Below are 115,282 nucleotides of genomic sequence, written 5' to 3' on the forward strand. Positions count from 1 at the left end.
CCGGGCAACGGCCGTCGGTGTGCGCGCGAAACTCCGGTTCGAACTCGTCGAGAGCTGTCGTCACGGGCCGTGGCGCGTGCGCGCCAATCTGGCAGTTGCTGGACCGGCGCATCACCCGCCCCAGTTCGCGTAGTTTGTCCGTCTCGAACGAGCCGTCGTACACGTCACGCAAGAGTTCGGCGAGTTGTGTCGTCCCTTCGCGCCCGGGGACGCAACGGCCGCTGTTCTCCGTGGCGGCGAACCGCGCTCGCTCGCCAACGGTCGCCAGCGCACAGCGGTCGTCGGCGAGCAGTTCCACGACGCCGTCCGTGCCGAGACCGGCGGCCCGTAAGGATTGTGCCGTCGGGGCGACGTCGAGGTCACGGGTGATACCGCCGAGGACGCCGCCGACACAGGCCATCTTGAACGAGCCACCTATTTCGACGGCGTCGCGAACAGTATCGAGACTCCCGTCGGACCCCAGTTCGACAGTCGCAGGGGCAGCCACGTCACCAGTGACCGTGACGAGTCGGGTGCCGGGGTCGGCGGCGTCCGAGTCGACCTGTTCGGGAGTCCGGATGGCCTGTCTGACCTGCGCGACGGTCCGAGGCGTGTGAATCACCGTCGGCCGGCCGTAGAGGCCGCGTTCGGCCGGGCTCGGTGGCTGGAGACGAGGTTCGATGCGGTCAGCACCCTCCAGCGCTTCCAGTGCCGCCGTGGGCTCACCGGCGCGATACTCGTCGGGGCCGGCCACCAGTTGGGGGACCACGGGCAAGGTCTCGGCGGCGGCGTCGACGGCCCGTTGCAGATGCCTATGGAGCGGAGTCTCCGCTTCGTTCAGAAAGAGGACGGCGTCCTCGGCACCGACGTACTGGGCCACCGCTGCCAGCCCGTCGAGGACGGCGAACGGGGCGGCGGCGAGAAGCGTCTCGTCTGGCCCCGGCAGGTCGCTCGCGTCGTTCGCGTTGACGACGACGACTGAGTCACCGTCTGCCTCACGTGTCGTCTCCCAGACATCGGCCACCGGGTCGTCGGCGGCTGCGTCGCCACGACCACGCCCGAGGATACCGGACTCGGTCGCCGCCTCGGCCGTCCGGTCGGCCGAGACGAACGACCAGTCGGCGGGCGTGAGCGGGTCCGCCCAGCCACATGGGCCGAGAACGGCCCGGCGGCCGACAGAGAGTGGTCCCGACTCCGGCGTCGGAAGCGTCGTCGTCTCAGGGTCGTGGTCGACCACGGCCATGGCCTCGTCGGTCGGGAGAGTTCCGTCTTCGAGCGTCGCGACAAGGTCTCGAACGAGCGACGGCGGCGGGTCGTCAACGAACACTGTCTGTCCCGTCTTCGTCAGCATGACGAGTGGGTCGTAGGTCGTGATGCCGGTGGGCCCAGTTCTGACTACCGGGACCGAATCGGCGGCCTCCTGTGCCGCTGTTACGACCGCCTCCCCCGCGTCCGTCCGGGCGTCTGTCGCGACGCGGACGAGGGGTGAACGGCCGACGGCACCTGTGGCTCGTGTCATTGACTCGCACGTCGTGCCGGAGGGATAAAAATCCCACACGCCGCCCGTTGGTCGTCCGTCCACAACCCGGGGGTAGCGACCGATGACACAACGAGTTCGTTCGCCGATACGTCGGCGGACGGAACCTCAGGGCCGGTCCGACCGAAGCGATTAGGGGGCTCTGTCGCGGTGACTCTGGTGATGACCAATCCGCAATTCGAGACAGTCAAGACCGACGCCGCGGCGGCCATCACCGAAGACGACTTGCACTCGGTGTACGCCGGCCTCGTCCACGAGGACGGCCGCCACGAGTACTACTTCGGCAACGACACCGAATCAGCCGAGGAACTCCGCGAAGCCGCCGCGGTCCAGCTCGGCATGTTGGTGCGGGTGCTCGCCGACCGTTCGGACAGCAGCGTCGCGGAGATAACCGACCTCGCCGCGGAGCGCGCCGAGAACATGGAACTGCGCTGACGTACCGAGCGAGGTCGTAGGTGGTGATTACTCAGTCGTCGCTATAGCCTCTATCTCGACGGCAGCACCCTTAGGCACGGCCCCAGCGCCGACGGCGCTCCGCGCCGGAGGGTCCTCGTCGAAGAACTCGCTGTACGCTTCGTTGAATTCGTCGAAGTCGTCGATGTCGTCTAAGAACACCGTCGTCTTGAGCAGGTCGTCGAGGGAGAGGCCCTCCGATTCGAGGATGGCCTTGACGTTCTCCATACACTGGCGTGTCTGGTCCGCGACGGATTTGTCGTCCAGCAGTTCGCCGTCCGTCGTCAGGGGGAGTTGCCCCGCCGTGATGAGGAGGTCGCCGTTGGTCGTCGCCTGACTGTACGCGCCGACCGCCGCCGGCGCATCGTCGGTGCTGATTGTGCGCTTCATAGTCGCCCGTTGCCGGGCCCGTTTCTTAAATCCCAGTCGAGCGTCCCGGTGGCGCCACAGCACGTCAGCGAGACGACCTGTTGTGTGGTGAATCGACTACTGATTGATGACGACGATGGCGGTCAACGCCAGCCCGATTCCCGCGACCTTCTGGACTGACACCGGTTCGCCCAGCGCGACGGTGCTGATGACCGCTGCCGTCACGAAGTACATTCCGCCGATAGTCGAGACAACGGCCGTCGAACCGACGGAGACACCGATGAACGTCGAGACGACGCCGATGGCGGCGGCGATGCCCGCCGCCCCGGAGTACATCAATCCACGGTTCGTGACCGCGATCGAGACGTCGGAGGCGGCGACGTAGACGCCGGTGACGACAGCTGCAGTCGCGTAGGAGAGGAACGCCGCCATCACCGGGTCGATACTGTTCGATGCGACGTTACCGAGGATAATCCAGAACCCCCACGCAATCATGGTCCCGAAACCGAACAGGACGGCAGAGTTCATCCGCTGTCACCCGATGGAGGGGGCCTCATAATTGACTCGAGGAAGTCGGTCCTCAACCACAGGTCTGTATCACACGACAGTCGGTGCATCGGCGGCAGTTCTCTCCCCGGGTTATTGAGTCTCCTGCCCGCGGAGACAGAGTGGTACTGCGCGGGTATTTTTATATCGAGACATCCAACACCTTGGTAGTGGTTGACGTGTCAGACGAGCCCGGAGAACCTGCACTCGAGGAAGTGTTCTACCCCACAGAGCGGGTGCCGTTCGTCGAGTGGCAGCAGTTCTCCGGGGCTAAACCCACCGTGGTCCTGACCGGCGTCACCACCCTGCTCGCGTTCGTGACTGGGATGTCGAACCTCAGTCAACCGACGGTCACCGTGGACGGACCGCTCACCGCAGTCGTGACGGTGCCAGCCGGGTTCACCCAGTTCGCCGGCGTCCTATTCGCTTTCGTTCTCGGACTGGTCACAGTCGGGTTACAGCGCCGGAAGCGACTCGCCTGGCGCGTAGCGATGCTCGTGCTACCGACCCTCGCACTCCTGCCGCTTGCGACGCTCCAGACGACAGACGTCCCGCTCTTGGTGCTCCTCGTCCTCACCGTTCCGTCGCTGGTCTGGAACAGGGAGGCCTTCGACCAGTCTGTCGACCTCTCGCCGTTGCAGATAGCGGCACTGGCGGCGATGGTCGGCGTCGGTCTCTACGGGGTCGTGGGCGCGTACGCGCTCAGGAACCAGTTCCTCGAACTCGACACGTGGAGCGACGCGGTGTACTACGTCATCGTAACCATCGCGACAGTGGGATACGGGGACATCACGCCAGCGACGATGCAAGCGCGGTGGTTCTCGCTCTCGATTATCCTGTTCGGGACGGGCGCGTTCACCGTCGCAGTTGGCGCACTCGTCGGCCCTCTCATCGAATCGCGGATGGCGACAGCGTTCGGAATCATGACTGCCGCAGAACTCACACTCTTCGAGGACCACGTCGTGGTGCTCGGATACGGCGACGTGACAGCATCGTTGTTGAAAGAACTCGGGGCAGAGACTGACGTCGTCGTCGTGACGGACGACCCCGACACTGCCGCCGCTATCACGTCCGACGACGTGAGTGTCCTCACAGAGGACCCGACGGACGAGGACGTTCTGATGGACGCGTCCGTCGACACAGCACGCGGCGTGGTTGTGGGAAGCAACGACGACGCGAAGGACGTCCTCGCCGTCATCGCGGCGAAGAACGTCGCCCCGAACGTTCGTGTCGTCGCGGCCGCGACAGAGGAGAAACACGTCGACAAGTTCGACTCGGTCGGTGCCGACGAGGTCATCAACCCGCGAACCATCGGCGGCCGTTTGCTCGGCCAATCGGTGCTGGGGGAGTCAGCCTCTCTGTCGGATACCGACGGCATCGGTCCCGAACGATCCACAGGGCGAGAGAGCGGCAATACTGGAAACTGATTTACCCGTCCGGCCGCAAGTGTGGGTGATGGTAGCACAACGGGAGGGGGTCGGCCTGTTGACTATCGGGACGATATTCGTCGTCGTCTTCACACTCATGTACGGCGGCGTCGAACTCTCACAAGGAGAGTTGCTCCCAGCGGATACCACCAATCAGACAGAGGAAGACACCCGTGGAGCGATGTGGACGGAGATCAACGAGCGCAGGGCCGACCGGGGCTTCGAGCCGATGCCGTCGGATCGATTCGTCCGCGGCATCGCACAGGACACGACCGACACACTCGTCACCGACACCAGTTCGAACGGGACGGAACGCACGGAGCGACCGCTCACGAACACGCGTCTGTTCTGTACGCAGGTTCCAGTCAGCGTACAGCGCTCGAACGACACGGCCGCGACGGCCGTCGCCCTCGTAGACGAACTGGACGACTCAGCCGAGCGAAGCGCGCTCTATCGCCCGTCGGCACAGTTCCGTTCGGGCATCGGGGTCGCTATCGACGACGGCCGGGTGTACGCGGTTTTCCGGTCCTGTGAGCAGGTCGATACCTGACCGTCCGCACCGACGTCGAATCGGGTCGTGTGGTCACGATCGGGGTGGTGGCTACGGTACTACTATACGGGTCCGATACCGAATCTAGTCGTATGGCCACGTCAGCAGACGGCAGCGTCCAGCGAGTCGTCGCAGGCGTCCTCGCACCACTGTGTGTCGTCTCAGGGGCCATCGTCCTCTCGGGGTTCTTTTTTCCGGCGTTCGTCGGCGAGGCGGTCAGCGGCGCGGCCTGGCTCGGACTCTCGCTCCTGTTTTTCAGTTCCGGGCTAGGGTATCTCGCCGTGTTACCTCACCGATCTGACGACGTGCAATCGGCAGATCGGTATCTGCTGAAAGTCAGACAGACGAACATGCGGACCGCTATTCAAACCTTCCTCGCTGGACAGGACCCGCTGACGCTCGGACTTCCAGTGGTCGTCTTCGCCCTCTTTTTCGGTCTGCAGGTCGTCGCCCCGAGCCGGACGTCGGCCGCTGTCGACGCCGCCACTGGCACGGTACTGCGGACTGGGGGCCCGCTGTTCCTCCTCGCCGTCTTCCTCGCCGTCTGTTACTGTCTGTTCCTGTTGCTTGGGCCGTGGGGCGACATCACGCTCGGATCGGCTGACACGGACCCCACGTACACGTATCCGACGTACTTCACGCTCGTCTTCACCGCCGGTATCGCGGCCGGACTGGTGTTCTGGGGGCCGGCCGAGGCGCTGTTTCACTACGGCGACCCGCCGCCGTACTTCGGCGCATCGCCCCAGTCGGCGGCTGCGGTCGGCGACGCGCTGGTGTACAGCCTGTTTCACTGGGGCATCTCGGCGTGGAGTGCGTACGTGGTAATCGGCGTCCCCATCGCGTACTTCGTGTTCGAGCGCGGCGCCCCACTCCGCGTCTCGACTATTCTTGCCCCGTTCCTCGGCGTGGACGGGTTGGACTCTCGCTGGAGTCGACTCGTCGACACGCTGGCCGTGTTCGCCACCATCGGCGGCATCGCGACGTCCGTGGCACTGGTGAGCCAGCAGTTCCTCGCCGGCATCTCGTTCCAGTGGGAGGTCGTCGTCGGTCCGACTGGCCCGTTGTTGTTCGTCGGTGGCTTGACCGTCATCTTCGTCCTCTCGGCCGTCACCGGCATCCACCGCGGCATCCGGCGTATCGCCGGCCTGAACGTCGTCCTCTTCGGCCTGTTCGCGCTGTTGCTCGTCGGGGTCGGCCCGCGGTCGTTCATCGTCGAACAGGGCACGCGGGCACTGGGTCGATACATCGTCCACTTCGTGCCCCTCAGTCTGTACACCGGCGGCGAGTGGGTCGCCAACTGGACGGTCTGGAACTGGTCGTGGTGGTTCTCGTGGGCACCCTTCGCCGGCCTCTTCATCGCTGCGCTATCCCGAGGTAGACGCGTCAGGACCGTCGTGTTCACGAGCGTTGTCGCCACCGCCGCCGCGACGGTGGTCTGGTTCCTCTTGCTGGGCGGAACGTCCCTGTTCGTCCAACAGACCGGACGAGCGAACGTCCTCGGAGCGATTGCCAGCAGTAGTGCCTCGGAGGCCGTCGCCGGGTTCGCGCTGTTCGCGTCACTCCCGCTCGGACGCCTCCTCTCGTTCCTCTTTCTGGCACTCATCGTGGTGTTCATGACGACGTCCGCCGACACGTCGACGCTGGTCGTCTCGCTGCTCTCGACGCGGCGAGGACAGGTGCCGTCGACCGGGAGCGTCGTCTTCTGGGGCGTCTTTCAGGGTGCGGTAGCCACGGCGGTACTGCTCGTCGGTGGCGCGGGGACGTTACAGGCACTCGCCGTGCTCACCGGCGGACCCTTCGCCGTCATCTCCGTGGTCGCTGTGGGTGGGCTGACGCTGACGTGGTACCGGCACGAGCGGGGGCACACGTCGGTGCTCAGACGGTGGCTGGACCGGCTGCCGACGATCCAGACCCATCACGATGTCGAACCGCCGGACGAGAAGTGACCCGACGAGGGGGCGCTCAGACGCCGGCGACGTTCGTACAGAAGTTCTCGACGATCTGTTTGCCAGCGTCGGTGAGGATACTCTCGGGGTGGAACTGAACGCCCATATGCGGGTGCTCGGTGTGCTGGACGCCCATCACGATGCGCTGTTCGTCGTCCGTGTGAGCCGTCTCCACGAGTTCGCCGGGCAGGTCGTCGTCCTCGACTGCCAGCGAGTGGTACCGACCCACCTCGAAGGGGTCGTCGACGCCCTCGTAAAGGTCAGTGTGGTCGTGCTTCACCTCGGATGGTTTTCCGTGAACTACCTCCGGGGCGTGGCCGACGGGCGACCCGTGGGCCGCACACAGCGCCTGATGACCGAGACAGACACCGAGCGCCGGGTAGGTGGTCTTCGCGAACACGTCGATTGAGACGCCCGCGTCGGCCGGTGTCCCCGGGCCGGGTGAGACGACGATGCCGTCCGGGTCGAGGGCACGGATGCCCGCGACGTCGATGTCGTCGTTGCGCCGGACCTCCACGTCGGCGAACTCGCCCACGTACTGGACGAGGTTGTACGCGAAGGAGTCGTAGTTGTCGATGATGAGTATCATCGGACCCCCTCCATCGGGCCGGCGGTAGACTCTACGGCGAACGACCCCTGTTCACCGAGCGCTTCGTCTACGGCGTTGACGAGTGCACGAGCCTTGTCCAGCGTCTCTTGGTACTCTTTCGCTGGCACCGAATCGTGGACGACACCGCCGCCGACGCGCAGACGATACTCGCCCTCGTGGCGGACGAGCGTACGAATGGTGATGTTGAGCGTCGCCCGGTCGTCGAAGCCGAAGACGCCGATACTCCCCGTGTAAGGGCCGCGTCGAGTCGTCTCCACTTCGTCGATAATCTCCATCGTGCGTGGCTTCGGCGCGCCGGTAATGGTGCCACCGGGGAAGACGGCCGCGACGGCATCTGCGATGCTCACGTCGTCGCGGCGCTGGCCTTCGACCAGCGAGACGAGGTGCATCACCTCCGAGTAGCGGTCGACGCGGCGGTACTCGGCCACGTCGACGCTGCCGTACTCGCTGACCTTCCCGAGGTCGTTGCGCTCGAGGTCGACCAGCATCGCGTGTTCGGCCCGTTCCTTCTCGTCGGTCGTGAGGTCACGCTCCAGTTCGTCGTCTTCCTCGGGCGTGTCACCCCGTGGGCGCGTGCCTGCGATGGGTTCGGTCAACAGTCGGTCGCCGTCGACATCCAACAGGAGTTCGGGACTGGCACTGACGAGGTCGACGCCCGGGAACTCCAGCAGTCCCGAGTACGGCGCAGGGTTCACCCGCCGGACGGCGTCGAACGTCTCGACTGGGTGAACAGCGGCCGGGGCCGTCAGGCGATGGGAGACGTTCGTCTGAAAGGTGTCGCCGTCACGGACGTACTGTTTGATTTTCCTGACTCGTTCGGCGTAGGCCGCCTCGCCGCACTCGCTCTCGAAGGTTGCCTGCTGACTTGCGGTAGGGGGCGACTGGACGTGACGGTCGCCGTGGAGGGCGGACTCCGCGACCGCCGTCGCCCGCTCGAGTCCGTTGTCGTAGGCCGCCTCGGCGTCGTCCTCGACCACCGGACACGCGGTCACCCGGAGGGTTACCTCCCCGTCGTGTGGTTCCTCCCAGGCGGCGACGCAGTCGAACACGCCGAGTTGGAGGCGCGGGAGACCGTCGGACACCGTCGTCGACGGGATGTCCTCCAGTTCACGTGCCACGTCGTAGGACAGCCATCCGAACGCTCCACAGGGGTACGGCACGTCACACTCTCCGCGGACGAGAGTCTCTCGGTCGAGAGCGGAGTCAATGGCCTCGATACTGGGACTGCCGTCACCGTCAGCCGTGGCGTCTGCCCCGACTTCCACTTGTTCGACCGGGTCCACGGCGAAGTACCCCCACCCGGATTGCCCACCTGTCGTCTCCAGATAGATACCCTCCTCGCCCGTTCGTGCACGACGATACGCCTCGAACGGGTCGGTGACGGTGATGCGTACTTCGACGGGGACGCGGGCACCCGAGGGTGCCGACGCGGCAGTCTCGACGAACGTTGCTCGCTCCGTGACGGTTCGTATATCACTCATCTGGTACTAGAGCCTCCGCGAGGGCCGATATGCAGCCCTCGGTGTGGTTGTGTAACACCATACACTGGACCCGACAAAAACTTTGCGTGAACGGTGGATTCGGCCAAAACAGTGCCAGTTTGGGAACTGAATGACGTCGATTTCGGGACGAATATCCGACTGTATTTCAACGGGTGGACTATTCCCCATCCGCTGTTATATCGCCGGGGACTGAGTGGGTGAGCGAGTGCGGTGGCCACACAGTCGGGGGTCGACTGGTGTCGGCCCCGGCCCGTTCCAGCGTGGACTGGGGCCGAGCCTCGCCACCCACGTCAGTGACATCACTATGACTACGATAATCGACGGCAACGACATCGCGGACGGAATTCGGGCCGAGGTCAGTGCGTGTACCGACACACTCGCGGAATCAGACGTGCGGCCGGGCCTTGCGACAGTGCTGATGAGCGACGACGGGGCCAGCGAGACGTACGTCTCGATGAAACAGCGGGCCTGTGAGGAGACGGGTATCGCCGGGTTCCATCACGAAATCGACCCGGAAGAACCCGCGGAGGTGTTGTTCGACCGTATCGAGGAACTGAACGCCGATCCGACAGTCCACGGTATCCTCGTACAGATGCCGGTGCCGGACCACGTAGACAAACGGGAGGTACTGGAGCGTATCGACCCCGTGAAAGACGTCGACGGCTTCCACCCCGAGAACGTGGGTCGATTGGTCGCTGGTAACGCTCGCTTCAAGCCATGTACACCTCACGGCGTCCAGAAGATTCTGGCCGCCGAAGGCATCGAGACGGAGGGCAAAGACGCCGTCGTGGTCGGCCGGTCTGATATCGTCGGCAAACCGATGGCGAACCTCCTCGTCCAGTACGGCGAGGGTGGCAACGCGACGACGACGGTGTGTCACTCTCGGACCCAGAACCTCGCCGAGAAGACTCGGAACGCCGACATCGTGATTGCGGCCGCCGGCGTCCCCGAGATGATAGACGGCGAGATGATTCAGGAAGGTGCGACGGTCATCGACGTGGGCATCAACCGCGTCGATGCAGACAACGAGAAGGGGTACGAACTAGTCGGCGACGTGAACTTCGATAGCTGTCGCGAAAAGGCGGGCGCAATCACGCCGGTCCCCGGTGGCGTCGGACCGCTCACCATCGCGATGTTGCTCTACAACACGGTCAAAGCGGCGAGCATCCAGTCCGGCGTCTCAGTCAACCTCCCGTAATCGGCCCTTCGCCGAGGGTCCGAGTTGCTCTTCCAAGAACCCTTAACAACTTGATAAAACGAGGTTCGTCGGATTGGTCACGTCACTGCGTCTCGACGGCGCCACACTCCGGACAGACGACCTCGACCTCGCTGGACGAGGCCCCAACCGTCTCTATCAAATTGTGTCCGTCAGCGCACTGTTCGTGTAAGTACACCTCGTGGTTGCCGTGCTGGTCGAGGACGATGTGGTCCCGTTCCGAACCAGAGACCACTCCGTGACAGTAGTGGCACTCACCGCTCATACAGATATGGTCGCAATCCGACGATAAATAACTAGCCCACAGGGCCTATAGAGGGCCAATTGTGGAGTGGGTAAGCCGGCTTAACACTGGCACAACTAAGGCTATGCAGCGGGAACTTTGGGTATGGAATACGGATACACAGGCGACGCTCACGAACGGTTGTTCGAGTCCTACAAATCTGACTCGGACCCGTTTCCCGAGCAGACACCGATGGAGTTCCCGAGGCGGGAACACCGGCGCAAGGAGGTAGACATCCTCAAGCGGTTGTTCTTCCCGACCTGCTGGAACTCCGACGAGCTGATCCAGGACGAGTTGGCGGTGCTGAACAACCTCGACGGCCTCGGTGCGCTCTTCTACGCCGGTATGCGGCCATACTCCAACGGCGACGTCTCCAAAACCGTGGCCGAGACTATCGACCGCTTACCCGACATCCGCCGCCGTCTCAAGAAAGACGTCGAAGCGGCATACAAGGGTGACCCGGCGGCCAAGACCTATCTCGAGATAATCCGATCGTACCCGGGGTTCCTCGCCATTATGGTCCAGCGCGTAGCGCACGAACTGTACAAACTCGGCGCGACCGAGTACGCCCGTGAGTTGACCGAGTACGCGAAGACGGAGACGGGCATCGACATCCACCCGGGGGCCGAAATCGGCGAATACTTCTTCATCGACCACGGCACCGGCGTCGTCATCGGCGAGACAGCAACCGTTGGCGACTGGGTCCGCATATATCAGGACGTGACCCTCGGTGCGCTCCACTTCGAAGAAGAAGAAGGCGAGGAGCACGCCCTGAAGAAGGGGTACAAGCGTCACCCCGACATCGGCGACCACGTCGTTATTGGCGCCGGCACGAAGGTGTTAGGTGACATCCACGTGGGCGATCACGTCAGTATCGGCGCGAACTCGTGGGTCACCGAGGATATCCCCGACAACACGAAGGTGTTCGTCAGCGAGCACCCCGAGCAGGTGCGAAAACGCAACGACTAGAGCTCTCGCGATCCAATCCTCAGTCAGCGGGGCGTCGGCGGTGCCAATTGCACGAACGACAGACGACCAACCCCGAGCGGTGTTCGAGCGTCCCGTGACACGTCGGACAGACCGCTGGTTCGTTCATGCGCTCGACCCCGCCGTCCCCATCTGTTCGCACAGACCGATGGACCATACCGTGACTAACTCTCTGACGGCCGTTCAAGATTGACGGTCACATGTACACCGATTTATACACCTCCCGGGCGGATAGATACGGTATTCCCGCCGAAGCGGCGACGGTTTGGCCGCAGTTCGGCGACAGTGCTCTACGGCGCTGACGGCTCTGTCGAGGTATTTTCGGCATCGGATATCGAGACCGGAGAACAGAACTTTGTCATCGTTGAGGGTATGACCGCTATCGTACAGCGTCCGTGAATCTGTGCTCGCCCGCGGTCACTTCTCGACTCGTCGATGCCTCGATCGTTACATCAAGCGTCGACGCTGTCGCCGGTGAGTATTTAAACTGCAACGCATCTCCCGACCTATCTTTAAGTAGTCGGTCCCTCTCGGTGGTGATGGGTTCCGTGAGCGTTTGAGCGTCGTAGCCCACTCCCATACGCTGGCAGCGGACCCGTCTGGCATACTCGTGGATGCCTCAATCGCATCCACGTTTTCAAGTGATTCTGATGCAGCCGACGGATGAGTGCATCGATTAAAAAGGCGACAGAGTTCGTCCAACTGTGTCTGTAGAATATATCTAAGCCATAATCTATCTAACTGAGCCCCAATATACTGATCGCTCTTGCGTAGCACATTGTTAATGGCTCGCTGTCTTTCGGTTTTGGTTTGTGTCGGATGAACTCTGGTCGGGACAGAGAAGCGTTCAGGTCGGTGTTTGTAGACACCCATCAGAATTCTGCAATCGCGTCAACAATCTCTTATGGGAGAGCGTATACTGATAATCGTTCTAGCTTGCGTAGTAATGCTACACTATTTTGAGATTAGTATGTCTATACTGTCCACGTGACTGCCAGTCCGACCCTGTTATACAAACCCGACGACGACGAGGAGTTGAGCACTGCCATCGTGTCGGCGCTCTCTGACGCCAAAGGGAGAGACGTGAGCCAAGACGAATGCGTTCTGTACGACAGTATCGACCCGGATGCACTGGACAAACTGTTCAGAGGAGAGAGCGATGAAGATACGGTCAAAGTCGAGTTCACGACCCACGGTGCGATCGTGATTCTCTGGGGTAACGGTGACATCACGATTCAGGTGGAAGACCTGGAATCAGACCCAAATTACGCCTGATTGCCTCTCAGGGGCCCTCCCATACAGTTCTCAGTGAGTAGTGACGGCTGCACGGAGAGCCAGTAGTCGGGAACAAGAACGAAGACCCCCGTGGTCGTTAGTACTGCTATGCCATCACAGGAACAGGCAATCGTCGAAGACGTGATGTCCACCCCGCTCGTGACTATCGCGCCCGACGCGACGGTGGTCGAAGCGGCCAAAGAGATGCGGCGACGCGACATCAGCGCGCTGCTAGTCACGACCGCACCGCCGTCTATCGTGACGAGTACCGACATCATCGACGCCGTCTCCGAGGAACGAGACACGTCTGAGCTAAACGTCGCCGACATCATGACCGAGTCCGTCGAGACGGTCCCGCCTGACCTACGTCTCGTGGAGACGGCGGCGATGATGGAGAACTTCGGAATCAATCACCTCCCGGTCGTCGAAGACGACTTCATCGGGATGGTGTCCTCGACGGACATTACGGCCACGCTCTCGTAATCCCTTCCTCGGCGTCCCTACCGGACTATCCGGGTCCGAAACACACCGTGCGTTTTTGTGTATACGTCTGGTTTCCCGACCCATGAAAGCGACCACCCTCACGCTCCGTGGCGAGTCTGCACATCGCTTTGCGGACGCCTTCGTCGACGAGAAGGCCGATGAAAGCCGCCGGTCCTTGAACAAGCGGGGCGTGCGAAACATCCACCGGTACGAGGGGACCGACGTCACGCAAATCGCCTACGAGCGAGCGTCCGCCCATCTCGATTCTTGGCTGTTGGTCTCGCTCCTCCTCGAACCAGTTGACGAGGAAACCGCTACACTCGTCGTCATGCTCGGCGGCGGTGGGGAAGGGCCGTTCAAGTTGGACGAGGTCACCCTCAAGCGCGTTCTGGAGGGGGAAGAGGCAGTCGGAGCCACGGGGCGGTTGGCGACCGTGCTCAAAGACGTTCGGGCAGTCTGTGAGTTACTGGACCTCGACGTCGAGACCGAATGGGAATCGGACGCCGACGCTGGCCTCGCCGAAAAATTCGTCGCAGAAATTTTCGAGTAGCCAGATGGTAGCCTCCACGCCGGTCAGAACCGCTCGGCGGCCGCCTCGAACTCCTCGCGCGTGTTCAGATTCTCGAACGTCTCCATGGTTGTGTGGTTCGCTATCTCCTCACGGTCGACGACGACGTAGTCGAGGTCGAACAGCGCTTCGACGATTTTGTGTTCACCTCGTTCGAGCGCTCGGTCGCAGGCCGACTCCATCGCGTCGGTCCGATACACCGCCTGTGTTGTCTGGAACCACTCGTCGGGACGTGGGACTGCGGCGTCGTGCCCCTCGGCTCGGTCGAAGAGGTACGACACGAACGACGGGTCGACGAACGGCATGTCACAGGCGACGACGACGCCGTACTCGCTCTCGGTGGCACGGAGGCCGCGGCCGATACCCGCCATCGGTCCCTCGTCGGGCGTTTCGTCGAACGCGAATTTCGGCGTGATGCCACACCCGTCTAACGCTGCTTCGATGGCATCGCCCTGATCACGCCGACAGTTCACCACGAGTTCGTCGACCACCAGCGTGAGTCGGTCGACGACCCGCCGAATCATCGGCGTTCCCGCGAGGTCCGCGACTGCCTTGTCCCGGTCCCCGAATCGTGTCGACCGTCCACCGGCGACGACGACGCCTGCTCCCATATACGAACGTTCTCGAGTCGACATCAAGAAGGTTGCTCACCACCGGCGGTCACTGCGTGTAGGACTCGGCGAGTGAAAGGCAGCAGTCTGGGGCTTGGACACAAGCTATCTCTCCGGTTGCTCATCAGTGAAGATACAACACGAGCGGTGAGACGGCACAAACGGTCGTTCGAGTAAGCACACTCCGTGTAGTAGCAGACAAAATTGAAAATGCGGTTTTGAAGCACATGTGCCTCGAGAACAGCTATACGAGTCTGGTCGGGTATTTACTCGTGTGAGACGATGGAACAGTAGTTTATCAGTATTTTTGGTTATTTTGTCTCTACTTCTCCCAATACGTCGACAGCCGTGGCTGCTATCGCGACATTGCCGCCAAAACGCAGTTGCACTACGACGTCGCCGAGGCACTTTGTGACAACGCCCTTCTACCCGGGGTGCGAACGTAGAATAATGAGTAATGACGACGCGATGCTATCGGTGGAGGAACTGGTCGACTATTGCCAGACACAGGCGAGATTGTTGTGGGGGCGTGTCGAGACACTCGGAGAAGAGACCGACGAGATGCTGGCGGAAATAGACGAGGAGATTGCAGACGCACGAACACAGTTAGAGGAGCACTCGACGGAAGACCGCGCCGAACCCCCCGTACCAATGATGGCCGACGAAATCGGAGATATCGAGGCCCTAGAGTCAGAACTCGAGGAGAAGCAGGCAATCATCAAGGCGAAGCAAGCACGTCGTTCCGCGTTTCAGGACCTGGCCTCGGCCTACGTCGACTTGGCCGAAGAACTCGCCGCCAACGTCGACGACGTCGAGGAATCACTCTCTCGAATCGTCAGCTTCGAACACGAATTCGACGCGCCGGCCTACTTCGAAGACAGGCAGACACTCCTCGAAGCCGCGGGTGGGTCGGGAACGAACGATGAGAGATGAGATGTCGAGAGTGAATCCATCGACGTAGTGGCCGTGTTCGTGCCTGAATATCGACTGAGACTATCTGAAGTAGTCCGGTCGACATCGAGCTGCGTTTCACTGCTACAGCATCCTCGATTACTGTACTCAAATACTGGAGGATAGCACCACCCGTGCGAACGTCGACCGGTATATCTCGAAACGGCTTCGAAAATAGGTTCTGGAAGTCCTCGACTCTCGTATTTCGGTTAGTTTATCTAAATCTGGTCAATCTGTCTCTATCGTAGGCCGATATGACGTTACTGAGAACAGGGTATCAGAGATGCCGTGGACGCTAAGCGGACTGAATATCTAACACAGGTACACGCGTTATGGAGTGTGAGCTCTATATCGGTCTGCTGCTCTTTCTGCAGGACAATATTTGCGAGAGCCGAACGCGAATTTCGACGACGACTAACGGGGGCGATGGTGAACCCATCATGTATAGAGCGAGGATAACAGTCGTTATAACGAGCCACAGCGGCAGGACAAAGTGCTCATCCGGCCGCGATGGGGGGAAGACTGCTCCGTCGGAAGTACGGCTTCTTCTGTGGAACCGGCAAGCAGCGAGAATCCAGGTGCCACTACGAGAACTGTGAGTTGATTTCGATGACGTTGGCGGACCGAGTCACCATCTTCGGCAGTTCTTCTTCGTACAGTTCGCCCTCGAATCTGCTCGCTGGGCCCGAGACACTGAGCGCCCCGACGACTTCACCTTTGGTGACGACCGGTGCGGCCACACAGCGAAGCCCCTCGATTTTCTCCTCTCGGTCGAAAGCGTACCCCTGTTCGCGGACGGCCTCCAACTCCTCGAACAGCTCCTCTCGAGTCGTGATGGTCGACGACGTGTATTGTGGGAGGCCATGTTGCTCGACTATCTCCTCGACTCTTTCTTCGTCCATGTAGGCCAGCATCGCCTTACCTAGGGAGATGCAGTGGAGGTACTCGCGGTCGCCGACGGACGATGCCGTCTGGACGGCCCGCTCGCCGCCGGTCTTGTAGATGTACACCGCACGGCCGTGTTCCTCGGTCGCAAACTGCGCGAGTTCGCCGCTGTCGGCCGCCAGTTCGTTCAGTTCCTCGCGAACGACGTCGTATATCTGGAGTCGGTCCTTGACTGTCTCGGCGAGTTCGAGGTACCTGAGGCTCAGCCGATAGACTCCGTCCTGTTTCACGACGTACTCGTTCTCGGCGAGCGTCGCGAGATGGCTGTGGACCGTTCCCTTCGAGTACTCCAGCGTCTCGGCGATCTCGGTGATACCGGCCCCGTCTCGCTCCTGTAGGAACTCGATGATGTTCAACGATATCTGTACCGCATCCACCGTCCGTGATTTCGACGAGGTTCCCATACTGAGCATTTCAAATCCCGTTATCATAAATGTTCGTACGTGACGAACGATTTCCAGTGTTTGCATCAGACGAACGACTATCCAGTCGCGAGTGGTTTTCATAAATTGGTTATCCACCCGACCGTTCAATACTCGTGTGAATCCGAGAAATAATCACGCACTCCCGATATGGGGTCGTCACCCGTTCGCCAGACGCAAACTCACCGTGATTATTGTCTGCAAATCGTTTGTGCTGTCGAATTTCGGCGAGCGAGGAAAACAAATAATACGCGCCAATCACAGTGTGTGTGTACGATGGTTAGCATCGACTATATGGCCCATCAGGAGCAGTACAGTCCGTCGCAACTGTTGGATTTTTCTGTAGCGGCCGCCGACAACGGATTCGACTTCGTCTGGACCTCGGACCACTTTCACCCGTGGTTCCACACGGACGCTGAGGCAGGGTTCGCCTGGTCCTGGCTCGGTGCCGCCACCGAACGCATCGACATCCCCATCGGCACCTGTGTGACGCCCGCTGGCGAACACTACCACCCCGCGCTGATGGCACAGGCCTTCGCAACGCTGCAAGAGATGCACGACGAGCGGGTGGTTCTGGGTCTCTCGACAGGTGAGGCGATGAACGAGAAGCCGATGGGCCACGACTGGCCCGAATACGGCGTCCGCCGGAACCGTCTGGAGGAGACGCTGGAAATCGTCCACGGGCTCTGGGAGAACGAGGACTTCTACAGCTACGAGGGCGACCACTTCGAGGTCGACGACGCCCATCTCTACACCATGCCAGAGGAGCGACCCGAAGTGCAAATCGCCGCCAACGGGCCGAGTACAGCGTCGCTGACCGGCGAGTACGGCGACGGCTTCATCACGGTCAAGACCGGTCACGAGTACACCGAGCGGATGTACCCAGCCATCCAGCGCTATGCTGAAGAGGCCGGCCGCGACCCTAACGAAATCGAGACGACGCTACTCGTCATCGCGTCCTACGACGAGGACTACGAGCGCGCCCGGGCGTCGACCCGCCCCTGGTGGGCGACGACCCAGAACGTCTTCGACAAGGCGATGGCGAACCCGAAAGACATCGAGGCGGAGGGTGAGAAAGCAACTCAGGAACAGGTCGAAGAGAAGTTCCTCATCGCCGACGACCCGAGCGACATCGCGGCGCAATTGGAAGCGTACGCAGAGATGGGCTTCGACCGCATCGCACTCGGCAACACCAGTCCGGAGCCCGAACGGTTCTTCGAAGTGATGGGCGACGAGGTTATCCCGTCGCTGTAGCTTGTATTCCGGCAGTCCGACCTGGAGGCATCAGCCTTCGGGGGAATGTTTAATAAGTGGGGACTGTATTTTTACGAACGAGATGCCCAGACTGAATGGTGGCGAGATTATCGCCAAATATCTGGAGAAGGAGGGCGTCGAATACTTGGTCGGAATCCCCGGTCACGGGAGTACGAACCTACTCGACGCGTTCAACGACTCCGACGTAGAAGTCATCCAACCACGACACGAGGAAGGGGCGACACACCTTGCAGACGGGTACGCGCGCGCCAGCGGCGAGCCACTGGCCGTGTTCACCTCCATCGGACCCGGGGCGACCAACACCGTCACAGGCGCGGCGACGGCGTACGTCGACTCCATCCCGATGATCATCTTCACGGGTGCGCCACAGACCCACGAATACGGGCAGGGAATCCTACAGGAGATAGAGCGCCAGAAGCCCGGGGACTTCCCGAGCGTGATGGAACCGGTGACGAAGCAGAGCTTCGAGGTGAGCAGTGTCGAACGTCTCCCCCGAGTGCTGCGGCGTGCGTTCCAGATAGCCCTCTCCGGGCGTCCCGGCCCAGTTCACGTCGACGTACCGATGGACGTACAGGGGGCGGCTGCTGACGTCGAGCTTCCGGAACCGACCCAGAGCCGCCCACACAGTCGACCCGGTGGGGATCCACGAACCGTCTCCGACGCCGCCGAACTGTTAGAAGATGCCGAGCGTCCGGTCATCGTCCCCGGCGGCGGAACTATGCTCGCCGAGGCGTGGGACGAGGTGCAGGAACTCGCAGAACACTTGCAAGCCCCCGTCAGTCCGACGTTCCAGGCCAAAGGGATAATTCCCGAAGACCACCCGCTCTACGTTGGGTTCGCCGGCTGGATCGGCTCGACGGCGGGCAACGAGCTCGTCTCGAACGCCGACGTGATACTGGCCGTTGGATGTCGGTTTACCGACTTGCACACCTCCTCGTTCGAGGACGGCGTAAGCTTCGACATCCCGCCGAGTAAACTGATTCACGTCGACATCGACCCACAGGAAATAGGGAAGAACTTCCCAGTCGAAGTCGGCATCCAGGGCGACGCGAAGGTCGTCACGCGTCAGATTACCGAGGAACTGCAAGAGCGGATGGACCCGGTCTCCAGGGAGGACAACGAGTACTACGAAGAGGCCCAGGAGTTGTGGGAAGAGTGGGAGAGCATGGTCGCCGAGCGATGGGAGGACGACAGCGTCCCGATGAGTATCTCTCGGGCGGTCGCAAGCCTTCGGGACGTCCTCCCGCGTGACGGCGTCGTCGTCTCCAGCGCGGGCCAGCCACAGGAGACGGTCAACCCCGAGTTCCCTGTCTACGAACCGCGGACGAACATCTCGTGTGGCGGGTTCTCGACGATGGGCTTCGGCGTCTCGGCCGCCATCGGCGCGAAACTCGCCAAGCCGGACAGTCCGGTGGTAGACGTCGAGGGCGACGGGAGTTTCATGATGTGCAATCAGGAAGTCGCCTGCGCCGTCGAACACGACATCGACGTCACCTACCTCATCGTCAACAACCACGGCTGGAAGTCCATACGGAACCTGCAGGTCGACAAGTACGGATGGGACCGTGTGCTGAACACCGAGTTCAACGAGGAGACGGACATCGATTTCATGGCGATGGCCGAAGGCTTCAGCGTCGACTTCGCCGAACGCGTCGTCAAGCCGGAGAAACTCGACAGTGTGCTTGAAGACGCCATCGCGCACGACGGGCCGGCTATCGTCGAAGCGGTCGTCGAACCCGACAACCCGGACTCCGGGGCCATCATCACCGGAGAGTGGGACCTCGCAGACCTCGAAAAGTAAACCGACTTTGCGGTGTTCCGACTCCGTTTTACTAGCTATACTAAACGGTATATCTGTCTAGCTCATCTGGACCAGGACCTTTCCGTCGACGCGCTTTGCAGCCTGCCGGACGGCCGTGTCAGCGTTTTCGAGGTCGAACGTCGACGTAATCAGCGGCAGGTTATCGAGTTGGCCACTGGCCATCAGCCGAATCGTTCGCGGGAACACCTGTTGTCCGGTGTGACCCTCGGAGCCGTACAGTTGAGCGCTGCTACCCTGATACTTCCGAAGAGCGATGTCGGGGTCCGACCCCGCGTTGCTGATGTGGACGACGTTCGCGCGCTCTGCTAGGGTGTCCTCGATGACGGGATAGGTTTGAGCGACGGCGCCGCTCGTCTCGACGTGGACGTCTGCACCCTCGCCGTGGGTCACCTCGCGGACTGTCTCGACCGGGTCGACCTCGATGGGGTTGTAGACGTGTTCGAACCCGAGGTCGTGCGCTATCTTCCGGCGCTGGTCGGACGGTTCGAAGGCGATGACCTTCCCCGCTCCGGCCGCACGAGAGACGTTCATCCCGGTGAGGCCGATTGGGCCGGCCCCATGGTAGACGTGGTAGTCGCCGGGCCAGATGCCTTCGGCCCGCCCGAACAGGCCGTAATAGGTAATCGTGCTGGGTTCGATTGTCGCTGCCGCCCGGAAGAGGTCGTCCTCGTCGTCGTAGGCTCGTTCGAGCGACGAGACGCTCCAGAGAATCTTCTCCGGGACGGTGACGTACTCGGCGAACGCGCCGTCCATCGTGAACCCGATCTGTTCGAAATTCGCACAGTGGCCGTGGAAGCCCTGCCGACACATCTGACAGCGACCACAGTAGTCTGTCACCTCGGCTGTGACAGGTTCACCGGGCTCGAAGAGGTCGGCTTCGTCGCCGGTCTCGACGACTTCGCCGGAGAACTCGTGGCCGGTGACCGACGGGAACTTCGTGTACGCCGAGTAATGCATGTAGCCGTCGTCGTCGGTCTCTATCATCGAGACGTCGCTCCCACAGATACCGGTGTACTTGACGCGGACCAGTACCTCGTCGTCAGAAGGTTCCGGTCGCGTTCGTTCTTCGACGGACAGTTCGGGGTCTCGCCAGACCTGCGAGGAGTTCATCGCGCGGTGACGCTCCTGCTCATCGTCCGACAGGTCGTAGTCGGAACGGGGACTCCACTCTGCGTCGAGTACGAGTGCTCGCATGATTGGCACAGAACACCTATCAGAATATAACTGTAGGGGGTCAGGTCGCCGTCGGTGGGCGTCGTCTCCCTCGGTTCCGCTCAGAACGTCTGCCACCCGCCGTCGACGTACACCATCTCACCGGTGACGTAGTCGGCCTGTTCGCTGGCCAGAAAGAGCACCGTCGGTGCGATGTCCTCTGGGTAGCCCGGTCGGTCGAGTGGAATCGGCTTCGTGAGGTCACCGGCCGCGACGGACTCCTCTTTCTCGTCAGCGCCCGCGCCGAACTCGGTTGCGATGTGGCCCGGAGCAACGGCGTTGACACGCACGCCGTGGTCGGCAAGTTCGAGCGCTGCACCACGGGTAATCATGCGAATGGCCCCCTTCGTGGAGTCGTAGGGAATCTGGTCCGCCTGTGCGTGCGTCGAACTTATCGAGGCCGTGTTGACGATGACCCCACCCTCGCCGCGGTCGCGCATGTCGGCTGCGGCCGCCTGCGTCCCGAAGAACACGCCGTTCGTGTTGGTGCCGTGGATTTTCTCGAAGGTGTCCCGGTCGACCGAGAAGAGGTCGCCGCGGGTGAACCACCCCGCGTTGTTCACCATCACGTCGACGCCGCCGTACTCACGGGCTGCCTTGACTACGCTCGCGATTGCGTCCGGTTCCGAAACGTCGGTTTCGGCGTACTCGGCCGTGCCGCCCTCAGCTCCGATGACCTCGTGTGTCGGTCGGTCGGCGTCGGCGTCCTTCGGGTCGGGGTCGATGTCGGCGTTCAACACCGTGGCCCCCGCATCACCGAACGCGAGTGCGATTGCCCGACCGATGCCGGAACTGCCGCCAGTGACGATAACGGTCTCTCCCTCGAAGTCGAAGCTGGTGCGACCCATATCCCACCCTACAGTTCGGTCCAAATAAATGGGCCGGTTCACCCTGTCCGTGCGTAACATCTATGTAGTTCGGTGTAGACGTTCTCCATGCATGACGAGCAAGCAAGAGCAGTCGCCAGCGCCGACTGCCGTACCCGACACCGTACAGAACTACGTCGGTGGCGAGTGGGTCACAGTCAAGGGTGACGACGGCCAACCGGTCGTCAATCCGGCCACGAACGAGACACTAGCGGACGTGACGTTCTCGGACCGGTCGGCCGTCGACGATGCCATCCAGACGGCCGACGAGGCCTTTGAGGAGTGGCGCGCCACTTCGCCCGTCGACCGCGTGCAGTACCTATTCGACCTCAAGCAGGAACTCGAAGATAGACAGGAGGACATCGCGCAGGCACTCACGCGCGAACACGGCAAGACGCTCGGGGAGGCCCGCGGCGAGATCCGCCGCGGTATCGAGAACGTCGAGGTGGCGGCCGGCATCCCCAACATGCTCCGAGAGGGAAGCGGCAACGTAGAAGGCATCGCCCCGAACATGGACGAACACGCCGTCCGCCAGCCACTGGGCGTCTTCACCGCCATCACACCGTTCAACTTCCCCGCGATGATTCCCCTGTGGTTCCTGCCCTACGCCGTCGCGACGGGCAACACCTTCGTCCTCAAGCCCAGCGAAAAGGTGCCGCTCAGTTCGCAACTCATCTTCGAGGCCGTCGACGCCGCTGGCTTCCCCGACGGCGTCGTCAACCTCGTCAACGGCGGTGTCGACACAGTCAACACGCTACTGGAACACGAGGACGTGGCCGGCGTCTCCTTCGTCGGTTCGACGCCCGTCGCCCAACACATCTACGAGACGGCCGCCCAGCACGGCAAGCGCGTGCAGGCACAGGGCGGTGCGAAGAACTACGCCGTCGTCACGCCGGATGTCGAACTCGAAGACGCCGTCCCCAACATCATCGGCTCCGTCTACGGCAACGCCGGTCAACGCTGTCTCGCCAACGACGTCGTCGTCGGCGTCGGCGACGTCTACGACGACCTGCGCGAGGAGATTCTCGACGACGTCGACGACCTCACCGTCGGCAACGGCCTCGAAGAGGACACCGACGTCGGACCGCTCATCACCGGCGAGTCCGCGGAGCGCGTCGTCGGGATGATAGAGGACGCCGTCGAGGAAGGTGCCGACCTCGTCGTGGACGGCCGTGATTTCGAGCATCCCGAGTACCCCGACGGGAACTTCCTCGGCCCGACGCTCCTCGAAAACGTCACCACCGACATGGACATCACCCAGACCGAAATCTTCGGCCCGGTGATGGCGCTGGCAGAGGCCGAGGACTTAGACGAGGCCATCGAGATGGTCAACAGCACCGAGTACGGCAACGCGTCCTCGCTGTACACCGAGAACGGTGCCGAGGCCCGCAAGTACCGGTACGAGGTCGACGCGGGCAACATCGGCATCAACGTCGGCGTCTGCGCGCCGATGGGCTTCTTCCACTTCGGCGGCCGGAAGGGCTCGTTCTTCGGTGACCTCCACGCACAGGGCGAGGACGCCGTGAATTTTTACACCGACAAGACCATCGAGATTCAGCGCTGGTACAGCAACGCCTGAAATCCCGCGGCCTCAGCTCTAATTTCGAGTCGCTCGACGTCCGTTTTCGACGTACCGCTCTCGGGAGGAGTCACATCTCGAAGCAGCCGTTTCGAAAGGGGCAGATGTGGCGTAAAAAAGCCCGAGAGGGGGCGTCGAAGCGGTGTGCGTACGTCGGCGGCGTCGGCCGGCTCAGTCGGACGAGGCGGGAATCTCTTCTTCGAGGGCCGCGGCGTAGTCGTCTATCGCACGGTCGACGCTGTCCATCAACAGAGCGATATCCTTCCCCGCGATGAGGAAGTCGAACCCCTGTTCCAACCGGGCCTCGATGGCGTCTAGGTCGACAGTGAGCGTCCCGACCGGGACGCCGGCGCGGTCGCTCGCGTCGATAATCCGCTGGATGGCGTCGCCGAACTCCGCGGAGTCCCACTCGGCGAACATGCCCAACGCGCCCGAGAGGTCGGCCGGGCCGACGAACAGCGCGTCGATGCCGTCGACGCTGGCTATCTCCTCGGCGTTCTCGAGTCCCTCCTCGGTCTCTATCTGTGCGATGGTGAGGATAGAACCGTTGGCGTTTGCCACGTACTCTTCGAAGTTCCTGCCATAGCCCGTCGCCCGGCTTCCGGCGATACCGCGTATCCCCTCGGGGGGATATCGAATGGATTCGACGAGCGTCCGAGCCTCCTCGGCGGAGTTTATCATCGGCACCATCACGCCGGCGACGCCGATGTCTACCACCCGCTTCAGACGGACCGGATCGTTCCACGGAACGCGGACGACCGTGTCTGTTCCGCTGCTCGCGGCGTCGACCCCGCGGGCCATGTTTTCGACTGTCTCCATCGACATCGTCGTGTGTTCCATATCGACCAAGACGAAGTCCAGGTCTAGCTGCGCCACGCCTTCGGCGACTTTCGGGTGGCCGATAGAGAGCCACGTTCCGAGTGGGTGTCCGCCTGTATCGATTGCGTCCTTGATGTTGGTCATAGCTGTGTTTCGGCTGGCCAGTAGCGCCGTGACTGGGGATGGCCCGGCGTCGACTGACGTTCTATCAACTAGCTCTACGCGGAGGCACAAAAATATGCAGGCTTCTCTCAAGGTGGTCGCTCCGAGGGTCACTCGGGTGCCGTATCGCTGGTGCCACCGGAAAATATAACAGGACGAGTGCTGATACTCCAGTTGATGCGATTCGGTATCACGGCATCCCGTGACTTCAGCCTCTACCGCACGGCTGTGGCCGAGTCGCCGGCTGGAACCTACGTCGACGGCAGACCGGCCGACCGACACCGCTAGCCGATTTCCGAGACACAACCATGTACGAAGACTTCGCTTCCAAACTCGCAGCGACCATGTGGGCCGACTTCGATGAAACGCCCCGTCGGGCGACCGGCCCCACACCAGAGATAACCGATCTAGACACGGTGGTCATCGACGGGAACTTCCCGTGGACCATCGTCACTGTGGAGACGAGCGAGGGCGTCACCGGCATCGGCGAGGCCTACCCCTCGCCCGGCGTCCATGAGATAATAACCGACTATCTGCGACCCGTGCTCGTCGGTGAGAACCCAACCGACGTGGAACGGCTCTACAACCTGATGCGGGGAAGCCTTTCCGGGCGTGGTTCACAGGAGGGCGTCGGTACCATCGCAATCAGTGGCGTCGAAATCGCCCTGTGGGACGCCGCCGGAAAACTCCTCGACCAGCCAGTGTACCAGTTGCTGGGCGGAAAGACACGCGAGGAAGTGACCGTCTACGCGGACTGCCACGCCGGCGAGGCGATGGTCGAATCAGCCGAGGAAGGCCAGGAGGAGTCCACCTACGAACCGGCGGCGTACGCGCAGGCCGCACGCGCGGCCGTCGACGACGGCTTCGACGTCGTGAAGTTCGACCTCGACGTGCCGTCGGGCCGGGAGATCGACACGCTCTCGCGGCACTTCGACCCGCCCGAAATCGAGCACAAGCGGCAGGTCGTCGAGGCCGTCACCGAGGAGATCGGCCACGACGCCGAGGTGGCCGTCGACCTCCACTGGAACTTCAGTCCGGAGACGGCCGAGCGCCTCTGTCGCACGCTCGAACCGTACGACCTCGCGTGGATAGAGGACCCGATGCCCCCGGAGAACACTGACGCGATGCGCGAGTTGAAACGCCGCGTCGACGCGACCATCCTGACCGGCGAGAACCGCTACGGGCGTCACGGCTTCCGTGACCTCATCGAGGACCAAGCCGTCGACTTCCTCGCGCCGGACGTCCCGAAGACCGGCGGCATCGCCGAGACGAAGAAGATAGCCGACATGGCCGAGGCCTACTACCAAGCCCTGATTCCGCACAACATCGGCAGTCCGGTCGCCACCGCCGCGACGGCCCACGTCGGCGCGACGGTGCCGAATTTCGTCGCCTTAGAGTACCACGCCCGCGAGGTGCCATGGTGGGAGGACCTGCTCGTCCGCGAGGAGGACTTCATCCAGAACGGCCGCATTCGGGTGCCGGACGCCCCCGGACTGGGCATCGAACTCGACTGGGACGTGGTCGAAGCCCACCGGAAGGAGTAGCAGCGTCTCTGCTCGTAGCCGACTTCGTCTCATCTCCAGTACACGTTCGAGGTCGTCAGCAGCAGTGGCTTTGACCGCAAATCACCATCTATAGGGGCTGAACGGCCCCATCTGAACAGAATATTGATAACGGTTCTTTCTGAACGTGAGCGTATGCCACGGCTGAACGGTAGTGAAATCATCGGACAGTATCTGGAGAAAGAGTGCGTCGAGTATCTCGTTGGGATTCCCGGCCACGGGAGTACACTGATGATAGACGCGTTCAACGACTCCGACGTCAAGGTCTTTCAACCGTGGCACGAACAGGGAGCGACCCACATCGCGGACGGGTCACGCCCACGCGAACGGGGACCCCATCGTGGTGTACACCTCCATCGGGCCGGGTGCGACCAACACCGTCACAGGCGCGGCGACGGCGTTCGTCGACTCCGTCCCGATGGGCATCGTCACGGACTAACCACAGACCCACGAGTACGGACAGGGCATCCTCTAGGAGATAGAGCGCAAGCGCCCGGCCGACTTCCCGAATGTGATGGAACCGGTGACCAAGCAGACGTTCCAGGTCCACGACGTCGAGCAACTGCCGCGCACACTCAGACGCGCGTTTCAGGAGGCCGTGACAGCCCGTCCGGGACCGGTCCACGTCGAGGCCCTCGAACACGTCCTGTTCTGTCCGGAGGTCGAACGCGCTCCCCGCAGTGACCCCGATAGTTCTGGGTCTGTGTATTTCGGTCATACCGCTGGAGCCACGTCGTCGAGCTACCCGAAAGTAATTTCCTATGCCGTCGGTCGCGTTCACGACGCTGCTGCTCGCCCGGCCAGCCAAGGTGAAGTGACTGCCGACCAGCACCATGACCCGCCCCCGGACCGATCTCCACCGCCGAAATGGGCCTCGAAACATTAGTTTCGGAATAAACAGTTGAACTCAACAGCATGATTTATTACGTAGGAAAGATAGAGTGGAGATGTGACTCGAGCTAGCAATGCGAGAACGGATAGTGGTAGCGACACGAACGACAGAGCTGAGCGATCAGCCACGTCACGACGGAAGTTCATCGGTGCGACAGCGGGCGTCGTGGCCCTATCCGGCCTCGCCGGTTGCGGGGGCGGTGACGGCGGCGGCGGTGGCTCCGACGGCGGGTCTACTGGATCCGGGTCGAATCAGACCGCACAGGAACTGTCTGTCGCGGCAGTCGAGGGGTCCGGTCGTCTGTTCAAGCGACTCGTCGACGAGTACGTCTCCGACGACACAGGCATCACGGTCAACGTCGAACTGTTCCCGTACGCGAACCTCTTCGAGAAGACGAACAGCGTCCTCTCGACGCAGGGCGACGCGTACGACATCGCGTTCATGGACGACCCATGGTTCCCGCAGTTCGCCGGGCACGTCGACCCGATTCAGCAGTGGCTCCCGGAGGACCTGCCGATGGACCAACTCATCGAGACCACCGTCGACATCGCGACGTGGCCTACGCCGGGCGCGCCGAACATCCCGTCGGCGGAAGGGATGGACGAGCAGATCCGGGGACAGGTCATCGTCGGCAACACGCAGTTGTTCGCCTACAACAGCGGGTTCTACGATCAGGTCGGCGCAGACGCCCCCGAAACGTGGGGCGATGTCTACGAGACCGGCCAGAAGATATCCCAGCAGATAGACGGCACGAACGGGTACATCATCCGCGGGAAGCGGGGGAACCCGGTGATGGCGAACTTCTTCGCCCTCGGTAACGCCATCGGCGGGACGATGTTCGACGACGACTGGCGATACAACTGGGCCGGTGAGAACGGGACGGAGGCCGTTCGGTTCTACACTGAAGACCTCAAATCCATCAGTCCGGACGGCGTCACCTCCTTCGACAGTGACGCGGTGCTCAACGGGTTAGCGAGCGGGTCCGCTGCGCAGGCTCCTGCATGGCCGTCGGCCGCGTCACTCCTGCTCGATTCCGAAGAGTCCGACCAGGCCGACAGCATTTCGTTCACCCCCATCCCGAAAGGCCACACCGGCGCGGAGCGACAGGCGCCGACCCAGGGGAACTGGATCATGGGTATCAACAGCTACATCGACGACTCGAAGAAGAGGGCTGCCGGCGAGGTCATCAGGTCGGCCATCTCGAAGGAAGCACAGAGCAAGTACGTCGAACTCGGCGGCGTGCCGTTCCGCCACGACACCTTCGAGGAGAACATGGACGCCCAGCCGTGGTTCCCGGCACTGTACGAGAGCCTCCAGACCGCACAGTACCGGCCGCGTACGCCGCTGTACTCCGAGTTCGGTATCGGACACGGCGAACTTCTCAACGCCGCGCTCGCCGGCGACCTGTCGCCGAGCGAGATGACCCAAGAGGCGAAAAGCCAAGTCGAAGGCATCCTCTCGAACGCCAACTACTACGAGTGAAACAGTCACCTATGGAACGCGATTCACGACCAACCCCGACGTTCTCCGGTGCCCGTGACGTAGGCACCCCACCACGGGCAGGAGAGGATACCGATGGCAACTGACACGGATAGTGAGACAGTCACCCCGGATGTCGCGCAGTTCAGTACGGATACGTCTAGCCGCGAGGAGGCGCTACTGTGGGTCGACGACCATCTGAAGTGGTTGATGACGATTCCCGCGGTGCTTATCCTGTTCTCGTTGACGTTTTACCCGTTACTTCGGGCGCTGCAGTTCTCGACGCAGTCGTATCTGCCGACCGGAACGGTGTTCGTCGGCGTCGAGAACTACGTGCAACTGCTCAGCGACGGGGCGTTCCTCAACTCGCTGGTCGTTACGGCGAAGTTCGTCGGCATCGCCGTCGGAGTCGAGTTCATCCTGGGATTCGCTATGGCGTTGGTGCTGAACAAGAAGATCAAAGTCCGAGGTCTCTGGCAGACGTTGATACTCATTCCGATGATTCTGTCGCCGACGGTTATCGGACTGATCTGGCGGCTTATGTACGCACCAAACGGTCTGCTGGACTTCATCGCCGCGCCGCTGACCGGTGGGGCGAACGTCGGTTGGATCAGCGAGACGAGCGTCGCGCTGTACTCTGTCATCCTCACCGACATCTGGCAGTGGACGCCCCTAGTGGTGCTGGTGCTGTTCGCTGGACTACAGTCGGTTCCGGACGACATCAGCGAGGCGGCGGTCATGGACGGCGCGTCTCGACGACAGCGCTTCATGCACATCACGCTGCCGTACCTCAAGTCGCTGATCGTGTTGATTCTGATCATCCGGCTGGTGGACGCCCTCCGCGTGTTCGCGAAGGTGTTCATCCTCACCCGCGGCGGCCCGTCCGACGCGACGAACGTGATCAGCATGGAGATGTACCGGACCGCGTTCCGGTTCAACAACTTCGGCGAAGCCTCTGCGATGGCCGTCTCGCTCCTCGTGCTGGTGTTGATACTGGCCATGAGCTTCGTCAATATCGCTAACGTGGAGTTCGGATCATGACGACGAAACAAGACACCTCGGTCGATGCGATGCCCTACACGGAGCCGTCAGGGCTCGAAAAGATACACGAACGCCTCACGGAGACCGGACTCACGAAAGCCGGCGTCTACGGTGCTCTCGCACTCTTTCTGGTCTGGACACTGTTCCCAGTCTACTGGCTGGTGACGGCCACGCTGAAGACGCGCGAGACACTACTGTCGTTCCCGCCGCAGTGGATACCGCTAGACGCGCAGTTCGGCAACTACGCGCGATTGTTCGCAGAACGGCCCGAGTTCGTGACGTTCATCACGAACAGCGTCATCGTCACTGTCGTCACGACGATCGTTGCGACGACCATCGGCGCGATGGCCGCCTACGCGTTCGTGACCTTCGATTACCCCTACAATCTGGACTTCCACCTGCCGTTTTACATCCTGTCGACGCGGTTCATGCCGCCTATCGTCACGATAATTCCCCTGTTCGTCATCTTCCGCGGGTTCGGGTTAGTGAACACGCTCCGGGGACTCATCCTCGTCTACACGATGTTCAACATCCCGTTCGCGGTGTGGATGATGAAGGGGTTCTTCGAGGAGGTGCCAGAGAGTCTCATCGAGTCCGCGATGATCGACGGGCACACACACCTCGGCGCGTTCTTCAAAATCGTGCTGCCACTCGTGAAGCCCGGCCTCATCGCGTCGGCCATCTTCACGACGATAATCACGTGGAACGAACTGCTGTTCGCCGTGATTCTCGCACAGAGTTCGCAGGCGATTACCGTTCCCGTGGGACTTGCCTCGTTCGTCACGAAGTTCTCGGTGCAGTGGATCAACATGAGTGTCGCGGCGACGATAGCCCTCGCTCCCGTCTTGCTGTTCGCGTTCATGGCGCGACAGCAGCTCGTCAGAGGGTTCAGCATGGGGGCGGTCGGCAAATGAGCGCACACCGACGCTCACAGTCGAACGGTCGTGCCGGAGCGCCGGCATCGAATCGAGTCACTGCGGCAACGGAGAGTGACAAGCAATGGTAACTGTCGAATACGAATCAGTCAAGAAGGCGTACGGCGAAACGATAGCAATCGAAGACATCGACCTCGAGGTCGACGACGGCGAGTTCACGATACTGCTGGGTCCGAGCGGGTGCGGCAAGACGACCACGCTCCGGTGTCTGGCCGGACTCACGGAACCCACCTCGGGGACGATTACGCTCGACGGTCACGACGTGACCAACGTACATCCGAAGAACCGGAACATCGCGATGGTGTTCCAGAACTTCGCGTTGTACCCCCACATGACCGTCCGTGAGAACATCGGCTACCCGCTGAAGGTCGCCGACGTCGGCAAAGAGGAACGTGAGAACCGCATCGAACAGGTCGCGGAGACGCTGGAGATTCCGGAACTGCTCGACCGGGACATCGCCAACCTCAGCGGTGGGCAACAGCAGCGCGTCGCGCTGGGTCGGGCAATCATCCGTCGTCCGGCGGTGTTCCTGATGGACGAGCCGCTCGCGAACCTTGACGCGAAGCTCAAAATCAGCATGCGCAGCCGCATCAAGGTGCTCCAGCGGGAGATGGATATCACGACGCTTTACGTCACCCACGACCAGGAGGAGGCGATGTCACTCGGTGACAAGCTCGTCGTTATGGACAAGGGCCATATCCAACAGATAGGGACCCCCGACGAGGTGTACCACCAGCCGGTGAACCAGTTCGTCGCCGGGTTCATCGGGTCGCCGTCGATGAACTTCGTCGAGGTCAGCCATTCTGACGGACAGATTCAAGCCGAGAACGCGCCGGAAGACTTCGACGTGACGCTCGACGACGCCGTCGTGAAGCGATACAGCGGCACCGACGAGATGACGCTCGGCGTCCGCCCGCAGTACTTCAGCATCCACACCGAGGAGACGGCCAACGCGGTGGAGGCCGAAGTCGAAGTGACCGAACCACAGGGAGACGAACAGATAGTCGAAGTGGCTGCTGGCGACGTGAGCTTGACCGTCGTCGCGCCGAGCACCATCGACACGACGCGTGGCGACACAGTCTGGCTCACGCTGGAGGACGAACTCGTCCACGGCTTCGACCCCGAGACCGGAGACAGAATCGGCGACCCCGAAGAGATGGTCGCGACGACGCGCGCTTCCTCGTCGGCGGGGTCGCAGTCTTAACCGAACGATTCGATTACCACTCGTCCCGTCTAGGCTCAGCGGAAGCCGTCACTTCTCAAAGGAGACGACCGTCTTAATCGTCTCGTCGCCGTCGAGCAACGCGTCCTCAACCTCCTCAACGGCGTAGATGCCGCTGACGAGGTCGTCGAGAACGGCCGTGGGCACTGTCTGCAACCACTCGACCGCGGCCTCGAAGTGGGGTCGGCGCGAGTTCACGACACCGAGGACACCTTTGTTGTTGACGACGAGGTCCGAGTGGAAGCCGCCACCTTCTACCTCGAACGTGCTATCGCCCGGTATCCCCTGGAGGGTCACGATGCCGTTGGGGCCGAGCGCACCTACTGCGTCGATAGCGTGCCGTGGATAGCCGGTCGTCTCGAAGACGAAGTCCGCCGGTTCGTAGACATCGGGGAACTCAGGTAGTTCGGTCTCCCGCGAGTCGACGTACGTCGCTCCGACCGACTCGACGAACTCGATGGTCGGGTCAGGTCGGTCGCGGCGACCGAGACAGTACGTCCGGTCGAACTCCTCGCCCGTCGAGAGGCGGGCGATGGCCAGCAACCCGAGGTTGCCGTTGCCGAGGACGAACGCAGTTTCCGGGCGCCAGTCGAACCCCGACCGGGCCGCGAACGACTGGTCGAGGGCTTTCTCCGCGATGCTCGCTGGTTCGACGAAGATGCCGTAGTCGGCGAGCGAGTCGGGCACCGGAACGAGGTATTCGGGATCGGCGGTGAAGTACTCCGCCATGTAGCCGTGTGCGCCCGTGATGCCGCACTCGGAGAACGTTCCGGGGGGTGCCATGTCGAGTTCGCCCGTCTCGGCGAACCGCGACGTCTCGTCTGTCGGCCGGCGCACCATCGGGACCACCACGTCGCCCGTTTCGAAGTCGCTACCGTTCGGGTCTTCGACGACGCCTACCGCCTCGTGACCGATTACGAGGTGGTCGGCGCCGTCCGGAGGGTCACCGCCAATGTCGCCGGCGACGATTCGCCTGTCCGACCCATCGATACCGACTCGACGCGTTCGGACGAGCACTTCGTCGTCCGAGGGGACGGGATCGGCCGCTTCGATGACACGCAGTTCCGGGCCGTCCGGATAGAGTGCTACGGCTTGCATTGATACAACAAATCGATGCACCCACACGTATAAATCTCTACCTCTCGGTCGGTCGTTCCGCGGCCTCTGAGAGGGAGTTCGGCCCGTTCTCCGCTCGCTCAGTCGTCCGTCTGGGGCGTCTCCCCGCGGTACGTCCGGAACAGGTCGACGATGACTTGCAGGTCGTCTCGCGCCTCCGCGAACGTCGTTCGGACCGGGGCCTCACCCTCGGTGCAGTCGAGGAAGTACTCCAGTTCCCGCTTGAACGGTTCCTCGTACGACGGCGTCTCCACGGTGTCGGTCAGTTCCTCGGTGCCCTCTTTGATGCGGAGTTCGGTGGGCGTGTTCTTGATGAACGGGTTCGAGAAGTCGACCGTAACCATCCCCTCCGGCGAATCGACGCGGACGAACTCCTCGAACCACTTCCGGTCGGAGTCGCCGGTCTCCAGAATGCACTCGACGCCGTCCTCGTAAGTTAGGTGTGCCGTCGCGTAACGGCCGTCGGCGAAGACGTTCACGTGGTCGATAGACTCGACGTCGCCGAACAGGCCTCTGAGCGCGTTCACGTCGTGACAGACGTGTTCGAGTTGGAAGTCGTAGGCGTCGACGAGCGTCTCGTCGTCCGTACCGATGGCTTGCTCGATGTCTGTCTGCCGTTTGGCGCCACTCTCTTCGATGACCGATTCGGGCGGCGACCCGGGGACCAAGTCGTACACCTCCTCGACGATTCGGAAGTGGTCGGGGTCGACGTCGTAAGCGGTGACGAGGTCGATTTCGTCCAACTCGTCGACGACCGTTTGGGCTCGCTCGTAGGACGGATCGTATCGTTTCATGTAGGCGACCATCGCCGTCGCGTCGCTCGCTTCGGCCGCTTCGACCATCCGGTCTGCGTCCTCGGGCGTCGCTGCTAACGGTTTCTCGACCAGCGTGTGGATATCCGCATCGAGCGTGTCTACCGTGACGTCCGCGTGCGTGTGCGATGGTGTGAGGACCACTACGGCGTCGAGTTCGTCACCGACGTCGGCGAGGAGTTCCTCGTGTGCCCGGTAAACGTTCGGGACGTTGTATCGTTCCGCGAGCGTCGCCGCTCTGTCCTCCGCAGGGTCGACGAAGGCGTGCAACTCCGCGTCCGACAACTCGGCGAGGTAGGGGATGTGCATGACCTGTGCGACGAGGCCGCAACCAATGATTCCGAATCGCATCATCTCAGATTCTCTGTCGTGCTGTTTATAGCTTCTGGTGGCCGCACCTCGTCCGGCGGTCGAGTCACCCGGCGCCACTCGTGGAGAAAGATTGAAGCGGAGCCACAGAGACGTTCCAGTCGATAGACCGACACCGAGTCCGACAGAGAGACAATCATGAGTGGAACCCGATACCGACACGATGACCCACGTATCGAGGGGCCGAACGATATCCGCGACGAACCGGGCTGCCAGACCAGACAGAGGCGTCGATGATCGTCGGACTCAGCTCGGCGCTCGCACTACTCGCCTCGGTCTTCGCGGGTCTGCAGGCCGTCAGCGTCGAGTACGGGCTGTCGAACGGGGAGTACGAGGACGGAAGGTCGCCTGCACTTGCGGCCGCGTTCCTCAGCATCCTCGTCAGTGTCGTCGTCTTCTGGACCCTGCTACTCGTCCGTGGTGTCTCCTTCGCTTCGCTGACGGTCGAGTCGGCCGCACCGTTCGTCGTGGCGGGCCTCGCGAATCCGGCGGTGTTCCGGCTGCTGTACTTCCAGAGCATCGACCACATCGGTGCCCGTATCTCGGCAGCCATCGTCAGTGCCAACCCCGCCGTCGCCGCAATACTGGCTGTGCCGCTGTTCAGCGAGCCGCTTACCGTGCTCTCAGGTGTCGGTCTCCTGTGTATCGTCGGCGGCAGCGTAGTGTTGCAGGTGTCGTCAACCGCCGGCGAGTCGCACGACGACCTCCTCGTAGAAGAACTCGCGCGGGTCGGTCTCACGGATCTGGTTCGCCCAGTCGCAGCGATGCTACTGCTCGGCTGTTCGTTTGTTCTCGTGAAGGTAGGTCTGAACGGCTACGGCGACACGCTGGTCGGCACCGCTCTCGGACAGACGTCGGCGCTCGTCGCGTTCGGACTCCTGTTTGGCGTCTCTCGCACGTCTCGGCGTCAGGCCGGAATCCGAGATCGACTGGCACTCGCCGCGTTCACCCTCGCCGGCGTCTTCGTCGCGGGCAACTGGCTGGCCTGGTTCTCGGCGTTACAACTCGGTACCGTCGTCACCGTCGTCCCGCTCTCGAACGTCTATCCGCTGGTCGTCGTCGCGCTCTCGTACGCCATGGTGCGACGAGTGCCGAAGTCGCCGCGCGTGCTGGTCGGCATAACTGCCATCGTCGCCGGTGCGACGCTGATGCAGTTGGCCTGAGACTCTGTGTAGTGTCCTCGGCGGCGACCGAAGCGACGTCTCACTCGGCGATGATACCTTGCCAGTAGTCGTAGTTCTCCATCGCGTGGACCAGCGGCTTCTCCGTCTGGTTCTCGATTTCGATGGTGTAGTGACCGTCGTAGCCGGCCGACTCTAACGCCTCGTAAACACCAGCGAAGTCGAGGACCCCCTCGCCCAAATCGGTGAACGAGCGGAAGTAGTTGATGACGTTATCGAGGTGGAAGTCCCCCTCAGTGAGGCTGTCCCGGACATCGGCGAACCCGGTCGGCGGCGCCACGTCCTTGAGGTGAACGTAGGCGATGTCGTCGGCGAACCGCTCGACGCCGTCGGTCACGTCACCGTCGGGGAAGTGCTCTCCGTAGGGGTAGTAATGCGCAGTGTCCCAGAGTAGTTCGAGATCGTCGACGGCGTCGAGCAATCGGCGTGTCTCGGCCGCGCTCTCGACGTGGGTCGCACCGTGGTGGTGGACCAGCGGCGTCACGTCCGCGTCAGTCGCCGCCCCGGCGAGTCGGGTGAACCACTGCTGGACCGTCTCGTCGTCCTGTCGCCCTCGTTGGGGCGGCAGGAAGCCGACGAACTCGGCGCCGAGGTCGGCGAGCATCGGCAGGTCGTCGGCGACCCGGCCAACGGCCGCCTCGTCTTCGAGCCACTCGCTCATAACACAGTAGAGGTCGAGGTCGTTCTCCGCGAGTAGCCGTTCGACGGTGTCGGGACCAGTCTTCCGAATCTTCTCGAGTCCTATCTCGGCGCCGTCGTACCGGCAGGCCGCGATGTCACGGAGTCCACGGTCGATATCCGCCGCATCGTACATCATGGTCGTGTATCCTACGCCCATACACCAGTTGGGTGCGTGTGGCGACAAATAGGTTCGGGTGGCCCCGAGGACAACCTACCAACGCATCCAGTCCGGGTCCTCACAGCGGTGGGTCCGCTCGATGGCGTCGATACTGTCGATGTCCTCGTCGTCAAGGTCCACAGAGAGCGCCTCGAAGTTGTCCCGAAGGTGATCGACCGAACTCGTCCGGGGGATAGCGGCCACACCGTCCTTCGAGAGTAGCCACGCGAGGCTCACGACTGCCTCGGAGACGCCGTGCTTCTCGGCGACCACCGAGATGGCGTCCACGTCGAAGACTGCACCCTGTGCCAGCGGCGAGTATGCGACCAACTGCGTGTCGGTGTTGGCGAGGAACGCTCGGAGTTCGTCCTGCTGGAGCAGTGGGTGCATCTCCACCTGTAGGGCATCGATGTGAACGTCAACGAGGTCCCACGCGAGTTCCATGTCAGCTATCGTGTAGTTGCTCACGCCGAGGTGGTCGACGACGCCGTCTTCGACGTACTCTTCGAGAATCGGCAGGACGGTCTCGATGTCGTCCTGGCTCCGAGGCCAGTGGTGATACAGCAGGTCTACGCGGTCGAGTCCTAACCGCTCGAAACTCTCCTGGACGGCTCGGTGGACGTAGGACTCGCTCTTCTCGGGTTCCTCGAAGTGCGCGACTTTCGTGGCCACGAAGAGGTCGTCCCTGTCGACGCCGCTATCTGCGATGGCCTCGCCGACCTCTCGCTCGTTCTCGTAGAGTCGCGCCGTGTCGAGATGGCGGTAGCCGACGTCGAGTGCCGCCGCGATGGTCTCAGTTCCTGATTCATCCGTGAGTGAGTACGTTCCGAGGCCTAGCTGCGTTTGCTGGTCGAACACGTCCGACAGTTCACAGGCAGGGATTAAATCTGTGACGGAGAAGGCAGTCACCCGGTCGGGATTAGACGCAGAGGTGGCTAGGAGACCGTCAGCGGTCCGTGACCGACCGAAGGTGGTCCATGTTCTCTTTGGCGTGGACCAGCGGGTGGTTACGCTCGTTCTCTATCTCGATGGTCAGGTACCCGTCGTAGTCGACGTCGTCGAGGGTCGCCACGGCCTCGCCGAAGTCGATGACGCCGCGACCGAGGTCGGTGAACGCCCAGACGCAGTTGATGATGCTGTCGTAGTCCTTCTTCCCCTCGGTGAGATTCTGGATGTGATACTCGAATTCGGCTGGCGGGTCGATATCCTTCAGATGGACGTACGCGATGTCGTCGGCGAACCGCTCGATGCCCTCGCCGACCGACTCGCCGTATGGGTAGTAGTGTGCCGTATCGAATAGGAGCTCCAGATTGTCAGGCCCTTCGTCTAACCAGTAGCGTATCTCCTCGGGTTGTTCGACGTGCGCCCCGAAGTGGTGGTGGACGACGGGAGTGACGCCAGCTTCGGCCGCTGCTTCGCAGATGTCCTCCAGCCACTCGGCGAACGTCTCGTCGTCGACAACCCCTCGGGGCGGCGGCAGGATGCCGAGGAACGTCGACCCGAGGTCGCCGGCGAGTGCCGCGCCGTCGACGGCGCGCTGCCGGTCTTCCTCGGTGTTCAGCCATCCCGCCATCACGCAAAACAGGTCTATGTCGTACTCGTCGAGGAGGGATCCGAGCGTATCGGCCCCCAGCGCCTCCACTTTCTCTAACCCGATTTCGACGCCGTCGTATCGGCAGGCCGCAAAATCGCTGATGCCCGTTGTTGCCACTGATTCGGAGTCGTACATGATAGTGGTGTATCCGACATTCATACATAGAGGACAATTCATGCGACAGTCATAATTCTACCGCTGGAACGACGACGGCACCTCCAAGTGGAATCAAAAGTAATCGTTCGTGAGTTGCGAACGCTGTCCATCATATTGGATAACATCCGTACCCGTGTTATACAGATGGGTTGGTCAATCTATGGCGAAGTCGGACCACCAGTGCGGTCATCTACTGCATAGAAACACTTGCATCCGGAACGTCGTTGGACCTAGCTGCCATCGAAAGGTGAATCGTATCTCGAGAGTTTCGTTCGTCTCGTACAAACGTGTTCATGGTATGTTTTCACTTGACAGTCAGATAGGACTGCTGTTCCGACGGGTTGCTGTCGAGGGGTACCGAGCGACTTAGGACGCTCAACCTTCGTACGGAGAGATCCCGAGAACTCCGACTATCGGCCATGACACCCCACGCAAAGAACAGGGTTTCGCAATCCACAGCCACTCCCGTGGAGTAGGCTTTGTGGCTGGGTTCTCTTTGCATATGCGTCGTTAGCCAAGCAGTCGGCGACGATAGCCGAACTACCGTTCGGTCCACGCGAACCGGCGATACCTCTGGCACCACCGACACACTGGACACTCACCACGGTGGTCGTCGACCAGATCGGGGCCAGCCACCACCGCCCACCGTGGAGAGTGCGTTGCAGGTCTTCGAAATTGCTAAAGATGGCCACCATCAGCGCAGTCGGATATGGTTAACCGAGATCGTGGAACCGTGGAAACGAGAGGACCAGTATCTACGGCGGAGAAAATGCCGGCGCTCACGACGCCGAGGAAATTTCCGTCGATACCTTCGGCAGGGCCCAGCGAAAGTCCTCGATACGGGATTACATGTCGGTGGATGAAGAATGTGATAAGGGTTATACGTGATATTAAGACTTGGCCGGACATGTAGGCTGAACCTCGTCCTGTCGACACGCGCATCGGTCGTGTGACCGTGGCCCACCACCAGCTTTTATATATCGATAGTCGGTATCGGTGGTAAATGCCAGTAGCTTGGTTAAGTGCGGTTAGTACCAGCGACGTCGATAGCGCCGGTGGCAAAGGGGCCTCGCTCGGCGAGTTGCGTGATGCGGGCCTCCCAGTTCCCCCCGCGTTCGTCGTCACCGCCGACACGTACCGGACGTTCATCGAAGAGGCCGGAATCGCCGAAGATCTGTTCGAGGCCGTCGACGTCGACAGCGAGGATTCGGCAGCCCTCGCCGAAGCCGAACAGCGAGCCCGCGAACTCATCGTGGACACTAACATCCCCGAGCGGGTCGAGTCCTCTATTCTGGCCGCGTACGACGACTTCGACGGAGACCCGTTCGTCGCCGTCCGTTCGTCGGCGACAGCAGAGGACTTACCCGACGCCTCTTTCGCCGGGCAACAGGAGACGTTCCTCAACGTCGACCGGGAAGACCTGCTGGATCGGATCAAGCGGTGCTGGGCGTCGCTGTTCACTCAGCGTGCGATTTACTACCGCAACGAGCAGGGGTTCGCCCACGAGGACGTTGACATAGCCGTCGTCGTCCAGCGGATGGTCGACGCCGAGAAGTCCGGCGTCATGTTCACTCGCCACCCCTCCACGGGTGACCCTGAGATTACCGTCGAAGCCGCTTGGGGTCTCGGCGAAGCCGTCGTCTCCGGTGCCGTCTCACCCGACAACTACACCTACGACCGAAAGGCTGAGTCCGTCGAGACGGTCACCGTCGCAACGAAGAAGACCAAGCACGTTCGGGACGACGAGACAGGCGAGACTGTGGAGCGAACGGTCGCCGACGACCGGCAGGACGAACGCGTACTCGACGAGGGAGAACTGGCAGAGCTACACTCGCTCGGGGAACTGATCGAAGACCACTACGAGCAACCACAGGACGTGGAGTGGGCTATCACTGAGGGGAACGTCTATCTTCTCCAGTCCCGCCCGATAACCACCATCGACGACAACGTCGACGAGTCCCGCAACGGCCACGGTAATACTGTCGACGACGCATCGGACGACAGCGACGTTCTCGTCGACGGACTCGGCGCGAGTCCCGGGACAGTGACCGGAACAGCCCGCATCGTCGGAACGCTCGACCAACTCGACAAGGTCAATCAAGGCGACATCATCGTCACGGAGATGACGACGCCCGACATGGTCCCAGCGATGAAACGCGCCGGCGCACTCGTCACCGACGAAGGTGGGATGACCAGTCACGCGGCGATCGTCTCGCGTGAACTCGGCGTCCCGGCCGTCATCGGGTCGGAGACGGCAACCTCGACACTCACCGACGACCAGATAGTCTCGGTCGACGGCGACCGTGGCGTGGTCGTCGACGGCCACCGAGAGCCATCGACAGACGACGGATCCGAGGCCCAATCGAGCGCCGTCACTGACCAATCGGGCGGAGGTAACAAACCGATGACGGCGACGGATATCAAAGTAAACGTCTCGATTCCGGAGGCCGCCGAGCGCGCGGCCGCGACGGGCGCAGACGGTGTCGGCTTGCTCCGCATGGAACACATGGTCCTCTCGACGAACAAGACGCCTCAGCAGTACGTCGCTGACCACGGCGAGGAGGCGTTCGTGAACACGCTCACGGACTCCATGCGAACCGTCGCAGAGGCGTTTTACCCCCGGCCGGTCCGCGTGCGGACGCTCGACGCACCCTCCGACGAGTTCCGGCAACTGGAAGGCGGCGAGGACGAACCGAGCGAGCACAATCCAATGCTGGGGTATCGCGGCATCCGTCGGTCTCTGGACGACCCTGAAACGTTCAAACTTCAGTTGCGAGCTTTCCGGAAACTGTACGAGATGGGCTACGATAGCCTCGAACTGATGCTCCCGTTGGTCAACGACGCCGAAGACGTCCACCGAGCGAAGTCGTTGATGCGAGAGGCCGGCATCGACCCGGCGAAACGCGATTGGGGCGTGATGGTCGAGACGCCCGCGAGTGCGCTGTGCATCGAGGACCTCTGTGAGACGGGGCTAGACTTCGTCTCGTTCGGCACGAACGACCTCACGCAGTACACGCTAGCTGTCGACCGGAACAACGGTACGGTCGCGGACCGCTACGACGAACTCCATCCGGCCGTGATGCGGTTGCTCCACGACGTCATCGAGACGTGCCGCGAGTACGATGTCGCGACGAGTATCTGTGGCCAGGCGGCGTCGAAGCCTCGCATGATTCAGGAACTGGTCGATACGGGTATCACATCCATCAGCGTCAACGTCGACGCCGTCCAAAACGCCCAGAAGGAAGCTAAACGCGTCGAACAACGGCTCATTCTCGAATCGGTTCGAGACTGAGGCGGTTCAGTCGGCTCGACGATCGGACGAGAAGGTTCTGTTCGGATAAAAGCGGTACTTCAGATAATAAATTCCGTCTGGAATTGTTTTATTGTGGTTCGAACTCTTCTGAATATCGGTTTCACCAGTCGTATTTATATCCACACAAATCAAGAAGTCGAAAGACCGTTAAACAAATAAAGAGAGGATATCTATAGATAGATAGCCACTACAACATCCAGAATATTTACATTAACCGTTTTTGTTTCCACATCTCACAAATAAGAGAGTGGATTTGACATATCGAGGTAGTTTGGACGCTAAAGAACAGTATTGGGGTGTTTTTGCGCTTTTCTGCCCACAACTACAGTGAAGACCCACTCACAGCTGGGGCTCGCGCACCGATCAACAGCCAACACTCTATCCCGGTAGCCATGTGACGACACTACACAGTTGGTTTTGGTGACGCGCTCGGCTTAGTTCACTGGGTGCAGTACTCGATTGCGTCGCGAACTGCGCCCTTCTGCCCAATAAACGTGATGTGGTCGCCGTCGTATAAGACATCATCAGCGTGTGGAACCCGGCTTTCACCGTCTCGATTGATGAGTGCGATGTAACAATCGTCTGGGAGTTCGTGCCCGATATCGGCGACGGTCTTCCCAGCAATCCCCTCACCGGTCAGTTCAATCTCCTGAACGTCCCCAATTCGGTCCATCTCTGTCATCCAGTGAGCAATTCCAGGCCGCTCGATGAAGTTGTCCATCGACCACGCCACCGACATACCAGTGGGCACTGCCTCGACGTCGAGGTCTTCGAACGCGTCAACGTTGGCTGGTTGGTTCACCCGGGCGATGACTGTCTCGACGTCGAAACGATTCTTCGCTAGTTGAGCGACGAGGAGATTCACATCGTCGTTACCGGTCGCTGGAGCGATCACTTTCGCCTTGTGCGCGCCGGCAGCCTCAAGTACATCGACGTCTGTCCCGTCGCCATGTCTCACTGTAAAGCCTGCTCTGCGAGCGTCCTCGACAACCTGGCTGTTATTGTCGATGACGACTACCTCTTCACCGCGGTCTTCGAGTCGTTCGGCGAGCGCCCGTCCGACCCGGCCACCACCGATTACCAGAACCCGCATGGGGATTACGTCCAGCGCCTCGGCTATATGTCGTGCGAATCCCCCTTGGAAGACGACTGTCGCCAGAATAACGAGGAACACGGTCCCGACGAGCGTGGATGCCGCCTCGGCATTTGTCGCCTGCAGGTCGAGCGCAAAGAGCGTGGCCACACTCGCTGGGATGATACCACGTGGGCCGATAGCGCCGATGAACAGTCGCTCCCGGAGGCTGAATCGACCACCTGTCGTACACAGTAATACGAGCGCGGGTCGGACGACGAGAGTAACTGCACCGACCACGAGCAACCCACCGAGTCCGAGCGCAAGCAAGTCGCGGACCGACAGGAGCGCTGCCAGAACGATAAAGACGAACGCCAGTACCAGCAGCGTGACGTCGCCTTTGAACTGCTCGATCTCTTCTCGGTACGGGATATCTGCATTGCCGAGGACGAATCCGCCAGTTGCGACAGCGGCGATCCCTGCCTCAGAGGCACCGACCTGTGCCGCGATCAACTCCGCGATGCCGTACGAGCCCAGAGCCGCGATAAGGACGATGAGTCGAGCGTTCTGTGGGGCGTTCTCTGCTGAAAGGTCCACGTGCCGCAGGACGTACCAGACCACACCGGCGACGGTGACGCCGACCCCGATGCCAATGCCGAACCGGAGCGCGAACTCGGAGACAAGCGTGAGGATGCTGTGGTCTTCCAGGACGACGTATTCGAACGTAACGATGGCTAGGATGGCCGCCGTGACGTCGTTGGCTACACCTTCGGTTTCGAGTGTTGTCGAAACGCGCTCGCGGACGGCGACGACATTCATGATGGGTGTGATAACTGTCGGACCTGTTGCAACCAGTAACGCGCTGATGAGAAACGCTATACCCCACGTCGTGCCGAGTGCATATCGAACGACCAGCGCCGTTCCGACCAGCGAGATGAGCGCACCTACGGTAACGAGTCGGATCGACTCGAACGGGGCCTGTCGAAGACGATCGATGTGCAGATGGAATGCGCCTTCGAAAACGATGATCGCTACACTGAGGCCGACGATTGCTGGTAGGGCCTGCCCGAACGCCTGTGGGTTAATCACGCCTAGTCCCTCGGGACCGACAGCAACACCCGCGAGAATGAGGAACAACACGCTCGGGACAGCGAGCTTATCTGCGAGTACCTGAGCGGCCACACCGAGCCCCATGACGGTGACGACCAGAACGATCGTATCTGTCGCAGCAGTCACTGGGAGTCTCGTGTCTGTTTTTCTCTGCCGGGTACAATTCAGTTTCTACTTTTCACCCAGTTATACTGGAGAATTTTTTCATGACGGGGATTGAATATCCATACTGAGCGACTCACCAAAACACTGCATCACAGAGAGTTAGTGGCCGATTCGCGCGCTGTATGCAGCAATGCTTTTTCGAACTACTCAGTCGATGTCAGTAATCAGCACGGTGGATTTTACTGCCACTCTACGATGTACCAACTGCACAGTGAGTTTGCTTATTGCCTCCTCAGACCGGTATTAGCAGCGGGCCGCCACCAGTGTCACATCTGCGTGGTTGCTGTCGAGGCCACTGAAAATCACTGTCCAATCGGCCACGCGACAACGGTTTGATCGGTGTCTCAATCGAAACTATCGTGGCTGACGTTCACAATCAACATATAGGACGAATTAGTTCCGGAGTCGCTGGATTCGCTTCTCCGTGGGCGGATGCGTCGAAAACAGTCGTTCGAACATCCCCTTGTCGGCGTTGAAGATACAGAGGGCGTTCATGCTGTCCTCTACAGTCGACTCACGACCCTCCGCACCACGAGAGATTTTTTCGAGGGCGCGGGCCAGTGGCTCCCCAGTTCCGATGGCTTGCCTAGCGTCTGCATCAGCGACGTACTCACGGTACCGTGAGATGGCGAGAACAAACACCATCACGAGCGCGTTTGCCACCGAGGAGGCAACCATCGCCAAAATCCACGACCCGATGTTACGCTCACCGCCAAACAGCACCGCGAAATACGCGACGTAGCCCACTAGCATCCCGATAGACTGCCCGATGACCATGGTAATCACGTCCCGGTTTTTGATGTGAGCCAGTTCGTGAGCGACCACACCTTCGAGTTCGTCGTCGTCTAACAGTTGCATCAACTCAGTCGAGACGACGACGACTCCGGCACCTTTCCGCCCGACAGCAAAGGCGTTGGGGACGCCCATATCCATCGTCATGAGCCGGGGTTCGTCGATACCCATATCGCGGCAGAGCCGCCGGACCATCTGGTGGACGTAGCCAAACCGCTGGTCGTCGGGCATATCCTTGGCTTTCCGGAGCGCCAGCCACTTCCCGAGTTTGTACTGGATAGCCGGAACGACGAGAATACCGACCAGTAATACCGGTATCAGTGGCAGTCCCAAAAGTACCGACAGCGCAGTCCCGGCGAAGATATAGAACGCGAACAGGATTGCACCAACGACGAGCATCCGTAGTTGCAGGCCAAAATCTGTCATGGGGGTTTCTACTATGTCTGTCGGTAAAACCCCCTTGAACCAGTCTCGCGGCCAGTCCATTGACCCGAGAGGGTTATTCAGAGCATCGTAGACCAGGTGTCAAAAACACAGCAGACGGTCAGCACGGAGCGCGCATTCATTACGTCATCGCGATGACTCTGGCCCTCTGTCTGTTGCTCCGATTGCTGAAAGACGCTGATGGACTCTGAGCAGTCGATCGACTTATCGAGTGATTCGGGGTCCCGCTGCTTTGCGAAAATGGTGACTGATACTCGCACTGTATGCAGCAGCGACTCTTCCACCCGCAGAACGTCTATCAGGACCAGTGTGACCGATACAGAGAATGGATACGGCAGCGGCTCACCGAGCTACCGGGGTGCTGTCAGGAGTCGGATGCCGACAACGGGGACGTCTGTACACGAGTGGAGCGGCCGCCTGCGTGACGGCGAGGCTGAAGCGGTCCTACTCGGTGATGTCGGTCCTCTCCGGCAGTTCGGGGCCGACGACCGCGGTTCGCAGGTCTACAACGCTCTGTCTAAGTCGACGAGAACTACCCTTTCAGGCGGGCGCCGACGACGGAGAGGTGGAACGGACGGGATCACCCGGCAGGGTCGGCGTGGGATTCCCGGAGTTCGACCTTGCGGATTTTGCCAGTGGATGTTTCGGGGAGGTCCTCGACGAACTCGACGACGGTCGGACACTTGAAGTGCGCGAGGTTGTCGCGGGCGAACTCGATGACCCCGTCCTCGGAGAGGTCGGCGCCAGCGGCGGGCACGACGATCGCTTTGGGCGTCTCGCCCCATTTCTCGTGGGGGACGCCGATCACGGCGACGCGCTCGATGTCGGGGTGGTTATAGAGGGCGTCTTCGACCTCGACGCTAGAGATGTTCTCGCCGCCGCTGATGATAACGTCCTTCTTGCGGTCCTTGATCGAGATCATCCCGCGCTCGTCGATAGTGGCGAAGTCGCCGGTATGGAACCACCCGTCGACCCGGTCGGTGAAGGCCTCCCGGGTTCGCTCGGGTTTGTTCCAGTAGCGGTCCATGACCTGGTTGCCGCGGACGATTATCTCACCCATCGTCTCGTCGTCGGGCGGGACGTCATCGCCGTCCTCGTCGACGACGCGCAGCTCGGTCCCGAGCATGGCGTGGCCCTGTCTGGTCTTGATGGCGAGGCGACCCTCACTCTCGATTCGACGCGGCGAGTTGCTCGTCGTGATGAGCGGGCCGGTCTCGGTCAGCCCGTAGACGTGGAGGATGTTCCAGCCGAGTTCGTCCTCGACGGTCCGGATGGTGGCCTCGGGCGGCGGGCTGGCGGCGGTCGCGATCCTGACCGGCTTGTCACCGGTCGCCGGGACATCGTGGTCCTGGTAGTGGTCGACCATCGAGTTGAGAACCGTCGGCGCGCCACAGAGGTAGGTCACGTCGTGGGCCTGGATGCGCTCGAAGGCGCCCGCTGCGTCGAAGTGGCGCTGGCAGACGTGCGTCCCGCCGACGCCAGTGACGACGTAGGGGTAACCCCACCCGTTGACGTGGAACATCGGGAGCGTCCAGAGGTAGGCGTCGTCGTCGGTGACCTCGGTGTGGTGCGCGGTGATCAGCGCGTGCCAGTGTTCGGTGCGGTGGGTTCGGACCACGCCCTTCGGCTCGCCGGTCGTCCCGCTCGTGTAGTTGATCGTCGCGGGGTCGTCCTCGGAGATGTCGGGGCGCTCTGCCTCGTCGGGGTCAGCCGCTGCAAGGAGCGATTCGTAGTCGCGCCAGTCGCCGTCGACGCGGTCGGCCGGGTTGGCGACGAACGTCGTGGCGGGGACCTGGTCGCGGACCGCCTCGATCTTCTCGGCGTACTCGTAGTCGGCGACGACCGCCTGGGCCCCACAGTCGTCGAGAATGTACTCGTAGTCCTCGGCGATAAGCCGATAGTTGAGCGGAACCGAGATGGCCCCGAGGACGTTGATCGCGTACAGCGTCTCCAGAAACCAGTGTGTGTTCGGTGAGAGTAGTGCCACGCGGTCGCCCGCCTCGATGCCGAGATGCGCGAGCGCCGCCGCTGCGCGGTCGACCCGCTCGCCGAACTCGGCGTACGTGTACTCCGTGCCGTCGTGGGCAATCACGCCAACGGCGTCTCCGTAGACATCGACCCCTCTGTCGAGGAAGTCGAGCGTCGTCATCGGTCGGTGCATGGTGTGTCAAGACGTGACGGTATGACGTAAAGGTCTTTCTCCCGGACGACGCGAACACGCGACCTCCACGGGCGGTAAAGGGCGTTTCTGGGGTTCCTAAGCCCTTAGGGGCTGATCCAGACACTGCACATTCAGCACGGGCCTATATGAATAGGTCCCAATGTGGTAGGCCCCGACACACTCCAGAGACTGATGTCAAAATGGCATTTCCATCTAATGTTGTGGTTCAGGCGCGCACTGTCCAAACCATTATTATCATTAGTTGAGGATTCCCAGACGATGTCCACAGCTCATCTCATCGCGGTCGGGTCCTCTCCGCTGGGCAAGACAGACCTGCCTGGCCGGGATTTATTCTCGAAAGCACTGGCCGAGGCCTTCGAGGACCTGCCCGATCCAGCCGACGTCGTCGACGCGCTGTACGTCGGCGCCCAGTCCGAACGGTACGAGAATCAGATCATGCAGGGTACGCTCATGGCCGAATGGGCCGGACTGCGGAACGTCCCCGCAGAGCGTGTCGAGGCGTGTGCAGCCGCTGGTGCGCTCGCGCTCAAGAACGCAGTCCGGGACGTTCGGGCGGGCGTCCACGACGCGGTGCTGGCCTGTGGCGTCGAGAAGATGACCGCCGGCGGGACCGAAGGTGCCACGAACGCGCTCGGTGCCGCCTTCGAGCGGGCCTTAGAACAGCGGTCCGGAATCACCGCGCCCGCCACGTACGCCCTGCTCGCGCGGCGGTACCTCCACGAAACCGACGCGACGGAACGGGACTTAGGCAGGATCGCCGTGAAGAACCACGGGAACGCGGCGGCCAACCCACGGGCGATGTTCCAGCAAGCAGTCGACATCGAGACTGTCATGGACGCTCCCGAAGTCGCTCCCCCACTGAAACTGTACGACTGTGCGCCGGTTACCGACGGAGCCGCCGCCATCGTCGTCGCAAACGACGAGGTCGCGGCCGACCTACAGGGCCGTCCCGATACGATCCGCGTGGCCGGCGTCGGATCGGCAGCCAACAACCTCGCCGTCGCGGAGCGCGACCTGACGTTCGTCGAGGGGGCGAACGTCGCTGCCTCCACCGCCTACGAGGACGCCGGCGTGGGCGCCGCAGATATCGACGTCGCGGAAGTCCACGACGCCTTCACCGTCTGTGAGGCACTGCTGGCCGAGGCCGCCGAGTTCGCTCCCAAAGGTCGCGGAATCGAGACCGTAGAGGTGCCTGGGGACCGGTCAGCGGGCTGGACCGACGTCCAGATCAACACCAGCGGCGGACTGAAGGCCCGTGGACACCCTATCGGGGCGACCGGGCTGTTGCAGGCCGTCGAAGCCTACGAACAACTCACTGGACGAGCCGGTGAACGGCAAGTGGCCGACGCCGACACTGCGCTGCTCATCAACGAAGGTGGCGTCGCGGACGCTCATACCGTGGCCACCGTCCTGACTGCACAATGACCGACGATAGTGACTCACCGATGACAGACACCGAAAACACGACGACGGGACCGCTCGCACCGGAAGACATCACTGCCGACTCGGCGTTCACGCTCCCGGGCTTCTTCGACGCGTTATCTGAGGGCCGATTGTTGGCCGCCCGCTGTACCGAGTGTGATACACATATGCTCCCGCCTCGCCCCGCCTGTTACGGCTGTGGCAGCCGAGCAGTTACACTATCGGAACAGCCCCGAACCGGCGAGGTAATCTCGTACACGTCGGTCAACCGACCCCCGTCTGCGTTCGAACACTTAGCGCCGATCACCGTTGCAGTGGTCGAACTCGACTCATCGGCTCGGCTTACGGGTCGCGTTGCCGCTCCGCTTGATGACGTCAGTATAGGCGACCGCGTCGAACTCAGAGTCAGAGATCCCGAGACAGTCGATATCGATCCGGACTTCGACCTGTCCTACGAGGAGGAGTGGCCGATTCACGTCTTCGAACTGATGTGAACGGCCAGACACTGTCGACGTCCTTTTCGGATGAACTCGTGACCTGGTCGACTGGAGCCATACCGTCCAGAACTGATATATGGCGTCACTGGCCGCGGCGACAAGTGGGACCACGTCGCTGAACACACAAGCCGCTAGTTTCTCTGGACAGGGCAACCCAATGGCGACGACGAAGTGAGTGGCAGGAATTGATACGCGCGGTGTATACAGCATACGCCACTCAGAGAAGAGCAATCACCAATTGAGGCACTATCATCAGTTCTGTTAGTGAGACCGCCACCAGTTTAGAGCTAATCTCAGGTTCTGTCATAAACTCCGTACTCAATACAGAGGATGTACGCTGCACAGGGATTGTGTTCCTTTCATATCGAAGTCACTGAACCACTGCCCAGTATGGGTGGGGGAGAGACCAACAACAGTTAGGTTCCATCCCTCAACAATGTAGGATGATGCAGTTCGTTCGATACACCACTGGTAGTGCCGCACAGTGGGGGGTTCGTCGTGACGACGAAATCGTCCCGCTAACTGGTCTCCGTGAAGACGTTTCGTACCAACAACTGACCGATGCGGGGTTCCTTCGTATCGTCGAGGATGCCGTTGATGCGATGGCGGACCGTTCGATTCCATCGTCGGAAGCAAAGCTCCTCGCACCGGTCCCTAGACCAGGGAAGATGATTTGTGTCGGTCTGAACTACCACGACCACGCAGAAGAACAAGACGAGGAGGTCCCCGAACGTCCGTTGCTGTTCGGAAAAGCTGGGACCGCTGTTACCAATCCCGGCGATCCCATCGTTCATCCCTCGGAACTCGACGAGGTCGACTACGAGGTCGAACTCGGCGTCGTAATTGGACGGACTGCCAAGGATGTCAGCGCGGAGGACGCACGCGACTACATCGCTGGGTACACCGCAATCAACGATGTCAGCGGCAGAGACGCACAGTTCGACGACGGACAGTTCTTCCGCGGGAAGAGTTACGACACGTTCGCCCCGATGGGTCCAGCGCTAGTTCCTGACGACCGTCTAGATCCATCTTCCCTAGACGTCGCTTGCCGGGTCAACGGCGACACCAAGCAGTCTTCCAACACCGAGGAGTTCATCTTCGGCGTCGCTGAGGTTGTCGAATACATCAGTGGGATCACCACCCTTCGCCCCGGCGACGTCATCTCGACTGGTACGCCTGGTGGGGTCGGTATCTTCCGCGACCCGCCCGAACTGCTCGAACCCGGTGACACTGTCGACGTCGAGATAGAAGGGATCGGGACACTGACTAACCACGTTGTCGCCGATCGAGACTAACGGCAGCATACGACCGAATCAATTTGTAGGTCGCGATTGATATCAGCAGTCGCCGACTGATGACCAGTTTATTATCTACTATCAGTATATGTTAATATTGCATTCTTAGTAGTATATATGGTTAGAACCTGATATCAGCCTCTAAATATCCCCACATGAAATGAACTTCATTTCTGAAAGAGATCTTCAGTCTAAAACTCGGCAATATAAACATAGTCAGCCCAAAAACCTATGCAACTAGTGCCGATATAGGTTTCCTAAACATTATTGCTGAGATTGGTTTCGGGCGACATCAATCGCGTTGTCGATCGGCCCGATTTCTGTGAATCGGTCGTCAAAAGAATGCTCGTCGGCATGTTCCGCGAGGAGATCGGCATAGACCTCTGCTTCCTCATCATCCTCGATGTCGCGGAGGAGGTCAGCGATACGACGAGCGTCGCGGGCGGCCAGCAGGATTTGCTCGGCCATACACTGTTATCTCAGCCCTACGATAAATATCTTCTATAGCTCAGACCGTATCGAAACGTCCAATATCTTCTGCTATCCCGATTGAAGCCTCACACTTCTCGAAAACATATCTAATATCTACTATTATTTGAGTAACGTAAGTTATCTACTAAAATTATTAACATTTCGGGCGTCGTTCTGCAGTTGTGAAAGCGCCCTACACCCGTATCGACGACAGAACCAGCCTCAACGCAATCTTCGACGAAGTAGACTGGGAACTTGGGTCGAATCTTGCGGTCAAAAAGCCGATGGCGAATGTGCTGACGCTTCAGTCTGCGCCCCCTACTGTAGAAGGTCGATCAATCACGGGGACAGCAGATAGCCCGTTCATCTGCGCAGCTGAATTCTCTCAGTCTCATCACTGGCCGACGGCCGGCGTCTGGGAGGTTCTCGATGCAGAGACAGCCACGCTTTGGTTGGTCGACGGCCGGACGATCCGTGACTGGCCGTGGGCGGTGTATAGCGCCGTTACCGACACGGTGGCAGAAACGGTTGGATTATCGGGAGACCGTGTCAGCACACTCCTCAGCAGTACGGCAGCCCGGTTAACAGAGAAAATGCTGGATCGTGGGCCAATTCGACAACCGTCTGACTATCGCGAACACTATCACCGACATGGCTATCGGTGGACGGTCGACAGGGTCGACCGTCGAAGTCTCGAATCGTTTATTCGGTGGAACTTCCTCAACCATCCCCAACGACGAGATAACGAGGCCCAGACTCTCGAGTGCATAATCACCGGGCTCCGGTACATGGCGACCCAACTTCGGGCTGAAGCAGATATCGTCGAACATCTGGACAGACCATCTGATGAGCGGCCCCGGCTCAGTCGACAGCCGTTCATTCGGATCGCGTATCCGACCGACACACATCGGCGCGAAACGAACGTTGCAGTCCGATCCCACACTGACCTGCAGGCAACAAAATTGAATCCTATCGAGACAGATGTTGCCACGGCTATCGAAGGCGTCGAGTCAGCCCACGACCTCGATATCGTCCACTCACCAGTCGAGGTCTGTTCACAGCCGGCTGAGGTAATCGACGCTGGGAAGGCATCCGATATTGCGCCCGTTCGGGTGGGGGCAGACCGATGGGAACGTGCCCACCCAACCGAACTGGAAGCGCACTCGCGGACGACGAGCGACGCTGTTCGGCGTTTCATCATCACCCGGCTCGGACTCGATCCGAACGAGTCGCAGTTCGAGCGCGTGTTCATACACTTAGTGCAGTACCTCCGTGAGGTAGGCGGGCTCCAACCGAGAGCACCGAGTTGTGCCGCTAGTCAGCAACTGCGAACGCTCACTGGGTCTACCGACCTGCCTCTGCCGCTTCTCCACTGGTGTGCTGTGACGGGGTTGTTCGGAATTCCGACCTTCGAGACGCCCGACCTGTTCACCGCGTTGCCGTACAGTCACACCCTGTCCGCTGCTGCAGAACGCCTGCACCGCCATCATTCGACTGTTCGAAATCTCTGTCGTGGCTGTGGGACGTACTTCGACGTCGATCCGGAGTCGCCAAGGTGGACCTGTGAACGCTGTTCACCCGAAGTGAGTCCAACGCTGGAGCGGACGGAACTATCGGCGTTCGAGGCGGATCAGGAATCACACTGTTACATCTGTCTCTCGCCAGTTGCTACTGGTCAACTCCAACGGCATCACATAATCCCACGAGACGTCTTCGAGGATGACCGTGTCAGGGATAGACCAGTCAATACGGTCACCGTCCACGCTGCCAAGTGCCCCGGGCATCCACACGCAATCTCCCATCAAACATTGGATGCGGATATCGACAGAGCGTGGAACCACCAACTAGTCGAACACGAACCAGCACGCTGGTTCAATCTCACACATCTTGCCTGGGTACTCCACGAACTCGGCGACCAGATGGCCCCACCGACTCGTCAGCGAGTGATCGAACTTATCTACCGAATGTGGACCGAACAGTTCGAATGACGCACTTCAACCGCGAGCATCACGTTATCGAGGCAGCTTTCGAGGAACTGGCCTCGCGGGTCGCCCAGTCAACCAGGACCGCGCCGACGGCCGACGCCGTCTGGGAGTGCATTGACGAGGCGGGATCAGACGCACTCGTGTCACTGGTTGGTGAGTCACCCACGATTCGGACACTGTCGCACAACGCATTCGCGGATATCGATCCAGTCCGGCCAGCATACGGACTCGACGCCGGATCAACCGGTGGGATTCAGTTACAGTCCGGCCACCGTGTCTGCCGCTGTCGTTCGATGTTTGGCGTGCTCGGCGAGAAACGAGACGTCTGGGCCGACCAGACGTTGCTCCACTCGGCTATCGACCCGTACCCAGGGACTGAACAGTACTACTCTTCGCGGATAACGAGCCGGGGCTATGGCGATGCCCGAACACGAAGCCACGTCGTTGCTTTGCCGAGTCCGACGGACGGTCGTGAGACCGACGAGCTCGTGACGCTGTTGCAGTTTTTGGCCGAGGCGCTGCACCTACAGGCGTGTGTCCACCAGCTCGATGGTCCACTCTACCTCGATGGGGCGTTGCTTCCATTGGGGCTGGCCAGTCGGCTACAGTTTTCCAGCGATACCGCGACACGAGACTCACCGTGGTTAGAGCTCGCCAGAGTCGTGTTGGCTACCTTTGCGACAGCGATAGCGGTTCACCTCGAACACGGGCACCGTGTGTTCGCGGTCGCGAAAACGCAAGAGACGAATGCGCTTGTAGGAACACTCAACGAACGTATCACAGCGGGAAAGACAGAGGTGAGTGCTGTTCGGCCGACGTCAGCAGCCGATGCAGTGCTGCCGTGGCAAACGGACCGCCAGTTCATCAGCCAATTGCTTGCTGAACAGGTCTCGGACACTGCACCGGAAACGACTTGGACCTATACGCCGTGGTTGGCACAACCAACACTGCCAGCCCCACACGCAGACCATCGACGGCATCCGCTTGCCGAGGTGGCCTTGTCGTATGTACCACAAGAATTGCTGTCGCGGGCCTACTTTTTCGTCAGAATTCCGAACCAGAACGGGCTCTACCGTATCGAGGCGCCATTGCCGACGATTCAGACAGTCACACAGGGTGAACGAGAGCGCTTACAGCGTCTCGTCATGCGGGAAATGGCACAGACCAAGGGAACTGCCCAGCCAGTCGCACGGGCCGATGAGAAAGTGCGGCTTGGGTATGCTGCGCGAGAAGAGGTGCAAGAGACTGTCGAACGAGTGTTCGACGCGGCCGGTATCACTACCCAGCGTGTGCCCGCCCACAATCGGGACATTCGCTGGCAACACTAGATCGGTGCCGAGATTCAGCGGGCCGAATCGGTACAGAATTTCGAGGCGCGTATGAACGCGTCAATTGCACTCCAGCGAGTGGGAGAGGCAATCACAGTCCGGGTTCGTACAGTAGAAATCGAATACCTGGGACGTCGATGCGGCGATACACCAGGATGCCAGTAATCAGTTTCCTGATCCGAGTCGTATTCGGTCTGGCAGCGCTCCGTAGAACTGCACACCTCGTTTCCGCACTGTGCCGCTACTCGTTCCAGAATGCCTCGATCCGTTCGTCAAGACTGGTGAGGACGGTGGCGAGTACGTCCCGCCACTCGTCCGGATAGTCCTCGTCCTCGCCTGGTGTCGATGCATCCGGGGGCGGGTGGAAGTGCTCGCGGGTGGTGTGGTCGTTCGGGTGACGCTCCCAACGGCGATCCCAGGATTCCCCCGTTTGGTATTGCTCGGCGTAATGGATGTTGACGTCGTCAGTCTCGAACCACCGGATCCGAAGATATGCACGCGTAATCCTGCTGGGGAAGTAACCGAGATCGTAGTCGGCGACGACGGCGTTCGGTGCATACGGGGGACGTGCTTGCACATCGTCGAAGCGAGCGCTTCGGGTAAGGTGCGCGGCAATGCGGTCGAGAAGTTCAGTATCGATAGGGCCGGTATTGGGCGGATCAGCCGGGTTGTCAGGCATCGATGGGACCAGGAGTGCCACCAGAGACTGGGTGGTCACGCCGCGCCGCATCTAGAAGCGCCGCTCTACGTTCGAGCGTTTTCCATTCCGAGAGTGCCTCCCACGCGTCTTCCGTTGCCATGTCCCGACTGACTTCGACGAGAGAGACCGCGTCCGGATCGTCTGCCTCAAACTGTTCCCTGTAATCTTCGATTTGGTCGATGGCGTCCGAAAGCGCCTCGACGATTTCTTGTTCAGAGTAGTCCTCGCGGATGCGATCGATCCGTCGCCACTCGAAGTACGCGTCGTTGCGCTCGTATCGGACCGGGCGGCCGCTGTGGCGGTGAACCAGCCCCATCTCGTCGAACCACTCTAGGTAGTCTCGGGCGGTTTCGGTATCGCAGTCAGCGAGATCAGCGATGTCGGACACTTTCGTAGGTGTTCGAAGTTCGGTGACGACGTCGAGGAGTCGCTCACGGATCGGCCCGCCCTTGAGCAGCGAGTCAGGCGACTCTAGCTCGTCGATGTCTGGCGGTGCTTCGTCGCCAGCGTACGCGTCGTCGGGAATATCAGTGATGTCCATTCGCGAGGCCTCCTTGCTATGACCTATCGCTTGAAGCGGTATATATCTACTGAACACTGAATTATTTCTGCTTCATTCTAAATCCGGCGAGGTACCACGCATCTCATCCCCGGATTGCGGTTTCATGTCCGATTCTGTGCAGTCACATTGTCCCGTCAATACGTTGCGACGAAGATGGTAGCGCGATGAGTCGGTTAACTGGGTTCAATCACTTCGAATTAACCAACATATTGGGGATTTACTCTGATTGTTGGTTAAGCCTGCTCGTCTCCCCCGTCCGCGGCAGTCGCAAGGCTAAAGCAGGCCCGTGTTTATACTCTATGTAAGAAACGCAGGTATGGGCACCATAGAACAATTGCAGAATATACGCCAGGGCCTCTCGACTCGAGAAAGTCGACTCCTTGCACGACTCGCTGGCGCGGGTCACCAGATCATCTCCGTCGACGACATCGAGACGACGCTGGAGGTCCCCCCAAACACCGCCCGCGAGATTGCCTCCCGGCTCACCGAGAAGGGCTGGCTCGACCGGCTCTTCCCGGGCACGTATCTCATCATTCCACTCACTGCCGGCGAGGAGGCCGTGTACACAACCCATGAGTACCTCATCGCGGCCCACGTCGCCGAGCCGATGTATATCGGCTACTACAGCGCCCTCAGCCACCACGGGCTGATCGAACAGGTCCCCCGGACGGTGTACGTCGTCACGCCGACCCGAGCGCAAAGCCGGGAGATCCACGGCGTCCCGTACCGCGTCACGACAGTCACCGAGCGGAAATTCTTCGGCTTTGAGCCGACATCGATCGAGGGCACGACCGTTCAGGTCAGCGGCCTGGAGAAGACGCTGGTCGACTGTGCGGACCACCCCGAGTTCTGTGGAGGCCTTCGGGAACTTGCGACCGCGATGCGTACTGCCGACGAACGGGGGTGCGACTGGGTCACTGTCGGCGAGTACCTCGAACGCCTCGACAACGGCGCTGCGACCAAGCGGATCGTCTACCTCGCCGACCAGCTCGGCATCGACCTCCCCGCCCGCGAGGAACTCGTCGCGTCTTTCACGAGTGGGTACTCGCTGCTGGACCCGACGCGGCCCGACACCGGATCGACCGACAGTACGTATCGCCTCCGAATCAACGTCGAGCCAGCCATGCTGGAGCCGACGGAGTCCTGATCGCGATGATCAGTCAGGACCGGCTCCGGATTCTCGCTCGCGAACTGGGCGTTCGGCAAGGGTACGCCGAAAAGAACTACGTCAATTCGTGGCTCCTCTGGGGCATCTTCACGAGCGACTACGGCGACAACCTCCTGTTCAAAGGCGGGACCGCGCTGTCCAAGCTGTATTTCCCGCAATCGTGGCGATTCTCGGAGGACCTCGATTTTGGCGTCGAAGGGGAGTACCAGGGGTCCAAACAGGAGCTCCAAGCGGTCCTCGATACGATTGCCGACCGCTCTGGCATCGAATTCGAGATTCGCGAGCACCACGAATCCCAGCAGAACCACTATCCAACCCACTACGTCGACATCAGCATTCAGTACCGGGCCGTCCTCAGCCACCCCAACACGATCAGCATCGACGTGATGGTCGACGAGCACGTCGCCTTCGACCCTGTTCAGCACTCTCACGCGTACGAAGACGTGCCCGAATTCGACCTTCAGGCGTACAGCGTCGAGGAGATCTTCGCCGAAAAGCTCCGAGCGATCTACCAGCGCGGGGCCGCCCGTGACTACTACGACCTCTATCAGCTGCTCGAGACCGATTCGGTCACGATCAACTTTGCCGACGTGGGGCCCGCCCTCGACGCGAAGTGCAAACACGATGGGCTCACCGTTGATCTGAACGACGGACTCCCGGACGAGCAACAAGAAACGATCAGCCACCAGTGGGAGACTACGCTGCCGGACCTGACCGGTGACCCGCCGGCGTTCGAAATGGTCTGGGAACAGCTGGACACGGCAATCTCCCGACAGGGATCGTCGTAGGCAACGGCCGATATCGGTGTCGATGGCCGATGGGTGTTGCATCCGGAGCTCTGGTGATTAACCAACAATTCGGGATATCTGGCTGGTGCGTTGGTTAACTTTGGCTGGCGAATCCACCGAGTCAATCGTTGATTGTCTCGTTATCGGGTCTTTCCGCAGTTCTACATAAGAGCGAGATAGTCAGACATGCCACCGACCGTGCTCTAGTAAAAACTGCAGGCTGGACACTGCACACGTCACGCCTGTTGTGACGGGGAGATGTAGCGCGAGAGCGTTGCGTGCGTTACGAACACACGCGACGACTCTGTACAGAAGGGGGCGCTGCCGGTTGCTGTGGCTAGCGTAGCCGGGCGTCGGCGGCGGCAGGGCACGTGCAACCGCGTCCAACTGCAGTAGGTGGAGACGTTTGCGTGGCTATCCAGTCGCTGTCACAGGGCTCAGGCGGGTTCCCCCGTCACAACGGGCGTGACACCACCGATGGACGCTTTCTGGTCTGAGCCGTCGATCAGATCTAACCCAACGTAGCGCTTCTCCAGTAGCCCTTCAGCGGTGTCCATGTCCATCGCGAGGATCGGTGTGGCCTCCTGGGTACTGTCGATGCAGCGGCGTTTCTCGACGAGGTCGGCCCCACCGAGGTCGATAAGCGTGTCCCAGACGCGGGCGACCGTCTGTCGATGGGGTTGTCGTCCCAGTGTACCGACGAGAGCCGTCTCGACGTCGTCTCTGGTCATGAACACGCCACTGCCGTCAGTCCGTTCGGTGGCGAACTCCGGCCAGGCTTTGGCCACCTTGATAGCGCGGTAGGTGTTCTGTCGGTTCGATTCTTCGACGAACACGTTCTTGATTTTAGCCTCCCGGCAGTTGGCGAAGAAGTCCAGCGGCGACGAACTCGGCTCGGTCCCAGACTGGTCGGCCTCTGTCAGATCTGTGTCGGTGTCCATCTGGGCGACACTGGCGATGGCGCTCTTCGCGACTTCGTGGGTCTCTTCTTGGTCCTCTTCGAGGTCGTCCAGTCGGGACTGGTTGGTCGCCGCCTGGCCGCTGGCACTGGTCGCGATTTCGTGGGTCTTCTCTCGTTGGGCTTCGAGTTCCTCGACGCGTTCCTGCAGATCCTCGATGGTCCCGACGAGTGTCTCACAGAGCTGCACGACGAGTGGGTTGACGTCCGCGTCGTCGAGGGCAGCAAGTAGGTCCGCAGGGTCGTCGTCGGCGTGGTCGATGTCTGTTCCTTGGTGCTCAGCGAGCGCATTGTCTCGGTCGTCTGCGTCGGTGCTGTCGTCGTCGGCTGTCGTAGATCGTGGCATTGTGACCACAGTGCCCGTCCCGGAATCGAACCGGGCGTCCCGACCACGGTACGGGCAGTGAATGGCTGGGGCAAGCGTGTCGTTCGGGGCACAGCGCTGCTGCTCGCGGTGGAGTGGCGCCGCTACACAGTGCTCGTGCGGGCTGCTCGTCGTCCCCCTCAGGCGCTACTGTCAGCCGACCCCCTCAGGTGGTGGGCAGCCCTGAATGCCGGGGCCCTGCCGGTGTCGACACTCCTGAATGGGAACCTCGAGGGTCGTGAGGTCGGCTCGACGAACGGCTTCGGTGAGCCGACGGCGGCGTGGCCGGTCACCGATGGAGGCCGCTATCCGAAGGACTGTCTCGTGGGCGAGGTCGGCGAGGAGCGTCCCGGTGATGGTCTGGCTATCGTCGTTAGTTGCACAGACGAGGAGCCACGGATCGGACTCGTACATCTCCAGAACAACCACTTCGCCCACTTCCGGCAGCGTCGTCGTCATTGTCGTCGCCTCCCGGACCGCAGGGCGTCGGGTGGACAAACGGCCTGTAGGTCGCGAGCGTGTCGATAGAGGACGGTACGGCCGGCGTCAGTCAGTCGGTACGCGTTCGTGCGCTCGTCGAGTGGCTCGGGTGAGAGCAGGCCCAGTTCGGCAAGTTGGCTGAGGTTCTGGTACAGCCGACTGTGGTTGATGGGGTCGGCGTACCGGTCGTCAAGGTAGTCCTTCAGCGCGAGGCCGTAGGGCTCGTCGTCGACGGCGGTGATGGCTTCCAACAGGTCGCGCTGAAAGCCGGTCAGACTATGGTAGGTCGTCATACGGTACCCCCCTGTGTGGGCGTGGCCGAGGGGTCGATGGTAGACCTAGAAAAGCTACTGAAAGGTGGTGTAGGAAAGTTGGACTTCGCGTGTCGGTTTTCGTATATGGCATGCTGTGGGGCGTTCGTGGGCCGCTCAGCCGATGAGCGAAAGATGGACGAAAGTGAGCGAACATACCGTGGTCTGGTGGTTCGGGAATCGGTGATTCGTGCACGAAAGTGGGCAGGCGGGCGATGCAACTCTTCGTCGGTGGGTTGGTGGTCGGTCATGGGTTCAGTGCGACGCCGCCGTCGTTCTGGGCGTCACCTATCCTATGCTTTACACTGGGCCACCAAATAAGTTTCTACGAATAAGCTAATTCATTCGTATGTATTTTTAAGCCGGTGATTACTTTGCAAAGACGGTTCCAGTAGAGAGCAATGGCTGGTCGTCCGAAAGATGTCTCTGACGACGAAATCCTACATGAAGTCGCGCTTGCGCGTGGACCTGTAGTGACTGCGCCGGAATTAGCAGACCGGCTGGATATGTCTGGAGCAGGCGTGAACAAACGTCTGGATCAGTTGGTTGAAGACGGATACCTCCATGAGCGTCAGGTGGGTGCAAATGCTATTGTCTACTGGCTCACCGACGAAGGCCGAGTTCGCGTAGCAGATTCTTAGTCGGCGATCCACCAGACTTTCGCACAAGCACCCACGTCTTTGGTTTTCACTTCACCTTGCTGCCTCATTTCGTGGAGCCTGTCCAAAATAGTACCACTCGACACACCAAACTCATCGGATATTTCTTTAGCAGTACAGAACGACCTTTCGTGGGATTTCATGTACGAGAGCACATCTTGGTTCGAGAATGTTCGTGGTCGAGGGGACATATCTTGAGTGGTAATAGTTTCTGCGTATGTAAAATTTTATGTCCGATGAGGTACGCAGTTTAGAATAGGAACACACGCGTCGCTGGTCGATTTCCGTCGAAATCGCCCCGGTGTAGGAGCACCGAGACGCGTGGTTCCGGTGAGAACCAATGGCAACTACGCAAGCGAACCCTCAAGAACGTATCGCACGCCAACTGCCCACTCAGTCGCCCAGCCTGTTTCTCGGCGTCGACGGTGACACCGCCCACTACTGGGAAAGTTACGAATGCACGGTGGCCGTCGTTCCGCGTGAAGCGATCTTGGCCGACGACGCCGAAGTGTTCCGGCTCGACGAGACGCCTCGTCCTACGCTCGATGACGGGTGCCAGCATGTTCGCCGAACGCGTGGCTGGAACGTCGGTCCACGCGTTGACGGCTCGCTGATGGGCGACCTTGCCCGAGGTGGCGAGGCATGAGTTGTACCGTGGAACAGCGCGAACAGGTCCGACGTGCTGCTCGAGCTATCGAGCACACTGTATCAACGGTCGCCGTCGACGTCGTCACACCTGGTGCGAGTCAGTACGACGCGTGGACGCTCGATGCCGTGTTGCAAGAGCCGGAGGGTGTGCCGCCCGAAGTGCTTCGGGAGTTAGCGTTGGCCGAGTTGACGCTCCGGCCGACGCCCTCACAGGCCGAGTATCAGCACGTGACGGCTACAGTGTAGGGGGATAACTAACCAACAATCGATATGCCTCTGGTAGGCGTTGGTTAGTCAGTTAGCTGGCTACTGACAAGAAGACTAAATAGATCGAGAGAAACTCCGGAATGCCGGATTTGACTGGGACACATGTCGAGCAGCCGGGTGCCTGCCCACGAATGGAGCGGGGGAAACGCTCCCCCTGAGTAGACGCATCATTATTCAGCATCCCGTTTTTAATGGCAATTCGACAGGGAATCGGTCACCGATCAAGGCGCTGGAGACGGTCGACGCCGACACAAAGATAGTGCCGACGAGTACGAGGCGATCCTCGACGAGTACGACGCCGACCTGGTAGGCGTGTTCGATCACGGACGAGCAAATTCGATTTGCGGAACCCGGTTCAAGGATTCTACAGGATTGGCTGTTCAGTATCCGCTCATCTGCCCCGAGGATGGGGATCCTACATTGCTGAGGAATACGGTCCCGACGAGCAGACCCACGTGTGTGGGAACGTCGTCACTGGCCCGCCTCACGGGACGACTGAGACGGGCTGTCCGAACGATTTGCCTTCCAAGGATGGGATCAGTCACACTGGCGGCAGGAGTCATTAAAGGATTCGTCCCGATCAACGTTCCCGAGACGACAGATTAGAGTACGCGCTCTGTAGTCATCACAACCTCTCCGAAATGTCACTGGTGGATAGTTTCAACAGAACCACTATTTTTCAATTTCAACGTCAGTGATCTCGAACCGGGCGCCGCCATCCTCGCCTGCTGTGAGAGAGAGCTCCCAACCGTGAGCTTCTGCAATTTGCCGTGCAATACTCAATCCGAACCCTGTTCCACCCTCTGTACTCGAGTATCCCGCCTCGAAAACTACGTTTTGATCGTCAGTCTCAATGCCGGGTCCGTCATCCGCCACATAGAAGCCATCATCCAGATCCCCAACAGTAACAGTGACAGTGTTGCCACCGTGTTCGATGGCGTTCCGAATAAGGTTCTCCAGGAGTTGTCTGAGCCGCTCTCGATCAGCGTGAATCCGTGACTCAGTAACGGTTCGTAGCGTTGCGTCAGCAGTATCGACAGTTTCCCAGCAGTTCGCCATAATCGAGCCGAGAGATACGATTTCAATATCGCTTACCTGTTTTCCTTCCTGTGCCAGTGTCAGGATATTTTCGATCAACCCGTCCATTCGGTCATGCGCCTGTGCAACCTTGTCGAGATGATCGCTGTCGCACGTCTCTTGGGCGAGCTCTAAATGCCCGTCTGCCACACTTAGCGGGTTCCGAAGATCATGACTGACCACGGATGCAAACTCCTTCAACTGTCGTTCTTTTTGCTTCTGCTCCGAGATATTCCGACTAATGACGATGAACCGCTGCTCACCATCGATAGCGTGCCGTCTGATGTGTATTTCAACAGGGAATTCACTCCCGTCTTTCCGCCGAAATTGGCCCGTTACCTTTGTTTGGGTGTTTGGCTCCATCCCCGCCCAGAGAGATCTTGCTTCATCGGGAGCGATCGTCTGATCGAGATCCCAGATTTTCATCTCCTTGAGTTCAGCCTCTGTATAGCCAGTCTGCTCACAGAGACGTGGGTTTGGATCGATGATATTTCCGTCCATGTCGTGTACATTTATCATGTCAGGTGATTCATCAAACAGAGATTCAAGCCGTGCCGTGGTTTGTCGAAGTGTTTGCTCCCGCTGTCTCCGTGTCGTGATATCCCGGCTATTGACGACAATACCGTCGATGTCTGGCCTTTCTCGGTAGTCCGTCCCTCTGATTTCGAGCCACCGCCACTCATCGTCGGCTGTCCGGAACCGGAACTCAACGCTGACCCGCTGCTCCGAACTTGTAATAAGACGTTCGAAGGCCGCATAAGCTGTCGCCGTATCGTCCGGATGAACATACGCGAACGCGTCTTCACCGAGTAACTCTCCTGCCTCGTACCCAAGAATACGCGTGACTGATGGACTCTGATACTGGATTCGACCAGCTTCGTCTACTACAGTGATGATGTCAGTTGATCCTTCCAGGTAGGATTTATGTCGTTCAAGCTCTCGCTGTCGCTCTCTACGATCTGTAATGTCCTGAAATAACGAGATGATCGTTACAACGTCACCGTCAGCGTCTGTGATGACTCGGTTGTGCCATTCACAGTAGATGCGGGTACCGTCTTTCCGAACGTTTTCATCGATGCTGTGAAACCCGCCTTCAGCCCGGGAAAGGTCATCAGTTACACGATCGACATTCTCATAACTGTCCTCGGCCACGATCTGCTCCCAAGTCTCTCCGAGCAGTTCTTCTTCTGAGTACCCCAGGATTGACTCTCCGGTCTCGTTCAGGCGAACGATTTCGAACTCTTCGTTGTACTCCAGCACACCGATCGGTGATTGTTCGATGAGTAGCGCGAGTCGTTCCTGACTATCCTGAAGTGCCGCCGTAGCGTGTTGTTGATTAACCGCATTGATGATTCGGTTGGCGAGTACAGTATACTGTCCTGATCCGGTTTCTTTTTGAAGATAATCAGTGACGCCACTGGAGATCGCTTCGCTGGCGACCTCTTCTGACCCTTTTCCTGTGTACAGAATGAACGGCAAGTCAGGATATTCCTCCCGGACGATCGAGAGAAATTCGATGCCGGTCTGTTCTGGCATGTCGTAGTCAGACACAACACAGACGTACTGTTGGTCCTGGAGGAGGTTAACTGCCTGGGCAACACTCGTGGCTATTGTCACGTCAAAGCGGTCGTCTTCGCGCTCGAGATATGTCGCAGTCAGGTCAGCGAGGTCCGGATCATCATCCACGTGAAGAACAGGTATTGACTCTAACGGTTCCACAGCGTCGACGAAGTCAGAGCTCATTGTGGCTCCTCGCTGTACAGGTCACACTCACGACTTACTCACCGGTAACCAAGACAACCGCCGTCCTACCATTCTCCAATAAGAACCGAGGGCGAGTGCCATACTCCACAGGAATGCTCCCCTTGTTTGTGACAGTGCCGATAACGGACTCCAGCGAAGATTATGAGTTAGCATTTGCTTTTCAGACGATTCCTTAGGACACTAATATGATCGCCACTGTTAAATAATTTTGAGTGGCCCCCGACGAATCACCGGTCGACAACTTCCGTTTCAAGGATTTGAAGCCGAGTTCACGGATAAGCCTCACCCTCAATAGACGCCCTGACAGGGTATGCAAAGTAAGGTGGGTAAGCTAAAATATTCCATCGACGGAACTCGGATATATGACAACAGAATTTGATTATGGACTTATCACTCGTTCCTCAGTTCTAATACAAAACAGCTATTTTTCCGGTGAACTCGAGGATCAGGATAGGGCAAACCGAGCGAGATTGCTCTAGAAAAACGCTTCGCGACTTGGCCCTTCACCCGATGCTAGCTTCGAGTGGGGGCAGATCAGTGAAACCCTAGACATACCCGAAGACGAATTCGACGCGGAAGCGATGGTCGGCGTCGGCCAACGCTCTGAGCTCGAAACACTGCCCGACGCACCCAATTCCGCAAGTCACAATTAGCATCTCCACAAATGTCACTAATTTCATATACGGCGATTTTCTCTACTCAAAGCCGCTGCTGACAACCGTTGATAAAGGATTGGAGTCTAGAGCCAACAGTTGGCTCGACGCTCAAGAGGAGACTGTGACACGCTTCGTGTGGGAATTGGAATACGAACGCCTTCTCGTGGTAGTGGATGAGACATTGCTTGCTCCCGAGAGGAGCCTCCGAAGTCATATCGCTGGTCAGTTCTGGGACCACTCTGAACGAGTCGACGACGGATTTGTACTCGGCAGCCGTGTACTCGCCTTTGAGGTCGTCTCGAAGGTATAGGACCTCGCAATCGCCTTCGTACACGACAGCGATGGTTCGCAACGCGTCATTCACGTTGTTGTGGGCGTATTCTGCTAATCGGGCAGTCGTCTCGTGAGGCATATCTGAAAGGTCACAATACATACCCTTAGTACTGCGGGCCGAAATGAATAGATACGTCCTACTCGCGATCGTGAATCCTGAACTATGTGGACCATTAATATGTCTGAACAGTAGAGATATGTTCGGTCGTCGGTGTGGCAACGACTCTACGAGGACCACGATGTCAAAGATAGCATGCACGAACTGTGGGCGAGAAATTACGTTTGGAAAAGAGGGCCAGGAATGGCGCGCACCGATGCGATATTGTCCGCGCTGTGGTGAAGAGTTTCCGCCACGGGAGGAGTGGTAACCGAGAGGACTCATACCTGAACTGTCTCGCTATTTTTGACACACCGAACCGTACTGTCGGCCGGTTCGTGTACTGTGTGGGTATGGTACTCGTTTTTGTTGCTATCCCCATATCCACAGAAGGTCCTTTTGATGAGCGAGAATTTTCTATTATTGTGCAAGTTGCGGTTTAATCTTGTCGTCTGGATTACACTAACCGATTGGTACACTTGCTCAGTGTGCAGGACTACCCCTCGGATGTGAAATGCTCCTATCGAACACCGGCCTGTGTCCAGCCTAGTGACTCACTTGATTATCTCTTCTGCGAACTGGCACCTCGGATTTATTCACGCCTACGAAAATGTCACCACATGGATCATGACTGAAACGGGAAATCTTCACGTTCTACACGTCGATAACCACCCGGGAATGGTGAGCTTGACGGCCGAGATGCTCGAGCGTGAAGACGACCGTTTCACGGTCACAACAGCGACCAGCGCCAGCGAGGGACTCGATCGGTTCTCCAACGAGAAATTTGACTGCGTTGTGTCCGACTACGATATGCCTGGCCAAAACGGCCTCGAATTTCTTGATGTCGTTCGCGAAGAGTATCCCGACCTGCCGTTCATTCTGTTCACGGGAGAGGGCAGCGAGGAACTCGCAAGCGACGCTATATCGGCCGGTGTCACCGATTACGTCCAGAAAGAACGGGGGAATGATCAGTATGCGATGCTGGCAAACCGCATCGACAACGCCGTCGAACGCGCCCGCACCAATCGAGAGTGTCAGCGCCAGCTTGACGCTATCGAAACCGCACGCGAGGGTATCAGTATCCTCGATGCCGATGGCCACTTCATCTATGTGAACGAGGCCTATGCCGACTTGTATGGCTATGACCCCGGGCAGATGTGTGACGAGCACTGGGAGCTTATCTACCCTGCTGAGGAAGTCGGTTTTGTTCACGACGAGATACTTCCCACCGTCGAGCAAGAGGGAATCTGGCACGGGGAGACGACGGGACTGCGCGCCGATGGCAGTATCTTCCTCGAAGACCACACTGTCGCTGCGACCGACCGAAATGAACTCATCTGTACCGTCCAAGATATCACTGCCCAGGAAGACCTCCACCAAAAGCACCAGTTGGTAGCACGGGCATCCACCGACGCGTTCTTCGACTGGAACCTCCGAACCGACGAGGTCACTCGCAACGAGTGGTACCTTACGATGTTTGGATACGATTCGTCGGCCATCGAGACCAGTGCCGACTGGTGGCGGGAGCGAATTCATCCCGACGACCGTGACCGCGTTCTCGCAGCAGTAGACCGGGCCGTCGAGAATCCGGCGACTAGGTACGATGAGACCTACCGCTTCGAAAAAAAGAACGGCACGTACGGGACCCTTCGATCGCGCGGCTACGTCGTCTACGACGAGAACAATAATCCGGAGCGGCTGGTCGGTGTACACATCGACGTGACCGAGCGGAAAGAGCACGAGCGGAAACTGGAGGTACGGTCAGCCGCGATGGAAGCGTCGATCGACGGGATGGCGATTCTCGACGCAGACGACGAGTACGTCTTCGTGAACCAGTCACATGCGGATATTTACGGATACGAGGAGCCAGATGCGTTCCTCGGGGAGACGTGGCAGATGTGCTACGGTAAGGACGAGCGTGATCGTCTGGAGGCAGAAATATTGCCAGAACTGTACGAGAATGGGAGCTGGCGGGGTGAAGCGGTCGGGACCCGCAAGGACGGCAGTACGTTCCCACAGGAGCTCTCCTTGACTGTGACCGACAGCGGTGGACTCATCTGTGTCGTCCGGGACATCACCGAGCGGAAACAGCAGGAGCGGGAACGCAAACAACAAAATGAGCGGTTGGAAAAATTCGCGGATACTGTCTCGCACGATCTGCGGAACCCGTTGACTGTCGCCCAAGGGCGGTTGGACCTAGCACGCGCTGAGTGCGACAGTGACTACCTCGATGGAGTGGCCGACGCACACGAGCGGATGGCCACGCTGATCGACGATCTCCTAGAACTGACCCGAGAGGGCAACCGCGTCAATGAGACCGAATCAGTCACGCTCGCAAAAATACCCACAGACTGCTGGCAAAATGTCGCAACGGCGGATGCGACACTCGTCACTGCAGTCCACCAGACGATCCATGCCGACCCGAACCGACTGAAACAACTGCTAGAGAACCTGTTCCGTAACGCAGTCGAACACGGGGGCACCGACGTTACTGTTACAGTCGGCGGCTTAAACGGCAAAAGTGGGTTCTACGTTGCCGACGACGGAACCGGGATTCCCGATGCCGAGCGCGCTACAGTGTTCGAGGCTGGCTATACCACCCTAGACGATGGGACTGGCTTTGGTCTCAACATAGTCCAGGAAATTGCTGAGGCACACGGCTGGGACGTTCAAGTGACTGACAGCGAGTCCGGTGGCGCTCGATTTGAAATTACTGGCGTCAAGTTCGTTGAATAATCGAGTACGAGCGCTCTACTGATTCAGTCGTACGCCTACTGTTCACCGAATCGTTCGGACTGCTTCCCGACGTCGACGGCGACACCGCTGCCGACTCTGGTACAACTCTGGGCGCACGGTGGTCGTTATTCCGCGTGAGGTGACCTAGCCGACGCTGCCGAGAGGTTCGTGCCGGCCGAGACGCCTTGTGAGACGCTCAGTGATTGGTGTCCTCGCGTTCGTCGAACGCGCAACCGAGAAGTTCGGACCACGTGTTGGTGTGACCGATTATCACTCTCGGTTAACGGAGACGTCTCCGCCTGCTGTGACAGTGATTTCGTACTCCAGATACTCGAAGTGTATTGTCCGATTGTCTTGTGGCGAATCGAATATTTGATCGAGAGCCTCTGTATCAATCGTCTCGAAAAGTGGGGTCGGGAGATCAGATGGGTCTGTGTTTTCTGCATCTGCAACTGCTTGCACAACCTGCCATGACGGCGGCCTCCTACCCATTACCAGATCTAACGAGCGTATGCCATATATTTATACTCACAAATTGGTTGTCACGACAATTTCTGATTGTGATCCATGAAAAATTGTTGTTACCATAATTGATATGTGTTTGTAGTACTTGACATAATATTAATGATTGCAGAGGGTCAGCAAGCCCCACAGTTCGAACTGCCAGCCGTTATTGAAAAGGAGACGACTACGCTCGACCTAGAGGTCGCTACGTCGGATGGTGGGGCCGTTCTACTGCTCTTCTATCCGTTCGATTTCAGTCCAGTCTGTACGACAGAACTCTGTGCAATTCGGGATGCGGAGTGGTTCGAGTTCACGCCGAACCTAAGCGTGTGGGCGATATCTGGTGACAGTACGTACGCCCATCGCGAGTTCGCCGACGAGTACGATCTGACGTTTCCGCTACTGAGTGATTATCACGCCACCACTGCGGAAAAATTCGATATTCGATACGAATCGTGGGAAGATCACGAGTGTGTACCCAAACGGGCAGTCTTTCTGATCGACTCCGATCGGACAGTCCAGTATTCGTGGGCAGCCGAGCAAGCCTACACCAAGCCAGATTTCGTCCCTGTCAAAGCAGCACTTGATCGTCTCTCGGGGCTTGGTGTCGAACTCGAGACTGACGAGATCGATTTCACAGTCGAGTATTCCGAAGAGTAGCACAGTCCTACGACTTACCAGGCACGACTACGCTCCACGCATATTCAATGTCATCCGAAGACCCAAACACCGAATGTCCGAACTGTACAGAGTCGTTTGGTCGTAACGAGACGGGACAGCGGATTGGATACACGATTCTGGGAGGAGGTGAGACCCTCAGTTTGATTCGGTGTCACGGTTGTGGAGTGGAACTCCCAGTTTCAGAGTCAGAGAGTGCGTCTGTGATGGTTACCGAGGACAGCCCCCAAATATTGTTGAGGATCGAAATGATACCGTGATAGTGTTTGTCTGGCTCGACCTACTGAATACTGCTGTCACAGTACTGAGTACGCGATAGACGTACATCTGTACCGAATCAGAGCCTTACTCCTTGGAGGGACGATATGCGTATTTCCCCTCATATGTTAACGTACCACCTGAAGCAGTTAATCAAGTTCGATTGCCCTCTCTGCGAACTGGAATGTAAGACCCAGAACGATCTCCGTATCTATCTCCACGTGGCTCACCGAAAGAGCTGCATCATCGACGCATATCTTGACGTCGTTGGTGAATAGAAAGACGATGGTTTCACACCATCGGAAACACGGAGTCAGAATGAACATCTAGCCGATGGTTTGAACACTAACTACCCTACACAGACTGGTTCGGCTGTGATCAATTAATCCACAGGTCAGTCTTCCTCGGTGGTCTCGTACGAGGTATCGGGGTATGGGTCGTCCCATCGATGAACGGAAACAAAAGCGTCGGGCCGCGTAGGCAATTCGAGAGCGTGTCGACCGTGGCTGTCGACACGCTCATCTAGCTACGAGGATTGCAACCCCTGGTACGCCAGCACAACGCCGACGACGAAGACTATCGTCGCCAGATAGATGGGGCCGAGGTGAGTCAGCCAATCGTGAGCGAATGCGTCTGCTGTGTAGTGCATCGGTAACGCGAGTCCTAATCCGACGACAGCGGCAACGACTGCGGTCGCCCACGCCCAGGTGAGCTGCTGGCGCACTCCGTACCACGAGAGGGCTGTGACTGCGATGCCTGTCGAGATGATGAATGCAGCCGTCGCAACGTGGAGGTGACTGATGTAGTATGCCACCGTCGGGCTCAAATCGGCCTTCGTCATGCCACCGAGCGTACTCACTCCAAGTTCGAAGCCACTCCCCACGAAATTCAGAATCAGGAAGACGATGCCGTAGCCGATGAACGCAACGCCTGCAAGAGCCATCAGCAGAGAACCATTCCGCAACCGTGACTCGAGTTCGATCTGTTCCTCTCCGCCGGCAGTCGGTTGCTTAGTTGCCATGGTGATCACGTCTGGTGCTGCACGTTCGGTACCGACAAACTGAATTCGGACCTCGCCATGTTAACTGTTAGCACGATTAGGTAATGTGTAACACTCCTATAATATTCAGATGGAACAGTAGACATGCCATCTAGTCACCATACCGTCACTGGGAAGCGGTGACAGTCTCAGCAAATTTTCGAACGTGTGAATGTGTGGCTTGTCTATTCGCTACCGAACACTTGATCAGCACTCGGTCGTCGCCAACGTCGACAACGGGAGTAGGGCAGACTACTGGGGCAGTGTCTTTCGATACCGCTGGTGCAAGACACAAAACGGACAGAACAGATACGATTACGTACTTAGACCTGAGAGTACACCTGACAATAGCTGCTAATATTGAGGGTTCCGACACATCAATCAATATACCACTCATCCCCCAACCCGTAATGGCAGATAACTCACATGGGGTGGATGGGGCATCAACCCTACAGATGTCCCGCCGGCGGTTGCTGACTGCACTAGGCGCAGCAGCAATGCCAGCCGCCGCCGGTTGTAGTAGTTCGACAGATGCCTCCGAATCCACAGAAACGACAACCACGATGCAACAGACCACTACCTCACAGCAGACGGACAGCCAAGCAATCGATCCCCGATTCGGATACATCGGGACCAGTGATGAATCACCACCGGTCGAGCCGGATCACACTATCAGTCTCGAGATCCGACCACGCGAGAACATCCCGATTCCGGAGTTCTACTTCGAACCTACGGGGCTCGCGATCGACGTCGGCGATACGGTCCGGTTCAATCTGGCGACCCCACACCACAATATCAACGCCTATCATCCGGCATTCGGCTACACACAGCGAGTGCCATCGGACGTGCCACCGTATTCGTCGCCGATTCTGGCCGCCGGCGACTACTGGCTGTACACGTTCCAGACCGAAGGCGTGCACAACATCATGTGTGCACCACACGAACTGTTCGGGATGGTCGGGAGCATCGTTGTCGGGTCGGCCACAGGCCCTGGTGCGAATCCGGTCGGCGAAGCACCGGCACCCTCCGAACAATCTCGCCCACCGGAATTCACGGCCGGCCTCGTGCTGAGCGACCCCGTTATGACACCCGAGAACATCGTCGATCAGGGTTCGGTCTCCTGGAGCGACCTCGCACCCGAGAGCAAACGACCACTTCTGACACCGGTCGAAGAAGGCTAACGCGGTAGCCTCTTCGAGTGTTTTCACTGGCATACTGAGCATATTGTCCCATTTTTGTCTGTTGTGACGATACCTCTCACTACAGAGATACTTCCGAGAACGCCGTCACCGTGGTTCCCCATGATGCTACGTCAGCCAACGATGCCGAGATGCGCCGCAAAACGCTCAGAATGTTTGTTCGAGTGAAACGGCTCTGGTGAATCGCTGGACAGCGTCGGCTTCGACCGTCAGAACTAGGAAGTTGAAGCGGGAAACCGCTGATGCTCTATGTCGAAGATCTCCCGCTTCACGAGCAAAGTCGTTCAGTTAGCTAAAAATGCTGTTGGTGAGCGAGGCGAAGTCGCCGCCCCCGAAGGGGGTGGCGGCTTCGCCGAGTATGCGGTGGTGTCGCTGCACTGTCTGCGGGTTTATCTGGAAAAATCCTACCGCGAAGCACTTGATTTGCTGAGCGAGATGCCACAAATACTCGGGGAGATCGGCCTCGACGCGGCCGATCTCCCAGACCACTCCACGCTAATCAAGTGGTTTGACAGAATCAAGACAGCACTCTGGCGAGTGCTGCTGCGCCTGTCGGCGCAGCTGCACAAGCCGAGCGGTCACGCCGCCATTGACGCGACGTTTTTCGACCGCGAAAACGCGAGCAAGCACTACTGCCGTCGGACGAATTACCGGGTTCAGACGCTCAAAGCGACAGCTCTCGTCGACACAGAAAGCCAAGCCATTCTGGACGTTCACTGCTGCTCATGACGTCGTTGACGCGGATCGGGAACACCATAGTCGAACGTCGGTCCAATGCGACAAGAGGCTATTTGACAAAGCCATACAAATTGACAAGAAGAGGGGGCCGTAAAACGAGATTTCGTGGCACTGCCGCTGTTTGGTGGAACCTGTCTCGTGGTGGCGCAGCCCTGCTGTGGTCTGGGTAGTTCTTCTGTCCAAGGGAATCGGTACAGTTACTAGTCGTCTTCGAGTTTGTCAGTGTAGTCAGCGTCAAACGTGTGCCAGCGAAATCAGAGGTTCTGGAAGATCTCGTCGACGAGCTCGCCGGTGTCGGCGACGATGGCTGCCATCTCCTCGTTGTCGGGCGCTATTCCGATGAGGCGGGCGATGCGCATGATGGAGACATGGTAAACGCGCTGTCGGCCAGGCTCTTCTTCCCAGATAACAACGTTACAGGCCATGAGAACACTGTTTTTGCTATCTGTTACGTCGAGAGCGAGGCCAGCGACTCCGGGATTGCACGCGCCCAGCACGTAGTACGGGTCGCGACCTGCGTCGACCTTCTCGTTGAGCATCTCAGATGGTGAAAACTCGACTGGGACGCCAAATCCAGCGTCGGTGAACACGTCGTGGACGTGGTCTATCGCCTCCTCGTGAGACATCTCGAGAGTGAGCTGTTTTCGCCGATATCCTCTAGACCGATCTGGCTCGGGTCGATAGGGAGCATTGTCCGTGTCGACCTGTGCGACCTGCGGCGGCGCGTTTCACCGCAGTGACGACGCGGACGACGTCACTCGATCTGCGGAGCAGTATGTTCATTTCAATCCACTACCAACAGTTTTGGTATGCCTGACAACGTTCTCGTCGCGTTCGACGGCGCCCCGCTTTCTGAGCGTGCGCTCACATATGCTATCGAGACCGTCCCTGACGCGTCCATCACCACGAATTACGTCATCAATCCGGTGGACTCCGTTATCGGTGTGGAGGCTGGGGGCTTACCAGTCGCTGCGGACTGGCACGAGAATGTGAAAGAAGAAGACACCAAAACTCACACGACGGCCACCGACCTCGCGGCCGAACGGCATACCGAACTCGAGACTGTCACGGAAGTCGGAAAACCGGCACGAGCGATCCTAGAAAACGCTGACGACCACGACAGTGACCAGATCTCATGGGTAGCCACGGCCGATCAGGAATCGACCGTACGCTCCTCGGGAGCGTTTCCGAAGCAGTCACCCGCCGAGCACGGATCCCCGTGACCATCATCAGCGAAGTTGTGCAGCCCAGAAGGACACGAGCCACGCCAGAGTGTCGAGAACCCGTTCGCATGCGGTCAGACGAGGACACAGTGACAGACCCACAATGCAAAAGCAACACACACCGTATGGAGCGAACGCGTGACCGTTACTGAATCACCCCCGCTATCGACGTGTACTTTCCAGATCGAACGTCGAGGCGGTCGTGGCGAGGCGGGAGCGCGAGCACTCGAACGCCACCTCCGGGACAGGCCCGGCGTCGACGACGTTGACGTCTCGTTCCGAACGGGGAACGTTCGGATCACCTACGACGAGAACGTCATTTCGGAAGAACGGCTTCGAGAAGCGGTGCGCGACCGTGACGTCTCGATCCAGGATGCCCCCGACGCGGCACCCGACGAGATGACCACTCGCTCGGAACTCAGACGGGAAGCAGTGTTCGTCGGTCTGACGCTGGTCGGCATGGTGACCGGCCTGGCGACGGGATGGCTTGACGGACCGCCAGTCCTGATGTGGGCCGGCTACGGCGTCGCGTACGTCTTCGGCGGGTGGTACGGACTCAAGGGAGCCATCCAGACGCTCCGCCACCGCGCGGTCGATATCGACCTGCTGATGATCGTCGCTGCGCTCGGTGCGCTCTCGATTGGGGCACCGTTCGAGGGGGCGATGCTCCTCTTCCTGTTCTCGCTGTCGAACACGCTCCAACACTACGCTATCGGGCGCTCACGCCGGGCGATCAAGTCGCTCGTCGAGATGCGCCCGGACGAAGCAAAGGTCCTGCGTGACGGTGAGGAGGTGACCGTTCCAATCGACGAAGTCGCGGTCGGTGACGTGTTCGTCGTCCGTCCCGGCGACAAACTTCCGCTCGACGGCGTCGTTAGGTCCGGCGAGGGAACGGTCGATCAGGCCTCGCTCACCGGCGAGTCCGTCCCCGTTCCGAAGGCAGCCGGCGACGAGGTGTTCGGCGGGACGATCAACGAGAGCGGGAGTCTCGAAATCGAAGTCACGCGGCAGGCCCACGAATCGGCTATCAACCACCTCATCCACATGGTCGAACGCGCACAGAGCGAGAAGGCACCGACACAGCGGCTCATCGACCGTCTCGAACAACCGTACGTCCTCGGCGTGTTCGGGCTCACAATTGCAGCTATCGCAATTCCGATCGCGCTCGGGAACGAGTTCACGGGGACCTTCTACCGAGCGATGACGCTCATGGTCGCCGCCTCGCCGTGTGCGGTCATCATCTCGACCCCCGCGGCAGTCCTCTCGGCAATCGCCTCCGGCGGCAGACAGGGGGTCCTGTTCAAGGGCGGCGAACACGTCGAGACCGCGGCACGCATCGATGCAGTCGCGTTCGACAAAACCGGCACGCTCACGCAGGGCGACACGCAGTTGACCGACGTGTTCGTCCGCGACGGGACGGTTGACGACACACTGTCCGAGGAGGGACTGCTCTCCATCGCGGCCGCAGTGCAGGCCCGCTCGGAACACCATCTCGCCCGTGCGACCGTGAGGGCGGCAGCGGATCGGGCACTCGACGTCGCTGACGCGGAGCGGTTTCAGTCAGTCGCCGGGAAAGGGGTCAAAGCAGACGTCGAAGGCCAAACTACCCACATTGGGAATCGCAGTTACTTCGCTACCGTTCTCGGAGACGCAGCAATCGATGGGCTCGAACCGGGCCTCGACCGGCTCGAAACCCTAGAGGCGGAGGGGAAAACGAGCGTTCTCGTCGCGCGCGAGCGTCACGGCGAGGTCAGCGTCCTGGGGTGGCTCGCCTTCACCGACACCGTTCGCCCCGACGCTGCCGAGATGATCGACGAGCTCCGCTCGCTGGGGGTGGAGCACATCGTCATGCTGACGGGCGACAACGAACGCGTCGCACAGCGCATCGCCGACGAGGTCGGGATCGACGAGGTCCAAGCGGAGTTGCTGCCGGAAGAGAAAGTAGCGACTATCGAAGCACTGGTCGAGCGACACGAGAACGTAGCGATGGTCGGTGACGGTGTCAACGACGCCCCAGCACTCGCTACAGCAACCCTCGGCATAGCGATGGGCGGCGCGGGGACCGACGTCGCCCTCGACACTGCCGACGTGGTACTGATGGGTGACGACCTCAGCAAGATTCCCTACGTCCTCGGCCTCGGACGCAAGACCCGCCGGACGCTCACTATCAATCTCGCCATCGCTTTCGGCGCGATTGCACTCATGGTCAGCACGATCCTCCTCCGAGGTATCCCGCTCCCGCTCGCAGTGATCGGTCACGAGGGCTCGACGGTCCTCGTCTCGCTGAACGGCCTTCGGTTGCTCGGCTATCGTGGATGAGCACGTTACAGGTGGTCGAGAGACCGTGGTCGTCACAGAAGACGAGTGAACCGTCGGAGTGACCGGAGCGAGTAATCCAGGCAAAACCGTTCGGTATCCCCCGACTGTTTTTGTGTCGGGAGTGCAAGGTCACGATACGGTCGTCGGCCACTCGATTTCTCACCCAAGAGCGTCTGTATGGTCGGCGACCACCCGACATCGACCAGCACATAGCAATCCCCGATCAGGGTATCGCTGTTCCACTGCAACCTCTGACGCAGCGGTGCTGATCGATTCTCGCTCGGTGATTCTCCGACAGGATGTAAAAAACGGGTTAGACAGTTATCGAGAATTCCGAGTCCTGTCAACATCGTACGCTTCGGTGTATGGCAAGACGACACCATCGAACGAACACGAATAATGCTGGTGAGGGTGAATTCTATCTCCCTGGCTCACTACGCCCTTCTCAGGCACCGAACTGGTCACCAATTCCTGACCAGTCTTGATTTTCTGGAATAAAGCCAGACCTATACCCTGTGACCGGGTAGCATAGTATGGGATCACGGCTGCCTCTGACAAGCACTTCGATTCAGAACTCGAAGTGAAGCCAAGGATCCCAAAAGAGCAGGACCGCGAGTTTCCCCGCTTGGAATTGAGACCCTCGGTCATCCCCTGTCTTTTCGCCACCCCCGCTTTCGGCCCAGTGAGGTGGTCAGCATCTATAGGTAACCACGCGAGCGAGAGGTGTGCCATCGTCACTCCCTTCTCCGCAGCGAGTTCCGCAACTCGTTTGTTAACGTCTGGGCCGCCACCCATGCGGTACTCCTCGTACGACTCGGTGAGCACTTCACCGCGGGTCGTCGCCATCATGTCACCTCGGGGACGGGTGAGATATCCTTCTGCGAGCGGCAACCACGGGACGGCACCGATGTCTTCTTTCTCACGGAAGGAGAACATCTCCCGTTCACCCTCGCGGTAGACGAGATTGTAGTGGTCCGGCATCGTCACGAATCGTTCGAGACCCAGGTACTCGCTGGTCGGCGATCTGGTGCAAGGTGTCGAGGCGTGACCGACGCCACCGTCGACGGCTTCGTCTACGAGCCCATGCACGGTCCCAAGCGGAAGGTCGAGTTAGAGCCCAGGTCCGATGGCGGTTTCGAGCGTATGGAAGGCGTCTGGACTGGATATGGGTAGCGACTGACCGGACGGGAGGTCGTGACGACGATACGGCTAATCTGAGTGGCGCTCGGTCTGTGTTGCCGAGTTCAGGGTCAGCAGGTAGGCCTCTGCTTTTCTTGCAAATGACTCTGCCAGCTCTGGATAGCGGAGAGAGTATCGTGTTGAATAAGGGTGCTGGCGCTGGCCGAGCAGACGCTGCGACTATCGCCGTCGCAAGCCGAGTTTCAGCACGTGAATGGGACGACGTCTGTCGATATATTATATATTTCAAACACAACCCACAGTATCAAGACAGATGAGTTACTTCGGGTCACTATGAGCGAATCGCCACCCGAAGCAGAGTTTCATAGCATCTTTTTCACTCGATTGCGAGACTACATCCATCGTGAAGACTCCCCATTTAATTCAGTAAGGATTGAGGAAAACAACGACCGTGGGCGGGCAGATATCTTTGTCGACTCTGACTTGACAGGTAGTCTCGTTATCGAAATCAAAAAAGACAGTGTTTATCCACTGAATTCTGATGTAATCAAACAAGCCAGAGATTATGCAGATGCAACTGGTGTAGACTACTTCGCCACATGCAACTCCAATGACTTTTTCTTATTCCACTACAGCGGGCAGATAGAAATTGCTGAAATACCGTATTACTACCTCAACATGCGGGATGTGGATCTCTACGATCAATCACTAAACGACCGCATCCCGACGATTCTAAATGCGGTCCAGTATCTAACAAACAGAGGGGAACTCCCTAAGCAAGGGGAGCGAGATAGAGTTGTTGGCCTTCTTCGCTCGTTCCACACCTCAATTTGGCCGACTTTTCAAGCACTGGCTCGAGAAAAATACGGCACCGATCCAACATTCACAGACAAATTTGACGAATGGGTCCTTGAGAACGATTACTCCTCTTTGGACAAGTCTGAACAGTTCGCTCTAGCTGCAAAACAGTATGCATACTTAATTTCGAACAAGATTCTATTCTACGAGGTAGTTCGGGAACAAACTCCAGACCCGGTCGAGACTGAAAGTGGCTTTGCGCTCGACTCACTCGTTGATGGGATCTCTGAGTCTGGAGTTGATCGACATATCGAACAACAATTTCAGGAAATTCAGGATGAAATCGATTATGAGCCAGTGTTTGACGAAGACTCGTCGCTATTTGCGGACTACCCACATAATGCAAAAACCCGGAAGGCGATTGTCGATCTCCTGGGTAGCATTGAAGCAAAAAAGATCTCCCAAATTGATGAAGACCTCCTGGGTGAACTGTACGAGGAACTAATCCCAGAGAGCGAACGTAGGGACCTTGGTCAGTTCTACACACACCCCGATATCGCAGAGGCGATTTGTAACTGGGCCATTGAACCCGATTCAGAGGATATCCCACGGGTACTTGATCCAGCATCAGGGAGTGGGACTTTTACTGTTGAGGCATACCACCGAATCCAGCAAGTAAACCCAACAGCGACTCATCAAGAGATCGTCGACAATATCGTTGCTGTTGATATTAATCGATTTCCGCTTCATCTAACGGCACTTAACCTCTCTTCGAGGAATATCCAAAAGAAGACCCGTGAGCTGCATACTTTCAATGACTCATTCTTTACACTCTCCCCACAAGACAAACGTATTCCGAGAAGCGATGACGACGGTGACGAGCTGGGCAACTTTGACGCTGCTGTAGCTAATCCGCCATATATCCGCCAGGAAAACTTGTACCCGAATAAGGAACATTTCCGCTCTCATCTAAAAGATTTCGCCGGGAATAATTCTAAGCTCTATTACAGTGGTAGAAAGAGCCTGTCGAAGAAATCAGACGCCTATATTTACTTCATCACACATGCCATACAATTCCTGAGAGATGGTGGCCGTCTCGGGTTCATTGTTCCAACGAAATGGTTGATTACAAAATATGGTGAGTCTTTCCAGGAGTTCCTGTACGACCAAACAAAGATCCATGCAGTAGTCGGGTTCTCAGATAGAGCATTTACTGCACTTGTTGACACGGTCTTACTCTTCGTCGAGCGATGTGAGGACGAACAGGAACGCCAGGAATCCGTTGTTGATTTTATCCGTGTAAAAGAGCAGCTATCTCCTGAGGACCTGTCTTCTATCGCGGGATATCAACGTTCTGTACCAGACGACAAGTTGTTCGATATCGAGGTATCTGACGAGTATCGGACAGTGAGTGTCCCACAGCGGCATCTGGAGGAACAGGGTGGACAAAAATTAGGATATTATCTCTATGGTCCGAGCCCATTTATTCCTCTTGTAAATAGCAAAAAGATGGTAGAATTAGAAGAATTTGCAGAGGTTTCATTTGGCAATAAAACCGGGAATAATGGATTCTTCTTGCTCGATGAGCAGGAAGTCTCTCAATGGGATATTGATGAACGGTTCTTGAAGCCTGCTATCCGTTCTATTCGGGATATGGAGTCACTGACCTTGACAGAGACAGATCAATATCTGCTCGACTTCAGTGAGTATGTAAAAGGGGTCGAAGCCCAGAGATCTGGGTTGCGTTCTAATAGTAATCTCGCAGAAGAAGTTAAAAAGCAATTGCGTGAAGATGGATATAATTCTACGCTAAGGTATCTTGAACACGGAGAAGACGAAGGAGTTCCAGAGGGGAGGACTGTCTCTGAGCAGAATACGCCGTGGTTTAATTTGGGCGAACTCCTGGTTCCTGAAGTACTCCATCCAGTCTTCTATAACGAGAGAGTATTCACCGTGGACAATATTGGTGGGTTTGCGCCAACGAACGCTATTCAATGTATAGATGTTACTCGATATGAGGATGTCATCCAATATATATTAAACTCCACTGTTTATAAAATAATGCTTGAGTTATGGGGTCGTCATGAGGGTGGCGGCGCACTGCAACTGCTCACCTACGAAGTATCCTCAGTCCCGGTCCCTAATCCGGAGCTGATGTCTGACTCACAGAGAGAACGAATCAAGGACGCCGGTCAGAGAATGGTCCGCGGTGAGACTGACGCAAGAGCTGAGTTGGATCGGGTAATACTGGAGTTCCTCGAACTCGATATGTCCCCTGAGGAACTACAGGCTGCTCATAGAGGTATGATGAGTCAGCGAATTGAAGGAGCAGCGAATGAAAACGTGATGATCAAAGATATTGACGACTTCGATGATTACAACTTAGATTCATTGATTCCAGACTATGATCCCGATAATGACGATAGTATGAATACGAACCTCAGTGACTTCTGAGCAGGGTATCTACTCAAGTCCGTCCTCGTCAACGTCGTCGCCATCGGGCGTTCGGGTCTCGGTACAGTCTGTCACCTGTGTCCGAGCCATACACTGGGCTGACTAAACCGATGGGTATAGTGCTACGTTGAGTGCGTGATCGGAAGCCGAAATCACACCTCTATCGAGAAGAAAACACCACGCTCACACTCTCAAACCAGGTCTGAAGCCACATGAATATAGCCGGGCGTTGATGTCTTGCTGGGGTATCCTCAGGGATTTCCGGTGGATTATCGATTTTGCCAATAAAACTATGAGACATGCATCAGACCATGTATTGCGGGCTATCAGAGGCACCTAACAGGGCGGGTAATTCTCTCTACACCCGCTCTGAATCTGCGGTTGGTCAAGTACCGGCAATTCGGGCAACAAAATCGCTCGCGATGATACACTGGTAGTGACCGCTCCAGACATCGCTGAACACATTAGCATCAGCCTGTTCGTTATTACCCCAACTCGTTATCAGTCGTGGTAGATCCGGTGTAGAGGCCTCATCTAATAAATCAAGAACAAGGTCAGTCGTAGTAGCTGATTCGTTCAGTGACCGAGGCGAACGCTACGTTCTGGTTTACAGCTTCTATCTCAACGGCGACGCGTTCACCGACTTCCGTGTCGGGGACGATGATGACGTAACCGCGGTCGACGCGTGCCACGCCATCGCCCTGGTCGCCGATATTCTCAATCTCGACACGCCGTGTCTCACCCTCTTCGACAGGCGGCTGGGGTGCCTCATGGGTATCCGACTGGGATGGACTCTCGGGCCGCTGATTCTCTGAATCCGTCGGGAGAAGCGCAACCCGATACGTCTCATCAGCGTCTATCACGCCAGCGTCAACCTCTGTCTTGGGAACCTCAATCACAAGCGACTCCTCGGTCTCCTCAACATCAGCAGTAAACAAACTGCGAAGGTGTGTCGGAATCTCCATCTGTCTAAGATAGCCTCTTGGTTAGAAATCTTAGAGTCTACCCATTTGAGTCTATTGCCAAAATTAGTCAGGACAGACAACCTCTCCGCAGGCAGGACACTCGGCCCAGATGCCAGTCGTCCCGTCGTCTTTCTCGTACTCGACTAACACCCACCCGGCTGGAATAGGTTCGGTACACTCCGGGCACTGACCGAGTGTCGACGCATCACGATCCACGATGATAGGACGAGGAAGTAGATTCGCTACGTCTTCCTCCAACGGCTGGAATAGTAAACGTTTGGCAGGGAACGCCCCGTCGCCTGTCGAATACGATAGTCACCGAGCATCCAGAAGTACTACATCAGTACTGTCGGTACGTTCGAATCTATGGGTGTCCGCACAGTCTTGACTCGCCTGTTCGCAGACAGCGAAGCGGACGTCATCGTCGAATGTCGACAGTGCGGCACAACGGTTGCTCCCGAGACAGACAGGTGTGACACCTGTGGTGGGACTGAATTTTGTCGGTACGACATTCCAGCATAAGCTAGTCCGACGTCGTTCTGAACGGTCGCCCTACACTCACCCTCTGTGTGCAACCAGGATAGCTCGACGGCGTCGCAAACCCTCGGGATATCGGTGTAGTGGTAGTGAGACGACGCAATCTACCCCCGTTTCAGTGTAGTGGTAGCGAGACGACGCAACCACCCCCCGTTGTTCAGTATACTGGTAGACCGACGACGTTACTGAACCATGCCGACCTCACTCTCTGTTTATACTTGCGGGAATAGAGCCGACGTTATCGAGAAGGGAGCCACACACCACGACAGATGCCTACTAGCGGAGAGGGGGAGCCCCACGGTCAAATAGGACGAAGGCCTACTGAGCGCACGCCGGTCCTTAGGCGGACACACTGCTCATAGCGCCGCCGAAACCCTGTGACCTCACGTTCGTCCAGAGTCAGAATGTTCACCCCAGCGTAGAAATCCACTTGAACAGTCGGGTCGAATCAACGCATGTCGATGTCCGGTGAGAAGCCACCAGAGCCCGAGAACGTGCTACCCGAGAACAGCGTCCTCACCCTCGAAGCCTATCTCGAAATGCTTGCGGTGCTGAGTACCCGATCACAGTTCGAACTCGTTCGGTATCTCATCCAGCACGGCGAAATGTCGAAATCGACGCTCCAAACAGCGTTCGACACTGAGGCAGACGCGTTAGAGTCACACCTGCAGGCACTCACCGACGTCGGCCTGGTCGAGACGCGAGCGAAGAATCGGACCGAAGGTGCGCTTGCGTATTCGTACCGCGCGACAATGTTCGCTGAGGTGCTCTTCGAGGAGGGTATCGAAGAACTGCTCCAGCGTGAGACCGACAGTGAGGACAGTTACAGTAGCTCTGGCGGAGTCTACTCATCGGACACTTAGGAGAGGCACTGAAAGGGGGACTACATTTAGAGTAGGGACGGTACTTCGCTAGACCGTCGACCCAACCACGGAGACCATCACCGACAGACGTCTCAAATGCGGGTCCTGTGGATGGACCCCGAAAAAGGAACGCTGCGACCAACTCAGAGAAACCCTTCAAGCCCTACTGAGTGGCGAAGACTCTGGCCCCGGCGCTGACGGCGACACCGGGCAGGCCGACGAACAGGCCGCGCCTTCCGGATCCGAGGACAGCACTACCGACGGCCAGCGAGAAACAGCCCGCCCGCCAGTTCCACGGGAACACCACCTGACCAGCCTCGTGAACAACCCGCGCCAAATCTATATCACTTGCCTGATAGGTGGGGTGGTAGAGGGGCACCAGACCACCCAACACCAGCAAGGCAACAGCCCCGTTCACCCCTCTGGTGTTGACACCACAGTATGAAAAAACACTACCCGAAACCACATGGTGACAGCACTATGCCCACCCAGAACCCTACCCAAAACTACATGGTGCCAGCATTATACCCCTCCAGCACCCTACCCAAAACTACATCATGTCAGCACCCTACCCCTCTCGCACACCCCCTCATACCATAGCCCTACCTATCCAGCACCCTACCCGAAACCACATGGTGCCAGCACCATACCCCTCCAGCACCCTACCCAAAACCACATGATGCCAGCACCCTACCTCCCCCCTATCTGCCCCGAACGACACTATATGGGCCCCCACCCCCCTTGCGGAGAACTAGGAGGGGGGTCCACGAGAGCGAGAGCATAGACTGATTCGACTGTGAGAGACTGGTGCGAATCCCACCATGCGGTATGTGGGCGGTATCTAGTAGAATCTGATAGGTCCATGTGCGGTATGAGCGGCGACAGCCGTCGAGAGAGTGGGCACAGACAGGACCGACAGTCCACCAGCCAGGTGAGAGTGAACGGGCAGTCCGGCTGCACCGGGGTGGACATGGGAGGTGCCTGAACAGGTTCGAGAGGCGAGCGTGCGTAGGCAATGGACAGTAGGTGTGAGCACCGCGGCCTACTGGGGGTTCGGTGCGGTCAACGTCACGTCGACAGACAGGTGCGCTGAAGCATGAGGGTGTGTGGGTGTGAGGACCGCGGTCCCCTGGTGGGTGAAGTCGACGTCGACAGACAGGCTCAGTTCCCGCGATTGGCTTCTGATTCGTGGGCCACGTGGCCGTGTGGAAGCCCCCGGGTTCGGCCCCCTGTCTGTCTTCCCTGTCGCTCGGCGACGGCGTCGACAGAACGAGTCGGCGCTCTACAGTTGGAGCAAACCGAGTGACTCCACTTGACACCGAGTCGGTTCACTCCACTAGTCGAGCGGTCTCGCCATCTCACCTGACCCGGTTGACCGCTTCGAGATCTGCAATCTGGCCTCGGACGTCGGTTGTACCTGGTCCCAGACCGGCCGCCAGTTCGTCGACTGTCATCGGGTCATCGACGGTCGTCGGGTCGTCGAGCGCCTGACGGACTTCGAGCCCACGGTCGTGTCGGTTGGTCAGAGTCCCTGGGCGTTATCACGCAGTACCGTTCCTCGAGTTCAGACAAGGCCTCGTTCGGGAGGGTGACGAACTGATCCTCACGGAACCGGTCGATCCGGGCATCGGGCGTCCCGGACGACGTCGGCGACGCCGGCCCGATCATCTCTCGCCAGACCGTGTGTTCGTCGGGGCCTTTCTCCCCGTGGTGGAGCAGTCTCAATCCGGTGTCCACTGTTGCCACTGTATCGATTCACGGTTTCCGATAATACGCTTCGAAGGGCGATTCGGCGGTTGTCCCGGAGCAGCTGGCGGCGGCGATGCCGACCTCGGCGATACACTAATCGAATGCTCCGGTTGACATGCGGAGGATCCGTAACCGAAAGGGTCTGAAAGAGAGCGACATGGGAAGGAACTCGTCGGCTTCGGCCTGACGAGAGTCTACCCCGAGTGGATTCGAGTTCCGCAGGACGTAATCAGTTTTCAGCGAAGTGCTGTCGTTCTGGACAGAGGCGGTGGCCTGCTGCAGCCTCGGTATTCGGTTCAGATGATCGACGTTTCTTCGGCACCGACCCGACCGTACCCGGTCCCACTTCTCGAAGATGCTGGAGGGTCGTCTCGGCCAACCCGCTATGCCGTCTCTAGTTACAATAGTAGTGACCGAGCGATTCTTATTACGAGAGAGATCAATTCTTTTTCTGATTGATGGGACAGTATACGCCAATTATGTGTTCATAGTTGACTTTTTGATTTTGAGTGAAGTTATTGAGTTCCGTATTAGGATAGTTGAGTTCGATATTTTCTTTTCGGGGTGTATATCTCTCTTCACTGTCGAGTTATTTGAGTATATCGCAGTATCCAGAGATTTCTCTGCTGTCGAATCAGAACTCTTCTACGAATCAGCTTCCAAAATTGCAGATAGAGCCCGAAACGAAATCGGTAGGAACCCACGATTCGCACGGCGTGTCACGCGATGGGCAGACAGTGTGAGTGCCGTCGGACCCTCGAGGCCGCTGAGTTGCCAACAGCATCGGCGAACAGCTTTGAGATACCATACGTACCCTTGTTATCCTGAAGTTGACGACGCCGGCTACCCGAGACAGCGATACAGTCGTCAGAGCGCCACTCAGCGGCATTGAAGCCGTCAGTACTGTCGTAGAAAATATTTGTACGGTCGTTACACGCTCAGTTCAGTTGTGACATATTTCGTATATTTTCTCGGCTCGTTATTCCTAGGCCCGGATTTTGGGGCTGTAGATGGCCTTCAAGACCGTCTTCCAGTATTCTATCGTTCTCTACTACTATTATGTATTGGCCGGGTACAAAGAGATGTCTGGCGTGTTTGGAATCATATACATTTCACGGATTCGTGCGTTAGACATTCATACCCGGGGTCCCAGAAGACGTACATGGACCGTGAAACCCTGAAACGCGCGCTAGAAAACGCCGACCTCACGAACTACGAGGCAGAAGCGTATCTGACCCTCGTGGACTACGGCCGGCTCCCGGCGGTCGACGTCGCGAAGAAGTCCGATATCCCGACCTCACAGGTGTACGACACGCTGCGGTCGCTAGAGTCGAAAGGCTTCGTCGAGACCATCGACCACGACCGGCTCCACGCCGAACCGTCGGATCCGGTGGACATACTCACACACCTGCGGGAACGGGGCGAACTGTTCAGCAACGCGGCCGAGGAACTGGAAGAGCGCTGGGACCAACCCGACCTCAGCGACCATCGGGTCGGCGTCGTCAAACACGCGGACACCGTCCTCGAACACACGCGCAACCAGATTCGGGAGGCGGAAATCGGCATCGAGGTGGCACTGACGGCCGACCAGTTCGAGTCCCTGCAGGCCGAACTCACCGAAGCCGCAGAGCGGGGCGTCGTGGTCCACGTCGCCGTCTACTACGAGCCGGGGTTAGAGGACCTGAGCGAGGACTGGGATCGTACAGGACAGGGTATCGAGATACACGTCGTGAAGATACCGGGGCCGTTTCTGGCAGTCCTCGACCGCACGCAGACGTTTTTCGCTCCGAACTCTCGGTCCGAAGAAGATTACGGCATCCTCATCAACGACAACATCCTCTCGTTCATCAACCACTGGTACTTCCAGACGTGCCTCTGGTACTCCTGGGATCCACTCCTGCCGGACCAGCAGACGCCGAAGACCTACATCAGCCTCAAGGAGTTCATCAGGGACGTGTCGACGATCTACTTCGACGGGGCGGAGGTCGCGGTCACTGTCGCCGGCATAGACACGGAAACCCGCGAGCGGCGGGAGATAACCGGGACGGTCACGGACATCTACTATCCCAACGTCTTCGTCAACGAGTCGCCGTCTCTGGAGCGACTCTCGACGTACTCCATCATCTGGGTCGACACTGGTTCGGAAGAGGTGTCGGTCGGTGGGTGGGGAGCGGTGTTCGAGGAGTTCGAGGCCCAGAAGATTACGCTCGAAGCCGTCTCCTTCGAGCACGCCGATCAGGCGTAGGTCGTCTCGACGGTCAGTTCGAGTGCCTGGTCGCCGACGCAGACGGTGTAAGTGCCGGGTACGGTCTGTCGCTCGCCGTCCTCGTCGACGCGCCCGAGTTCTGTCGCGTCGAGTACCACCTCTACAGTCGTCGCCTCGCCTCCATCGAGAGAGACACGGTCGAAGCCACGCAGTTCGCGGACCGGCGTCACGCGTGAACTGGCGTGGTCGGTGACGTAGACCTGTACGACGTCGGTACCGGTCCGATCGCTGACGTTCTCGACCGGCACCTCTACTGTCGTCGTCTCGTGGGGACCGATTGTCGACTCGGTCAAGGTCACGTCGCCGTACTCGAACTCGGCGTAACTGAGGCCGTGGCCGAACTCGAACAGCGGGTCGTACGAGGAGGGGTGTTCCTCCTGTCCGATGGGCGTGGGGTGTGGGAAGTGATTGAACCGCGTCGGGAGGTGGCCCTCGGACTTCGGAATCGAGATGGGGAGGCGACCGCTGGGGTCGTTCTCGCCGAAGAGTGTCTCCGCGACGGCCTGCCCGCCCATCGTTCCGGGGTAGTACGCCATGAGGATGGCCGGAACGTTGTCGGCCATCCAGTCGACGACGAGTGGGCGGCCCGTCACGAGGACGCCGACGACTGGCGTCCCCGTCTCGTGAATCGCCTCGACGAGGTCCCGTTGGGCGTCGGGGAGGTGGAGCGTGTGGCGGTTGGGGAACTCGTCCGGTTCCGTGCCGGTGTCGACAGTGGGACCAAACTCGTGGAGGTACCACGGTTCACCGACGGCGACGACGGCCACGTCGGCGTGTTCGGCGGCTTCGACGGCCGCGTCCACGTCGAGTGCGTCGTTCATCGTCGCACCCTGCTCGTAGACGACGTCACCGGAGGTGGCGTCCGCGATGCCGTCACGGAGAGTGACCACGTCTGTCCCCTCGGGCTCGGGGACGCTCCAGCCACCGAGTTGGTGCACGACGTCGTCGGCGTTGGGGCCAGTGACGAGGACGTCGGCGTCGTCTTCGAGCGGCAGGAGGTCGTCGTTCTGGAGGAGCGTCATCGAGTCGCGGGCCGCGTCGAGGGACGCCTCACGGTGGGCGTCGGCCCCGACGACGTCCCGCGCTTCGCTCCGGTCGACGAAGGCGTCTTCGAACAGCCCGAGTCGGAACTTCTGTTCGAGGACTCGCTCGACGCTCTCGTCGACGACGGCCTCGGCCACCTCTCCGTCCTCGACCAGCGAGACGAGGTGTTCGGCGTGGTCGATGGCGTCGACCGAAGCGATGTCGAGACCGGCCGCTCGGGTCTGCCGGACGGATCCCCGGTGGTCCGCGGTTATCTTGTGGTCGTCGTGGAGCATCCGGACGCCGTTCCAGTCCGAGACGACCGTCCCGTCGAAGCCGAGTGTGCCACGGAGCAGGTCCGTGAGGTACCGCCGCGACCCGTGGGAGGGTTCCCCGTCGATGGCGTTGTAGGAGGGCATCACCGATTCGACGTCTTCGTCCAGTACGTCGAGGAAAGACGGCAGGAACACGTTGCGGAGGAGGTACTCCGATATTTCGACCGGCGCGGCGTCCTCGCCGCGTTCGGGCTCGCTGTAGGCTGGGAAGTGTTTCGCCGTGGCGACGACCGACGACGGGTCCTCGATGCCGTCGCCCTGATAGCCACGGACTTTGGCGGCCGCCAGTTTCGCACAGAGGTAGGGACTCTCGCCGAATGTCTCGAACGTACGACCCCAGCGGGGATCCCGAGCGACGTCACAGGTCGGGGAGTAGTTCTGGTGAGCGCCGGTCCGACGTACCTCCGTCGCCGTGACGTCGGCGGCCCGTTCGACGGCGTCGACGTCCCACGTCGCCGCAGCCCCGAGACCGTTGGGGAACGCCGTCCCCTCGGCGACATACGCGTGGCCGTGGACGGCGTCGACGTTGAACAGAATCGGAATCCCGAGTCGCGTCTCCGAGAGCGCAACCTCCTGCAGGCGGTTGACGTGTTCGACGATGTCGTCCAGACGCTTGTCTACCGCACCGCCCCAGCCGAACGACGCGACGGCGCCCACGTTGTGGTCCCGTATCTCGTCTGCGACGTCGTCGATGTCCTTGAACTCCGAGAGGTGTCCGGCCCACGTCCCGACGAGTTGCCCGACCTTCTCTTCGAGCGTCATCCGTTCGAGGAGGTCGTCGACGCGTTTCGCAGTCGAGACAGTCTCGTCTCTATACAGGGGTTGCTCGCCTTTTGACTGCATGTTGAGAACGATTCTACCACGACCATTTATATTTTTGGATGGTCGAAAGAAACGGCCCTACTCGTCTGACTCGGTGCGTGCAACGACGACGAGGCCGGATTTCGTCAGGCGGAGTCGCTGGTTCGCCGCGACGCCCTCGAACCGACGTTCGGTGCCGTCGGGCCACCGGACTCGGACAGTCGCAGTCTCGTGGTGTCCGAGACCGACGTGTTCGACACGCGAATCCTGGGAGAGGTAGTCGACGTTGGCCGTCTGGACGACCGTCTGTGCGCTGTCGCCAGCGGTGACGGTGACGACGGCCCCGAGCGCCGTTGCACCGTTCTCGTCGACGGTGCGGAACTGGAGGCTGTTACGCTCGGCCGTGCCCGCGTTGTCGTAGACGACGAACGGGTCGTCGTACGTGGCGACCACGAGTTCCTGTGCGCCGTCGTGGTCGTAGTCGAGCGTCGCCAGCCCTCGACCGTCGGTCTCCTCCATTCCGTTCTGTGTCTTGTTCACTCGAGTGAACCCGGGGTCGCCCGACCCGCGAGTCGACTGGAACACCATCGGATAGGTGTAGACCGGGTCGCTCTGGTTGACCCTGATGACGTGTTGGGTCGTGTGGACGAGGTCGCGGTCGCCATCGTTGTCGAAGTCGGTGGCGCTGGCGGCCCACCCCCACCCGCCATGACGGACGCCGAAGTCGTCGGCGCGGTCGGTGAGTGTCCCGTCGCCGCCGTTGACGAGGAGCGTGTTGCCTTTCGTCCGACTGGAGTGGATGACGAACTCCAGCAGGCGTTTCAGGCGGTCGTAGCGCTCCTCGTCCATGTTCGCCTGCAGGTCTGGGAACCAGATATTCGAGACGAACACGTCGGGGCGGCCGTCGCCCGTCATGTCCGCGACTTCGGAGGACATCCCGTTGCGGGCCGTCGCCCCGCCCAGCGACCGCTGCTCGAACGTGCCGTCGCCGCGGTTGACGTACACCGTGTCGTTGTTGTAGTCGTTGGCGACGTGGATGTCCGGCCGGCCGTCCCCGGTCAGGTCGACGAAACTCGCGGCCAGACTCCAGTGGTCCCCGCTGATGTCGTCGCTGTCGACCCGGCGGAACTCGCCGCCGACGTTTTCGTAGAGGTAGTTGGGGTTCCCGTTGTCCGAGTCGATGGTCGTCTCGAGGTTGAAGTAGCCCGCCGGCTTCCGGTCGCGCCACGACCCTGACTGGTAGACGAACAGGTCCGTGTCGCCGTCGCCGTCGTAGTCCGCGGCCGTCGCCCCCAGCGGGTAGGTGAGGCTCCCGAGGCCGTAGTCGGCCCGTTCGAATGTCCCGCCGTCGTTGTGGAACGCGTGGACTGCCCCGTCGCGGGTGAACAGGAACAGGTCGGGATAGCCGTCTCGCTCGACATCGACGAACGCCGCGCTCTTGACCGGGCCCTCCACCGACGGCAAGGCGTCGCTCCGGGCGAACTGGCCCTCGTGGTTCTCGAACAGCATCGGGCCGGCGCCGCCGATAGCCAGTACGTCCGTCCACGAGTCGTTGTTCACGTCGGCGGTGTACACGCCGGAGTTGCCGCTCCCCACGCCGCTTCCGGTCGCCTCGTAGGTGAGCCCCGACGACGCCGTCACGTTCTCGAACTGAAGCCGCGGTTCCTCGGACTCCGGCGCGTCGGTCCCGAAGGCGTCCCCGGCCGTACACCCCGCGAGGACGACCAGCAGCACCACTGCAACGGTGAGTATGCCCGTTCGCATCTCAGACCACCGGGAGTGCCCACTTCTCGCGCGGCGGGGCGAGGTACGCCCCGCGCCGGAGCGTCTCTAAGTAGTCGACGATACCGTGGTCTTCGGCGGGCACGTCGTGGTCGTACTCGTCTACGTTCATCGCTTTGCGCGTCTCGACGAAGTCGGCAATCGTCTCCTGGATGGAGTTGAACTGGAACCCCGCGCCGTCGTGGACCGTGTCGGCGACCCCCTCGGTGCGACGGAGGATGGGCGTCTCGAACTCCTCGTCACGGGCGCGTGCCACTTTCTGTGTGTGGCCGACGCGGCCGTGAGTTTCCGCGTCCTCGTCGATACGGTCGACGTCTGCCTCTGTGATGCCGCTGTCGCTGCCGAGTTTCTCGCCGACGGGGCCGACGTCCTCGGAACTGTGGGCCGGGCAGAACATCTCCTCGGTCCGTTCCTCGTGGCTCTGGTCGTACCAGCGGTCGAGGTCGATACGGAGCGTCGAGGAGGCGATGGTCGTCCCGCCGGCCATGGGGCCGCTGTCGATGGTGACCCGGTCCTCGCTGGGGAGGTTGTCCTGAAAGCCCGATTTGAACCCCATCGACAGCGGGGCGTCGTCCGGGATGTCCTCGTCGTCGAGTTTGTCGGCGGGCAGTCCCTTCCCGACGTAGCCCGTGTGACGGCCGGCCTTCGAGAAGACGCCCTCGAACGTCGACTCGACGGGGAGGCCGTTGACCTCGTCGAGTTCGCCGAACATCGCCGCCTCCGCCGAGAGGACGACCGATCCGATGTCGCTGGTCAGCACCATCACCGCGTCGTAGGCGTCAGCCTGCGAGGGGTCTTCGCCGACGGCTTCGAGGACCGACTCCGGCGTCGCCAACCCCTCGGGAACGTCCCCGACCTGCTCGAAGTATCGCGGCGCGTAGCCGAGCATGAACAGCAGACCGCGGTGGAACGCTGCGCCGGCGTTGCCGCCGGTGCCCCACTGGAACGCCCGGTCGAGCAGTCGAAGCGTCTCCTCGACCTGTGCGCGTTCCTCGTCGGTCGGCGGGGCCGACCCCTCGTAGGAGAGGCCGACCACGACGAGTTGCTGGGGCGGAACGGTGTTCCCGTGGGCGTCGCGAACGAGGTACTCCCCCCAGCGGTGTTGCCCGTTCGGGACGGCGTCGGAGTCGCCTCGCGGGAACTCCGGTTCCGGGTCGGCCGCCGTCTCGGTCTGCTCGGTCTCCCCGTCGAGTTTGGACTGCTCCTGTTCGAGACACGCCGAGAGGGCGCTCGTCCCGCCGATAGCCACCGCCGCGCGGACGAAGCTACGACGAGAGAGGTTCCCTGACTCATCTGGACGCATTACCTGTGGTAACGAATACCGGGAATTAATACTTTCGCCGTTCTCCGTACCGCGTGCCGACCCAGGGACGGTATATAGCCCCATCGACGGCGTGTCACACGTCGCTTCGCTCCCCGAGGCGGGCGTACGAGTGGCCGAATATGGATGATTGACCAAAATATTTAATACTGGTTAGCGAACTCCTCTGATTGTACGCATGTCACAAGCGACAGATGACTATAGCGACTTGATTAGCCGACGGAAGTTCGTCAAACTGACAGGTGTCTCCGGGGCAGCGGCGCTGGCCGGCTGCGGGGGCGATAGCGGCGACGGCGGTGCGACCGAGAGCGACGACGGTGGGGCCACCGACAGCGAGGGGGGCTCGGGCGTGCTCAGCGCAACTCTCACTGGCGCGACGAACAACGGGGTGCCGTCGAACCTGCACGTGAACCCGATGGCGACCCAGAACTACGACTGGATCGCCGGCAACCACCTCTTCGAGCGGTTCGCCGCCTACAACTTCTCCACGCAGGAGTTCGAACTGGCAGGCCTCGAAAGCTGGTCCTTCGAGGGACAGACGGTCACGCTCACCCTGCGCGAGGACCTCGCGTGGGACACTGGCGACCCCGTCACGGCCGACGACGTCATCCTGCAGTTCAAGCTGATGAAGAAGACCGGAGCGACGCTGTGGGACTTCGCCGACAGCGTCGAGAAGGGCGAGGACGATAAGACGGTCGTCATCACGCTCGAGCGACCGTCGAACCCGGAGATCATCAAGCACACGCTGGCCAACGGCGACCTCCGGATTCACGGCTACCAGCCCGTCTACGAACAGTTCCTCGACAAGGATGCGGCTGCCGTCCAGCAGTTCCAGTGGGAGGAGGACATCCACGGCAACGGCCCGTTCTCCTACGAGTCGAAGAACGACCAGGCGTGGACCCTCTCGCGCAACGACGACTTCCACAGCGCGGACGACATCAACTTCGAGACGTACGAACTCCTGAGCCGACAGGACAACACCGCACTCCAGCAGGGCCTGATGGGCGGCGAACTCGACGTCGTCACGAGCCTGTTCGCCCCGCCGAAGATAGTCGCGAACTTCCCGGACCGCGTCGAGGAGGTCCAGCTGCCGGCGAAGTGGGGCTACGGTATCATGTTCAACCACGACGACCCCGTCTTCGGGAAGCGGAAGGTCCGACAGGCCGTCGCGCACGTCATCAACCGCAAGCAGGTCGCCGACAACGCCGGGCCGCGGACGAAAGACCCGGCACCGAAGGTCACCGGCATCGCGCCGTCAGACCAGGAGTCGTGGCTCGGCGACGCCTTCGATAGCTTCGAGGGCTACGGCATGAGCGCCACCCAGTCCGAGAAGGCTGCCACACTGCTCCGCGAGGCGGGCTACTCGAAGTCCAGCGGCAAGTGGCGCGACGGCGACGGCAACACGCTGGGCGGCAGCTACGTCACCCCGGCCGGGTGGACCGACTGGACGACGGCGACCAACACCGTGGTCGACCAGCTGAACGCCTTCGGCTTCGACTTCGAGATTAACTCGCTGCCCGGCGGCGACTACTTCGGGGCCTACATCGAGTCCAACTTCAAGATGGGCGCGTTCTACTGGCTGCCGGGCGGCGCCCGGTCGTCGTTCCCGTACTTCCCGCTGCGCTGGCAGCTGAAAGCCCCCGACATCAGCGGTGGGCACAACTTCTCGACGGGCGAACACACCGTCCCGGCGATGAACGGGTCTGGCGAGATGACGCTGAACCCGCTCGAAGAGATTCGCACCGTCGCGACGACCCAGGACGAAGCGCAGGTCGCCGAGACGGTCAAGCGTGTCGCGTGGCACCACAACCAGAACCTCCCTGTGCTGGGTCTGGTCGGCAAACTGGACCAGTCGTGGCTCACAGACGCCGAGTGGGACGTCGTGTCGAAGGACGACCCCGCTCGCGGCGTCAAGTGGCCATCCCACTGGCTCCCCAAGCAGGGCAAGCTCAGCGCCACCGAATAACACCACTAAAGGAAGTACGCAATGGTCAACTACTACGTGCGGCGGACCGCCAGAGTCTTCGTCACGATATACCTCGTGGCGTCGCTGACCTTCGGTCTCGTCCGGTTGCTCCCCGGCGGTCCGTTCACGCTGTTACGCGCACAACTACTCCGTCAGGGGGTGCCGGCCGACGAGGTAGACGCCAGAATCGCGAACCTACAGAACATTCGACCGGACGCGCCCCTCTGGCGCCAGTACATCGACTACATGGGTGCGCTCTTTCAGGGGAACCTCGGAGAATCCATCTCGCTGGGTGAGCCCGTCGTCTCGGTTCTCGCCAGCGCGGCGCCGTGGACGATATTCGTCGTGCTCGTCTCGACGATACTCGTCTTCGTCGTCGGCATCTTCCTCGGGTCGCTGCAGGCCTACTGGGAGGGGAGCCGGTTCGACCAGTTAGTGACCGGCGTCTCGATTTCGCTGATGTCTGTGCCGTTCTACGTCGTCGCCGTCATCGCGCTGTACATCTTCGCCTACCAGTTCGGCTGGCTCCCGACGGCAGGGACCGTGGCGAACGGCGTCGAGCGGGAACTCGGCGTGCCGTTCGTCGTCAGCGCCCTGAAACACAGCGTGCTCCCCATCCTCTCGTACACGCTGGGCGCCGCGGGCGGGCAGGCACTCGCGATGCGGGGCAACAGCATCCAGGTGCTTGGCAACGACTACGTGCAGGTCGCGCGCCTCCGTGGCCTCTCGGACAGGCGCATCGCGACCCGGTACGTCGCTCGGAACGCCATCCTGCCGATGTACACCGGGTTCCTGCTCCTGCTCGGCTTCCGCCTCGGCGGCACCGTCATCCTGGAACAGATATTCTCCTACACCGGCCTCGGCTACTACATGATCTCGGCGCTGAACGCCAACGACTACCCGCTGATGATGGGGACCTTCCTCGTCATCACCGTGGCGCTCGTGCTCGGCGTGTACGTCGCCGACCTGACCTACAGCAAAATCGACCCGCGAATCAGCGCAGGTGAGTCAGATGAAGCATACTGAGACGGACAGCACGGGCGTCGACTGGCGGAGCGAGAACGCGTCGGCCCCGGACATGTCGACGAGCGAGCGCCTCCGGGAAGTGTACGAGGAGCGGATTCGAACCCCGATGGTGGTCGCGTGGGCCGATTGGCGGACCCGTTTCGGCTTCATCATCCTCGGGTTCTACCTGCTGATGGCGCTCGTCGCGGTGTTGGGTCTGTGGCGCGAGCCGTCTACCAGCCAGGCACCGCGGTACCTCATGCTGTTCGAGAACATGAACTACCCTCTCGGCACGACCGCTTCGGGGGTCGACCTCGCCGCGCTCATCATCCACTCGACGCCGTCCATCCTGCTGATGATTACCGCCGGCGCGGTCTGGGCGACGGGCATCGCGGTCGGTATCGGTACCCTCGCTGGCTACAAGGGCGGCCGCGTCGACCGCATGTTGATGTCCTTCTCGGACCTCGTGATGGCGATTCCGGGCCTCCCGCTCGTCATCATCCTCGCGGTGACGCTCAACCCCGAGAACCCCATCCTGCTGGGCGTCATCATCAACATCAGCTACTGGGCCGGTCTCGGCCGGTCGCTACGCTCGCAAGTACTCACAATCCGCGAGAACGACTACGTCGAGGCCTCCCGGACCATGGGGGTCAGCACACCGAAGATAATCGCGAAGGACATCATCCCGAACCTGATGCCGTACGTGACGGTGAACTTCGTGTTCGCCGCGCGCTACGTCATGTTCGCGTCCGTGGGGTTGTACTTCCTCGGCGTCCTGCCCTACTCCACCCAGAACTGGGGCGTGACGCTGAACTTCGCGTACAGCGGCGGGGCGCTGTTCTCGTGGAGCGCGGCCCACTGGCTCCTGGCCCCGATGGTCGCCATCATGGGCCTCTCGCTGGGCCTCATCCTCCTCGGACAGGGGATGGACCGCGTGTTCAATCCCAGAGTCCGAACCCGGATGGCCGGCGAGTCGAAGTCGACTGCCTCGGACGACGAAGACGCAGGCGTGACGGAGGTGCTCTAGATGGCTCACGAAGCTGCAACTCGACGAGACGACGACCCGATGGACGCGACCGACCCCATCATCGAGATGCGAAACGCCAGGGTCACCTACGACGACGGCGAGACGTTCGTCTTAGACGACGTGAGCATGGCCGTCGAACGCAACGAGGTGGTCGGTGTCGTCGGCGAGAGCGGCAGCGGGAAGTCCATGTTCGCATCGGCGATGCTCGACGCAATTCCCGACCCCGGCAGACTGTCGGGGGAAATCCTCTACCACAAGGACGACGGGACGACTATCGACGTCCTCGAACTCAGTCCGGAGGAACTCCGCAAGTTCCGCTGGGAGGAGGTCGCGATGGTGTTCCAAGGGGCGATGAGTTCGTTCAACCCCACGATGAAGGTCGGCGGCCACTTCGAGGAGACGCTGAAGGCTCACGACGCCGACGTGATCGAGGGGATGGCGCGTGCAGAGGAACTCCTCGCGGACCTGTACCTTGACCCCGAACGCGTGCTGGACTCGTACCCGCACGAGCTCTCGGGTGGGATGCAACAGCGGGCGCTCATCGCGCTGTCGCTCGTACTGGAACCAAACGTCCTCGTGATGGACGAACCGACGGCCGCGCTGGACCTGTTGATGCAACGGTCCATCCTGATGCTCCTCCAAGAGCTACAGGAGAAGTACGACCTGACGATGGTGTTCATCACGCACGACCTGCCGCTGGTGGCCGCACTGGCCGACCGGATGGCCGTGATGTACGCCTTCGACCTCATCGAGGTCGCGCCGCGGGACCAACTCATAGGCGACTCTGGACACCCCTACACGCGGGCGCTGCTCAACTCGACGCCGAACCTCGATGCCCCCTTAGAGGAGATGCGCGCTATCGAGGGCCAGAGCCCCGCCCCGATCAACGTGCCCTCGGGGTGTTCGTACGCGCCCCGCTGTCCGCTGGCGACCGAAGAGTGTCGCGAGGTCGACCCCGAGTTCTACGAAACCGGAGTCGGCCACAGCACGGCCTGTCACCACTGGGAGCGGGCGCGCGAGACCATCGACCTGAACTTCGAGGCCGTCGAGGACGACGCTGTCGGCGCTGACACGGAGGACCACGCATGAGCCAGACCCACGACACCGCCGACCGGCGGAGACAAGACGAGGAACCGCTCGTCTCGCTGGAGGACGTCGAAGTCCACTTCGAGAAGAATCAGGGGCTGTTCGACTTCTTCGAGGAGCCGGAGGTAGTCAGGGCCGTCGACGGCATCTCGCTCGACATCGAGGAGAACGACGTCCTCGCACTCGTCGGCGAGAGTGGCTGTGGGAAGTCGACACTCGGTAAGACCAGTATCGGGCTCCAGCGCCCCACCGCGGGCACGGTCCGCTACCGGGGACAGGACGTCTGGGCCGCCAAGGACGGCCGGGGCGACGTCGACATCCCGTTCGACGAGATACGCTCGTCGCTCCAGATTATCCACCAGGACCCCGGGAGTTCGCTGAACCCGAACCAGCGAATCGTCGACATCCTCGCTCAGCCCATCAAGTTGACGCACCCGGACGTCGGTCCCACGGAGCGACGCGAGCGCATCTACTCGCTGCTCGAACGCGTCGGGATGAACCCCGCCGCGGACTTCGCCGACCGCTACCCGCACCAACTCAGCGGCGGCGAGCAACAGCGAGTCGCGCTCGCTCGCGCGCTGTTGATGAACCCGGACCTCATCCTCGCGGACGAGGCCATAAGCGCACTCGACGTCTCGCTCCGCGTCGAGATGATGGACCTCATGTTGGACCTGCAGGAGGACTTCGACACGTCGTTCGTCTTTATCTCGCACGACCTCTCTAACGCGCGGTACTTCGCCGAGCACGGGAACGGCCGCATCGGCGTGATGTATCTGGGCGAACTCGTCGAAGTCGGGCGGGCCGAGCAACTCATCGAGGACCCCGGCCACCCCTACACGAACGTGTTGCGGTGGGCGACACCGGACCTCGCACTGCACGCCGACGGCGCGAGCGAACCGCCGATGCGGAAGATAGACATCCCCGACCCGGTCGACCCGCCGAGTGGCTGTCGGTTCCACACGCGCTGTCCGGAGGCAAGAGAGGCCTGTCGGGAGGCCTGCCCCGCCTTGGAGGGCGAGACAGGTGCCCACCGGACCGCGTGTTTCCGCAACCAACCCGACCACGAGTACTGGGACAGCGCGCCGTTAGAAGACTGAGGCGGCGGCGCCGCCTACTCGTCTCCGGGTTCGGGCGTCAATCGGCCCGACTCGACCATCTCTTCGAGCGGGTGGCCATCTATCTCTGCGGGGAGGTCGACCCGACCGTTCCGCCGGACCGACTCGTAGCCCGCGAACAGAATCTCGGCAGTGTTGAGGCCACGCCGTCCACTGATGACCGGTTCGCGGTCTTCCTCGAAGGCGTCGACGACTTCGCTGGCCGACCGGTCCTGAAACGCCGAACCGTACCGGTCGTCCTCGGACCCGGTGACGTGCATCGTCTCGCCGTCGACGTCGACGGCTCTGCGGTCCCCGCCGTGTGCCACCTCCAGCATCGGTCCCTCGTCGACGTCGATTCGTATCTCGCCGGTCGTGCCCCGGAGGACGAACGAAGCGTCGGCGAAATCGCCCCCCTCGCCACCAGAGAGCGTGCCGTAGACGCCGTTGTCGTAGCGCCACTGCGCCCACATCTGGTTCTCCTGGTGGGTCCCGAATCGCACGTCTTCCTCACGGTAGTCCAGCGCGGCTAACACCCACTCGGCGCCGTGTTCGTCGTTGAACATCCCCGCGAGGTCGACCGTGTGGGCCCCGATGTCGTAGAAGTCGCCCCACGTAATCTCGACCCGTTCGAGGTCGCCGATTTCCCCCTCGTCGAGCAGTCGCTTGGCCTCGACGAACGGCTTGCCGAACCGGCGCTGTCGGTTGAAGGTCAGTTGTACGTCGTTGCGCCAGCATTCCTGAACCATCGTCCGCGCGTCCGGCCAGTTCGTGGCCATCGGCTTCTCGCAGTGCACCGCGTCGACGGTGTGGCTCCGGGCACAGCCGACCACGACATCGTGGTGGACCGCAGGCGGCACGGCGACCGTGGCGATGGCCGGGTCCAGTTCGGTCAGCATCGTCTCGTAATCCTCGTAGACGGCCGTCTCGGGCAGGTCGAACGTCTCCCCGAAGGCAGTCCCGTGCTCCGGAACGACGTCCGCGACGCCGACGACCGCACAGCGAGGGTCGTTCTCGAAGGCTTCGGCGTGGCGATATCCCATCGCGAACCCGTCGACCGACGGATTCGCCGGGTCCGGTCCCGCACCGATGACGACGACTTCGTACGTATGCATATCTCTGCTCTAACCTCGGGCGAGTGAGACAAAACCGTTACGCCGGGACTGACCCCACACCTATACGGGACCGGGTCGAGACAGACGACTATGAACGTCCTCATCATCGGCGGTACGGGACTCATCAGCACGGGAATCACCCGACAAGCGGTCGCCGCTGGTCACGACGTGACCGTGTTCACTCGCGGACAGACTGAAGCGAACCTCCCGGCAGCAGTCGACCGAATAACGGGCGACCGGACCGAGCGCGAGGCGCTAGAACGCGCCCGTGAATCGCTCTCGCTCGACTGCGTGATAGACATGGTCGGCTTCGACCCAGCGGACGTCGAGACGGCCATCGAGGTGTTCGACGGCTGCGTCGACCAGTACGTCTTCTGTAGCACGGTCGACGTGTACCATCGGCCGGTCGAGACGATTCCGATTCGCGAACGTGCCGCCCGCGAACCACCGGTCAGCGAGTACGGTGCGGACAAGGCGGCCTGCGAAGACCGTCTGTTCGAGGCGTACCGTCGAGACGGGTTCCCCGCGACGATTATCCGCCCGTGGCACACCTACGGCGAAGGCGGTGGCATCATCGATACGCTCTCTAGCGACGCGTACGTCGACCGTCTCCGGCGCGGCAAGCCAATCGTCGTCCACGGAGACGGAACGTCTGTGTGGGGACCGTGTCACCGCGACGACGTGGCCGCCGCGTTCGTCGCCGCCGTCGGAAACCCCGAGACCATCGGCGAAGCCTACCACACGACGGCGACGGAGCCGATGACGTGGAACCAGTACCACAGGCGGGCGGCGGCCGCACTGGACGCCCCGGAACCGGAACTGGTCCACGTGCCAACTGACGCGCTCCGCCGAGCGGTCCCGGACCGGGCGACAGCAGTGCTGGACCACTTCCAGTTCTCCACGGTGTTCGACACGACCAAGGCCGAGCGTGACCTCGGGTTCCGGCAGACCGTCTCTTGGGAGGACGGCGTCCAGCGAACCGTCGACCGTCTCGCGACCGACGGCACTATCGCCGACTGGGACAGCGACCCCGAGTACGACGCCGTCGTCTCGGCGTGGCGGAACGCGACCGATTCCTTCGCCGCGGCACTCCAGTAACGCACCGCGCGGGCGGTGTGCCCGCGTACTCTCGACGCAGGGTTACTCGGTGACGATAGTCGTGAAGCCGTCGAAGTTGAGGATGACGCGCTGTGCGAAGTCGCCGAAGACAGCTTTTCCGGTCGGCGAGCGTGACGACCCGACGATGAACACGTGGTCACAGTCGTGTTCGTCGGCCGTCTCGAGGACGGTCTGGGCGCGATTGGTCTCCGAATCGACAGCGACGACGACTCGCGTCTCGCCGGCAGCGTTCGACAGTACCGGTTCGGTGAACGCCTTCGCGTCCGCCGCCGCCCCCTCGATGACGGCAGAGTGGTCGTAGTCGACGTGTTCGACCTGGCCGACTGACTCGAGTGTGTCCACGTCCGCGTCGTACTCGGCCCCGTCGAGATGCCACAGGACGACGAGTTCGTGCCCCTCGTGGAGCCACTCCGCCGCTTCCGCCATCAAATCGCGATGCGTCTCCGTGTCTCTGAGACTTACCAGCCCGCGTTTCATACACCCGAAACAGCCCCGCTCAGTGCATAAAACTACCGACAGTGGGGATAGACACGCATCCGTCGGTCGAATGACCGCCATTGCTCCCCCGTCGGCTTCCGAGAGGAGCGAGTCGACCGGGACGTTAATGACCGTGTAGACGGACGTGAACGTATGGCACTGAAAGAGTACCTGCTGGACGCCGCCTGCGAGCAACGGAACCAGATTCCGCTGATGCTCGCCGTCGTCCTCGTGATGGGGGTCCTGCTGGCGTTCTCGTTTCTGTTTCTCCAACCCGGAACTGCCGCGTACGTCATCGCGCTCGTGGACTTGATCCTGGTCGTCGGCTGTCTCGTCACGTTCGGCGGCACCTACTGGTACTGTACGAAGCGAGCGATGGACGACTGACGGGGTGCTACTGAGCGAGGAAAGCCGCCGTGTCGTCGGCGAACGTTGCCACCTCGTCGTTCGGGTCCGTCTCCGCGACCTCTCTGAGCGCGTCGGCGTATCGCTCGTCTTCGAGGAACCCGAGCGTCTTGACGGCCCGCGCCCGGACGACGCTCGCGTCGTCGTCGAGACAGGAGACCACAGAGTCTGCGACTGGGGCCACCGCCGACGGCGTGTCGCGTCCGACCGCAGCGAGGACCTCCAGCGCCGCCCCGCAGACCACGGGCTCCTCGACCGCCGTGAGGTCCGCGAGGGTGTCGACGTGGTCGGCGACTGCCGACGGGTCCGCCTCGGCCACCGCGACAGCGACGTTGGCGAACACCTGCCGGGCGATTCGGTGGTATTCCTGTTCCTCCTCTTCGTGCTCTCGAACGGTCCGCTGTGTCACGCGGTCGTCGACGCAGGCCGCTACCGACGACTCGTCCCGAGTGGGTAAGCGGCCGAGATGGTCGAGAAGCGTCCCGACGATCGGTGTGCAACGATCCGGTTCCTGTTTGGCGACGGTTGCGAGCAGTCGTGCGCCCGATAGCCTGACGCCACCGAGTTTGGAGTCGACCAACGTCACCGCGTCGTCGAGGACGCCAGCGACGACGGCGGGGTCGGCTGTACCGGCCTCTGTGAGCGCCGCCGCGGCGGTCCGGACCACACCGGGATTGTCGTCGCGTAACGCTCGTCCGAGTGCGTCGACGAACGGTCGAATCGCGTCGGCGTCCGCTTCGGCGACCATCACAGCGACGCGTGCACCTCGTTGGCGGACGGGGGCCCGGTCGTCGTCGAGGGCTGCGTTCACCTCAGCCGGGTCGACCGACTCGGGCGTCACCTCGTTCAGCACCACCTCTCGGAGAGGGGGCTGGCTCGTCCCAGACATGTACGCTCGTTTTCGTGCCGACCGTAAAATACGTACCGGTGTCACTTGGTGACACGCACACTGCTCACCCAGTCGCCGACCCCTACCAGACCTGGTCGAGTAACGTCTGTATCGGGAGCGTGACGGCGATGCGGTGGAGTTCCACGTCCTCTTCGGTCGCGCCCCGCCCGCCGATGCGGACCCGTACCTCTCCCGTGTCGACAGTAACCGTCTCGACGCCCGTGAGGTCGGCGACGTCGGTCGGGCACCGCTTCCCGACCGGGTCGGGTACTGGACGTCCGCGACGGTTCCCGTCGCCCCCCACGTCGTGTGCGCTTCGAGTCCAGAAAGACTCGGGAGCACGCCGGCGGCTGCTGCCGCCTGCAACAGGCCGCGTCGGGTCAGTGGCAGGCCGCCATCGCTGTCTGTCTCGTCCGACCGGTCTGGGGACGGTTGGCGCATACTCTCGTCGTGCTGTGTGTTCCCTTGCATAGTTGCGTCGCCAACCGGACGCCATCAGGCACACGGTGGCACGTCAAGGCAGTAGTGGACGGAGGTCATATCCCCTGTTACCACGTCGGTCGTGGCAACCTTCATAACCGGTAGGGTAGGACCGTTCCCGTCGCCGGTTCGGCACGAACGGAGACGCAACTCTTCGTCGGCAGTGAGAGCCCGACCGGAAGTGGCGACGGCCGGGCGGTCGATGGCATGGTGGTGCTAACGGGCCGTCGAATGACGGCCCACTGACTGACACAACCCTCGCGAGACTGCGAGAGCAATGGTCTGGAGCAACGTTACTCCGGCTGTTAGTAATTAGTAATAGCTGATAAATTTGGCGGTGTATATCAGGGTTCCAAACGTGACCGGCGGATCGAACGTCGTCGGTTCGCGAAACGGCTTCAACTCACTGTTCAGGGTTTGGGTACGCAGCAGTCCCCCACAGTACGGCAGGTTCAGAGCCGAGGAGGCATGTTTGACAAAACCATATATAATCTGTTACTATATTTTTCCGACCCTCTCTTTTCTGTAATAGCATTACAACGGCGCTTCGGTATAATTGAAAAGTTGTCAGGTAGTCGCCGATGTAAAATATTCTGTATCAATTGATCTGAAGCGGAGAAGAGATCACCGTACGAACTTCCGACCCACTCATAACACAAGTACGTCCGTTATGTGTGATCGTGGATCCGGTTGGCTCTGTCGGGAAGGCCCGTTTCCGATGATGGACCCTTGCATGCGTCTTACCAGGAGTGACTCGTGACTGTAGTCGCATTCACACAGTCGTTCTCAGCTGTCTGAGTAATATCCATATCCATTTTGTGAGTTCTGGGAGGTATTTCATTCTATTCTGCGATATTTTCCTCCTTTTTTGTGGACGATACATACAATGTGAGGGCTTAAGCACCTAAATCCAGCTTCCATCAGTTAATATCTCCCAGTCACAAACGTATAGACAGTATACATCAGGCGACCAGTGGCTACGCAGTTCCTGGCCGCCCTATATGACGAAATCACTCGCCTCGGTACTTCGTCTCGACAATATACTCGCGGATCGGTCGTCGATGGTCCCCGAACAATCGCGTCTTCTCGACGCCACGACCGCTGCGCATCCACTTGTTTACAACGGGAGGTCATAGAGGGAAGTCGAGAGACCGGTCGCGTCACTCACCATTCGGATACGCGGATGGATGGAATCGACGCCGGGGTTAGCGCTGGCTGGTCCCCGTGACGACGGGTCGACTCGGGGAGCAACAGCGAGGCGCTGGGTGCAGCGAAGCACCTCGCAAACGTGTAGCGGCGAAAGGTCACAGAACTCTCGAATCCACGTACCGACACACGTTCAGTCGACGGTCTCGACGACGAACCGGCGGGCTTCGATGTCCTCTAACATCGCGCCCCAGCCGCCCACAGTGTAGGTCTCGTCGGGTGTCTCGAGCGTGACGGTGGCCTCGTCGGTGAACGTCGCCAGTGCAGGGCCGTCTTCGCCGGCGGTGTAAGTGATGTCGTCGACGCGGCCGGTGAACTGGCGCTCGACGCCCTCGCCGCGAACCTGGCCATGGACTGTCATCACCACCTCGCAGCCTTCGTCGATTAGCGGACGGATGTCACGGATGCACTCGCGGATGTTGGTAAACGTCCGCGGGAGCGTGTCCTCGCGGGCGTCGAATACCTGCGGCCACGGCTCCCAGAAGGCCGTCTGGAAGTACCAGTCGAACATCCGGGACAGAGAGTAGTCGTTGACCAACAGGCCGTACTCTTGGCGTGGGTGCAGCGTCTCTTCGGGCGTAAACGAGACGGACATTCGGTCGGCCAGCAGGAGGAACGGCGTCGGAAGCCGTCGGTGGCGGACCTCGGTCACAGCGCCGTCGAAGTCGAGGTCGGGCAACTCCTCGACGCCCGAGAGAGTGGCCTTGACGACGACGCCCCGCCCCACGGCGGCCGCGAGCGACTCGCGGAACTCCCGGAACTGCGCCGGGGTCAGCGCCACCTCTATCTCGTTCTCCGCGTCGTCGATCTGCTCGGCGGCACGGTCGTAGATGGTCGAGACCGGGCGGATGATGCTGACCTGGTGGTTCTCGACGGTGGGCTTCTCCCAGCGTTCACGGAGTTCGGAGCCCGCCTCCGTGACCGTGTCGGCGTAGGCGTCCAACTGCTCGATGACCTCCTCGGGGTCTCGTGCGCGAGCGTGGAGACTGCCCTTCTCGTAGGTTTCGACGTAGCCACTGCCCTCCAGATTCCGGAGCACGTCGTAGATGCGGGCCTGCGGGACGTCGCTCGCGTCGGCTATCTCCGTCGCCGAGGCGCTGCCCACTTCGAGGACGGTGACGTATGCGTCGGCCTCGTACTGGGTCAAGCCGATGTCTTCGAGGGTGGTGCGGAGTGTCTCCGTGTCCATTGGCGGCACTTCTGTCGTCTCGTCGCTAAAGCGTGACGCCTTCCGGCAGGGACTCGGTCTCGACGGCACGGTTGAACACGGCCGCGCCGGTGTCGCCGTCGAACACGTGGACGCGGTCTCGCGGGAACCGCAGTCGGACCGTCTGCCCGAAGTCGATGTCGTACTCGCCTGCGACGGAGGCGACGAGTTCAGTGCCGCCGACGTCGAGATGGATGAGGTTCTCCCGACCCATCGGCTCCACGACTTCGACGGTTCCCTCGACTGTATCGGGGCCGGCTTCGGTCGCCAGTTCGATGTCTTCGGGGCGAACGCCCAGTGTGACGCCGGTGGCCTTCCCGATACGGTCGGCCTGCGCGTCGGTGAACGCGTACTCGACGCCGTCGGTGGAGCCGACACCGGAGCGAGCGTCGTAGTCGAGTTCGAAGAAGTTCATCGAGGGCGAGCCGATGAACCCGGCGACGAACCGGTTGGCCGGCTCGTGGTAACACTCGAGTGGCGTGCCGAGTTGTTGGAGTTCCCCGTCGTTCAGGACGGCGATTCGGTCGCCCATCGTCATCGCTTCGGTCTGGTCGTGGGTGACGTAGACGGTAGCGACCGACAGTTGCTCGTGGAGTTGCTGGAGTTCCGTTCGCATCTCCGTCCGGAGCTTCGCGTCGAGGTTCGAGAGCGGTTCGTCCATGAGGAACACCGACGGCTCGCGGACGATGGCCCGTCCCAGTGCAACTCGCTGTTTCTGCCCGCCAGAGAGGGCGTCGGGCCGACGGTCCAGTAACTCGTTGATGCTCAACATCTCGGCCGCCTCGAAGACCCGTTGGTCTATCTCCGCGTCGTCGAGGGCCGTCGTCATCTCCAGCCCGAATCGCATGTTCTCCTCGACTGTCTTGTGCGGGTACAGCGCGTAGTTCTGGAACACCATCGCGATGTCCCGGTCTTTGGGCTTGGCGTCGTTGACCACGTCGTCGCCGACGCGGACCTCACCCTCGGTCACCTCTTCGAGGCCCGCCAAGAGGCGGAGTGTCGTCGACTTTCCACACCCCGAAGGACCGACGAGGACGAGGAACTCGCCGTCGCGGACCGTGATGTCGAGGTCGTCGACGGCGACGACCGGTCCGTCGTCGGCGTCGAAACGTTTCGTGACGCCGTCGTACTCGACGGCGGTGCGTGTCTCTTGGGCGCTCGCCATTGTCTACCGTACCAGTCAAACGCCGGGGACTTAGTAGTTACTACTCCAGTAGTGTGAGTGTTTCAGACGCTGAAACCGACGAGCCACGGGATGAAGGACGGCGAGAGGTAGACGAACCACTGGACGGTCCAGGCGAGCCCCAACCACAGGAGTCCCCACGGCGACGAGACGAGGACGGGGCGGACCGGCCAACGGGCGCCCTCGTTCGTGCTCTCGCGGGGGTAAACGAAGTCCGCGAGGAAGTGCAACGCCATCCCGAGGGTCACGAAGTGAATAGTCGTCGCGAACACGGGGGGGAGTAGGCCCACACGTTCGAGCCCAGTGTACACCAACGCCGGGAGGAGGAACGTGTGGAGGAGCCACGACCGGTGGAGCCGTTCGTCGACGGTATCGAGTTCTGGGAGCAGCGTGCCCGCGACGAGCGGGACGGCGACGGCGGGATGGTAGCCGAGGACGACGGCGAGGAACGCGACGGGGACGGCACTCGCGACGTGGCGTTCGGGGCGGGTCACGACCCACCACCCGTCCGGAGCGTGCCCTGATAGGCACGAACCACTCTGAGTGCACCGTCACCGGCAGTCTCCTCGTACGCGACGACTTCGAGGACCGCCAGCAGTCCCGGCAGGAGGAGTACGGCGGCGATGCCGAGGCCGAGACACAGCACGACCAGCAGGGAGGCGAACAGGGCATGCAAGACAGAGAACGAAGGCGTCGAGAGGAGGTGCCGACCGGCGTCCCACAGCGCCTGTCGGGCCGACGGCGCACCCTCCCGGACGAGCAGCGTCGCGGCCCGGAGCACCGTGACGAGCGCGGCACTGAGCGCGTATCCACCGAGTATGGCGCCGACGAGCAACGGTCCGCTCCGGTTGGCAACGGCGAGGCCGGCGTAGGCGATGGTGGTCACGGCCACGGCCAGCACGAAGACGCCGAGTGGCAGGCCACGACGGAACTGCTCGCGGAACGTCGTCCGGAACACGCGGAGGCGGTCCCGCTCCGTGACCTTCCCGCCCGCCGCTCGACCTGTGACACCCTCGGTCTGGGCCGCGACCAGCGCGACGACGGCCGGTCCGAGCGTGACGAGCGGGAGCGTCGCCAGCGAGAACACGAGACTCAGCGCGACGACGCTGGTCAGGTCCGAGTAGGCCGCGCGACCGAACGCCGCGAGCGTGCCGACCGGGTCGAGGGTTGGACGGGATGTCATAGTGGTGTCTCCGGGGTGGGTCGGTGAAATTGGTTACTCCACGAGTAATGGTGGTGCGACGGGGTCCCCGTCGACGGCCCGCAGGCACGCGAGCGGGGCGGCGGCGGCCCACGCTTGCGGTTCACAGGCCTCGCCGTACGTGACCGGCACAGTCGTCCGGTCACGGTCGAACCCGGCGAACAGTTCGGGCAGGCGGTCGTTGCCGCGAGCGCGGGCCGCCGCGACCAGTCCCTCGCCGACCCGCCGAGCCGCGTCCTCGCGGTCGTAGCGGGCCATCCCCAGCGCACAGAGGGAGTTGTCGTGGGGCCAGACGCTGCCGAGGTGGTAGCTCTGTGGGTTGTAGGCATCGTGGTCGGCCGAGAGCGTGCGGATGCCCCAGCCGGTGAACATGTCCGGCGCGAGCAGTCGGTCGACGACGCTGTCGGCGCGGGTCTCTGGGACGATACCGCTCCAGAGACAGTGCCCGGGGTTGGTCGTCACCGACGGGATTTGCTCGCCAGCGCCGGTGACTGCGACGGCGTAGAACGACTCTTCGGAGAGCCAGAACGCATCGTCGAACCGCGTGCGGAGGCCGTCGGCCGCGCGTTCGAGTTCGCGGGCACGGTTCGGGGCGCCGACGTGGTCGGCCAGTTCGGCACCGCGTCGCATAGCGTCGTAGGCGTACCCCTGGACTTCGGCAGCAGCGAGGTCCCCACTGGGGTGGCGCCCGTCCGGGAACAAGATGCCGTCGCCGCTGTCTTTCCACGCCTGATGACGGAGGCTCCCGGACTCTCCGCTCTCGAGGTCGTACGTGACGAACTCGCCGTCGCCGATGCCGTACTCCTCGAGCCACGTCAGCCCACGGTCGACGTGGGGCCACAAGTCGGCCGCGAATTCGTCGTCGCCGGTGAACCGCCACGTCTCGTGGGCGAGGACGACGAACAACGCCGTCGCGTCGACGGTTCCGAAGTACGGTCGATGCGGGACCAGTTCCCGGGCGGTGAGTTCCCCGTGTCGAATTTCGTGGAGTATCTTTCCGGGTTCGGCGTCGCGTTCCGGGTCGACCTCGGTCGCCTGCTGTGCTGCGAGATACCGACAGGTCCCCTTCGCCACTTCTGTGGTCAGCGGCAGAGCCTGATAGGCCGCGATGAGAGAGTCACGTCCGAAGGCGGTGGCGAACCACGGAACGCCCGCCGAGAACAGCGGACCGTGCTCCGTGTCGAGGCGGAGTTCGAGCAAGTTCTCCCGGCTCTCTGCGAGCACGTCCTGCCAGCTCTCGTCGTGGTCAGGGAGCGTCGTGGCTTCCAGCCACCGATGTTCCCGCTCGCGAACGTCGCGTCGGGCCTTGTCGACTGCGTCGACGGCGGAACTAACCGGTCGGGTCGGCGTCACGGCGACCGAGAGGTCGCGGTGTTCGCCGGCAGCCAGCGTGAGTGGGAGCGTCAGCGTCGCGTCGGCCCGCTGGCCGTCGGTCGTCACGGCCGGGTCGGCATCCGTCGTGCCGTCGACGGTGACCGACACCTCCCGGTCGAAGTCGACGTCGTCGGGGTCGTAGCTGAACGTCACGCCGGCGTCACCGGTCCGTGCCTGTACCGTCCGCTCCATCTCGGTCCCCATGCCACGGACCTCGAACAGGTCGTCGAACCGCGTCCCGAGCGAGAGGGTCAGAGTCGTCTCGGTCCGGTCGTCGGTCAGGTTCGAGACAGTTATCCGCTCGTAGAGGCCGTCCGTGACGAACTGGTGGCGTGCGACGTGGTAGCGGCGCGCACCGGTCTCCAGCGGAGAGCCCAGATGCAGGAGACGCTCGCCCGGTCTGACGTCCACGACTTCCAGCGCGTCTAAATCGGTCGGTAGTGAGAGATCGTAGCAGTCGAGGTGTCGGACGTCGCGGTGATAGAAGCCATCGTGGTCACGACTCGGCTGCCCGTCCTCGTCCGTTACGAGAAACGTCGAGCCGGTGACGACTGTGCTGTCGGTCTTCATCGTGCGGCGATATACCGGTGGTGGGTAATAAAACCCCACGTCAGTTACTACTGGAGTAGTTACACCTAGGAAAGATTTAAGTACTCTCGCTATTTCGTTGTGCACGAACGTACATGACCGACGACAGCACAAACGGACGACTCTCACGGCGGCGGTTCGTGGCGGGACTGAGCACGGCGGGGGCGGCGGCGTTCCTCGCAGGGTGTAGCGACGACAGTGGTGGTTCGAGTGGTGACGGGTCCAGCGGTGACGGGTCCGGTAGCACGACGACGACCGCAGGGACGACGACGCCGATGAACGCCGACATCACCCTCTCGGGGTGGGCGGCCAACAACGAGGAGTCCGCACTCGTCACGGACCTCGTCTCGGAGTTCGAGTCCAACCACGAAGGCATCGGAGTCGACTACAACCCTATCCAGTCGAAGTACAAACAGAAGCTCAAAACCCAACTCGGGGCTGGCAACGCCCCCGACGCGTTCTACGTCGACTCGTCGTACTTCCCGTCGTTCGCGTCGGCGAACGTCCTGCTCTCGATGGAACCGCTCGCCGAATCGGAGGACTACGACACCGACGACTTTTTCGACCCACTGCTGGACGCGTTCCGCTTCGATGGCACGCTGTACGGTGTCCCGAAAGACTTCTCGACTCTGGGACTGTTCCACAACACGGCGATGTTCGAGGAGGCCAGCGTCGACCCACCGACGACGTGGTCACAGTTCGAGGACGCGCTCTCGGCGCTAAAGGACAACGTCTCGAACGAGAGCTTCAAGGCCCCGATGATAGAGTACGCCAACGGCCGCTCGTGGTGGGCGTTCCTCTATCAGAACGGCGGGCAGGTTCTCTCCGAGGACGGTAGTGAGGCCGTCTTCGCCGACGACCCCGGCGTCGAGGCGCTGGAGTTCCTCACCGGACTGAAAGAAGACGGCCTGCTGGCAGTCCCGAGTGACCTCGGTTCGGGGTGGCACGGGGCCGCAATCGCCAATCAGGAGGTCGCGACAGCGATTCTCGGGCCATGGGGGCTGCCATTCCTCGAAGGATACGAGGACAACCCCGACATCAACGGTCAGATAGACGTCGCCCACCTGCCGAAGCCGAGCGACGGCGAGAAGGCGACCATCGCGTACACGGTTTCGTACAGCGCCTCAGCGAACACTGACAGCCCAGCGGCGACCCGCGAACTGATCCGGAGCCTCACCAGCGACGAAGGGATGGCTCGCTGGGCAAAGAAGGGGCTGGCGCTGTCTGCCCGGAAGTCCCACGCGGATCTCGACTACTACGACGAGCACCCGCGCCGGAAGACGTTACTGGAGGCCGGTGACTGGTCTCAACCCTTCTCATTCGGCCCCAAGAGCGAGTCCATCGTCAACCGTGTCCGCCCGCAACTGGAGGCCGCGATGTTAGGGGAGAAGTCACCCTCGGACGCACTGTCGACCGCCCAGCAGAAAATCAACGACGAGGTCCTGTAACCGCCTATGGCGACCGAGTCCCAGCGGTCTCTGGTCGGGGACGTACTCGCCGGCACTCGCCGGATACTCGCCAGTGCCAAGCATCGCGTGGGAATCACCGAGGACCAGAACAATCTCATGGGATTCGCGTTCGTCGCGCCGAACATCCTCGTCTTCTCGGCGTTCCTGCTGGGGCCGGTGCTCTACGCCTTCTACATCTCGTTTCAGGAGTGGAGCATCCTCGCGGGTGCCGGCACCTGGGTCGGATTGACGAACTACGTCGAGGTCCTGCGCCCGCTACCGCTGGCTTACACTGGCAATGGGTTGACGTGGCGACCCGAAGTACTCACGAGTCCGTCGGCGAACCTCTGGTGGTACGCACTGAAGAACACGTTCGTGTACGCCATCGGGACGGTCCCGCTCCAGATATTCGGTGGACTCGCGGTAGCACTCATGCTCGACAAGCGCGTGCGGTTCAAGAAGACCTATCGCGCGGCCTACTTCATGCCGGTGATGCTGTCGGGCGCGGCGTCGGCGGTGATGTGGCGCTGGTTCCTCGCCGGCGACGGCGTCATCAACAGCGTCCTGCCGACGTTCCTCGAACACAACTGGGCCGGTGACCCGGGGACTGCGCTGGGCGGCGTCATGCTCATGGCCGTCTGGGGCGGTATCGGCTCGAACATGATATTCTTCCTCGCGGGCCTACAGAACATCCCCGAGGAACTGTACGAGGCCGCCCGTATCGACGGGGCCAGCGCCTGGCACCGCTTCCGGCACGTCACCTGGCCCAGTCTCGGAAACACGAACTTCTTCGTGTTCGTGATGGCCATCATCTCAGCGTTCCAGGTGTTCGGCATCGCGCTGGTGTTCTCCGAGGGTGGCCCCGTTTACGCGACCACGACGACGGTCCTGCTCATCTATCAGCGTGCCTTCGAAGAGGGTGCCTTCGGTGAGGGCGCCGCGATGGCGTTCCTCCTGTTCATCCTCATCTTCTCCTTTAGCTACTACCAGTACCGCTACCGTGACGAGACGGAGGTGGACTACTGATGGCTCGCTCGAACTACGAGTACCCCGGCTACGAGCGCAGTGGCGCCGGCTACTGGACGAAGACGACACTGCTGTACGTCCTCGTCACCGCCGGCGCGCTGTGGATGACGCTGCCGTTCTGGTGGACGCTGACCACCTCGCTGTCGGCGTCGCCGACGGCGGCGACGGTGTCGTTCATCCCCGCAGAGTTCACGCTCGACAACTTCCTCACGCTGTGGCGACGACCGGACATCCTGCTGGTCCGGTGGTTCGTCAACACCGTCATCTTCGCGGTGACTGTGACGGCGTTCAACCTAACCTTCGACTCGCTGGCGGGCTACGCGCTCGCGAAGGTCGACTTCTGGGGCCGGGACAAACTGTTCCTGGGGTTCATCTCGACGATGATGATTCCGGGTATGGTGACCTTGATTCCGGTGTACCTCATCCTCGTCGAACTCGGCTGGATCAACACCTACCAGGGGCTCATTGCGCCGCTGGTCGCCCAACCGCTGGGTATCTTCCTGCTGCGCCAGCACTTCAAGAGCCTGCCGTCGGCGCTGGGCGACGCGGCGAAGATAGACGGCTGCAACGAGTTCCAGACGTTCTACAAGATATACCTCCCACTGGCGAAGCCGGCACTTGCGACGCTCGGCATCTTCACGTTCATGGGTGCCTGGAACAACTTCCAGTGGCCGCTCATAATCGCTAACGACAACGAGATGTACACGCTGCCCATCGCACTGTTCGCGGTGCGCAACCAGTACTTCGCAGAGTGGGGGCTGATGATGGCCGCCGCGCTGATCATCGTCGCGCCGGTCATCGTCGCCTTCCTCGCCGCGCAGAACTACTTCATCCGCGGGATGAGCCTCTCGGGGATGAAGGGGTAGTTCGATTCCGGCCCGAAACGTTATCGGGGGCCGGAGACGTTTCCAGCAGGAACATCAACCGCATCGCGGCTCATGTTACTGAGACTTATACAGACACACCCGTGGGTAGAGCGTCAGCTCGGGCGGCACACATGTCCCCGAACGCACCGAAGATTCTGACATCCTCCCACGCCTCTAGCCACGGTAGAGTACGGCTCAGGGCCCCCTAACTTCGAGTGCGTCACCAGAGAGAAATCCCGTAGCCATCAGTCGTCGAACGATGGCAACCAGTCCGTTGTCGAATCCGCGGCCGAAAACCCCCTGTTCGTGTTCACGGCCGTCTTCCATAGTTTCAGAGAACGAACTCACCAAGATAGCCTCGCGGTCCGCCAGTAACAGCCGACTGATCTCCGTGTCGTCGCCCGGGAGCGGCGAACGACTCAGCCAGTCCAATCCCGATACGAACACCTCGATATCCGGGAGTGAGTCCTGAACCTCGACCTGGAGGTCTTCGTCGATCGTGCCGACGATAGTGTTTACACCACGTTTCTGGGCCGCCCGCAGCTGATTGGCTAACTGGTCGGTGAAAATGCTCTCGTGCCCGATCACGAGTATCAACTCGTCTGTTGACCCTTCGATCAATTGTTGTGTCCGACTAGTGATGCCCTGATTCCCCGAGAGGGCCCATACTTCATGGGTTGCTTCCTCGGTATCGTCCTCGTCAGTTCGTTCGAGCCCGCTCAGTACACCTCTTAGTGACTGCGCGCGCTCCACATACTCCGACTCGAGTGTATTGACGGCTTCGTCGACCGTGACCGCCCGAAACACCTGTGGATTCGAGTGTTGTGTCTCGACTAACCCCTTCGATTCCAGCACGCGAACCGCGTCGTAGACGCGCGTTCGAGGTACCTCGGACGTCTCGCTGATGTCTTTGGCCGTTCCACGTTGCCGACGCGAGAGCGCTACGAACGATTTGGCTTCGTACTCTTTGAGCCCGAGTTTTTGGAGCAGTTCGATCGCTTCTTCTTGATTTGAAACATCATTCATTGGTCCCAACCTCGACTGCTACAGTGTCTTTCGTCCCCCGGGCGTATAGTACATCGCACTGGTATCAAGGGCTGTCACTCATATAATTACACAATATTGAAGAAATCAGACGTTCTAAGCCCAGCAAACTATGACTTCTCAGCTGTTCACTCATTTAATCACAATACATCTATGTACGGGTAGCACGCAGGGTAGCGTGGCGTGTAGTAGCAGAACTGGTCCCAACCTCTCTGTTGCTACACGTCTGAAACCACCACACACGGTGGCTTTCACTAGACTGGTGACGATTCGATGTCCGGTGACCCATCCGACAAAGCACGTTCCACGGCCGTCAAGCAGCTGAAAGCACTCGGCCTCAGTACCTACGCCGCCCGAACGTTCGTCGCACTCGTCAGTCTCAGAGAGGGTACCGCCCAAGACGTAAGCGAGGTCGCCGACGTCCCCCGGACACGCGTCTACGATGCAGCGGACGAACTCCGGGATCGTGGCCTCGTTGACGTAAAACAAGCCAATCCCAAACAGTATTGGGCGATTTCGACGGAGACGGCCGGCCGACACTTCGAGCAAGAATATAACCACCGCGTAACGTCTCTAACAGACGCGCTCGAGGCACTCGAAACCGCGAATCATACCATCGAACAGCGGGGCGTCTGGACAGTAACCGGCCGGGAGACGGTGACCGAGCGCGTGGTCGATTTCATCTCGGGAGCTGACGACGAGATCGTGTACATGACTTCCGAGAACCTGCTAACCGAAGAGATTGCCGACCATATATCACGTGCTAGCGACCGTGGGGTATCGATTCGCCTCGGCGAGATGTCGGAATCCACCGAGGATCGTCTCGAACAGAGACTCCCTCACGCGCAATTTTTCGAATCGTTGTGGGATTGGGCGGACACGCCAGCCGGACGGCTTCTGATGGTCGATCAGAAAAAAACACTCGTGAGCGTACTCGTCGACGGTGATGGTGGCCACCCGCCCGAACCGCTTGACGAAACCGCTATCTGGGGTTCAGGGCCGACAAATAGTTTAGTCGTCGTCCTGAGAGCGATGTTCACCTGGCAGCTCGACAACAATCGGGAGTAGTCTCGTACTCTGTAACTCAGAGAATCACAAAAACCATATGCAGACACAGTTCGTAAATTAGGGAACAGAAGTCATAGTGGTTCACCCTGCTGTCGCTACTCCCTCTACAACCGGTGATCGAAAATGTGCGACGATACGAATAAGATAGGCAACTCGAATCCAACCGACCAGCCCGGAAGCTCAGACTCGACACGCACTACAGTTCATCGGAACTGGAAACAATCGGGCCAACCCAGTGTGACCATCGTCGAAGCCGTTACTGCGGCTACCGATCGGATGGCGGCAGACATGCCACCACTACACGAGACGATCGATACAGATGCCCTCGATGCGCTGCTCAATAGACAGTCATCGTCTGTAGCAGTCTCGTTTCGGTACGCCGATGCCGACGTCTCGATAAAAGGGAACGGTACCCTCGAAATCGAAGTCGGTGGATACCCATTCGAAGAAAACAACGAGTAATGTAGACCGAGCGCTGAAGACGCATACTGGCGTTCTGTGACGCTCCAGCGGTTCTCATCGGTCTGCCGTGCAGATTCTGAGAAAAGTCTGTATCAGGATAACTCCGTAGATGTATCCTCTCGATGACCGTCAATTACCTCAAGCAGGGAGAGAATGTTCTGAAACTCCTGGCCTCGGCACACGATGCTCTGATCCGCATCGTAATCGATCACGTTCGCTTCCTGTAACATCGGCAGATGAACGTGGTGAAGTTCGATACCTCGGTTTTCTACGGATCCGTTCGCATCTGAATTCATCGGACCCTCCCCACCCAGATGCTTCTTGAGTTGATCTACAGTCGTCCCGTCAGATGTCTCAGCCACCCGGCGGAGGATCTGTCGTCGCTGCTGTTTAAGCAGCAATCGTAGCGCTGTCTCGGTCGATATCGGCTCTTGTAAGTCGCTCATGATTTGCCCCACCATGTTCCGACGGGACACTGGCTCGCATGAACATGGGCTAGATACTTTATATGCCCAGCAGAAACCAGTGTCGTTGACCCGAATCCTCAAAGTGTGTCGGCAACTCGAAAAGCAAATGAATTGATCCGGAGAAGGGCACTGTCTAGTTCTGGATGACCTCACCTGGCGTTTTGCCGTCGAGTGCCTGGTTCGGTCGTTCGTGGTTGTAGTGGTGTCTGAAGCGTCGTAGCCACTGTTTCGCGCTGGATTGACTGCCCCTC

99 protein-coding genes and 4 pseudogenes are annotated in these 115,282 nt (G+C 60.4%); 53 read left to right on the top strand and 50 right to left on the bottom strand.

Translation table 11 applies throughout. From position 1 onward, the window contains the following. On the bottom strand, nucleotides 1-1,498 hold a 1,498-nt coding region (locus EGH21_RS18710; RefSeq protein ID WP_220619933.1), incomplete at its 3' end, for an NADH-ubiquinone oxidoreductase-F iron-sulfur binding region domain-containing protein. Nucleotides 1,499-1,678: 180 nt separating this feature from the next. Between EGH21_RS18710 and EGH21_RS18715 the strand changes: the two genes are divergently transcribed. Next, nucleotides 1,679-1,951: a DUF8113 family protein gene (locus EGH21_RS18715; RefSeq protein WP_220619934.1), complete on the top strand. Its 273-nt coding sequence runs from the start codon at nucleotides 1,679-1,681 to the stop codon at nucleotides 1,949-1,951. Nucleotides 1,952-1,978: 27 nt separating this feature from the next. On the opposite strand, the gene EGH21_RS18720 is transcribed toward EGH21_RS18715, so the two are convergent. Together EGH21_RS18720 and EGH21_RS18725 are read right to left on the bottom strand one after the other, a co-directional pair. Beyond that, nucleotides 1,979-2,359: a Rid family detoxifying hydrolase gene (locus EGH21_RS18720; RefSeq protein WP_220619935.1), complete on the bottom strand. Its 381-nt coding sequence runs from the start codon at nucleotides 2,357-2,359 to the stop codon at nucleotides 1,979-1,981. A gap of 96 nt (nucleotides 2,360-2,455) precedes the next feature. Continuing rightward, entirely contained in the window at nucleotides 2,456-2,866 is a 411-nt protein-coding gene (locus EGH21_RS18725) for an EamA family transporter (RefSeq protein ID WP_220619936.1), read from the bottom strand. Nucleotides 2,867-3,054: 188 nt separating this feature from the next. On the opposite strand from EGH21_RS18725, the gene EGH21_RS18730 reads away from it, so the two are divergent. From EGH21_RS18730 to EGH21_RS18740, 3 genes are all read left to right on the top strand, one after another. After that, a complete protein-coding gene (locus tag EGH21_RS18730; protein WP_220619937.1) occupies nucleotides 3,055-4,311 on the top strand; it encodes an NAD-binding protein in 1,257 nt (418 codons plus the stop codon). Between the two features lie 28 nt (nucleotides 4,312-4,339). Beyond that, nucleotides 4,340-4,861, top strand: coding sequence for a hypothetical protein (locus EGH21_RS18735; RefSeq protein ID WP_220619938.1), 522 nt, complete (start codon nucleotides 4,340-4,342; stop codon nucleotides 4,859-4,861). A 92-nt stretch (nucleotides 4,862-4,953) separates the two neighbouring features. Next, nucleotides 4,954-6,807, top strand: a complete 1,854-nt coding sequence (locus tag EGH21_RS18740) for a BCCT family transporter (protein ID WP_220619939.1) — start codon at nucleotides 4,954-4,956, stop codon at nucleotides 6,805-6,807. 16 nt (nucleotides 6,808-6,823) lie between these two features. On the opposite strand, the gene EGH21_RS18745 is transcribed toward EGH21_RS18740, so the two are convergent. Both EGH21_RS18745 and pabB read right to left on the bottom strand, forming a co-directional pair. Then, entirely contained in the window at nucleotides 6,824-7,396 is a 573-nt protein-coding gene (locus tag EGH21_RS18745; RefSeq protein ID WP_220619940.1) for an anthranilate synthase component II, read from the bottom strand. After that, nucleotides 7,393-8,898, bottom strand: coding sequence for an aminodeoxychorismate synthase, component I (gene pabB / locus EGH21_RS18750; RefSeq protein WP_220619941.1), 1,506 nt, complete (start codon nucleotides 8,896-8,898; stop codon nucleotides 7,393-7,395). Before pabB ends, EGH21_RS18745 begins: the two co-directional genes overlap by 4 nt. A gap of 325 nt (nucleotides 8,899-9,223) precedes the next feature. Between pabB and EGH21_RS18755 the strand changes: the two genes are divergently transcribed. Continuing rightward, a complete protein-coding gene (locus EGH21_RS18755) occupies nucleotides 9,224-10,117 on the top strand; it encodes a bifunctional methylenetetrahydrofolate dehydrogenase/methenyltetrahydrofolate cyclohydrolase (RefSeq protein WP_220619942.1) in 894 nt (297 codons plus the stop codon). 82 nt (nucleotides 10,118-10,199) lie between these two features. Here the strand turns inward: EGH21_RS18755 and EGH21_RS18760 are convergent, their stop codons facing one another. Then, nucleotides 10,200-10,400: a hypothetical protein gene (locus tag EGH21_RS18760; RefSeq protein WP_220619943.1), complete on the bottom strand. Its 201-nt coding sequence runs from the start codon at nucleotides 10,398-10,400 to the stop codon at nucleotides 10,200-10,202. A 123-nt stretch (nucleotides 10,401-10,523) separates the two neighbouring features. On the opposite strand from EGH21_RS18760, the gene epsC reads away from it, so the two are divergent. From epsC to EGH21_RS18780, 4 genes are all read left to right on the top strand, one after another. Further along, nucleotides 10,524-11,387, top strand: coding sequence for a serine O-acetyltransferase EpsC (gene epsC / locus EGH21_RS18765; protein WP_220619944.1), 864 nt, complete (start codon nucleotides 10,524-10,526; stop codon nucleotides 11,385-11,387). 1,005 nt (nucleotides 11,388-12,392) lie between these two features. After that, the gene (locus tag EGH21_RS18770) at nucleotides 12,393-12,680 is read left to right on the top strand and encodes a HalOD1 output domain-containing protein (RefSeq protein ID WP_328765716.1); all 288 of its coding nucleotides are present in this window, start codon (nucleotides 12,393-12,395) and stop codon (nucleotides 12,678-12,680) included. Between the two features lie 108 nt (nucleotides 12,681-12,788). After that, nucleotides 12,789-13,163 (top strand): CBS domain-containing protein, encoded by a 375-nt coding sequence (locus EGH21_RS18775; RefSeq protein WP_236035676.1) that lies wholly within the window; start codon nucleotides 12,789-12,791, stop codon nucleotides 13,161-13,163. An 82-nt stretch (nucleotides 13,164-13,245) separates the two neighbouring features. Beyond that, on the top strand, nucleotides 13,246-13,713 hold the full coding sequence (locus tag EGH21_RS18780; RefSeq protein ID WP_220619945.1) for a hypothetical protein: 468 nt from the start codon (nucleotides 13,246-13,248) through the stop codon (nucleotides 13,711-13,713). Between the two features lie 23 nt (nucleotides 13,714-13,736). Here EGH21_RS18780 and mobA read toward each other — a convergent pair whose 3' ends face one another. Continuing rightward, nucleotides 13,737-14,342 (bottom strand): molybdenum cofactor guanylyltransferase, encoded by a 606-nt coding sequence (gene mobA / locus EGH21_RS18785; protein ID WP_220619946.1) that lies wholly within the window; start codon nucleotides 14,340-14,342, stop codon nucleotides 13,737-13,739. A gap of 411 nt (nucleotides 14,343-14,753) precedes the next feature. Between mobA and EGH21_RS18790 the strand changes: the two genes are divergently transcribed. Then, nucleotides 14,754-15,275, top strand: a complete 522-nt coding sequence (locus EGH21_RS18790) for a hypothetical protein (protein WP_328765717.1) — start codon at nucleotides 14,754-14,756, stop codon at nucleotides 15,273-15,275. A 602-nt stretch (nucleotides 15,276-15,877) separates the two neighbouring features. Here EGH21_RS18790 and EGH21_RS18795 read toward each other — a convergent pair. After that, nucleotides 15,878-16,642: an IclR family transcriptional regulator gene (locus tag EGH21_RS18795; protein ID WP_220619947.1), complete on the bottom strand. Its 765-nt coding sequence runs from the start codon at nucleotides 16,640-16,642 to the stop codon at nucleotides 15,878-15,880. Between the two features lie 294 nt (nucleotides 16,643-16,936). On the opposite strand from EGH21_RS18795, the gene EGH21_RS18800 reads away from it, so the two are divergent. Beyond that, nucleotides 16,937-17,914: a TIGR03557 family F420-dependent LLM class oxidoreductase gene (locus EGH21_RS18800; protein WP_220619948.1), complete on the top strand. Its 978-nt coding sequence runs from the start codon at nucleotides 16,937-16,939 to the stop codon at nucleotides 17,912-17,914. Nucleotides 17,915-17,996: 82 nt separating this feature from the next. Continuing rightward, the gene (locus tag EGH21_RS18805) at nucleotides 17,997-19,736 is read left to right on the top strand and encodes a thiamine pyrophosphate-binding protein (protein WP_220619949.1); all 1,740 of its coding nucleotides are present in this window, start codon (nucleotides 17,997-17,999) and stop codon (nucleotides 19,734-19,736) included. Nucleotides 19,737-19,793: 57 nt separating this feature from the next. Here EGH21_RS18805 and iolM read toward each other — a convergent pair whose 3' ends face one another. Then, the gene (gene iolM / locus EGH21_RS18810; RefSeq protein ID WP_220619950.1) at nucleotides 19,794-20,951 is read right to left on the bottom strand and encodes a scyllo-inosose 3-dehydrogenase; all 1,158 of its coding nucleotides are present in this window, start codon (nucleotides 20,949-20,951) and stop codon (nucleotides 19,794-19,796) included. Nucleotides 20,952-21,031: 80 nt separating this feature from the next. After that, nucleotides 21,032-21,817 carry an SDR family NAD(P)-dependent oxidoreductase gene (locus EGH21_RS18815; protein WP_220619951.1) on the bottom strand — a complete coding sequence of 262 codons (786 nt, stop codon included), beginning with the start codon at nucleotides 21,815-21,817 and terminating at the stop codon, nucleotides 21,032-21,034. A 91-nt stretch (nucleotides 21,818-21,908) separates the two neighbouring features. On the opposite strand from EGH21_RS18815, the gene EGH21_RS18820 reads away from it, so the two are divergent. Then, nucleotides 21,909-23,414 (top strand): CoA-acylating methylmalonate-semialdehyde dehydrogenase, encoded by a 1,506-nt coding sequence (locus EGH21_RS18820; RefSeq protein ID WP_220619952.1) that lies wholly within the window; start codon nucleotides 21,909-21,911, stop codon nucleotides 23,412-23,414. 171 nt (nucleotides 23,415-23,585) lie between these two features. Here the strand turns inward: EGH21_RS18820 and EGH21_RS18825 are convergent, their stop codons facing one another. Next, nucleotides 23,586-24,377 (bottom strand): HpcH/HpaI aldolase family protein, encoded by a 792-nt coding sequence (locus EGH21_RS18825; protein ID WP_220619953.1) that lies wholly within the window; start codon nucleotides 24,375-24,377, stop codon nucleotides 23,586-23,588. A gap of 326 nt (nucleotides 24,378-24,703) precedes the next feature. Between EGH21_RS18825 and EGH21_RS18830 the strand changes: the two genes are divergently transcribed. The 7 genes and pseudogenes from EGH21_RS18830 to EGH21_RS18855 all read left to right on the top strand — a co-directional run bounded on the left by EGH21_RS18830 (nucleotide 24,704) and on the right by EGH21_RS18855 (nucleotide 31,508). Next, complete coding sequence (locus tag EGH21_RS18830; RefSeq protein WP_220619954.1) at nucleotides 24,704-25,939, top strand: mandelate racemase/muconate lactonizing enzyme family protein; 1,236 nt, start codon at nucleotides 24,704-24,706, stop codon at nucleotides 25,937-25,939. Nucleotides 25,940-26,092: 153 nt separating this feature from the next. Further along, nucleotides 26,093-26,206, top strand: a pseudogene (locus EGH21_RS24475) (hypothetical protein); the annotation flags it as partial. A 94-nt stretch (nucleotides 26,207-26,300) separates the two neighbouring features. Next, nucleotides 26,301-26,396 (top strand): hypothetical protein, encoded by a 96-nt coding sequence (locus tag EGH21_RS24610; protein ID WP_328765721.1) that lies wholly within the window; start codon nucleotides 26,301-26,303, stop codon nucleotides 26,394-26,396. Between the two features lie 618 nt (nucleotides 26,397-27,014). After that, a complete protein-coding gene (locus EGH21_RS18840) occupies nucleotides 27,015-28,331 on the top strand; it encodes an extracellular solute-binding protein (protein ID WP_220619955.1) in 1,317 nt (438 codons plus the stop codon). Nucleotides 28,332-28,424: 93 nt separating this feature from the next. Continuing rightward, on the top strand, nucleotides 28,425-29,369 hold the full coding sequence (locus EGH21_RS18845) for a carbohydrate ABC transporter permease (RefSeq protein ID WP_220619956.1): 945 nt from the start codon (nucleotides 28,425-28,427) through the stop codon (nucleotides 29,367-29,369). After that, the gene (locus EGH21_RS18850; RefSeq protein ID WP_220619957.1) at nucleotides 29,366-30,283 is read left to right on the top strand and encodes a carbohydrate ABC transporter permease; all 918 of its coding nucleotides are present in this window, start codon (nucleotides 29,366-29,368) and stop codon (nucleotides 30,281-30,283) included. The genes EGH21_RS18845 and EGH21_RS18850 overlap by 4 nt, the downstream gene beginning before the upstream one ends. 85 nt (nucleotides 30,284-30,368) lie before the next feature. Next, complete coding sequence (locus EGH21_RS18855; protein WP_220619958.1) at nucleotides 30,369-31,508, top strand: ABC transporter ATP-binding protein; 1,140 nt, start codon at nucleotides 30,369-30,371, stop codon at nucleotides 31,506-31,508. 48 nt (nucleotides 31,509-31,556) lie between these two features. Here the strand turns inward: EGH21_RS18855 and EGH21_RS18860 are convergent, their stop codons facing one another. Next, nucleotides 31,557-32,624: a glucose 1-dehydrogenase gene (locus EGH21_RS18860; RefSeq protein ID WP_220619959.1), complete on the bottom strand. Its 1,068-nt coding sequence runs from the start codon at nucleotides 32,622-32,624 to the stop codon at nucleotides 31,557-31,559. Between the two features lie 98 nt (nucleotides 32,625-32,722). Next, nucleotides 32,723-33,805, bottom strand: coding sequence for a Gfo/Idh/MocA family protein (locus EGH21_RS18865; RefSeq protein ID WP_220619960.1), 1,083 nt, complete (start codon nucleotides 33,803-33,805; stop codon nucleotides 32,723-32,725). 251 nt (nucleotides 33,806-34,056) lie between these two features. Between EGH21_RS18865 and EGH21_RS18870 the strand changes: the two genes are divergently transcribed. Then, nucleotides 34,057-34,986: an EamA family transporter gene (locus tag EGH21_RS18870; RefSeq protein ID WP_220619961.1), complete on the top strand. Its 930-nt coding sequence runs from the start codon at nucleotides 34,057-34,059 to the stop codon at nucleotides 34,984-34,986. A 40-nt stretch (nucleotides 34,987-35,026) separates the two neighbouring features. Here EGH21_RS18870 and EGH21_RS18875 read toward each other — a convergent pair whose 3' ends face one another. From EGH21_RS18875 to EGH21_RS18885, 3 genes are all read right to left on the bottom strand, one after another. Further along, on the bottom strand, nucleotides 35,027-35,842 hold the full coding sequence (locus EGH21_RS18875; protein WP_220619962.1) for a sugar phosphate isomerase/epimerase family protein: 816 nt from the start codon (nucleotides 35,840-35,842) through the stop codon (nucleotides 35,027-35,029). 54 nt (nucleotides 35,843-35,896) lie between these two features. Next, nucleotides 35,897-36,700 carry an aldo/keto reductase gene (locus tag EGH21_RS18880; RefSeq protein WP_220619963.1) on the bottom strand — a complete coding sequence of 268 codons (804 nt, stop codon included), beginning with the start codon at nucleotides 36,698-36,700 and terminating at the stop codon, nucleotides 35,897-35,899. 88 nt (nucleotides 36,701-36,788) lie between these two features. Next, nucleotides 36,789-37,595, bottom strand: a complete 807-nt coding sequence (locus EGH21_RS18885; RefSeq protein WP_220619964.1) for a sugar phosphate isomerase/epimerase family protein — start codon at nucleotides 37,593-37,595, stop codon at nucleotides 36,789-36,791. Between the two features lie 1,000 nt (nucleotides 37,596-38,595). On the opposite strand from EGH21_RS18885, the gene ppsA reads away from it, so the two are divergent. After that, nucleotides 38,596-40,884 (top strand): phosphoenolpyruvate synthase, encoded by a 2,289-nt coding sequence (gene ppsA, locus EGH21_RS18890; RefSeq protein WP_220619965.1) that lies wholly within the window; start codon nucleotides 38,596-38,598, stop codon nucleotides 40,882-40,884. Nucleotides 40,885-41,344: 460 nt separating this feature from the next. Here the strand turns inward: ppsA and EGH21_RS18895 are convergent, their stop codons facing one another. From EGH21_RS18895 to EGH21_RS18905, 3 genes are all read right to left on the bottom strand, one after another. Continuing rightward, nucleotides 41,345-43,213, bottom strand: coding sequence for a cation:proton antiporter domain-containing protein (locus tag EGH21_RS18895; protein ID WP_220619966.1), 1,869 nt, complete (start codon nucleotides 43,211-43,213; stop codon nucleotides 41,345-41,347). A gap of 432 nt (nucleotides 43,214-43,645) precedes the next feature. Further along, nucleotides 43,646-44,470, bottom strand: coding sequence for a M48 family metallopeptidase (locus EGH21_RS18900; protein WP_220619967.1), 825 nt, complete (start codon nucleotides 44,468-44,470; stop codon nucleotides 43,646-43,648). A 598-nt stretch (nucleotides 44,471-45,068) separates the two neighbouring features. Beyond that, nucleotides 45,069-46,649: a long-chain-fatty-acid--CoA ligase gene (locus EGH21_RS18905; RefSeq protein ID WP_220619968.1), complete on the bottom strand. Its 1,581-nt coding sequence runs from the start codon at nucleotides 46,647-46,649 to the stop codon at nucleotides 45,069-45,071. A gap of 279 nt (nucleotides 46,650-46,928) precedes the next feature. Between EGH21_RS18905 and EGH21_RS18910 the strand changes: the two genes are divergently transcribed. The 3 genes from EGH21_RS18910 (at nucleotide 46,929) to rhcF (ending at nucleotide 49,884) form a co-directional block, all read left to right on the top strand. Next, a complete protein-coding gene (locus EGH21_RS18910; RefSeq protein ID WP_220619969.1) occupies nucleotides 46,929-48,095 on the top strand; it encodes a thiolase C-terminal domain-containing protein in 1,167 nt (388 codons plus the stop codon). Further along, on the top strand, nucleotides 48,092-48,586 hold the full coding sequence (locus tag EGH21_RS18915) for a Zn-ribbon domain-containing OB-fold protein (RefSeq protein WP_236035677.1): 495 nt from the start codon (nucleotides 48,092-48,094) through the stop codon (nucleotides 48,584-48,586). The genes EGH21_RS18910 and EGH21_RS18915 overlap by 4 nt, the downstream gene beginning before the upstream one ends. A gap of 449 nt (nucleotides 48,587-49,035) precedes the next feature. Next, nucleotides 49,036-49,884 (top strand): 2,4-diketo-3-deoxy-L-rhamnonate hydrolase, encoded by an 849-nt coding sequence (gene rhcF, locus EGH21_RS18920; RefSeq protein ID WP_220619970.1) that lies wholly within the window; start codon nucleotides 49,036-49,038, stop codon nucleotides 49,882-49,884. Between the two features lie 264 nt (nucleotides 49,885-50,148). On the opposite strand, the gene EGH21_RS18925 is transcribed toward rhcF, so the two are convergent. Further along, on the bottom strand, nucleotides 50,149-50,352 hold the full coding sequence (locus EGH21_RS18925; RefSeq protein ID WP_220619971.1) for a hypothetical protein: 204 nt from the start codon (nucleotides 50,350-50,352) through the stop codon (nucleotides 50,149-50,151). 185 nt (nucleotides 50,353-50,537) lie between these two features. Between EGH21_RS18925 and EGH21_RS18930 the strand changes: the two genes are divergently transcribed. Together EGH21_RS18930 and EGH21_RS18935 are read left to right on the top strand one after the other, a co-directional pair. Continuing rightward, entirely contained in the window at nucleotides 50,538-52,343 is a 1,806-nt protein-coding gene (locus EGH21_RS18930; protein WP_220619972.1) for a hypothetical protein, read from the top strand. After that, nucleotides 52,340-53,668, top strand: a complete 1,329-nt coding sequence (locus tag EGH21_RS18935; protein WP_220619973.1) for a hypothetical protein — start codon at nucleotides 52,340-52,342, stop codon at nucleotides 53,666-53,668. The genes EGH21_RS18930 and EGH21_RS18935 overlap by 4 nt, the downstream gene beginning before the upstream one ends. A 241-nt stretch (nucleotides 53,669-53,909) precedes the next feature. Here EGH21_RS18935 and EGH21_RS18940 read toward each other — a convergent pair whose 3' ends face one another. Next, nucleotides 53,910-54,347 (bottom strand): toxin-antitoxin system TumE family protein, encoded by a 438-nt coding sequence (locus EGH21_RS18940; RefSeq protein ID WP_220619974.1) that lies wholly within the window; start codon nucleotides 54,345-54,347, stop codon nucleotides 53,910-53,912. Next, the gene (locus tag EGH21_RS18945) at nucleotides 54,340-54,909 is read right to left on the bottom strand and encodes a DUF7342 family protein (protein WP_220620025.1); all 570 of its coding nucleotides are present in this window, start codon (nucleotides 54,907-54,909) and stop codon (nucleotides 54,340-54,342) included. The genes EGH21_RS18940 and EGH21_RS18945 overlap by 8 nt, the downstream gene beginning before the upstream one ends. Nucleotides 54,910-55,246: 337 nt before the next feature. On the opposite strand from EGH21_RS18945, the gene EGH21_RS18950 reads away from it, so the two are divergent. Together EGH21_RS18950 and EGH21_RS18955 are read left to right on the top strand one after the other, a co-directional pair. Then, nucleotides 55,247-56,077 (top strand): type IV toxin-antitoxin system AbiEi family antitoxin domain-containing protein, encoded by an 831-nt coding sequence (locus EGH21_RS18950; RefSeq protein ID WP_220619975.1) that lies wholly within the window; start codon nucleotides 55,247-55,249, stop codon nucleotides 56,075-56,077. A 5-nt stretch (nucleotides 56,078-56,082) separates the two neighbouring features. Next, complete coding sequence (locus tag EGH21_RS18955) at nucleotides 56,083-56,886, top strand: nucleotidyl transferase AbiEii/AbiGii toxin family protein (RefSeq protein ID WP_220619976.1); 804 nt, start codon at nucleotides 56,083-56,085, stop codon at nucleotides 56,884-56,886. 437 nt (nucleotides 56,887-57,323) lie between these two features. On the opposite strand, the gene EGH21_RS18960 is transcribed toward EGH21_RS18955, so the two are convergent. From EGH21_RS18960 to EGH21_RS18970, 3 genes are all read right to left on the bottom strand, one after another. Next, nucleotides 57,324-58,190: a hypothetical protein gene (locus EGH21_RS18960; protein WP_220619977.1), complete on the bottom strand. Its 867-nt coding sequence runs from the start codon at nucleotides 58,188-58,190 to the stop codon at nucleotides 57,324-57,326. Between the two features lie 171 nt (nucleotides 58,191-58,361). Beyond that, the gene (locus tag EGH21_RS18965; protein WP_220619978.1) at nucleotides 58,362-58,667 is read right to left on the bottom strand and encodes a hypothetical protein; all 306 of its coding nucleotides are present in this window, start codon (nucleotides 58,665-58,667) and stop codon (nucleotides 58,362-58,364) included. Continuing rightward, entirely contained in the window at nucleotides 58,664-58,981 is a 318-nt protein-coding gene (locus EGH21_RS18970) for a PadR family transcriptional regulator (protein WP_220619979.1), read from the bottom strand. The genes EGH21_RS18965 and EGH21_RS18970 overlap by 4 nt, the downstream gene beginning before the upstream one ends. 419 nt (nucleotides 58,982-59,400) lie before the next feature. Here EGH21_RS18970 and EGH21_RS18975 point away from each other — a divergent pair, with 419 nt between their 5' ends. The 3 genes from EGH21_RS18975 (at nucleotide 59,401) to EGH21_RS18985 (ending at nucleotide 60,552) form a co-directional block, all read left to right on the top strand. Next, a complete protein-coding gene (locus tag EGH21_RS18975; RefSeq protein ID WP_220619980.1) occupies nucleotides 59,401-59,640 on the top strand; it encodes a MarR family transcriptional regulator in 240 nt (79 codons plus the stop codon). A 358-nt stretch (nucleotides 59,641-59,998) separates the two neighbouring features. Next, nucleotides 59,999-60,304 (top strand): hypothetical protein, encoded by a 306-nt coding sequence (locus EGH21_RS18980; RefSeq protein WP_220619981.1) that lies wholly within the window; start codon nucleotides 59,999-60,001, stop codon nucleotides 60,302-60,304. Further along, a complete protein-coding gene (locus EGH21_RS18985; protein ID WP_220619982.1) occupies nucleotides 60,301-60,552 on the top strand; it encodes a hypothetical protein in 252 nt (83 codons plus the stop codon). The genes EGH21_RS18980 and EGH21_RS18985 overlap by 4 nt, the downstream gene beginning before the upstream one ends. Nucleotides 60,553-61,245: 693 nt before the next feature. Here EGH21_RS18985 and EGH21_RS18990 read toward each other — a convergent pair. Together EGH21_RS18990 and EGH21_RS18995 are read right to left on the bottom strand one after the other, a co-directional pair. Continuing rightward, on the bottom strand, nucleotides 61,246-63,393 hold the full coding sequence (locus EGH21_RS18990) for a PAS domain S-box protein (protein ID WP_220619983.1): 2,148 nt from the start codon (nucleotides 63,391-63,393) through the stop codon (nucleotides 61,246-61,248). 720 nt (nucleotides 63,394-64,113) lie between these two features. Then, nucleotides 64,114-64,482, bottom strand: coding sequence for a DUF7522 family protein (locus tag EGH21_RS18995; RefSeq protein ID WP_220619984.1), 369 nt, complete (start codon nucleotides 64,480-64,482; stop codon nucleotides 64,114-64,116). A 645-nt stretch (nucleotides 64,483-65,127) separates the two neighbouring features. Between EGH21_RS18995 and EGH21_RS19000 the strand changes: the two genes are divergently transcribed. After that, on the top strand, nucleotides 65,128-67,236 hold the full coding sequence (locus tag EGH21_RS19000) for a PAS domain S-box protein (RefSeq protein ID WP_220619985.1): 2,109 nt from the start codon (nucleotides 65,128-65,130) through the stop codon (nucleotides 67,234-67,236). Between the two features lie 270 nt (nucleotides 67,237-67,506). On the opposite strand, the gene EGH21_RS19005 is transcribed toward EGH21_RS19000, so the two are convergent. After that, complete coding sequence (locus EGH21_RS19005) at nucleotides 67,507-67,728, bottom strand: HalOD1 output domain-containing protein (RefSeq protein ID WP_220619986.1); 222 nt, start codon at nucleotides 67,726-67,728, stop codon at nucleotides 67,507-67,509. 132 nt (nucleotides 67,729-67,860) lie between these two features. On the opposite strand from EGH21_RS19005, the gene EGH21_RS19010 reads away from it, so the two are divergent. Beyond that, on the top strand, nucleotides 67,861-68,400 hold the full coding sequence (locus EGH21_RS19010; protein ID WP_220619987.1) for a redoxin domain-containing protein: 540 nt from the start codon (nucleotides 67,861-67,863) through the stop codon (nucleotides 68,398-68,400). An 802-nt stretch (nucleotides 68,401-69,202) separates the two neighbouring features. Here EGH21_RS19010 and EGH21_RS19015 read toward each other — a convergent pair. Then, the gene (locus EGH21_RS19015) at nucleotides 69,203-69,697 is read right to left on the bottom strand and encodes a hypothetical protein (protein WP_220619988.1); all 495 of its coding nucleotides are present in this window, start codon (nucleotides 69,695-69,697) and stop codon (nucleotides 69,203-69,205) included. 581 nt (nucleotides 69,698-70,278) lie between these two features. Between EGH21_RS19015 and EGH21_RS19020 the strand changes: the two genes are divergently transcribed. Next, nucleotides 70,279-70,896 carry a cupredoxin domain-containing protein gene (locus EGH21_RS19020; protein ID WP_220619989.1) on the top strand — a complete coding sequence of 206 codons (618 nt, stop codon included), beginning with the start codon at nucleotides 70,279-70,281 and terminating at the stop codon, nucleotides 70,894-70,896. A 267-nt stretch (nucleotides 70,897-71,163) separates the two neighbouring features. Continuing rightward, nucleotides 71,164-71,634: pseudogene (locus EGH21_RS19025) on the top strand (transposase); the annotation flags it as partial. Between the two features lie 272 nt (nucleotides 71,635-71,906). Here EGH21_RS19025 and EGH21_RS19030 read toward each other — a convergent pair. Beyond that, a pseudogene (locus EGH21_RS19030) lies at nucleotides 71,907-72,343 on the bottom strand (DUF302 domain-containing protein). Nucleotides 72,344-72,461: 118 nt separating this feature from the next. On the opposite strand from EGH21_RS19030, the pseudogene EGH21_RS19035 reads away from it, so the two are divergent. Further along, nucleotides 72,462-72,886 (top strand): annotated as a pseudogene (locus tag EGH21_RS19035) (universal stress protein); the annotation flags it as partial. A 127-nt stretch (nucleotides 72,887-73,013) separates the two neighbouring features. Then, entirely contained in the window at nucleotides 73,014-75,194 is a 2,181-nt protein-coding gene (locus EGH21_RS19040; protein ID WP_220619990.1) for a heavy metal translocating P-type ATPase, read from the top strand. 321 nt (nucleotides 75,195-75,515) lie between these two features. On the opposite strand, the gene EGH21_RS24615 is transcribed toward EGH21_RS19040, so the two are convergent. Then, nucleotides 75,516-76,175, bottom strand: coding sequence for an aldo/keto reductase (locus tag EGH21_RS24615; protein ID WP_220619991.1), 660 nt, complete (start codon nucleotides 76,173-76,175; stop codon nucleotides 75,516-75,518). A gap of 492 nt (nucleotides 76,176-76,667) precedes the next feature. On the opposite strand from EGH21_RS24615, the gene EGH21_RS19050 reads away from it, so the two are divergent. Beyond that, nucleotides 76,668-79,586, top strand: coding sequence for an HsdM family class I SAM-dependent methyltransferase (locus EGH21_RS19050; protein WP_220619992.1), 2,919 nt, complete (start codon nucleotides 76,668-76,670; stop codon nucleotides 79,584-79,586). A gap of 554 nt (nucleotides 79,587-80,140) precedes the next feature. Here the strand turns inward: EGH21_RS19050 and EGH21_RS19055 are convergent. Together EGH21_RS19055 and EGH21_RS24875 are read right to left on the bottom strand one after the other, a co-directional pair. Next, on the bottom strand, nucleotides 80,141-80,551 hold the full coding sequence (locus EGH21_RS19055) for a TRAM domain-containing protein (RefSeq protein WP_220619993.1): 411 nt from the start codon (nucleotides 80,549-80,551) through the stop codon (nucleotides 80,141-80,143). A gap of 63 nt (nucleotides 80,552-80,614) precedes the next feature. Further along, a complete protein-coding gene (locus tag EGH21_RS24875) occupies nucleotides 80,615-80,767 on the bottom strand; it encodes a DUF7837 family putative zinc-binding protein (protein WP_483867063.1) in 153 nt (50 codons plus the stop codon). A gap of 776 nt (nucleotides 80,768-81,543) precedes the next feature. Here EGH21_RS24875 and EGH21_RS19060 point away from each other — a divergent pair. Next, nucleotides 81,544-81,951, top strand: a complete 408-nt coding sequence (locus tag EGH21_RS19060) for a helix-turn-helix domain-containing protein (protein ID WP_220619994.1) — start codon at nucleotides 81,544-81,546, stop codon at nucleotides 81,949-81,951. 163 nt (nucleotides 81,952-82,114) lie between these two features. Here the strand turns inward: EGH21_RS19060 and EGH21_RS19065 are convergent, their stop codons facing one another. Then, nucleotides 82,115-82,369, bottom strand: coding sequence for a hypothetical protein (locus EGH21_RS19065; RefSeq protein WP_220619995.1), 255 nt, complete (start codon nucleotides 82,367-82,369; stop codon nucleotides 82,115-82,117). A 1,040-nt stretch (nucleotides 82,370-83,409) separates the two neighbouring features. Beyond that, nucleotides 83,410-83,697: a hypothetical protein gene (locus EGH21_RS19070; protein WP_220619996.1), complete on the bottom strand. Its 288-nt coding sequence runs from the start codon at nucleotides 83,695-83,697 to the stop codon at nucleotides 83,410-83,412. Between the two features lie 1,165 nt (nucleotides 83,698-84,862). Between EGH21_RS19070 and EGH21_RS19075 the strand changes: the two genes are divergently transcribed. Continuing rightward, nucleotides 84,863-85,945: a TrmB family transcriptional regulator gene (locus tag EGH21_RS19075; RefSeq protein ID WP_220619997.1), complete on the top strand. Its 1,083-nt coding sequence runs from the start codon at nucleotides 84,863-84,865 to the stop codon at nucleotides 85,943-85,945. Here the strand turns inward: EGH21_RS19075 and EGH21_RS19080 are convergent. Genes EGH21_RS19080 through EGH21_RS19090 form a run of 3 tightly spaced genes read right to left on the bottom strand, consistent with a single transcriptional unit; the run spans nucleotide 85,936 to nucleotide 91,210 of the window. Continuing rightward, nucleotides 85,936-88,167: a glycoside hydrolase family 3 N-terminal domain-containing protein gene (locus tag EGH21_RS19080; RefSeq protein ID WP_220619998.1), complete on the bottom strand. Its 2,232-nt coding sequence runs from the start codon at nucleotides 88,165-88,167 to the stop codon at nucleotides 85,936-85,938. The genes EGH21_RS19075 and EGH21_RS19080 overlap by 10 nt on opposite strands. 57 nt (nucleotides 88,168-88,224) lie before the next feature. Then, entirely contained in the window at nucleotides 88,225-89,889 is a 1,665-nt protein-coding gene (locus tag EGH21_RS19085; RefSeq protein ID WP_220619999.1) for a CRTAC1 family protein, read from the bottom strand. A 1-nt stretch (nucleotide 89,890) separates the two neighbouring features. After that, nucleotides 89,891-91,210 carry a DUF7405 family protein gene (locus tag EGH21_RS19090; RefSeq protein WP_220620000.1) on the bottom strand — a complete coding sequence of 440 codons (1,320 nt, stop codon included), beginning with the start codon at nucleotides 91,208-91,210 and terminating at the stop codon, nucleotides 89,891-89,893. A gap of 196 nt (nucleotides 91,211-91,406) precedes the next feature. Here EGH21_RS19090 and EGH21_RS19095 point away from each other — a divergent pair, with 196 nt between their 5' ends. Genes EGH21_RS19095 through EGH21_RS19115 form a run of 5 tightly spaced genes read left to right on the top strand, consistent with a single transcriptional unit; the run spans nucleotide 91,407 to nucleotide 97,409 of the window. Further along, a complete protein-coding gene (locus EGH21_RS19095; RefSeq protein ID WP_220620001.1) occupies nucleotides 91,407-93,194 on the top strand; it encodes an ABC transporter substrate-binding protein in 1,788 nt (595 codons plus the stop codon). Nucleotides 93,195-93,215: 21 nt separating this feature from the next. Further along, nucleotides 93,216-94,220, top strand: coding sequence for an ABC transporter permease (locus tag EGH21_RS19100; protein WP_220620002.1), 1,005 nt, complete (start codon nucleotides 93,216-93,218; stop codon nucleotides 94,218-94,220). Further along, nucleotides 94,207-95,226: an ABC transporter permease gene (locus EGH21_RS19105; protein ID WP_236035678.1), complete on the top strand. Its 1,020-nt coding sequence runs from the start codon at nucleotides 94,207-94,209 to the stop codon at nucleotides 95,224-95,226. The genes EGH21_RS19100 and EGH21_RS19105 overlap by 14 nt, the downstream gene beginning before the upstream one ends. Continuing rightward, complete coding sequence (locus EGH21_RS19110; RefSeq protein WP_220620003.1) at nucleotides 95,227-96,315, top strand: ABC transporter ATP-binding protein; 1,089 nt, start codon at nucleotides 95,227-95,229, stop codon at nucleotides 96,313-96,315. It abuts the gene before it with no gap. Beyond that, nucleotides 96,312-97,409: an oligopeptide/dipeptide ABC transporter ATP-binding protein gene (locus EGH21_RS19115; RefSeq protein WP_220620004.1), complete on the top strand. Its 1,098-nt coding sequence runs from the start codon at nucleotides 96,312-96,314 to the stop codon at nucleotides 97,407-97,409. The genes EGH21_RS19110 and EGH21_RS19115 overlap by 4 nt, the downstream gene beginning before the upstream one ends. Nucleotides 97,410-97,423: 14 nt before the next feature. Here EGH21_RS19115 and EGH21_RS19120 read toward each other — a convergent pair whose 3' ends face one another. After that, complete coding sequence (locus EGH21_RS19120) at nucleotides 97,424-98,521, bottom strand: Gfo/Idh/MocA family protein (RefSeq protein WP_236035679.1); 1,098 nt, start codon at nucleotides 98,519-98,521, stop codon at nucleotides 97,424-97,426. 90 nt (nucleotides 98,522-98,611) lie between these two features. Here EGH21_RS19120 and EGH21_RS19125 point away from each other — a divergent pair, with 90 nt between their 5' ends. Beyond that, nucleotides 98,612-99,619, top strand: coding sequence for an NAD-dependent epimerase/dehydratase family protein (locus EGH21_RS19125; protein WP_220620005.1), 1,008 nt, complete (start codon nucleotides 98,612-98,614; stop codon nucleotides 99,617-99,619). 42 nt (nucleotides 99,620-99,661) lie between these two features. On the opposite strand, the gene EGH21_RS19130 is transcribed toward EGH21_RS19125, so the two are convergent. Next, the gene (locus EGH21_RS19130) at nucleotides 99,662-100,117 is read right to left on the bottom strand and encodes a universal stress protein (protein WP_220620006.1); all 456 of its coding nucleotides are present in this window, start codon (nucleotides 100,115-100,117) and stop codon (nucleotides 99,662-99,664) included. A 153-nt stretch (nucleotides 100,118-100,270) separates the two neighbouring features. On the opposite strand from EGH21_RS19130, the gene EGH21_RS19135 reads away from it, so the two are divergent. Then, nucleotides 100,271-100,504 carry a hypothetical protein gene (locus tag EGH21_RS19135; protein ID WP_236035680.1) on the top strand — a complete coding sequence of 78 codons (234 nt, stop codon included), beginning with the start codon at nucleotides 100,271-100,273 and terminating at the stop codon, nucleotides 100,502-100,504. A gap of 7 nt (nucleotides 100,505-100,511) precedes the next feature. On the opposite strand, the gene EGH21_RS19140 is transcribed toward EGH21_RS19135, so the two are convergent. The 7 genes from EGH21_RS19140 to EGH21_RS19170 all read right to left on the bottom strand — a co-directional run bounded on the left by EGH21_RS19140 (nucleotide 100,512) and on the right by EGH21_RS19170 (nucleotide 108,632). After that, nucleotides 100,512-101,411, bottom strand: a complete 900-nt coding sequence (locus EGH21_RS19140) for a HEAT repeat domain-containing protein (RefSeq protein WP_220620007.1) — start codon at nucleotides 101,409-101,411, stop codon at nucleotides 100,512-100,514. Nucleotides 101,412-101,493: 82 nt separating this feature from the next. Beyond that, nucleotides 101,494-101,715: a TrmB family transcriptional regulator sugar-binding domain-containing protein gene (locus EGH21_RS24620; RefSeq protein WP_220620008.1), complete on the bottom strand. Its 222-nt coding sequence runs from the start codon at nucleotides 101,713-101,715 to the stop codon at nucleotides 101,494-101,496. Between the two features lie 1,515 nt (nucleotides 101,716-103,230). Continuing rightward, nucleotides 103,231-104,286: a TrmB family transcriptional regulator gene (locus EGH21_RS19150; protein ID WP_220620009.1), complete on the bottom strand. Its 1,056-nt coding sequence runs from the start codon at nucleotides 104,284-104,286 to the stop codon at nucleotides 103,231-103,233. A 25-nt stretch (nucleotides 104,287-104,311) separates the two neighbouring features. After that, nucleotides 104,312-105,469 (bottom strand): ABC transporter ATP-binding protein, encoded by a 1,158-nt coding sequence (locus EGH21_RS19155; protein ID WP_220620010.1) that lies wholly within the window; start codon nucleotides 105,467-105,469, stop codon nucleotides 104,312-104,314. A 62-nt stretch (nucleotides 105,470-105,531) separates the two neighbouring features. Then, nucleotides 105,532-105,981: a hypothetical protein gene (locus tag EGH21_RS19160; protein WP_220620011.1), complete on the bottom strand. Its 450-nt coding sequence runs from the start codon at nucleotides 105,979-105,981 to the stop codon at nucleotides 105,532-105,534. Then, nucleotides 105,978-106,670: a YesL family protein gene (locus EGH21_RS19165; protein ID WP_220620012.1), complete on the bottom strand. Its 693-nt coding sequence runs from the start codon at nucleotides 106,668-106,670 to the stop codon at nucleotides 105,978-105,980. The genes EGH21_RS19160 and EGH21_RS19165 overlap by 4 nt, the downstream gene beginning before the upstream one ends. 33 nt (nucleotides 106,671-106,703) lie before the next feature. Beyond that, a complete protein-coding gene (locus EGH21_RS19170; protein WP_220620013.1) occupies nucleotides 106,704-108,632 on the bottom strand; it encodes an amylo-alpha-1,6-glucosidase in 1,929 nt (642 codons plus the stop codon). A 113-nt stretch (nucleotides 108,633-108,745) separates the two neighbouring features. Between EGH21_RS19170 and EGH21_RS19175 the strand changes: the two genes are divergently transcribed. From EGH21_RS19175 to EGH21_RS19185, 3 genes are read left to right on the top strand one after another with little or no spacing between them, the layout of a single operon-like run. Next, nucleotides 108,746-110,098 carry an ABC transporter substrate-binding protein gene (locus EGH21_RS19175; RefSeq protein WP_220620014.1) on the top strand — a complete coding sequence of 451 codons (1,353 nt, stop codon included), beginning with the start codon at nucleotides 108,746-108,748 and terminating at the stop codon, nucleotides 110,096-110,098. A 6-nt stretch (nucleotides 110,099-110,104) separates the two neighbouring features. Continuing rightward, nucleotides 110,105-111,124: a carbohydrate ABC transporter permease gene (locus tag EGH21_RS19180; protein ID WP_220620015.1), complete on the top strand. Its 1,020-nt coding sequence runs from the start codon at nucleotides 110,105-110,107 to the stop codon at nucleotides 111,122-111,124. Next, on the top strand, nucleotides 111,124-111,990 hold the full coding sequence (locus EGH21_RS19185; RefSeq protein WP_220620016.1) for a carbohydrate ABC transporter permease: 867 nt from the start codon (nucleotides 111,124-111,126) through the stop codon (nucleotides 111,988-111,990). Before EGH21_RS19180 ends, EGH21_RS19185 begins: the two co-directional genes overlap by 1 nt. A gap of 195 nt (nucleotides 111,991-112,185) precedes the next feature. On the opposite strand, the gene EGH21_RS19190 is transcribed toward EGH21_RS19185, so the two are convergent. Then, on the bottom strand, nucleotides 112,186-113,016 hold the full coding sequence (locus EGH21_RS19190; RefSeq protein WP_220620017.1) for a TrmB family transcriptional regulator: 831 nt from the start codon (nucleotides 113,014-113,016) through the stop codon (nucleotides 112,186-112,188). Nucleotides 113,017-113,307: 291 nt separating this feature from the next. Between EGH21_RS19190 and EGH21_RS19195 the strand changes: the two genes are divergently transcribed. Both EGH21_RS19195 and ddfA read left to right on the top strand, forming a co-directional pair. Further along, nucleotides 113,308-114,102 (top strand): TrmB family transcriptional regulator, encoded by a 795-nt coding sequence (locus EGH21_RS19195; protein WP_220620018.1) that lies wholly within the window; start codon nucleotides 113,308-113,310, stop codon nucleotides 114,100-114,102. Between the two features lie 237 nt (nucleotides 114,103-114,339). Beyond that, nucleotides 114,340-114,564, top strand: coding sequence for a DdfA family disk-determining factor (gene ddfA / locus EGH21_RS24480; protein ID WP_425433318.1), 225 nt, complete (start codon nucleotides 114,340-114,342; stop codon nucleotides 114,562-114,564). Nucleotides 114,565-114,656: 92 nt separating this feature from the next. Here the strand turns inward: ddfA and EGH21_RS19205 are convergent, their stop codons facing one another. Both EGH21_RS19205 and EGH21_RS19210 read right to left on the bottom strand, forming a co-directional pair. Then, nucleotides 114,657-115,010: a DUF7344 domain-containing protein gene (locus EGH21_RS19205; protein ID WP_236035682.1), complete on the bottom strand. Its 354-nt coding sequence runs from the start codon at nucleotides 115,008-115,010 to the stop codon at nucleotides 114,657-114,659. A 154-nt stretch (nucleotides 115,011-115,164) separates the two neighbouring features. Then, nucleotides 115,165-115,282 (bottom strand): integrase core domain-containing protein (locus EGH21_RS19210; RefSeq protein ID WP_220618984.1); only part of this gene is annotated, 118 nt, incomplete at its 5' end.

The sequence above is a fragment of the Haloarcula rubra genome (assembly GCF_019599465.1).
Taxonomy (GTDB): domain Archaea; phylum Halobacteriota; class Halobacteria; order Halobacteriales; family Haloarculaceae; genus Haloarcula; species Haloarcula rubra.

Excerpts from the sequence above, each read along its gene's own strand:
- EGH21_RS18715 (WP_220619934.1), top strand. The coding sequence starts at position 1,679 with ATGACCAATCCGCAATTCGAGACAGTCAAGACCGACGCCGCGGCGGCC.
- EGH21_RS18720 (WP_220619935.1), bottom strand. The coding sequence starts at position 2,359 with ATGAAGCGCACAATCAGCACCGACGATGCGCCGGCGGCGGTCGGCGCG.
- EGH21_RS18725 (WP_220619936.1), bottom strand. The coding sequence starts at position 2,866 with ATGAACTCTGCCGTCCTGTTCGGTTTCGGGACCATGATTGCGTGGGGG.
- EGH21_RS18735 (WP_220619938.1), top strand. The coding sequence starts at position 4,340 with ATGGTAGCACAACGGGAGGGGGTCGGCCTGTTGACTATCGGGACGATA.
- EGH21_RS18740 (WP_220619939.1), top strand. The coding sequence starts at position 4,954 with ATGGCCACGTCAGCAGACGGCAGCGTCCAGCGAGTCGTCGCAGGCGTC.
- EGH21_RS18745 (WP_220619940.1), bottom strand. The coding sequence starts at position 7,396 with ATGATACTCATCATCGACAACTACGACTCCTTCGCGTACAACCTCGTC.
- pabB (WP_220619941.1), bottom strand. The coding sequence starts at position 8,898 with ATGAGTGATATACGAACCGTCACGGAGCGAGCAACGTTCGTCGAGACT.
- EGH21_RS18755 (WP_220619942.1), top strand. The coding sequence starts at position 9,224 with ATGACTACGATAATCGACGGCAACGACATCGCGGACGGAATTCGGGCC.
- EGH21_RS18760 (WP_220619943.1), bottom strand. The coding sequence starts at position 10,400 with ATGAGCGGTGAGTGCCACTACTGTCACGGAGTGGTCTCTGGTTCGGAA.
- epsC (WP_220619944.1), top strand. The coding sequence starts at position 10,524 with ATGGAATACGGATACACAGGCGACGCTCACGAACGGTTGTTCGAGTCC.
- EGH21_RS18775 (WP_236035676.1), top strand. The coding sequence starts at position 12,789 with ATGCCATCACAGGAACAGGCAATCGTCGAAGACGTGATGTCCACCCCG.
- EGH21_RS18780 (WP_220619945.1), top strand. The coding sequence starts at position 13,246 with ATGAAAGCGACCACCCTCACGCTCCGTGGCGAGTCTGCACATCGCTTT.
- mobA (WP_220619946.1), bottom strand. The coding sequence starts at position 14,342 with ATGGGAGCAGGCGTCGTCGTCGCCGGTGGACGGTCGACACGATTCGGG.
- EGH21_RS18795 (WP_220619947.1), bottom strand. The coding sequence starts at position 16,642 with ATGGGAACCTCGTCGAAATCACGGACGGTGGATGCGGTACAGATATCG.
- EGH21_RS18800 (WP_220619948.1), top strand. The coding sequence starts at position 16,937 with ATGGTTAGCATCGACTATATGGCCCATCAGGAGCAGTACAGTCCGTCG.
- EGH21_RS18805 (WP_220619949.1), top strand. The coding sequence starts at position 17,997 with ATGCCCAGACTGAATGGTGGCGAGATTATCGCCAAATATCTGGAGAAG.
- iolM (WP_220619950.1), bottom strand. The coding sequence starts at position 20,951 with ATGCGAGCACTCGTACTCGACGCAGAGTGGAGTCCCCGTTCCGACTAC.
- EGH21_RS18815 (WP_220619951.1), bottom strand. The coding sequence starts at position 21,817 with ATGGGTCGCACCAGCTTCGACTTCGAGGGAGAGACCGTTATCGTCACT.
- EGH21_RS18820 (WP_220619952.1), top strand. The coding sequence starts at position 21,909 with ATGACGAGCAAGCAAGAGCAGTCGCCAGCGCCGACTGCCGTACCCGAC.
- EGH21_RS18825 (WP_220619953.1), bottom strand. The coding sequence starts at position 24,377 with ATGACCAACATCAAGGACGCAATCGATACAGGCGGACACCCACTCGGA.
- EGH21_RS18830 (WP_220619954.1), top strand. The coding sequence starts at position 24,704 with ATGTACGAAGACTTCGCTTCCAAACTCGCAGCGACCATGTGGGCCGAC.
- EGH21_RS18845 (WP_220619956.1), top strand. The coding sequence starts at position 28,425 with ATGGCAACTGACACGGATAGTGAGACAGTCACCCCGGATGTCGCGCAG.
- EGH21_RS18850 (WP_220619957.1), top strand. The coding sequence starts at position 29,366 with ATGACGACGAAACAAGACACCTCGGTCGATGCGATGCCCTACACGGAG.
- EGH21_RS18855 (WP_220619958.1), top strand. The coding sequence starts at position 30,369 with ATGGTAACTGTCGAATACGAATCAGTCAAGAAGGCGTACGGCGAAACG.
- EGH21_RS18860 (WP_220619959.1), bottom strand. The coding sequence starts at position 32,624 with ATGCAAGCCGTAGCACTCTATCCGGACGGCCCGGAACTGCGTGTCATC.
- EGH21_RS18865 (WP_220619960.1), bottom strand. The coding sequence starts at position 33,805 with ATGCGATTCGGAATCATTGGTTGCGGCCTCGTCGCACAGGTCATGCAC.
- EGH21_RS18870 (WP_220619961.1), top strand. The coding sequence starts at position 34,057 with ATGATCGTCGGACTCAGCTCGGCGCTCGCACTACTCGCCTCGGTCTTC.
- EGH21_RS18875 (WP_220619962.1), bottom strand. The coding sequence starts at position 35,842 with ATGGGCGTAGGATACACGACCATGATGTACGATGCGGCGGATATCGAC.
- EGH21_RS18885 (WP_220619964.1), bottom strand. The coding sequence starts at position 37,595 with ATGAATGTCGGATACACCACTATCATGTACGACTCCGAATCAGTGGCA.
- ppsA (WP_220619965.1), top strand. The coding sequence starts at position 38,596 with ATGCCAGTAGCTTGGTTAAGTGCGGTTAGTACCAGCGACGTCGATAGC.
- EGH21_RS18900 (WP_220619967.1), bottom strand. The coding sequence starts at position 44,470 with ATGACAGATTTTGGCCTGCAACTACGGATGCTCGTCGTTGGTGCAATC.
- EGH21_RS18905 (WP_220619968.1), bottom strand. The coding sequence starts at position 46,649 with ATGCACCGACCGATGACGACGCTCGACTTCCTCGACAGAGGGGTCGAT.
- EGH21_RS18910 (WP_220619969.1), top strand. The coding sequence starts at position 46,929 with ATGTCCACAGCTCATCTCATCGCGGTCGGGTCCTCTCCGCTGGGCAAG.
- EGH21_RS18915 (WP_236035677.1), top strand. The coding sequence starts at position 48,092 with ATGACCGACGATAGTGACTCACCGATGACAGACACCGAAAACACGACG.
- rhcF (WP_220619970.1), top strand. The coding sequence starts at position 49,036 with ATGCAGTTCGTTCGATACACCACTGGTAGTGCCGCACAGTGGGGGGTT.
- EGH21_RS18925 (WP_220619971.1), bottom strand. The coding sequence starts at position 50,352 with ATGGCCGAGCAAATCCTGCTGGCCGCCCGCGACGCTCGTCGTATCGCT.
- EGH21_RS18935 (WP_220619973.1), top strand. The coding sequence starts at position 52,340 with ATGACGCACTTCAACCGCGAGCATCACGTTATCGAGGCAGCTTTCGAG.
- EGH21_RS18940 (WP_220619974.1), bottom strand. The coding sequence starts at position 54,347 with ATGCCTGACAACCCGGCTGATCCGCCCAATACCGGCCCTATCGATACT.
- EGH21_RS18945 (WP_220620025.1), bottom strand. The coding sequence starts at position 54,909 with ATGGACATCACTGATATTCCCGACGACGCGTACGCTGGCGACGAAGCA.
- EGH21_RS18950 (WP_220619975.1), top strand. The coding sequence starts at position 55,247 with ATGGGCACCATAGAACAATTGCAGAATATACGCCAGGGCCTCTCGACT.
- EGH21_RS18955 (WP_220619976.1), top strand. The coding sequence starts at position 56,083 with ATGATCAGTCAGGACCGGCTCCGGATTCTCGCTCGCGAACTGGGCGTT.
- EGH21_RS18960 (WP_220619977.1), bottom strand. The coding sequence starts at position 58,190 with ATGCCACGATCTACGACAGCCGACGACGACAGCACCGACGCAGACGAC.
- EGH21_RS18965 (WP_220619978.1), bottom strand. The coding sequence starts at position 58,667 with ATGACGACGACGCTGCCGGAAGTGGGCGAAGTGGTTGTTCTGGAGATG.
- EGH21_RS18970 (WP_220619979.1), bottom strand. The coding sequence starts at position 58,981 with ATGACGACCTACCATAGTCTGACCGGCTTTCAGCGCGACCTGTTGGAA.
- EGH21_RS18975 (WP_220619980.1), top strand. The coding sequence starts at position 59,401 with ATGGCTGGTCGTCCGAAAGATGTCTCTGACGACGAAATCCTACATGAA.
- EGH21_RS18980 (WP_220619981.1), top strand. The coding sequence starts at position 59,999 with ATGGCAACTACGCAAGCGAACCCTCAAGAACGTATCGCACGCCAACTG.
- EGH21_RS18985 (WP_220619982.1), top strand. The coding sequence starts at position 60,301 with ATGAGTTGTACCGTGGAACAGCGCGAACAGGTCCGACGTGCTGCTCGA.
- EGH21_RS18990 (WP_220619983.1), bottom strand. The coding sequence starts at position 63,393 with ATGAGCTCTGACTTCGTCGACGCTGTGGAACCGTTAGAGTCAATACCT.
- EGH21_RS18995 (WP_220619984.1), bottom strand. The coding sequence starts at position 64,482 with ATGCCTCACGAGACGACTGCCCGATTAGCAGAATACGCCCACAACAAC.
- EGH21_RS19000 (WP_220619985.1), top strand. The coding sequence starts at position 65,128 with ATGACTGAAACGGGAAATCTTCACGTTCTACACGTCGATAACCACCCG.
- EGH21_RS19005 (WP_220619986.1), bottom strand. The coding sequence starts at position 67,728 with ATGGGTAGGAGGCCGCCGTCATGGCAGGTTGTGCAAGCAGTTGCAGAT.
- EGH21_RS19010 (WP_220619987.1), top strand. The coding sequence starts at position 67,861 with ATGATTGCAGAGGGTCAGCAAGCCCCACAGTTCGAACTGCCAGCCGTT.
- EGH21_RS19015 (WP_220619988.1), bottom strand. The coding sequence starts at position 69,697 with ATGGCAACTAAGCAACCGACTGCCGGCGGAGAGGAACAGATCGAACTC.
- EGH21_RS19020 (WP_220619989.1), top strand. The coding sequence starts at position 70,279 with ATGCAACAGACCACTACCTCACAGCAGACGGACAGCCAAGCAATCGAT.
- EGH21_RS24615 (WP_220619991.1), bottom strand. The coding sequence starts at position 76,175 with ATGCCGGACCACTACAATCTCGTCTACCGCGAGGGTGAACGGGAGATG.
- EGH21_RS19050 (WP_220619992.1), top strand. The coding sequence starts at position 76,668 with ATGAGCGAATCGCCACCCGAAGCAGAGTTTCATAGCATCTTTTTCACT.
- EGH21_RS19055 (WP_220619993.1), bottom strand. The coding sequence starts at position 80,551 with ATGGAGATTCCGACACACCTTCGCAGTTTGTTTACTGCTGATGTTGAG.
- EGH21_RS19060 (WP_220619994.1), top strand. The coding sequence starts at position 81,544 with ATGTCGATGTCCGGTGAGAAGCCACCAGAGCCCGAGAACGTGCTACCC.
- EGH21_RS19075 (WP_220619997.1), top strand. The coding sequence starts at position 84,863 with ATGGACCGTGAAACCCTGAAACGCGCGCTAGAAAACGCCGACCTCACG.
- EGH21_RS19080 (WP_220619998.1), bottom strand. The coding sequence starts at position 88,167 with ATGCAGTCAAAAGGCGAGCAACCCCTGTATAGAGACGAGACTGTCTCG.
- EGH21_RS19085 (WP_220619999.1), bottom strand. The coding sequence starts at position 89,889 with ATGCGAACGGGCATACTCACCGTTGCAGTGGTGCTGCTGGTCGTCCTC.
- EGH21_RS19090 (WP_220620000.1), bottom strand. The coding sequence starts at position 91,210 with ATGCGTCCAGATGAGTCAGGGAACCTCTCTCGTCGTAGCTTCGTCCGC.
- EGH21_RS19095 (WP_220620001.1), top strand. The coding sequence starts at position 91,407 with ATGTCACAAGCGACAGATGACTATAGCGACTTGATTAGCCGACGGAAG.
- EGH21_RS19100 (WP_220620002.1), top strand. The coding sequence starts at position 93,216 with ATGGTCAACTACTACGTGCGGCGGACCGCCAGAGTCTTCGTCACGATA.
- EGH21_RS19105 (WP_236035678.1), top strand. The coding sequence starts at position 94,207 with ATGAAGCATACTGAGACGGACAGCACGGGCGTCGACTGGCGGAGCGAG.
- EGH21_RS19110 (WP_220620003.1), top strand. The coding sequence starts at position 95,227 with ATGGCTCACGAAGCTGCAACTCGACGAGACGACGACCCGATGGACGCG.
- EGH21_RS19115 (WP_220620004.1), top strand. The coding sequence starts at position 96,312 with ATGAGCCAGACCCACGACACCGCCGACCGGCGGAGACAAGACGAGGAA.
- EGH21_RS19120 (WP_236035679.1), bottom strand. The coding sequence starts at position 98,521 with ATGCATACGTACGAAGTCGTCGTCATCGGTGCGGGACCGGACCCGGCG.
- EGH21_RS19125 (WP_220620005.1), top strand. The coding sequence starts at position 98,612 with ATGAACGTCCTCATCATCGGCGGTACGGGACTCATCAGCACGGGAATC.
- EGH21_RS19130 (WP_220620006.1), bottom strand. The coding sequence starts at position 100,117 with ATGAAACGCGGGCTGGTAAGTCTCAGAGACACGGAGACGCATCGCGAT.
- EGH21_RS19135 (WP_236035680.1), top strand. The coding sequence starts at position 100,271 with ATGGCACTGAAAGAGTACCTGCTGGACGCCGCCTGCGAGCAACGGAAC.
- EGH21_RS19140 (WP_220620007.1), bottom strand. The coding sequence starts at position 101,411 with ATGTCTGGGACGAGCCAGCCCCCTCTCCGAGAGGTGGTGCTGAACGAG.
- EGH21_RS19150 (WP_220620009.1), bottom strand. The coding sequence starts at position 104,286 with ATGGACACGGAGACACTCCGCACCACCCTCGAAGACATCGGCTTGACC.
- EGH21_RS19155 (WP_220620010.1), bottom strand. The coding sequence starts at position 105,469 with ATGGCGAGCGCCCAAGAGACACGCACCGCCGTCGAGTACGACGGCGTC.
- EGH21_RS19165 (WP_220620012.1), bottom strand. The coding sequence starts at position 106,670 with ATGACATCCCGTCCAACCCTCGACCCGGTCGGCACGCTCGCGGCGTTC.
- EGH21_RS19170 (WP_220620013.1), bottom strand. The coding sequence starts at position 108,632 with ATGAAGACCGACAGCACAGTCGTCACCGGCTCGACGTTTCTCGTAACG.
- EGH21_RS19175 (WP_220620014.1), top strand. The coding sequence starts at position 108,746 with ATGACCGACGACAGCACAAACGGACGACTCTCACGGCGGCGGTTCGTG.
- EGH21_RS19180 (WP_220620015.1), top strand. The coding sequence starts at position 110,105 with ATGGCGACCGAGTCCCAGCGGTCTCTGGTCGGGGACGTACTCGCCGGC.
- EGH21_RS19185 (WP_220620016.1), top strand. The coding sequence starts at position 111,124 with ATGGCTCGCTCGAACTACGAGTACCCCGGCTACGAGCGCAGTGGCGCC.
- EGH21_RS19190 (WP_220620017.1), bottom strand. The coding sequence starts at position 113,016 with ATGAATGATGTTTCAAATCAAGAAGAAGCGATCGAACTGCTCCAAAAA.
- EGH21_RS19195 (WP_220620018.1), top strand. The coding sequence starts at position 113,308 with ATGTCCGGTGACCCATCCGACAAAGCACGTTCCACGGCCGTCAAGCAG.
- EGH21_RS19205 (WP_236035682.1), bottom strand. The coding sequence starts at position 115,010 with ATGAGCGACTTACAAGAGCCGATATCGACCGAGACAGCGCTACGATTG.